80 protein-coding genes, 1 tRNA gene, 1 rRNA gene and 1 pseudogene are annotated in these 102,758 nt (G+C 72.6%); 29 read left to right on the forward strand and 54 right to left on the reverse strand.

All coding sequences use genetic code 11. The features are described from left to right. The first annotated feature begins 141 nt into the window (after positions 1–141). On the forward strand, positions 142–1,767 hold the full coding sequence (locus ABZ128_RS21130; protein ID WP_356850246.1) for a sensor histidine kinase: 1,626 nt from the start codon (positions 142–144) through the stop codon (positions 1,765–1,767). Next, positions 1,764–2,462, forward strand: a complete 699-nt coding sequence (locus ABZ128_RS21135; RefSeq protein WP_356850247.1) for a response regulator — start codon at positions 1,764–1,766, stop codon at positions 2,460–2,462. Before ABZ128_RS21130 ends, ABZ128_RS21135 begins: the two co-directional genes overlap by 4 nt. Positions 2,463–2,522: 60 nt before the next feature. Here the strand turns inward: ABZ128_RS21135 and ABZ128_RS21140 are convergent, their stop codons facing one another. From ABZ128_RS21140 to ABZ128_RS21150, 3 genes are all read right to left on the reverse strand, one after another. After that, entirely contained in the window at positions 2,523–4,115 is a 1,593-nt protein-coding gene (locus tag ABZ128_RS21140; protein ID WP_356850249.1) for a cation acetate symporter, read from the reverse strand. Continuing rightward, positions 4,112–4,597, reverse strand: coding sequence for a DUF485 domain-containing protein (locus ABZ128_RS21145; protein ID WP_356850250.1), 486 nt, complete (start codon positions 4,595–4,597; stop codon positions 4,112–4,114). Before ABZ128_RS21145 ends, ABZ128_RS21140 begins: the two co-directional genes overlap by 4 nt. Before the next feature lie 151 nt (positions 4,598–4,748). After that, positions 4,749–6,869 carry a DNA topoisomerase IV subunit B gene (locus ABZ128_RS21150; protein ID WP_356850251.1) on the reverse strand — a complete coding sequence of 707 codons (2,121 nt, stop codon included), beginning with the start codon at positions 6,867–6,869 and terminating at the stop codon, positions 4,749–4,751. A 445-nt stretch (positions 6,870–7,314) separates the two neighbouring features. Here ABZ128_RS21150 and ABZ128_RS21155 point away from each other — a divergent pair, with 445 nt between their 5' ends. After that, entirely contained in the window at positions 7,315–7,548 is a 234-nt protein-coding gene (locus ABZ128_RS21155) for a hypothetical protein (protein ID WP_243631750.1), read from the forward strand. 124 nt (positions 7,549–7,672) lie between these two features. On the opposite strand, the gene ABZ128_RS21160 is transcribed toward ABZ128_RS21155, so the two are convergent. The 7 genes from ABZ128_RS21160 to ABZ128_RS21190 form a co-directional block, all read right to left on the reverse strand. Further along, positions 7,673–8,638, reverse strand: coding sequence for a serine protease (locus tag ABZ128_RS21160; protein WP_356850252.1), 966 nt, complete (start codon positions 8,636–8,638; stop codon positions 7,673–7,675). Between the two features lie 99 nt (positions 8,639–8,737). Beyond that, positions 8,738–10,318: an RNA polymerase sigma factor gene (locus ABZ128_RS21165; protein WP_356850253.1), complete on the reverse strand. Its 1,581-nt coding sequence runs from the start codon at positions 10,316–10,318 to the stop codon at positions 8,738–8,740. Between the two features lie 426 nt (positions 10,319–10,744). Next, positions 10,745–11,632, reverse strand: coding sequence for a FadR/GntR family transcriptional regulator (locus tag ABZ128_RS21170; RefSeq protein ID WP_356850254.1), 888 nt, complete (start codon positions 11,630–11,632; stop codon positions 10,745–10,747). Positions 11,633–11,823: 191 nt separating this feature from the next. Then, positions 11,824–13,656: an ABC transporter ATP-binding protein gene (locus ABZ128_RS21175; RefSeq protein WP_356850256.1), complete on the reverse strand. Its 1,833-nt coding sequence runs from the start codon at positions 13,654–13,656 to the stop codon at positions 11,824–11,826. Between the two features lie 140 nt (positions 13,657–13,796). Next, the gene (locus ABZ128_RS21180) at positions 13,797–14,543 is read right to left on the reverse strand and encodes an NUDIX domain-containing protein (protein ID WP_356850258.1); all 747 of its coding nucleotides are present in this window, start codon (positions 14,541–14,543) and stop codon (positions 13,797–13,799) included. Between the two features lie 69 nt (positions 14,544–14,612). Beyond that, complete coding sequence (locus ABZ128_RS21185; RefSeq protein WP_356850260.1) at positions 14,613–16,580, reverse strand: glycogen debranching N-terminal domain-containing protein; 1,968 nt, start codon at positions 16,578–16,580, stop codon at positions 14,613–14,615. Between the two features lie 275 nt (positions 16,581–16,855). Then, entirely contained in the window at positions 16,856–18,133 is a 1,278-nt protein-coding gene (locus ABZ128_RS21190) for a DUF4192 domain-containing protein (RefSeq protein ID WP_356850262.1), read from the reverse strand. A 122-nt stretch (positions 18,134–18,255) separates the two neighbouring features. Between ABZ128_RS21190 and ABZ128_RS21195 the strand changes: the two genes are divergently transcribed. Further along, positions 18,256–20,415, forward strand: a complete 2,160-nt coding sequence (locus ABZ128_RS21195; RefSeq protein ID WP_356850263.1) for a RecQ family ATP-dependent DNA helicase — start codon at positions 18,256–18,258, stop codon at positions 20,413–20,415. 214 nt (positions 20,416–20,629) lie between these two features. Further along, complete coding sequence (locus ABZ128_RS21200; RefSeq protein WP_356850265.1) at positions 20,630–21,259, forward strand: hypothetical protein; 630 nt, start codon at positions 20,630–20,632, stop codon at positions 21,257–21,259. Between the two features lie 170 nt (positions 21,260–21,429). Here ABZ128_RS21200 and ABZ128_RS21205 read toward each other — a convergent pair whose 3' ends face one another. From ABZ128_RS21205 to ABZ128_RS21215, 3 genes are all read right to left on the reverse strand, one after another. Next, positions 21,430–22,059 (reverse strand): hypothetical protein, encoded by a 630-nt coding sequence (locus ABZ128_RS21205; RefSeq protein WP_356850267.1) that lies wholly within the window; start codon positions 22,057–22,059, stop codon positions 21,430–21,432. Between the two features lie 59 nt (positions 22,060–22,118). Beyond that, entirely contained in the window at positions 22,119–22,829 is a 711-nt protein-coding gene (locus ABZ128_RS21210) for a ribonuclease HII (protein ID WP_356850269.1), read from the reverse strand. 69 nt (positions 22,830–22,898) lie between these two features. Then, on the reverse strand, positions 22,899–23,510 hold the full coding sequence (locus tag ABZ128_RS21215) for a TetR/AcrR family transcriptional regulator (RefSeq protein ID WP_356850271.1): 612 nt from the start codon (positions 23,508–23,510) through the stop codon (positions 22,899–22,901). 127 nt (positions 23,511–23,637) lie between these two features. Between ABZ128_RS21215 and ABZ128_RS21220 the strand changes: the two genes are divergently transcribed. Continuing rightward, on the forward strand, positions 23,638–25,206 hold the full coding sequence (locus tag ABZ128_RS21220) for an MFS transporter (protein ID WP_356850273.1): 1,569 nt from the start codon (positions 23,638–23,640) through the stop codon (positions 25,204–25,206). 87 nt (positions 25,207–25,293) lie between these two features. On the opposite strand, the gene ABZ128_RS21225 is transcribed toward ABZ128_RS21220, so the two are convergent. The 7 genes from ABZ128_RS21225 to nrdR all read right to left on the reverse strand — a co-directional run bounded on the left by ABZ128_RS21225 (position 25,294) and on the right by nrdR (position 34,342). Continuing rightward, positions 25,294–27,057: a DUF4173 domain-containing protein gene (locus tag ABZ128_RS21225; protein WP_356850275.1), complete on the reverse strand. Its 1,764-nt coding sequence runs from the start codon at positions 27,055–27,057 to the stop codon at positions 25,294–25,296. Positions 27,058–27,218: 161 nt separating this feature from the next. Then, on the reverse strand, positions 27,219–28,136 hold the full coding sequence (locus ABZ128_RS21230) for an ADP-ribosylglycohydrolase family protein (RefSeq protein ID WP_356850277.1): 918 nt from the start codon (positions 28,134–28,136) through the stop codon (positions 27,219–27,221). Positions 28,137–28,147: 11 nt separating this feature from the next. Then, entirely contained in the window at positions 28,148–28,807 is a 660-nt protein-coding gene (locus ABZ128_RS21235) for a histidine phosphatase family protein (RefSeq protein ID WP_356850279.1), read from the reverse strand. Between the two features lie 72 nt (positions 28,808–28,879). Beyond that, positions 28,880–29,485 (reverse strand): YdbC family protein, encoded by a 606-nt coding sequence (locus tag ABZ128_RS21240; RefSeq protein WP_356850280.1) that lies wholly within the window; start codon positions 29,483–29,485, stop codon positions 28,880–28,882. Between the two features lie 32 nt (positions 29,486–29,517). Then, on the reverse strand, positions 29,518–30,357 hold the full coding sequence (locus tag ABZ128_RS21245; RefSeq protein WP_356850281.1) for an arylamine N-acetyltransferase: 840 nt from the start codon (positions 30,355–30,357) through the stop codon (positions 29,518–29,520). 457 nt (positions 30,358–30,814) lie between these two features. Next, entirely contained in the window at positions 30,815–33,700 is a 2,886-nt protein-coding gene (locus ABZ128_RS21250; RefSeq protein WP_356850282.1) for a vitamin B12-dependent ribonucleotide reductase, read from the reverse strand. A gap of 129 nt (positions 33,701–33,829) precedes the next feature. Then, the gene (gene nrdR, locus ABZ128_RS21255) at positions 33,830–34,342 is read right to left on the reverse strand and encodes a transcriptional regulator NrdR (protein ID WP_356850283.1); all 513 of its coding nucleotides are present in this window, start codon (positions 34,340–34,342) and stop codon (positions 33,830–33,832) included. Positions 34,343–34,807: 465 nt separating this feature from the next. Here nrdR and lexA point away from each other — a divergent pair, with 465 nt between their 5' ends. Further along, a complete protein-coding gene (lexA, locus tag ABZ128_RS21260; protein WP_356850284.1) occupies positions 34,808–35,599 on the forward strand; it encodes a transcriptional repressor LexA in 792 nt (263 codons plus the stop codon). 83 nt (positions 35,600–35,682) lie between these two features. Here the strand turns inward: lexA and ABZ128_RS21265 are convergent, their stop codons facing one another. The 5 genes and pseudogenes from ABZ128_RS21265 to ABZ128_RS21285 form a co-directional block, all read right to left on the reverse strand. Next, the gene (locus tag ABZ128_RS21265) at positions 35,683–37,653 is read right to left on the reverse strand and encodes an ATP-dependent DNA helicase (RefSeq protein WP_356850285.1); all 1,971 of its coding nucleotides are present in this window, start codon (positions 37,651–37,653) and stop codon (positions 35,683–35,685) included. Between the two features lie 13 nt (positions 37,654–37,666). Beyond that, positions 37,667–38,023: pseudogene (locus ABZ128_RS21270) on the reverse strand (IucA/IucC family C-terminal-domain containing protein); the annotation flags it as partial. Positions 38,024–38,665: 642 nt separating this feature from the next. Further along, positions 38,666–39,346, reverse strand: coding sequence for a GNAT family N-acetyltransferase (locus ABZ128_RS21275; RefSeq protein WP_356850286.1), 681 nt, complete (start codon positions 39,344–39,346; stop codon positions 38,666–38,668). A gap of 6 nt (positions 39,347–39,352) precedes the next feature. Next, the gene (locus ABZ128_RS21280) at positions 39,353–41,365 is read right to left on the reverse strand and encodes an IucA/IucC family protein (protein ID WP_356850287.1); all 2,013 of its coding nucleotides are present in this window, start codon (positions 41,363–41,365) and stop codon (positions 39,353–39,355) included. Positions 41,366–41,800: 435 nt separating this feature from the next. Next, the gene (locus ABZ128_RS21285) at positions 41,801–43,081 is read right to left on the reverse strand and encodes a diaminobutyrate--2-oxoglutarate transaminase family protein (RefSeq protein WP_356850361.1); all 1,281 of its coding nucleotides are present in this window, start codon (positions 43,079–43,081) and stop codon (positions 41,801–41,803) included. 465 nt (positions 43,082–43,546) lie between these two features. Between ABZ128_RS21285 and ABZ128_RS21290 the strand changes: the two genes are divergently transcribed. Beyond that, a complete protein-coding gene (locus ABZ128_RS21290) occupies positions 43,547–44,719 on the forward strand; it encodes a hypothetical protein (RefSeq protein WP_356850289.1) in 1,173 nt (390 codons plus the stop codon). Positions 44,720–44,800: 81 nt separating this feature from the next. Here ABZ128_RS21290 and hflX read toward each other — a convergent pair whose 3' ends face one another. The 6 genes from hflX to miaA form a co-directional block, all read right to left on the reverse strand. Then, the gene (gene hflX / locus ABZ128_RS21295) at positions 44,801–46,306 is read right to left on the reverse strand and encodes a GTPase HflX (RefSeq protein ID WP_356850290.1); all 1,506 of its coding nucleotides are present in this window, start codon (positions 46,304–46,306) and stop codon (positions 44,801–44,803) included. A gap of 154 nt (positions 46,307–46,460) precedes the next feature. Next, positions 46,461–47,906 carry a M1 family metallopeptidase gene (locus ABZ128_RS21300; protein WP_356850292.1) on the reverse strand — a complete coding sequence of 482 codons (1,446 nt, stop codon included), beginning with the start codon at positions 47,904–47,906 and terminating at the stop codon, positions 46,461–46,463. 132 nt (positions 47,907–48,038) lie between these two features. Next, entirely contained in the window at positions 48,039–50,123 is a 2,085-nt protein-coding gene (locus ABZ128_RS21305) for an HD domain-containing protein (protein WP_356850294.1), read from the reverse strand. A 140-nt stretch (positions 50,124–50,263) separates the two neighbouring features. Further along, positions 50,264–51,139, reverse strand: a complete 876-nt coding sequence (gene dapF / locus ABZ128_RS21310; protein ID WP_356850296.1) for a diaminopimelate epimerase — start codon at positions 51,137–51,139, stop codon at positions 50,264–50,266. A 98-nt stretch (positions 51,140–51,237) separates the two neighbouring features. After that, positions 51,238–51,750 (reverse strand): hypothetical protein, encoded by a 513-nt coding sequence (locus ABZ128_RS21315; RefSeq protein WP_356850362.1) that lies wholly within the window; start codon positions 51,748–51,750, stop codon positions 51,238–51,240. Positions 51,751–51,881: 131 nt separating this feature from the next. Further along, positions 51,882–52,820 carry a tRNA (adenosine(37)-N6)-dimethylallyltransferase MiaA gene (gene miaA / locus ABZ128_RS21320; protein ID WP_356850298.1) on the reverse strand — a complete coding sequence of 313 codons (939 nt, stop codon included), beginning with the start codon at positions 52,818–52,820 and terminating at the stop codon, positions 51,882–51,884. A 232-nt stretch (positions 52,821–53,052) separates the two neighbouring features. On the opposite strand from miaA, the gene ABZ128_RS21325 reads away from it, so the two are divergent. Next, on the forward strand, positions 53,053–53,190 hold the full coding sequence (locus tag ABZ128_RS21325; protein WP_356850300.1) for a gliding motility protein: 138 nt from the start codon (positions 53,053–53,055) through the stop codon (positions 53,188–53,190). A gap of 23 nt (positions 53,191–53,213) precedes the next feature. Further along, entirely contained in the window at positions 53,214–53,486 is a 273-nt protein-coding gene (locus ABZ128_RS21330) for an antitoxin (protein ID WP_356850302.1), read from the forward strand. Between the two features lie 118 nt (positions 53,487–53,604). On the opposite strand, the gene ABZ128_RS21335 is transcribed toward ABZ128_RS21330, so the two are convergent. Beyond that, on the reverse strand, positions 53,605–54,312 hold the full coding sequence (locus ABZ128_RS21335; RefSeq protein ID WP_356850304.1) for a class III extradiol dioxygenase subunit B-like domain-containing protein: 708 nt from the start codon (positions 54,310–54,312) through the stop codon (positions 53,605–53,607). A 31-nt stretch (positions 54,313–54,343) separates the two neighbouring features. Continuing rightward, positions 54,344–55,864, reverse strand: coding sequence for a tRNA (N6-isopentenyl adenosine(37)-C2)-methylthiotransferase MiaB (gene miaB, locus ABZ128_RS21340; protein ID WP_356850306.1), 1,521 nt, complete (start codon positions 55,862–55,864; stop codon positions 54,344–54,346). 121 nt (positions 55,865–55,985) lie between these two features. Between miaB and ABZ128_RS21345 the strand changes: the two genes are divergently transcribed. Next, positions 55,986–56,981 carry a TAXI family TRAP transporter solute-binding subunit gene (locus ABZ128_RS21345; protein ID WP_356850307.1) on the forward strand — a complete coding sequence of 332 codons (996 nt, stop codon included), beginning with the start codon at positions 55,986–55,988 and terminating at the stop codon, positions 56,979–56,981. A gap of 59 nt (positions 56,982–57,040) precedes the next feature. Here ABZ128_RS21345 and ABZ128_RS21350 read toward each other — a convergent pair whose 3' ends face one another. Continuing rightward, positions 57,041–57,973, reverse strand: a complete 933-nt coding sequence (locus ABZ128_RS21350) for an ROK family protein (RefSeq protein WP_356850364.1) — start codon at positions 57,971–57,973, stop codon at positions 57,041–57,043. A 314-nt stretch (positions 57,974–58,287) separates the two neighbouring features. Between ABZ128_RS21350 and ABZ128_RS21355 the strand changes: the two genes are divergently transcribed. Together ABZ128_RS21355 and ABZ128_RS21360 are read left to right on the forward strand one after the other, a co-directional pair. Then, a complete protein-coding gene (locus ABZ128_RS21355; RefSeq protein WP_356850309.1) occupies positions 58,288–59,562 on the forward strand; it encodes a glycosyl hydrolase in 1,275 nt (424 codons plus the stop codon). A gap of 61 nt (positions 59,563–59,623) precedes the next feature. Continuing rightward, the gene (locus tag ABZ128_RS21360; protein ID WP_356850311.1) at positions 59,624–61,798 is read left to right on the forward strand and encodes an endo-beta-N-acetylglucosaminidase; all 2,175 of its coding nucleotides are present in this window, start codon (positions 59,624–59,626) and stop codon (positions 61,796–61,798) included. Between the two features lie 3 nt (positions 61,799–61,801). Here ABZ128_RS21360 and ABZ128_RS21365 read toward each other — a convergent pair whose 3' ends face one another. Together ABZ128_RS21365 and ABZ128_RS21370 are read right to left on the reverse strand one after the other, a co-directional pair. After that, on the reverse strand, positions 61,802–63,214 hold the full coding sequence (locus ABZ128_RS21365) for a HAMP domain-containing sensor histidine kinase (protein ID WP_356850313.1): 1,413 nt from the start codon (positions 63,212–63,214) through the stop codon (positions 61,802–61,804). A 12-nt stretch (positions 63,215–63,226) separates the two neighbouring features. Then, complete coding sequence (locus ABZ128_RS21370; RefSeq protein WP_356850314.1) at positions 63,227–63,928, reverse strand: response regulator transcription factor; 702 nt, start codon at positions 63,926–63,928, stop codon at positions 63,227–63,229. A gap of 277 nt (positions 63,929–64,205) precedes the next feature. On the opposite strand from ABZ128_RS21370, the gene ABZ128_RS21375 reads away from it, so the two are divergent. The 8 genes from ABZ128_RS21375 to ABZ128_RS21410 all read left to right on the forward strand — a co-directional run bounded on the left by ABZ128_RS21375 (position 64,206) and on the right by ABZ128_RS21410 (position 70,450). Next, complete coding sequence (locus tag ABZ128_RS21375; RefSeq protein WP_356850316.1) at positions 64,206–64,991, forward strand: amino acid ABC transporter ATP-binding protein; 786 nt, start codon at positions 64,206–64,208, stop codon at positions 64,989–64,991. A gap of 86 nt (positions 64,992–65,077) precedes the next feature. Continuing rightward, positions 65,078–65,926 carry a glutamate ABC transporter substrate-binding protein gene (locus ABZ128_RS21380; RefSeq protein WP_356850366.1) on the forward strand — a complete coding sequence of 283 codons (849 nt, stop codon included), beginning with the start codon at positions 65,078–65,080 and terminating at the stop codon, positions 65,924–65,926. Between the two features lie 83 nt (positions 65,927–66,009). Next, positions 66,010–66,684 (forward strand): ABC transporter permease subunit, encoded by a 675-nt coding sequence (locus ABZ128_RS21385; RefSeq protein ID WP_356850318.1) that lies wholly within the window; start codon positions 66,010–66,012, stop codon positions 66,682–66,684. Continuing rightward, the gene (locus ABZ128_RS21390; protein WP_356850320.1) at positions 66,681–67,574 is read left to right on the forward strand and encodes an amino acid ABC transporter permease; all 894 of its coding nucleotides are present in this window, start codon (positions 66,681–66,683) and stop codon (positions 67,572–67,574) included. Before ABZ128_RS21385 ends, ABZ128_RS21390 begins: the two co-directional genes overlap by 4 nt. Before the next feature lie 181 nt (positions 67,575–67,755). Then, positions 67,756–69,315 carry an FAD-dependent monooxygenase gene (locus ABZ128_RS21395; RefSeq protein ID WP_356850322.1) on the forward strand — a complete coding sequence of 520 codons (1,560 nt, stop codon included), beginning with the start codon at positions 67,756–67,758 and terminating at the stop codon, positions 69,313–69,315. Between the two features lie 40 nt (positions 69,316–69,355). After that, entirely contained in the window at positions 69,356–69,442 is an 87-nt protein-coding gene (locus ABZ128_RS21400; RefSeq protein ID WP_311318651.1) for a putative leader peptide, read from the forward strand. Between the two features lie 58 nt (positions 69,443–69,500). Continuing rightward, positions 69,501–70,064 (forward strand): cysteine dioxygenase, encoded by a 564-nt coding sequence (locus tag ABZ128_RS21405; protein ID WP_356850324.1) that lies wholly within the window; start codon positions 69,501–69,503, stop codon positions 70,062–70,064. Further along, on the forward strand, positions 70,061–70,450 hold the full coding sequence (locus ABZ128_RS21410; protein ID WP_356850326.1) for a rhodanese-like domain-containing protein: 390 nt from the start codon (positions 70,061–70,063) through the stop codon (positions 70,448–70,450). Before ABZ128_RS21405 ends, ABZ128_RS21410 begins: the two co-directional genes overlap by 4 nt. Before the next feature lie 81 nt (positions 70,451–70,531). Here ABZ128_RS21410 and recX read toward each other — a convergent pair whose 3' ends face one another. Beyond that, the gene (gene recX / locus ABZ128_RS21415) at positions 70,532–71,092 is read right to left on the reverse strand and encodes a recombination regulator RecX (protein ID WP_356850327.1); all 561 of its coding nucleotides are present in this window, start codon (positions 71,090–71,092) and stop codon (positions 70,532–70,534) included. Between the two features lie 3 nt (positions 71,093–71,095). Beyond that, positions 71,096–72,208, reverse strand: a complete 1,113-nt coding sequence (recA, locus tag ABZ128_RS21420; RefSeq protein ID WP_356850329.1) for a recombinase RecA — start codon at positions 72,206–72,208, stop codon at positions 71,096–71,098. A 192-nt stretch (positions 72,209–72,400) separates the two neighbouring features. On the opposite strand from recA, the gene ABZ128_RS21425 reads away from it, so the two are divergent. Next, complete coding sequence (locus tag ABZ128_RS21425) at positions 72,401–73,159, forward strand: Clp protease N-terminal domain-containing protein (protein ID WP_356850331.1); 759 nt, start codon at positions 72,401–72,403, stop codon at positions 73,157–73,159. Here ABZ128_RS21425 and ABZ128_RS21430 read toward each other — a convergent pair. Beyond that, the gene (locus tag ABZ128_RS21430; protein WP_356850367.1) at positions 73,113–74,288 is read right to left on the reverse strand and encodes an AI-2E family transporter; all 1,176 of its coding nucleotides are present in this window, start codon (positions 74,286–74,288) and stop codon (positions 73,113–73,115) included. The two genes, ABZ128_RS21425 and ABZ128_RS21430, sit on opposite strands and share 47 nt — an antisense overlap. Before the next feature lie 232 nt (positions 74,289–74,520). Beyond that, positions 74,521–74,715, reverse strand: coding sequence for a DUF3046 domain-containing protein (locus ABZ128_RS21435; protein WP_356850333.1), 195 nt, complete (start codon positions 74,713–74,715; stop codon positions 74,521–74,523). Positions 74,716–74,797: 82 nt separating this feature from the next. On the opposite strand from ABZ128_RS21435, the gene ABZ128_RS21440 reads away from it, so the two are divergent. After that, entirely contained in the window at positions 74,798–75,751 is a 954-nt protein-coding gene (locus ABZ128_RS21440; RefSeq protein WP_356850335.1) for a hypothetical protein, read from the forward strand. Here the strand turns inward: ABZ128_RS21440 and ABZ128_RS21445 are convergent. The 3 genes from ABZ128_RS21445 to ABZ128_RS21455 form a co-directional block, all read right to left on the reverse strand. After that, entirely contained in the window at positions 75,748–76,056 is a 309-nt protein-coding gene (locus ABZ128_RS21445; RefSeq protein ID WP_356850336.1) for an AzlD domain-containing protein, read from the reverse strand. The genes ABZ128_RS21440 and ABZ128_RS21445 overlap by 4 nt on opposite strands. Then, positions 76,053–76,751, reverse strand: a complete 699-nt coding sequence (locus tag ABZ128_RS21450) for an AzlC family ABC transporter permease (RefSeq protein ID WP_356850369.1) — start codon at positions 76,749–76,751, stop codon at positions 76,053–76,055. The genes ABZ128_RS21445 and ABZ128_RS21450 overlap by 4 nt, the downstream gene beginning before the upstream one ends. An 88-nt stretch (positions 76,752–76,839) precedes the next feature. Next, positions 76,840–77,676 (reverse strand): AraC family transcriptional regulator, encoded by an 837-nt coding sequence (locus tag ABZ128_RS21455; protein WP_356850338.1) that lies wholly within the window; start codon positions 77,674–77,676, stop codon positions 76,840–76,842. Between the two features lie 80 nt (positions 77,677–77,756). On the opposite strand from ABZ128_RS21455, the gene ABZ128_RS21460 reads away from it, so the two are divergent. From ABZ128_RS21460 to ABZ128_RS21475, 4 genes are all read left to right on the forward strand, one after another. Next, positions 77,757–82,346, forward strand: a complete 4,590-nt coding sequence (locus ABZ128_RS21460; RefSeq protein ID WP_356850339.1) for an ATP-dependent helicase — start codon at positions 77,757–77,759, stop codon at positions 82,344–82,346. A 183-nt stretch (positions 82,347–82,529) separates the two neighbouring features. After that, a complete protein-coding gene (locus ABZ128_RS21465; protein WP_356850341.1) occupies positions 82,530–83,204 on the forward strand; it encodes a hypothetical protein in 675 nt (224 codons plus the stop codon). Between the two features lie 120 nt (positions 83,205–83,324). Next, on the forward strand, positions 83,325–84,128 hold the full coding sequence (locus ABZ128_RS21470; RefSeq protein ID WP_356850343.1) for a DNA-formamidopyrimidine glycosylase family protein: 804 nt from the start codon (positions 83,325–83,327) through the stop codon (positions 84,126–84,128). A gap of 36 nt (positions 84,129–84,164) precedes the next feature. Then, entirely contained in the window at positions 84,165–84,935 is a 771-nt protein-coding gene (locus ABZ128_RS21475) for an SDR family NAD(P)-dependent oxidoreductase (RefSeq protein WP_356850345.1), read from the forward strand. Here ABZ128_RS21475 and ABZ128_RS21480 read toward each other — a convergent pair. From ABZ128_RS21480 to ABZ128_RS21520, 9 genes are all read right to left on the reverse strand, one after another. Further along, a complete protein-coding gene (locus tag ABZ128_RS21480; protein WP_356850371.1) occupies positions 84,883–85,107 on the reverse strand; it encodes a hypothetical protein in 225 nt (74 codons plus the stop codon). The genes ABZ128_RS21475 and ABZ128_RS21480 overlap by 53 nt on opposite strands. Positions 85,108–85,332: 225 nt before the next feature. After that, the gene (locus tag ABZ128_RS21485) at positions 85,333–85,713 is read right to left on the reverse strand and encodes a helix-turn-helix transcriptional regulator (RefSeq protein WP_356850346.1); all 381 of its coding nucleotides are present in this window, start codon (positions 85,711–85,713) and stop codon (positions 85,333–85,335) included. A 109-nt stretch (positions 85,714–85,822) separates the two neighbouring features. Beyond that, on the reverse strand, positions 85,823–86,323 hold the full coding sequence (locus tag ABZ128_RS21490) for a CinA family protein (RefSeq protein WP_356850373.1): 501 nt from the start codon (positions 86,321–86,323) through the stop codon (positions 85,823–85,825). An 86-nt stretch (positions 86,324–86,409) separates the two neighbouring features. Beyond that, positions 86,410–87,066 (reverse strand): CDP-diacylglycerol--glycerol-3-phosphate 3-phosphatidyltransferase, encoded by a 657-nt coding sequence (gene pgsA, locus ABZ128_RS21495; RefSeq protein WP_356850348.1) that lies wholly within the window; start codon positions 87,064–87,066, stop codon positions 86,410–86,412. After that, positions 87,063–88,568, reverse strand: a complete 1,506-nt coding sequence (rimO, locus tag ABZ128_RS21500) for a 30S ribosomal protein S12 methylthiotransferase RimO (protein ID WP_356850350.1) — start codon at positions 88,566–88,568, stop codon at positions 87,063–87,065. The genes pgsA and rimO overlap by 4 nt, the downstream gene beginning before the upstream one ends. Positions 88,569–88,715: 147 nt before the next feature. Then, positions 88,716–89,609, reverse strand: coding sequence for a RodZ domain-containing protein (locus ABZ128_RS21505; protein WP_356850352.1), 894 nt, complete (start codon positions 89,607–89,609; stop codon positions 88,716–88,718). A 206-nt stretch (positions 89,610–89,815) separates the two neighbouring features. Next, complete coding sequence (locus ABZ128_RS21510) at positions 89,816–92,599, reverse strand: DNA translocase FtsK (protein WP_356850353.1); 2,784 nt, start codon at positions 92,597–92,599, stop codon at positions 89,816–89,818. A gap of 130 nt (positions 92,600–92,729) precedes the next feature. Beyond that, complete coding sequence (locus ABZ128_RS21515) at positions 92,730–93,407, reverse strand: response regulator (RefSeq protein WP_356850354.1); 678 nt, start codon at positions 93,405–93,407, stop codon at positions 92,730–92,732. A 274-nt stretch (positions 93,408–93,681) separates the two neighbouring features. Continuing rightward, positions 93,682–99,228 carry a HAMP domain-containing protein gene (locus tag ABZ128_RS21520; RefSeq protein ID WP_356850356.1) on the reverse strand — a complete coding sequence of 1,849 codons (5,547 nt, stop codon included), beginning with the start codon at positions 99,226–99,228 and terminating at the stop codon, positions 93,682–93,684. Between the two features lie 228 nt (positions 99,229–99,456). Between ABZ128_RS21520 and ABZ128_RS21525 the strand changes: the two genes are divergently transcribed. Both ABZ128_RS21525 and ABZ128_RS21530 read left to right on the forward strand, forming a co-directional pair. Next, entirely contained in the window at positions 99,457–101,982 is a 2,526-nt protein-coding gene (locus tag ABZ128_RS21525) for a SpoIIE family protein phosphatase (RefSeq protein ID WP_356850357.1), read from the forward strand. Between the two features lie 44 nt (positions 101,983–102,026). Next, positions 102,027–102,536 (forward strand): DinB family protein, encoded by a 510-nt coding sequence (locus tag ABZ128_RS21530; protein WP_356850359.1) that lies wholly within the window; start codon positions 102,027–102,029, stop codon positions 102,534–102,536. 48 nt (positions 102,537–102,584) lie between these two features. Here the strand turns inward: ABZ128_RS21530 and ABZ128_RS21535 are convergent. Continuing rightward, positions 102,585–102,660, reverse strand: a tRNA-Thr gene (locus tag ABZ128_RS21535). A gap of 5 nt (positions 102,661–102,665) precedes the next feature. Then, a 5S ribosomal RNA gene (gene rrf, locus ABZ128_RS21540) occupies positions 102,666–102,758 on the reverse strand; the annotation flags it as partial.

Below are 102,758 nucleotides of genomic sequence, written 5' to 3' on the forward strand. Positions count from 1 at the left end.
GCCCGGCCGGCCGGCCGGGCGGGCGGGCGGGCGGGCGGGCGGGCGGGTCAGGGGTTTGCGGCGCCGGGCGGGCCCCCCTCGGCTGCGCGCCGAGCGGCCCGGCATTCCGCTTGGGGCCCCGCGCGCCTACCGTTGCTGCCCATGCGGTTCCTCCCCCCACGCTCACGCCGCCTCGGGCTGCCCAGACGGGCCGTCTCACAGATCCTGCTGACCCAGCTGGCCATCGCCGCCGGGGTCGTCGTGCTGGCCACCGGCCTCTTCCTGGCACCGCTGGGCGCGCAGCTCGACGACCAGGCCATGCGCCGCGCCCTGGCCATCGCCCAGAGCGCGGCGGCCGACCCCTCCCTGGCCGCCGGTCTCCTGGCCTCGGGACCGTCGCCGGACAGCCCCGTACAGGCTTCCGCCGAGCGGATCCGCCGTGCCACCGGCGCCGAGTACGTGGTCGTCGTCGACCTGAACGGCATCCGCCGCTCCCACCCCAGCCCCGGCCGCATCGGACGGCCCGTCTCCACCGACCCCGGCGAGGCCCTCGCCGGCCACGAGGTCATGGAGATCGACGAGGGCACCCTGGGCCGCTCGGCCCGCGGCAAGGTCCCCCTCCTCGCAGCCGACGGCGAGATCGTCGGGGCCGTCTCCGTCGGCATCGCCTACGACAGCGTCCACGACCGGCTGCTCGGCGCCATCCCGGGCCTGCTCGCCTACGCGGGCGGCGCCCTGGCAGCCGGCGCGCTCGCCGCCTACCTGCTCTCCCGCAGGATCCAGCGGCAGACCCGCGACCTCGCCTTCTCGGACATCGCCGGACTGCTCGCCGAGCGGGAGGCGATGCTGCACTCGATCCGCGAGGGCGTGATCGCCCTCGACCGCGACGGCCGGATCCGCCTCCTCAACGACGAGGCCGCCCGGCTGCTCGGCCTCACCCCGGAGGGAACCGACACCGCCGGCGCCCTCGCCGGCCGCCCGCTGGACGACGTCCTGGGCGCGGGCCGCACCACCGACGTCCTCACCGGCCGGGTCACCGGCCGCGACCTGCTGACCGTCCAGGGCACGCGGGTCTTGATCGCCAACCGGATGCCCACCGACGACGGCGGGGCGGTGGCCACCCTGCGCGACCGCACGGAGCTGGAGCACCTCGGCCGCGAACTCGACTCCACCCGGGGCCTGATCGACGCCCTGCGCGCCCAGGACCACGAGCACGCCAACCGCCTCCACACCCTCCTCGGGCTGCTGGAGCTCGGCCTGCACGAGGAAGCCGTGGCCTTCGTGACCGAGGTCGTCGGCGTCCACCGCACCACGGCCGAGCAGGTCACCGAGCGGGTGCACGATCCCCTGCTGGCCGCGCTTCTGGTGGGCAAGGCGACCGTGGCGGCCGAGCGGGGCGTGCCGCTCCGCCTCGCCGACGCCACGCTCCTGCCCGACCGCCTCGTCGACCCCGGCGGCCTCGTCACCATCACCGGCAACCTGGTGGACAACGCCCTGGACGCGGCCGTGGGCTCGGCCACGCCCCTCGTGGAGGTCGAGCTGCGCTCCGAGGGCCGCACGGCGATCCTCCGGGTCCGGGACAGCGGCCCCGGTGTGCCGCCCGCCCGGCGCGAGGAGATCTTCACCGAAGGCTGGTCGACCAAGCAGCCCCGCGGCCACCGGGAGCGCGGGCTGGGGCTCACGCTCGTACGCCGCCTCGCGGAGCGGCAGGGCGGCACGGTCCGGGCCGGCGAGGCAGCGGACGGAGGGGCGGAATTCTCCGTCGTACTCCCGGAGGCCCTGCGATGAACGAGACCCCGATGCACGTATTGGTCGTCGACGACGACATGCGTGTTGCCCGGATCAACGCGGCGTACGTGGCGAAGGTTCCCGGATTCCGCGTCGCGGCCCGGGCGCATTCCGCGGCGGAGGCACTGGACTTCCTCGGCGCCCACCCCGTGGACCTCGTCCTGCTCGACCACTACCTCCCCGACGAGAGCGGCCTCGACCTGGTCCGCCGGTTGCGCCAGCTCGGCCACCACACCGATGTGATCATGGTCACTGCCGCCCGTGACCTGGCCACCGTCCAGGCCGCCATGCGCCTCGGCGCACTCCAGTACCTCGTCAAGCCCTTCACGTTCGCCGGTCTGCGCGCCCGGCTGGAGGCCTACGCCGGCCTGCGCCGCACCCTGGGGACCGGCGGCGAGGCCGAACAGGCCGAGGTGGACAGGATCTTCGGCGCCCTCGCCGCCGCAGGCACCCCGAACGAGCTCCCCAAGGGCCACTCCCCCACCACCGCGGACCTGGTCCGCCGCGTCCTGCGCTCCGCGGAAGGGCCGCTGTCCACCCAGCAGATCGCCGACCGCGCCGGCATCAGCCGCCAGACCGCCCAGCGCTACCTGAAGCTCCTGGAACGCGCCGACCGCATCACCCTGGCTCTGCGCTACGGCGAGACGGGCCGCCCCGAGCACCGCTACTCCTGGCGCCCGGCGGAAGGCGGCTGACGGCCGGCGGCCGAGGTCCGACGGCAGACGGCAGACGGCAGACGGCAGACGGCAGACCGCTCACACGGCTCCCGCGCCGGTCAGCGAACGGACCTCCGTTTCGGCGTGCTTCGCAGCGTCCGGCTCGTCCACCGAGGTGACCGTCCCCATCCAGCCCGCCAGGAAGCCCAGCGGGATCGAGATCAGCCCCGGGTTCTGCAGCGGGAAGAACTGGAAGTCCACACCGGGGAAGAGGGACTCGGCGCTGCCGGACACGACCGGCGACAGGAGCACCAGCACCACGGCCGGCACCAACCCCCCGTACACCGACCAGACGGCGCCGCGCGTGGTGAAGCCGCTCCAGAACAGCGAGTAGAGCAGCACGGGCAGATTGGCCGAGGCCGCCACGGCGAAGGCGAGCCCCACCAGGAACGCCACGTTCAGGTCCTGGGCGAGCAGCCCGAGGGCGATCGCCACGGCGCCGATCCCGACCGCCGCGGCCCTGGCCACCGCGACCTCGCTGCGCTGCCTGGCGCGGCGGCGCTTCAGCGAGGCGTACAGGTCGTGCGCGACGGAGGCGGACGACGCGAGGGTGATCCCGGCGACCACCGCGAGGATCGTGGCGAAGGCGATCGCGGCCACGAGGGCGAACAGCACCGCGCCCCCGGTCGATTCGGCGCCACCCCCGAGGAACGCGGCGAGCAGGGGCACTGCCGTGTTCCCCGAGGCGTTGGACTCCCGCACGGCATCGGGGCCCACGAGCGCGGCCGCCCCGAAGCCGAGCACGATGGTCATCAGGTAGAAGCCGCCGATCAGGCCGATCGCCCACACCACCGACCGGCGGGCCGCCCGCGCCGTCGGCACCGTGTAGAAGCGCGACAGGATGTGCGGCAGCCCGGCGGTCCCCAGGACCAGGGCGAGGCCGAGGCTGATGAAGTCGAAGCGGGCGGTCCAGTCGGCGCCGTACTTGAGCCCCGGGCTCAGGAACCGCAGGCCGTGGCCGCTGCGCTCGGCGGCGCTCCTGAGCAGCTGGTCGAAGTCGCCGTGGAAGCGCAGCAGCACCAGCACGGTGAGGGCGACGGCCCCGCCCATCAGCAGCACCGCCTTCACGATCTGGATCCAGGTGGTGGCCCGCATCCCGCCGAAGGACACGTAGACCACCATCAGCGCCCCGACGCCGACCACGGTCAGGGTCCGGGCCGCGGTGCCCGAATCACCGAGCAGCAGCCCCACCAGGCTCCCCGCACCGACCATCTGCGCCACGAGGTACAGCACCGAGACCGTGACCGAGGAGATCCCGGCGGCGATCCGGACGGGCCGCTCGCTCATCCGGGCCGCGATCACGTCGGCGAGGGTGAAGCGTCCGCAGTTGCGGACCAGTTCGGCGACGAGGAACAGCACGACCAGCCAGGCGACGAGGAAGCCCACCGAGTACAGCAGGCCGTCGTAGCCGAACAGGGCGATCAGCCCGGAGATGCCGAGGAAGGACGCGGCCGACATGTAGTCGCCGGCGATGGCGAAGCCGTTCTCCAGCGGGGAGAAGAGCCTGCCACCCGCGTAGAACTCCTCGGCGGAGCCGTGCCGGTTGCGGCTCACCCAGGTGGTGATGCCCAGGGTGACCGCGATGAAGACGCTGAACAGCAACAGCGCGAGCATCTGGTGTTCGGTGGTCACCGGCCCGCCTCCCGGCCCTTGTTGCGCTCCTGGCCGCGCTCCTGCTCGAAGACCGTCCAGCGCAGGTCCAGGGCCGCCCGGTCCCGGCGCAGCCGCGCGTGCCGGGCGTACGCCCAGGTCAGCAGGAAGGTGCTGAGGAACTGGCCGAGGCCGGCCAGCAGTGCGACGTTGACCGCCCCGGCGACGGGCCGGGCCATGAACCCGGGCGCCGCGGTGGCGGCGATCACGTAGGCGACGTACCAGAGGAAGAAACAGGCGGTCGCAGGGAGGACGAACCTCCGGTAGCGGCTGCGGACCTCCTGGAAGGCCGCGCTGCGCTGCACTTCCAGATAGATGTCGGACGCCCCTGGGGCGGGCCGCCCGCCGGTGGCCGGGCGCGGCACCTGGGGGTCCTCGCCTTCGCCCCAGCCGACGGCGAGCGCGTCGTACCAGGGATCGTCCAGCCGGATCGTTCCGGCATCGGGACCTTCGTGCTTGTCCACCGAACTCTCCTTGTCCGCTGCCGCATTGGCCGCGTGCCCACAAGGATGTGCGGTATGGACGGTTTCCGGACTGGTGTACCGGTGGTCTTCACTCCTTCAGGTGATGGAGCGAAGACCACCGGTGTGCCGTGGGCCCGGTGGCGCGTCCGGCTCAGGCGTCGATGCGCGAGCGGTCCAGCGTCGCCGCGGAGCCGGTGATGAACTCCTTGCGCGGCGCCACCTCGTTGCCCATCAGCAGGTCGAAGACCTGCTCGGCCGAGTCCAGGTCGCCGATGTTGATCCGGCGCAGCGTGCGGTGGCGCGGGTCCATGGTGGTCTCCGCCAGCTGGTCGGCGTCCATCTCGCCGAGGCCCTTGTACCGCTGGATCGAGTCCTTGTACCGGATGTTCTTGCGCTGGAACTCCAGCAGGGTCTGGCGCAGCTCGTTGTCCGAGTACGTGTAGACGTACTTGTCCTGGCCCTTCTTGGGCTGCACGAGCTCGATGCGGTGCAGCGGCGGAACGGCGGCGAAGACACGGCCCGCCTCGACCATCGGCCGCATGTACCGCTGGAAGAGCGTCAGGAGCAGACAGCGGATGTGGGCGCCGTCGACATCGGCGTCGACGAGCAGGACGATCTTCCCGTACCGCGCGGCGTCGATGTCGAAGGTGCGGCCCGAGCCGGCTCCTATGACCTGGATGATCGCCCCGCACTCGGCGTTCTTGAGCATGTCCGAGACCGACGACTTCTGGACGTTCAGAATCTTGCCGCGGATCGGCAGGAGCGCCTGGAATTCGGAATTCCGAGCCAGCTTGGCCGTACCGAGGGCGGAGTCGCCCTCGACGATGAAGAGCTCGCTGCGCTCCACGTCGTCGCTGCGGCAGTCCGCCAGCTTCGCGGGCAGCGAGGAGGACTCCAGGGCGGTCTTGCGGCGCTGGGCCTCCTTGTGCTGACGGGCCGCGATCCGGGTCCGGGCGGCCGCGACGATCTTCTCCAGGACGGCGCGCGCCTGCTGCTTGTCGTCGCGCTTGGTGGAGGTCAGGAAGGCCTTGAGCTCCTTGGCGACCACCGCGGCGACGATGCGCGCCGCGGCCGAGGTGCCGAGCACTTCCTTGGTCTGGCCCTCGAACTGCGGCTCGGCCAGCCGGACGGTGACGACCGCGGTCAGTCCCTCCATCGCGTCGTCCTTGACCACGTCGTCCTCGGCGACGCGCAGGAGCTTCGCGGAGCGCAGCACCTCGTTCACGGTCTTGGTGACCGAGCGCTCGAAGCCGGTGATGTGGGTGCCGCCCTTGGGCGTGGCGATGATGTTGACGAAGGACTTGACCTGGGTCTCGTACCCGGTCCCCCAGCGCAGGGCGATGTCCACGCCGAGCTCGCGGGTGACCTCGGTGGGGGTCATGTGTCCGCGCTCGTCGAGGACCGGCACGGTCTCCTTGAACGTTCCCTGGCCGGTCAGGCGCAGCACGTCGCAGACGGCCTTGTCCTGGGCCAGGTAGTCGCAGAACTCGCTGATGCCCCCGTCGAAGCGGAAGGTCTCCTCGGTCTTGCCGGCGCCGTCGATGCCGCGCTCGTCGCGCACGACGATCGTCAGCCCCGGGACGAGGAAGGCGGTCTGGCGGGCGCGCTGGTAGAGCGTCTCCAGGGAGAGGCGGGCGTCCTTGAGGAAGATCTGCCGGTCCGCCCAGTAGCGGATGCGGGTGCCGGTCCGGCCCTTCGGGATCCGCTTGATCTTGTGCAGGCCGTTGGCGGGGTCGAACGGGCTGTCGGGGCCCTGCTCGGTGAACATCCCGGGGACGCCGCGGCGGAAGCTGATCGCGTGCGTGGAGCTGCCCCGGTCGACCTCGACGTCGAGACGGGCGGAGAGCGCGTTGACGACGGAGGCGCCGACGCCGTGCAGACCGCCGGAGGCCGCGTAGGAGCCGCCGCCGAACTTGCCGCCGGCGTGCAGCTTGGTCATGACGACCTCGACGCCGGAGAGCCCGGTCTTGGGCTCGACGTCCACGGGGATGCCGCGGCCGTTGTCCCGGACCTCGACGGAGGCGTCCTCGTGGAGGATCACCTCGATGTGGTCGCAGTACCCGCCCAGGGCCTCGTCGACGGCGTTGTCGATGATCTCCCACAGGCAGTGCATGAGGCCCCGGCTGTCGGTGGAGCCGATGTACATGCCGGGTCGCTTGCGGACGGCCTCAAGGCCTTCGAGGACGAGGAGGTGCCGCGCGGTGTAGTTGGAGCCGTCCCGGTCTGCTCCGGACAGCAGCGCGCTGGAAGGCACGGACGTGTCGGCGGTCACGCAGTTCGCTCCTCGCTGAATTTCTTTTTCTGGCCCGGTCGGGCGCAGGGTGGCTCGGTTGCCCGTCGAAGGGTACCGAGGCCTGGTAGAGCGGATGCAACGCCACCCTCGCCCTTCCTCAGCCTAGTGCAGATCCGCACGGATGTTCGATCCCTCGCGGGGGTGAAGCAAACATCACGTTCCCTTCCAGGCATGAACCATTTAGGGTTCGGGCACGTCCTCATGAACAAACCGGCACTCACGCCGGGGAGGACGGACTGCGACAAGCGAACGACTGACAACGCGAAACCGTAAAGCAACGCAATACGGCTCCTTCGCCGCCAACCGGCAACAGCCGGCCAGCTTCGGAAGGAAGTTTCGAGGAAAAGCCGAGAGCGGGAACGTTTTCGGCCTGGTTGGATGTTGACCCTGGTACGACAGCTCGTCGAGCTAGAGAAGAGGCGACGTGACTACTGTTCTGACACCCGCGACCCCGCTGACGGCCGCTGACCGATGCGACCGTTGCGGCGCCCAGGCATATCTGCGCGTCGTCCTGCTGAGCGGCGGTGAACTGCTCTTCTGCGCCCACCACGGGCGCAAGTTCGAGCCGGAACTCAAGAAGATCGCCGCGGAAATACAGGATGAGACCGAGCGGCTCACGTCCGCTCCGGCGGCTAACGCCGACACCGAGGACCGCTGACACAGGCCTGACCTCGCATCCGACGAGCCACAGCCCGGCCAGGCCGGGCGACGGGCGGCGTCTCTGAGACCCAGAGATGCCGCCCGTCCTCACATCCGCTCCCGGGCTGCCGGCAGCCGGGCGGTCAGTGGGCCCCGCCCTCGGCCCGCACCGGACCGTACGAGGCGCCCGACGCTTGCCCCTCCCCGGCCCGTGCGGCCGGTCCGAGGCGCTCCGGCATGCTCCACCAGGCCTCCGGGCCCTGCGCGGGCTGCGAGCTCGTCTCCGGGGCCGTCACGAAGCCGGCCAGCGGAGCGATCTTGGTGTAGACCCCCGGGCTGTCGGCCCGGCCGCAGCCGCGCCCCCACGACACCACCCCGATGAGCCGGCCCTGGGCGACCAGCGGCCCGCCGCTGTCCCCCTGGCAGGCGTCCCTCCCGCCGCCCTGCTGTCCGGCACACACCATGGACCCCGGCCGGTACTGGCCCTCCGCGCTTCCCGGATAGGCCCGGCGGCACACCTCGTCGTCCAGCACGGTCACCCGGGCCGCACGCAGGCCGTACGCGTAGTCACCGAATCCGCTGGTGTCGCCCCAGCCGTACACGGCCGCCTCGGCGCCCGGTGCGTAGCGGGGGTCCCCCTCGGCCGCCATGGGCAGGACGTACCCCGCGGGCACCGCCTCGTCGAGTTCCAGGACGGCCAGGTCACCGGCATTGGTCCTCGGGTCGTAGCCCGGGTTCACCCGGGCGGTCCGTACCGCGATCTCCCGCCCGTCCGGCGCCGTCAGCTGGGTACGGCCGGCGACCACGCGCAGGTCGGGCACGGCTTCGACCGGGCTGCCGAGCACCTGGCGGCTCAGGCAGTGGGCCGCGGTCAGCACCCTGGTCGGGGCCACGACGACGCCTCCGCAGAACTGCCCGGCCCGCGTACCTCCGAACCGGTCACGGCTGGCGAGGGCCACGACCCAGGGGCTGTCGGCCGCCTTGACCGGCTTCCCCCCGATCACCACACTGTCCGCGGCCGCCTCGGGCAGCTGCGCCAAGGGCACTGCGGCCGCTCCCGCCACCAGGGCCAGCGCGCCTGCCAGGACACGGGCAAAGGGACGACGCATGGGGGCCTCCTGACTCTGGGTGTGCATGACTCCACCCAGAGTGGGACGCCAAGTGGCCGTGCGCACCCGCGCACGGCCACCGCCGCTTCTCCGGCCCGGTCAGTCCAGGTAGTCGCGCAGCACCTGGGAGCGGGACGGGTGGCGCAGCTTCGACATCGTCTTGGACTCGATCTGGCGGATCCGCTCGCGCGTGACGCCGTAGACCTTGCCGATCTCGTCGAGGGTCTTCGGCTGGCCGTCCGTGAGGCCGAAGCGCATGGACACCACGCCGGCCTCGCGCTCGCTCAGCGTGTCGAGCACCGAGTGCAGCTGCTCCTGCAGGAGCGTGAAGCTCACGGCGTCGGCCGGGACGACCGCCTCGGAGTCCTCGATGAGGTCACCGAACTCGCTGTCGCCGTCCTCGCCGAGCGGAGTGTGCAGGGAGATCGGCTCGCGGCCGTACTTCTGGACCTCGATGACCTTCTCGGGGGTCATGTCGAGTTCCTTGGCCAGCTCCTCCGGAGTGGGCTCGCGGCCCAGGTCCTGGAGCATCTGGCGCTGCACGCGGGCGAGCTTGTTGATGACCTCGACCATGTGGACGGGGATGCGGATGGTACGGGCCTGGTCGGCCATCGCCCGGGTGATCGCCTGGCGGATCCACCAGGTCGCGTACGTGGAGAACTTGTAGCCCTTGGTGTAGTCGAACTTCTCGACCGCGCGGATCAGACCCAGGTTGCCCTCCTGGATCAGGTCCAGGAAGAGCATGCCGCGGCCGGTGTAGCGCTTGGCCAGGGAGACCACGAGGCGGAGGTTGGCCTCCAGCAGGTGGTTCTTGGCGCGGCGGCCGTCCTCGGCGATGATCTCCAGCTCACGCTTCAGCTTGGGCGCCAGCTTGTCGGAGTTGGCCAGCTTGTCCTCGGCGAACAGGCCCGCCTCGATCCGCTTGGCGAGCTCGACCTCCTGCTCGGCGTTGAGGAGGGGGACCTTGCCGATCTGCTTGAGGTAGTCCTTGACCGGGTCTGCCGTGGCGCCGGCCACGGCGACCTGCTGGGCCGGGGCGTCGTCCTCGTCGTCGGAGATGACGAAGCCCTTGCTCTCGCCGCCGTCCTCCTCGTCCTCGGCTTCGGCCTTGACCGGGCCGGGACCCTCCTCAAGGACTTCTTCCTCGCCGGCCTCGTCGGCGTCCTTCTTGGCGGCGGTCTTCTTCGCCGCCGTCTTCTTGGCGGCGGTCTTCTTGGCGGGTGCGGCCTTCTTCGCCGTCGTCTTCTTGGCTGCCGCCTTCTTCGCGGCGGGCTCGGTGCCCGGCTCCTCGGCCAGGGCGTCCAGGGGCTCGGGCTCCGCCGTCTCGGCAGCCGGGGCCTCGGCGGCGGCGGTCCGCGCAGCCGTGGTCTTGGCCGCGACGGTCTTGGTGGCCGTCCGCTTCGCCGGGGTCTTCGCTGCGACGCTCTTGCGGGGGGCGCGCTTGGGCGACTCCGCGGCACTGACCATCAGCGTCACACCCTCTTCCTCAAGGATCTGGTTGAGGCTGCGCAGGACATTCTTCCACTGGGTCGCAGGAATCTGGTCAGCCTCGAAGGCCCGACGCACGTCATCGCCGGCGATCTGCCCCTCGGCCTTGCCCCGCTCGATGAGCGCCATCACAGACTCGGATTCGGCGATCTCCGGCGGGAGCGTACGGGATGTGCTGGCCGACACGAACAACCTCTCGGAACGATGGGAACGGCTTCCGACCCCGGCCTGGTGGTGCTGGACCGGAGCCGACGACCACCGACTGGGAATGGGCCGGGGGCGCGGGCAGGGGCCGGGGAGCTGCACAGCACCCGCAAGGGCTGCTGTCTTCCCTCCGTCGGCCATCACCTCTCTAGGTCATCGCGTGACCTCGCGGAGTGTTACGCCCCAATCTTCGTGGCCCGAGTCACACCCCCGTTGGGCGGATACCGGTCAGCTCGTAGGCACGGCCCGTTGCGGCCCGCACGCACGGCCCCGCGCGGCCCGCCCGACGCCCGGCCGGGGCCCGGCGCGCAGTCGGCACAGAAGGGCGCCACAGGACCCCGGACGCTGCTGTCGCCGGGCCCGAACCGGACCCGGCGACACGTACGCGTACCCCCGCGTCCCGCCCGACCGCCCTCAGTGCTCGCGCGGGGCGGGCACCACGCGCTCGACCTCCGGGTGCACCGTCAGGAGCTGGCGCATGGCGCTCTCGGCCCCGGTGGCGTCGCCGGCGGCGAGGGCCTCGACGATCCGCGCGTGGTGGGCGACGCAGGCCTCGCTGGGCCGGTCACAGGAGGTGGCGGGGCTGCCGGAGACCTGGAGGGCGGCGGAGACGATCCCGGAGAGGTGCTCCAGCATGCGGTTGCCGGCGACCTGGATGAGGAGCGCGTGGAACTCGTTGTCGGCGCGCGCGAAGGTGATCGCGTCGCCCTGGCCGAGCGCGTGGCCCATGATCTCGACCATGTCGGCGAGGCGCTGCTGGATGTCGGGGCGGCCGTGGCCGGCGGCGAGGCGGGCGGCGAGGGGCTCGATCGTCCAGCGGAGCTCGTTGAGCTCGCGGCGCTGGTCGTCGCGCTGGGGCCCGAAGGCGCGCCACTCGATGATGTCAGGGTCGAGCAGGTTCCAGTCGGCGACGGGGCGGACGCGGGTGCCGACGTTGGGGCGGGCGCTGACGAGGCCCTTCGCCTCCAGGACCCGCAGCGATTCGCGGACCACGGTGCGGGAGACCTCGAAGCGCTGGCCGATCTCCTCGGGAACGAGCGGGCGGTCCGCGCCGAGGTCGCCGGAGACGATCATCTGGCCGAGCTGTTGGACGAGTTGGCCGTGCAGTCCGCGGCCGCGGCTGCCTGCCGCGCGGCGGCCCACGCGGCTCAACTCGACGTCGGCGCCGTCCCAGTGGGGCGCTCCGGCGCGGTCGGACCCGGGGGTCTCCGCGTAGGGGTAGCGGTCGAGTTCGCCCGGGCCGGCGAGGCCGGAATCGGCGTGGCGGGCGGCGGTCATCATGGTGTGCGCAAGGGTACTCACGAATCCTTTGTCGGCCGTGCCTCGATGTCCCTTGAGGTCTTTGGTGAAAAGCACACGAAAGGGTGATCGGCGCCACCTGCGCAATTGACGACTTATCGTAAAGAACCGGGCCTATTGCGGGGAGTTGCGGTCCGCTTCGCGTGATGCGGGCACGATCGGTCCCGCGAGGGGTCTTACCGGTACCCGAACGATCACCATCGGACTCGACCGCGCAGTCCTGTGAACCCATAGGCGCACAACAGGACCATCAGCGACAACACCAGGGCGGTGCCGACGGGTTGGGCCATCACCCGCAAGGCTCCGAGGACCAGGTGGTCCGCCTCCGGGGGCCACTGGGCCCAGGCCAGCCCGCGCAGCCGGGCCGCGAGCCCCGTGACCGGGTACGCGGAAGGGCCGTCCAGCGCCTTGCGCACCAGGGGGACGACCATCACGGGTACGGCGAGCACCGCGGCCAGCCCTGCGGTCGCCGACCGGAAGACGCCCGAGGCGAGGACGCCGGCCCAGGAGCAGCCGATGAGCAGTCCGGCCCAACTCACGGCCGGGGAAACCCATTCGGCGGGGGTGCGCAGCGGCCCGCTGCCGAAGACCAGCCGCAGGGCAGCGGCGTCGGCGGCCACCGCGAGGACTCCGAGCAGGAGGGCGAGGCCCGCCCCGACGGCCAGTTTGGCGGCGAGCAGGCCCAGGCGCCGTGGCACGGTACCGCGGTCGGCGGCGAGCGCGGGGTAGCGGTACTCCTCACCGAAGGCCAGGGCCCCGAGCAGCCCGGCGCCGAGCGCGGCGGGCGGCAGGGGCAGCAGCTCGGGCCAGGCGGCGAGCAGCCGGTTCTGCGGGGTGTGGCCGGCCCGGGCCAGTACGAGGGAGCTGATGGCGGAGACAGCGACGACCACGGCCGCGGTCAGGGCGGGGGCGGCCGTGCTGGAGACGCGGCGCATCTCGTAGCGCAGCGGTCGCAGCGGCCCGCCGACCCGGCGCACCGGCGAGGGCATGCGGCCGGAGTCCGCTTCAGCCGGCCGCCGGCCTCCCGGGACGGGCGGCTCCCCGGCTTCGGCGGCGGGGGCGGGGGCGCCGTCGGCGGGGGCGGCAGGACGGTCCGAGCCGGCAGCCGACTCGGTGCGGGCGCAGGGCACGGCGCGGCCTGTCGCGCCGTGCCCTGCGCCCGGCCCGGTCTCGTCGGCCAGCTGGTGGACCAGGACGCCGTTGCGGAAGGCCGCCTCGCCGACCTCCGCGCAGGTGCTGCCGTACACCGACAGGCGGCTCCCGCTCTCCTCGACGATCTCGACCGCGCGCTGGGCGTCCCGCGCCTCCCGGCCCAGTACGTCGGCCAGCCGGGCGGCGTGCGGAGTACGCACGGCGACCCGCGGCCGCAGCCGGGTCCGGGCGAACTCGGCCGCGTCCTGGTCCGCGACGAGCCGGCCGGCCTCGATGCTGACGACCCGGTCGGCCACGCGGACGGCCTCCTTGGCGTCGTCGGTGGTGAAGAGGACGGCGCCGCCGAGGGAGGCGTGCCCGCGCAGCAGCCCGTGCAGCCAGCCGCGTTCGCGGGGCGGGAGTCCGGCGGCGGGCTCGTCGAGCAGCAGGGTGCACGGGTCGGCGAGCAGCGCCGCGGCCAGCCCCACCCGGCGTTCCATGCCGAGGGAGAGGGAACCGAGCCGCTGGTCCCGCAGGCCCGCGATGCCGACGACTTCGAGCATGGTGTCGGCCCGGGAGGCCGGGACCCCGGCGGCGGCGCACAGCATCCGCAGCTGGCTGCGCACCGTTCGCGAGGGATGGCCGGGGACGTCGCCGAGGAGTACGCCGACCTCACGGCCGGGGTGCGGGATCCGGTGCAGCGGGCGGCCGCGGAAGTAGGTGACCCCGCGCCCCGGTTCGAGTTCGAGCATGAGCCGCAAGGCGGTGGTCTTGCCCGAACCCGGCTCGCCGAGCAGGGCGGTCACGGCTCCCGGGCGGGCCTCGAAGCTGAGGTCGTCCACGAGGGGCGGGAGGTCTCGTCGGGGGGTGCTGGTGAGTCCGATGGCCTGGATCATCGCTTCTCTCGCGGGGTGTCAGACCGCTCTGCGGCAGCGTGAATACCAGCAGCAAGATAACGCGATATGTCCGATTTTCGAGACACCAGGCCCGTATGTGCTCCCGTGTCGACGCGGAAGCGGTTGCCGGTGTCGCCGCGTCAGACTTCCGGACGCAGCATCGGCGGGTTGAGCAGGGTCGCCCCGCCGGCACGGAACAGCTGTGCGGGCCGTCCGCCCTGACGGGTCGTCGTCCCCCCGGCCGGTACCAGGAATCCGGGAGTGCCGGTGACCTTGCGGTGGAAGTTGCGGGGGTCGAGCGCCACACCCCACACCGCTTCGTAGACCCGCCGCAGCTCGCCGACGGTGAACTCGGGCGGGCAGAAAGCGGTGGCCAGCGAGGAGTACTCGATCTTGGAGCGGGCGCGCTCCACGCCGTCGGCGAGGATGGTGGCGTGGTCGAAGGCGAGCCCGGCGGCCTCCTGGTCCTCCACGGCCAGCAGTTCGTCGATCGGGGCCCACCGCGCGCTGTTGGCGTCGCCGCCCGCACGCGGCGCGGGCAGGTCCGGAGCGAGCACCAGGTGCGCCACGCTGACGACGCGCATCCGCGGATCGCGCTTCGGATCCCCGTACGTGGCCAGCTGTTCCAGATGCGCCCCGTTGCCCGCACCGGGCTGGGCCGGGTCGTGCGCGCACAGGCCGGTTTCCTCGGAGAGCTCCCTGGCGGCGGCCGCCGCCAAGTCCTCGTCCCCGCGGACGAAACCCCCGGGCAGGGCCCAGCGTCCCTGGAACGGCTGCTCCCCCCGCCGGACGACCAGCGCACAGAGCGCATGGCGCCGCACGGTGAGCACGACCAGGTCGACGGTGACAGCGAAGGGCGGGTAGGCCGACGGGTCGTAGGGCGACATGCCGCGATCATAGTCGTCTGCCTGACGATAAACAGAGCTTTGGTGATCCTGAAGGCGGCAATCCACGGACTACCCGCCCAGCTGGAGCGCATCGGCCGCCTCCTCCACCATGCCCAGGCCGAGCCGGCTGATCCGGACGGCGAACGGCTCTCCGGCCACCCTCAGGCCCGAGAGCCTCAGGGCGCCGAGCGGAGCCCCGGCCAGGGGGACGAGGGCGACCGTGCCCGCGGGGGCGTCCGGCCGGATCCCGGCGAGGGCCGCCAGGGCGTGCACCCCGGCGGCAGCGGCCACGGCGGCGGGGCGGCAGGCCGCCGGGTGCGGGAGCGGCACACTGCCGAGAGTGCGCTGCTCGGCGGCGTACATCTCCGGCAGCCGGTACCCGAAGCTCTCCGCCGCATCGAGCAGCCCCCGCAGCAGTCCGGCGGCCTCCTTCTCGAAGCCCGCCTGGGCGAGTCCGGCGACCGCCACCGCGCTCTCGTGCGCTCGCACCGCTCCCGAGCGGTGACCGAACGGGTTGTGCCCCGGCTCCCGGAAGGCCATGCTCCGCAGGCCCCACCCGGAATCCATGACCGGGGCTCCGAGGAGGCGCGCGAGCTGTTCGGTACGCACCCGGTCGAGCAGCCCCGGGGCGAGTCGGCCGCCACCCAGCAGACCGGTGTCGAGCAGGTGGGCGGCGGCCCCGGTCAGGCGGGGCAGTGGCCTCCCGTCGGGGTGCAGGGCGGCGGCGGGCCGACCGCCGTCCGGGCCGTCGAGCCAGAACCTCTCGCGGAACCGCTCGCGCAGGTCCGCCGCCCACTCCCGCCACGCTTCGGCGCCGGGCCGCCCGCACCCCTCCAGCAGGTCGGCGCCGAGCAGGGCGGCGCGGTGGGCGTGGGCCTGGGTTTCGCAGCGCCGCGGCCCCGGGTCGGGATCGGCGAGCAGCCCGTCCTCCCCCAGCGCCGCACGCAGCCAGCCCAGGCACCGTTCGGCGGCCGGGAGCAGCCGGGCCACCTCCTCCTCGGGCAGGCCCCACCGCCGGGCCTCTGCGAGCACCGCCGGGAAGGCGAGGGTCGCCTCCGTGCCGGTGCACCCCGGTGGGAGCTGCGGGCCCCCTCCGCGCAGCGGCCCCGGGATCATGCCCGCATCGGGCCCGCGGCCTCCGGTCTGGGTCCGGGCCAGGGTGCGCAGGGTGGCCGCGGCCAGCCCGGTCCCGAGGGGCAGCGCCATCCTGGCGGCCCACAGGGATTCCGCCGGGGCCAGTCCGAGCCGCCACGGCACCCCCGCCGCGACGAAGGCGTCGGCCGGTTCGTCCCGGTCGCGCAGCAGCAGCGCTCCGAGGTCCGCGACGCTGGAGCGGAACCATGCCTCGGCCCGCGGGTCGTCCCCCTCGGCCCGGGCGTCGGCCAGCGGATTGGCCACCTGGCCGGCCGGAGCCCGCACGGCGCGGGCCCGGCTGGTCCGCAGCTCGATGGTGCGGGACTCGCCGGGTGCGAGCTCCAGCTGCCAGCGCAGCAGCCCGGCCGAGGCGAGCGCGTCGTCCGGGGCCGGGTCGGCGGCGACGACGGCCTGGGCCTCCGCGCTGCTCCAGCGCAGCCCTGCCGCGTGGACCCCGGCGGGCAGCTCCGGCCCGGAGCGGCCTGCGGCCACCGCGGCCAGTTCGGCCAGGTCGGTGCCGAGCGACAGCTCCACCGGAAGCCGTACCGGACGGGTGGTGAAGCTGCGCAGGGTGATCCGCTCGGTGCCGTCGGCGTGCCGGACCCGCTCCACCCCGATGTCGGGATCGGGGCCCGCTTCGGCTCCGGTGCGGACGGTCGCGGTGAACGCGGCCCGGTCCGCGCCGAGGCTGCGCCCCTGGACGGCGACGGGATCCCGGCCGCCGACGCGCAGCACGCAGCGTGAGAGCAGTCGGCGCCCCGAGTGGTAGATCCCGTCGATCCCCTGGCCGGTGAGCTGGCCGTGCTCGGGCGAGATGACAAGGCAGGGCGCGGCGACGCAGATGACGGCGCCGTGCACCGGCGGCAACTCGGGCCTGCGGGCGGGCGGTACGGGGTGGGCCATGGGTCGCCTTGTCTGGGCTGTCTTCGTCCGGGCTGCGTTCCTCCGGGCTGTCTTCGCTCCGGTGGGTTTGGCCGGGCGGCGGAGCGGACGGGGCCCCACCGCCTTCCAGGGGAACGCCCCGGCCCCCGCCCGGGTCACGGTGCGGTGGCACGACCGGACCCCCGGTGGAGCAAGCCCGGGGCGGAGCCGGAGAGCAGAGCGCAGGTGGAGCGGACCTCGCAAGGCGGTGCCCGCGACGCTCCGGATCCGGCGCACCGCCCCGGCCCGGTCCCGGCTCACTGCTCGCTCCCCGCGCTGCGACGGGACGCGCGGCGCCCCTGTGGTCCCCGGCGCCCCGGCGGCCGGGTGGCGGCCGCACGCTTGCGGCGCGGTTCCCTGCGCCGCCGTTCCTCGCGCAGGCAGGCCCGCAGCCCTTCCGGGTCGATGCCTTCGTTGCAGGCGTGGTGGAGGAGCTGGGCGAAGCGGTATTCGGCGTCGGCCTCCAGGGCCATTCCGAGGGCGATCCGGGCGGTCGGCTCGTCCCCGGTGGACCAGGAGACCCACCCGGCGAGGGTGAGCGGGGCGGCGGCGTGCTCCCCGTAGGCGCCGACGCAGCGCCGGGCCAGGGCCCGCCACAGGCGGAGGGCGGGGGCGGCCTCCTCGTCCTCCATCCATTCGGCGGCGATGTCGCGGATCTCCCGGTCCTGGAGGCCGAGGATCAGTGAGGCCGCCTCGTCGTGCCCGAGCAGGGCGTCGTCCCAGTCGTCGGCCCGTGGGCCCGTCTCGACGGGCGGCGCGAGCGTCATCCGCTGCATCAGAGTGCGGGCCAGGGTGACCGTCTCGGCGCCGACCTCCTGGCGGGTCGCCCCGTCGAGGATCTTCGGCACGAGGGCGGCGGCCGCCCGGTCCAGAGCCCGTTCCATTTCGGCGGCCACCGGCCCCCGCAGGGGTGTCAGGCGGCCTTCGATCTCGCGGAGGGAGCCGCGTACCTGCAGTCCGGCGAAGGTCGCGGTGGCCGCCATGACGGAGGTCCCGGTCGCGGCCAGCGGCCTGCCCTCGGCCGGGCAGCAGCGCTCGTCGGGGCAGCAGTACGACCAGTACCGCCCGCCGGAGAGGCAGAGCGCCTCCAGTACGGGGACGTCGAGCGCCCCGCAGGCCAGCCGGATGCGCTGGGCGAGCGGCCTCAGCCGGGTCATCACCCGCTGGCCGCTCTCGCCGCCGGCCGGGTCCTGGCACAGGAAGACGACGATGCCGTCGGGCTTGCCCCCGCGCCGCTCGCTGCCCCGCACCAGGCACTCGGCGGCCTGACGGGCGGTGTCCTCCCACTCCGCGGGGGCGGTGGGGATGCCGACGCGGAGCCGGCCGCCGAAGCGCCCGCCCTCGCCGTGCACGGCGACCATGACGAGGGAGTCGGTGGGATGGAAGCCGAGCATGTAGGGCAGCGCGTCGGCCAGTTCGGCCGGGCTGCGCAGGGTGATCTGCGGACCGGTGGCGGAGCCGGGCCGTCCGGACGGCCCGGACGGGCTGAGGGAGGGCCGGTCGGACGGGGTGCGCGGTTCGTGGTTGTTCGTCATGGCTCGACGGTCCCGTGCACGGTCCGATCCGGAAACCCCTGTGGATAAGTGTTGATCGTTCAACATCCACAGGCTCGGCCGGGCATTGGCGCGATGTCACAGGCATCGGGTTGCATGGGGGCATGAACGCAGACCTGAGGTCCTCGGCCGACTCCGTACTGGCCCGTCTCGTGGGCGACCCCACGGGCACGGCCCGACTGCGCGAGGACCAGTGGCGCGCGATCGAGGCCCTCGTCGCGCACAAGCGGCGCGCCCTGGTCGTCCAGCGCACCGGCTGGGGCAAGTCCGCCGTGTACTTCGTCGCCACCTCGCTGCTGCGCGCGGCCGGCGCCGGCCCCACGGTCATCGTCTCGCCGCTGCTCGCGCTGATGCGCAACCAGGTGGAGGCGGCCGCCCGCGCCGGGATCCACGCCCGCACCATCAACTCGGCCAACCCCGAGGAGTGGGAGACCATCCAGGGCGAGGTGGCGGCGGGCGAGGTCGACGTCCTGCTGGTCAGCCCGGAGCGGCTCAACAACCCTGATTTCCGCGACCAGGTACTGCCCAAGCTCTCCGCCGCGACCGGCCTGCTCGTCGTGGACGAGGCCCACTGCATCTCCGACTGGGGCCACGACTTCCGCCCCGACTACCGGCGACTGCGCACGATGCTGGCCGATCTGCCGCCCGGCGTTCCGGTTCTGGCCACGACCGCCACGGCCAACGCCCGGGTGACCGCGGACGTCGCTGAGCAGCTGGGCACCGGAGCGGGCACGGACGCGCTGGTACTGCGCGGCCCGCTGGACCGCGAGAGCCTCAGCCTCGCGGTGCTGACCCTGCCCGACGCCGCCCACCGGCTCGCGTGGCTCGCGGACCACCTCGGGGAGCTTCCGGGTTCCGGGATCATCTACACCCTGACGGTGGCCGCCGCCGAGGAGGTCACCGCGTACCTGCGCCACCGCGGGCACACGGTGTCCTCGTACACCGGCAAGACGGAGAACGCCGAGCGCCAGCAGGCGGAGGAGGACCTCCAGGCCAACCGGGTCAAGGCCCTGGTGGCCACCTCGGCCCTCGGGATGGGCTTCGACAAGCCGGACCTCGGCTTCGTGGTGCACCTGGGCTCCCCCTCCTCCCCCATCGCCTACTACCAGCAGGTCGGCCGGGCCGGCCGCGGCGTGGAGCACGCGGAGGTCCTGCTGCTGCCGGGCCGTGAGGACGAGGCGATCTGGCAGTACTTCGCCTCGGTGGCCTTCCCGCCCGAGGAGCAGGTGCGCCGCACCCTGGACGTCCTGGCGCAGGCGGGCCGCCCGCTGTCGCTGCCCGCCATGGAGCCGCTGGTCGACCTGCGGCGCACCAGGCTGGAGACCATGCTCAAGGTCCTCGACGTGGACGGCGCCGTGCACCGGGTCAAGGGCGGCTGGACCTCGACGGGCGAGCCCTGGGTGTACGACACCGAGCGCTACGCCTGGGTGGCCCGTCAGCGGGCCGCCGAGCAGCAGGCGATGCGCGACTACGCGGCGACCGCCGGCTGCCGGATGGAGTTCCTGCGCCGCCAGTTGGACGACGAGGAGGCGGCGCCCTGCGGCCGCTGCGACAACTGCGCCGGCGCCCGCTTCACGGCGGGAGTCTCGGACGCGGCTCTGGACACCGCCCGTGGTGAGCTGAGCCGGCCGGGCGTGGAGCTGGAGCCGCGCAAGATGTGGCCGACGGGCCTCGCCGCGGTCGGTGTGGACCTCAAGGGCCGTATCCCCGCAGGTGAACAGGCCGCCGCGGGACGGGCTCTCGGCCGGCTCTCCGACATCGGCTGGGGCAACCGGCTGCGGCCGATGCTCGACCCCCATGCTCCGGATCAGCCGGTTCCGCAGGACGTGGCGCAAGCCGTGGTGGCCGTACTCGCCGACTGGGCGCGCGGGCCGGGCGGTTGGGCCTCGGGGGCGCCGGACGCACCGGCCCGGCCTGTGGGAGTGGTGTACCTGCCTTCGCGCAGCCGTCCCCAGCTGGTCGGCTCGCTCGCGGCGCGGATCGCCGAGGTCGGGCGGATCCCGCTGCTCGGTTCGCTCGCGTACACGGATCAGGTCCCGGAGTTCGGGCTGCCTTCCTCCAACAGCGCCCAGCGGGTGCGTGGACTCCACCAGGCCCTGACCGTCCCTCCGGCGCTGGCGGAGACAGTGGCGCAGGCGCAGGGCCCGGTGTTCCTCGTGGACGACCGCGCGGAGAGCGGATGGACCCTCGCGGTGGCCGCACGGCTGCTGCGGAAGGCCGGGGCAGAGGGTGTGTTTCCGCTGGTGCTGGCACTCCAGGGGTAGCCGAGGAGTCGTCAGCGGCGTGGCGGGGCAAGGATATGAACGGCATACCGGCGAATTCCGGTCGGCGGCGCCAATTGCTCGTTGCCGCATGCTCTTGGGCCACGCGAGAATTGGGGTGCTCCCGCTCGGCTCGACGGCGCTCTCTTGAGCCCTGCCGCGGCGTGCCCGCACTCCAGCTGTGCCCGTCCGCGGGCGTGTACCCGAAGGGAGGACCGTGACCTTCGGATTCGCCCCGCCCTCGACGACGTCACTGACAACGGCCGCCGGTGGCAGAAGCAGGCACGGCAGACTGCTGGAACCCGCCGAGTGGACGGCGGCGGGCATACCTCTGCTGAGCAATCCACGCGAGATCGTCAGTGGACTGCACTCCCGCCACAGCCCCGAGCTCTCCACCGCGGTGATCGCCGTCCTCGGTCCGGACGAACGGCTGGTCGCCAGCGCCTCCTTCGTGCAGCGGGCGACCTCGGCGGACGGCTGGGACTACCGCAACGCCCTCCTGGCGCGGCTGCGCCGCGTCCTCCCCCACGACCTGCGGCGCCGCACCCCGGTACGGACGGCCGTGCTGATGTACTGCCGCGAGGGCGACGAGCGCTGGACCGAGGAGGACGGTGCCTGGATGTGGGGGCTGCGGGACGCCTGCACCCTGCACGGGCTGCGCTGTGGCGCGTACATCACGCTGACCCGGGGCGGCTGGCAGGTGCTCGGCGAAGGCCGGGGCGGCCGGCACCCGAGCTCGGCCTCACGGCCCGGACGGCTCGGTGACACCGCGGCCGAGTTCGCTCCGATGACCCTTCGGACCGGCGGCGGCGCGAATGAGGCCCTGCGCCACACCGCCGCGCGCTGATCCCGGACGCGCACTCACCCCGGAGCCACGCCGGCCCCGGACGCACGCCGGGCCAGGGCACACCGACCCCGGGCGCACACTGACGGTCCGGCACGGGACATCAGCGGGGCCGGCGCCCGGCCGGCCCCACCCCATGCCCCCGCCCCGCGCTCGCGCCGGGTCACGGGGTGTCAGACGCCCGCGCCCAGCACGCTGTTGATCTGCTGCGGGTCCCCGCACACGATGAGCAGCGCGCCCGCTCGGGCGAGTGCGACCGGCAGCGCGGCGGCGGCCGCCTCGACCGGTCCGCCGTTCGCCGCGAAGACCACGACGGGACGGCCGGCGGCACGCTTGACCTGCGCCGCGTCCGCGTAGAAGACGTCGTCCCGGGCATCATGCTGGGCCCAGTACGCGGTCTCGCCGAAGGACAGTTCGTGAGCGGCCCACGGGTGCGGGTCGCCGGTGGTGAGCACCAGGATGTCACCGGGGGCGCGCCCGGTGTCGAGCAGCAGGTCGACGGCCTCTTCGGCCGCGTCCAGCGCACCCTCGGCGGAGGCCGGGATCAGCTGGATCTGCGGCACCGCCGCAGAGACGGACGGTGCGGTCGTGGCTGCGGAAGCAGGTCCCGGGGCGGTGGCCTGCGGCGCGCGCTGCGCGGGCGGTGCGGGCCGGGCGGGACCGGGGCGCCCGGGCCGCGGAACTGCGGCGGGACGCGGACCAGGTACGGGGCGGGGGGTCTGCGCGGTGCGGCTCGCGGCCGGGGTGACGCGGGGACCCTGGGCACTCTCGTGAATCTGAGGCTCCTCGGGGGTGAGAGGCATGAGTTGATGTCTATCAAACACCGGTACGAAACGTACCGGCGGGTGGCACGTGGACGCGATCAGAAATCGAAGCCGAGTTGGCCTCCGTTTTCCAGTTCCAGCGCTTCCTCGCTGCGGCGCACCTTCTTCAAGTGGCGCCAGCGGGGCAGTGCATCGAGGTAGGCCCAGGAGAGCCGGTGGTAGGGCGTGGGCCCCCGCTCCTCCAGCGCTGCCCGGTGCACCGGCGAGGGATAGCCTGCGTTGTCGGCGAAGGCGAAGTCCTCGAAGCCGCCGCCCAGTTCACCGAGCTGGGCCATCATCCGGTCGCGCCTGACCTTGGCGATCACCGAGGCCGCCGCGACGGCGACGCAGGACTGGTCTCCCTTGATCACCGTACGGACCCGCCAGGGCCCGCCGAGGTAGTCGTGCTTGCCGTCGAGGATCACCGCGTCGGGCCGTACCGGCAACGCCCCCAGGGCGCGCTCCGCGGCAAGCCTCAGGGCGGCGGTCATCCCGAGCTCGTCGATCTCCTCGGGGGAGGCGTGCCCGAGGGCGGAGGCGGTGACCCACTTCTCCAGGACGTCGAGGAGCGCATCACGTCGCTTGTGGGTGAGCAGCTTGGAGTCGGTCAGCCCTTCGGGCGGCCGGCGCAGACCGGTGATCGCCGCACATACGGTGACCGGACCGGCCCAGGCCCCGCGTCCGACTTCGTCGACCCCGGCGATGATCTTGGCGCCGGTGGTTGCGCGGATCGAGCGCTCGACGGTGTGGGTGGGTGCTTCGTACGGCATGGCGCCAGCAAGGTTACGCCGCCCCGCGCCGCCTGCACACCCCGGCCCGGGCGCAGTCCGTCCTGCGCCTCACGCCCTGAGCAGCGGGACCATCACCTGGTCGATCAATTCCGCGATGTCCGGATCGGCCCATTCGCTCCCGCACACCTTCGCGCGATACATCAGCATCGCCGGAATCACGTCGATCACAAGCGGCCCCGTCGCATCCGGGCGGACGTCACCCCGTGCGATGCCGCGCCGCAGGAGCTCCCCGATCAACCGGTGGGCGGGTTCGTGAAGCCCTGCCCGGATCACGTCATGGAAGCGGCCCGCATGGGCGTGATCGCATTCGTGAAGGACTGCCCGCAGGGCCTGACCTGCCCGGGACTCCATCACGTCACGCATCCGCACACACAAACGGAAGAGGTCGTCCCGGATCGATCCGAGATCGGGCACCGCCCCGACCGGAGGCAGCCCGGTCCGCAGCACCTCGGCCACCAGGTCGGCCTTCGAGGGCCAGCGCCGGTAGAGGGCTGCCTTGCCCGTGTGGGCGGCCGCCGCGACCCCTTCCATGGTGAGCGCGTTCCAGCCCACCGTGCTCAACTGCTCCAAGGCGGCGTCGAGGATCGCCCGTTCGAGTTCAGGACCCCGCCTGCGTCCCGGTGGCGTGGACGGCATGACCGACCAGCGCGAACCCACCATCACCCCTACCTCCGACCGGCCCCGACGGCCGCTCGCACGCATTTTCAGCCTTAGTGAACGGTTGCGTTCACTAACCGCGGTCTCCTACCGTGGTCCCCCGGTGAACGGATGCGTTCACTATTTCACTATGGGGGGTACCACGGTGAAAAGCTCTCAACTCGCCCCGTCCCGAATACCGGGCGCCGCCCGCCGGGAAGGGCGCCCCGGTGTGGCGCTCGCCGTCATCGCCGCATGTCAGCTCATGGTCGTCCTCGACGCGACGATCGTGAACATCGCACTCCCGCACATCCAGACCGCGCTCTCCTTCTCGACCACCGACCTCTCCTGGGTGATCAGCGCCTACACGCTCGCCTTCGGAGGCCTGCTCCTGCTCGGCGGCCGGGCCGGCGACATCCTCGGACGCCGCCGGGTCTTCCTGACCGGCATCCTGCTCTTCACCCTGGCCTCCCTGCTCGGCGGCTTCGCCCAGGAACCCTGGCAGCTGCTGGCCGCCCGCGCCCTCCAAGGCGTCGGCGGCGCGATCGCCTCGCCGACCTCGCTCGCCCTGATCACCACGACCTTCGCCGAAGGGCCCGCGCGCAACCGCGCCTTCGGGGTGTTCGCCGCGGTCTCCGCGGGCGGCGGTGCGATCGGCCTGCTGGCCGGCGGCATGCTGACCGAATGGCTCGACTGGCGCTGGGTGCTCTTCGTCAACGTGCCGATCGGCCTGCTGATCGCCGTGCTCACCCCGCTGTACATCACCGAGTCCGAGCGCCACCCGGGCCGCTTCGACATCGCCGGCGCCCTGACCTCCACCGGCGGCATGGCCTCCCTCGTCTACGGGTTCATCCGTGCCTCCGAGGACGGCTGGCGCGACGGGCTCACCCTCGTCTCGTTCGCCGCGGCCGTCATCCTGCTCGCGCTGTTCGTGGCCATCGAGTCACGGGCCCACGAGCCGATCATCCCGCTGCGGATGTTCGCCGACCGCAACCGCGCCGGAACGTACCTGATCATGCTCGGCCTGGCCGCCGCGATGTTCGGCATGTTCTTCTTCATCGTCCAGTTCGTGCAGAACGTGCTCGGTTTCTCGCCGATCCAGTCGGGACTCGGCTTCCTGCCCGTGACCGCCGCGATCATCACCGCCGCCGGCCTCTCCCAGCGCTTCCTGCCGCGGCTCGGCCCCAAGCCGTTCATGGTGGCCGGATCGGCGCTCACCGGCGTGGGACTCGCCTGGCTGACCCTCATCCGGACCGACAGCTCGTACGTCTCCGGAGTGCTCGGGCCGATGCTGCTGTTCGGCTTCGGCATGGGCCTGAACTTCGTGACCCTGACCCTCACCGCCGTCTCCGGGGTGGCGCAGCGGGAGGCCGGCGCGGCCTCCGGGCTGCTCAACGCCAGCCAGCAGGTGGGCGGCTCGCTCGGCCTGTCGATCCTGGTCACCGTCTTCGGCACGTCGAGCCGCAACGAGGCGCACGAGCAGGTTCCGGACTTCCTGCAGCACGCGGATCCGGATCAGCTGGCGGCCTTCAAGCAGACCGGACGACTGCCGGACCCCTGGGGCGACCTCGTCCTGACCCAGGGCATCTCCACCGCCTTCATGGCGGCCGTGGCCATGGCCGGGCTCGCCCTGGCCACCGCGCTGATCGTGATCCGGGTACGCAAGAGCGACCTGGCCGCACTCAACGGGGCCGCCGCCGAGGCCGGTCCGCCGGCCTGAACCGGCCCCGTACCGGCAGGCCCGGCCGCGCGATCCTTTCCCGCGGCCGGGCCTGCCGTATGCGTACGCCTCTCTGCAGCGGCGCGCCTACTCCACCGGGCGGGCAAAGGTCCCGAGCCGCGAGCAGACCTCGTACGAGGCGGTCACCGGGCGCTCCTGGAGGATCTTCCTGGCCCGGTACTCGCCGAGGCTCATGGCGTACCAGGGCAGGTGACGGTCCTTCGCCATCTCGTCGTTGATCCCGCGCAGGGCGCAGGACCGGCGGGGCTCCGGCAACCGGTCCAGCGCGGGAACCGCGTCCGCGGACAGGGACTGGAAGTAGGCCAGGTCGATCTTGTCGACCCGCTGGTAGCGGGCCACGTTCTGCTCGGCCACCAGCCCGTCCGGGGACATCAGTCCGAAGACCAGCACGCCGCCCGCCGCACTCGCGGCCACCGCCCGCGGCAGCCAGCGCGCACCGAAGACGCCTGCGGCCATGATCAGTACGATCACCAGCCCGAGCCACAGCTCCATGGCGGCCACGGACACCCGCAGCCGGGTCAGGCCGTAGGCGTCCACGTACAAGTCCATGCGGCGCAGCGCGGAAGCGACCACCACCAGGGTGAGCGCGCACAGCGTGCCGAGCACGACCCGTATGAACCGCCGGTCGCCGGCTCCTCCGCGCGGCGCCCAGCGCAGGGCGAGCGCGATCACGGCGAGGGTGAGCAGGGTCGCCCAGAGCAGCTGCCAGAAACCCTGGCGGGCGTACTCGGAATACGTGAGGCCGGTACTCTCCAGGACCTTGTCGTAGCCGCCGAACAGGACGGCCAGCTGGACCGCGTTGAAGCCGGCGAAGAGCAGGTTGAGCAGGACGAGCGGAAGCGCCCATTCGACGCGCGACCGGGCCTTCCCGGGGGCCACGCGGATACGGTCCCAGCGCGAGGGCGCGGCGGCGGTGCGCGCGGCGGCCAGCGCGAGCAGGGTCCCGAGCAGGAACAGCAGGAAGCGCACCGGGCCGTCGCCGACGGACACCTCCGGCATCAACCCGCCCAGCAGATCGGCGAAGGCGGCGTCGGCGGAGGCGAACAGGGCGCCGAACAGCACCAGCAGGACGGCGGCCACCGCGACCGCCTTGGCCACCGGTACCCACCGCTCCCGGTCCACCCCGCTGCCCCGCGCGCGCAGTCCGGCCCAGGCCCAGCGGGCGCCGAGCACGGCGGCGTCGAGGAGGCCGAGCGGGCTGAGCAGGACACCGGGCCAGGTGCGGCTGCCGTGCAGGGCGAGGGCGCCCAGCAGGACGGCCGCGAGCAGCGCCAGGGTGGAGGGCCAGCCGGCGTCGCGCAACGCGGGCACGGCGAGGAGCAGAAGACAGCCGGCCGCCCACGCGAGGGTCCACGGCCGGGCGCCGCGCCGGGCCGTGCGCGCGGCGGCGTACGCGGCAACGACGGCCGGCACCGCCGCGAGCAGCAGGCCCGGGCCCAGGCCCTCGCCGAGGAGGAGCGCCGCTGCGACTCCGGTGGCGATGGCCGAGACGAGGACGGCGGTGCCGATGGGCGCGGCGTCGGCGGGACGGGCGGCCACCGCCCAGCCCAGCGGGGCGGCGGACCAGGCCCCGCTCCGGGCGCGCTGTTGGCGGGTCTGATAGGTCTGCCACGCGCGGGGGTCCCACCCCGGGGGCGGCCCGGCCGGGGCCGGCGCCTCGTCCCGCGCGCCGCCGCGCTCCTGCTCGGCCGGTCCGGACACGGCAGCTGCCGTCGGCTCACCGGCCCTGCCGGGCACCGCCGCTGCCGTCGCCTGCTCGGCGGCCTTCTCGGCCCTTCCCTCGGCGGTTCCCTCGGCCGTTCCCTCGTCCGCTCTCTCGGACTCCGACATCGGCTCCCCTCCCCTGTCGGCCGCCCCCGCGATCCGGTGGGGGCGGCGAAGCGGACAGAGTAGGTCCGTGACGTGCGGCTTCGACCAGTCGGAGGGGCGCCCTGTGGCAGGACCGTGACAATCCGCGGCCTGGTCCCGCCGGGCCGCGGCACACGGGCGCGTCAGCGCGCGGCCGCCTCCGGGAGCCAGTCCGGAAGGGGCTCCGTGCGGGCCAGCCAGGCGGCCGGCAGCACCTCGTCCCCGCGCGCCCCCAGCACCCCGCCGACGATCGCGCAGGTCGTGTCCACGTCCCCGCCGACCTGCGCGGTGGTCCAGAACGCCCGCTCGTAGTCGTCCAGCGAGCGGGCCGCCGACCACAGCGCGAACGGCACGGTGTCATGGGCGCTCGTGCGCCGGCCGCAGCCCAGCACCGCCGCGACGGTGGTCGCGTCGCCGTAGTCCAGCATGTCCCGCGCGCGCCGCAGTCCTGCGCCCACTGCGCTGCGCGGCACCAGAGCGATCACCCCGTCCAGGAGGTCCTCGGCCTTCGGCGGCCCGTCCGGGGACGCCGCCAGTGCCGCGGCCGCGGCGACGGCCATGGCGCCGCAGACCGCCTCGCGGTGCTGGTGCGTGGTGTAGGCGGAGATCTCCGCCTGGTGGGTGGCCTGCTCGGGGTCGTCGGCGTACCAGGCGCCGAGCGGGGCGATGCGCATGGCCGCCCCATTGCCCCAGGAGCCCTGGCCGTTGAACAGTTCGGCGGCCAGCGTGCGCCAGTCCTGGCCCTCCCGGACGAGGCGCAGCATCCGGTTCACGGCGGGCCCGTAACCGCGGTCGAAGTCGTGGTGGTGGGCGAAGGAGCTCGCCAGTGCGTCCTGGTCGATGCGTCCGTGTTCGGCGAGGACGGCCACCACCGAGCAGGCCATCTCGGTGTCGTCGGTCCACTGCCACGGGTCGGAGCCGACGGGCAGCTCACGCCGCTTGAGCAGGGGGTAGTTCACGGGGACGAAGTACTGGGAGCCCAGGGCGTCACCCAGGGCCAGCCCGCGGAGGCTGGCCATGGCGCGTGCATGGCGCCGTTCGGAGGAGGAGTCAGCGGTCATCCCGCGTCACTTTAGCCGTCCAGGTCGTAAGGCTCCGGTGTGGTCCAGCGCTCAAACGGGCGGTCCAGCCGGTACCGGCCGTCCGGGCCGAGCTGGAGCACCCGGAATTCTCCGTTTCCAGGATTGGACAGGCACTCGAATTCCGCCACCGACCAGTGGAACCAGCGCATGCAGAACAGCCGCATCGTCAGCCCGTGGGTGACCAGCAGCACGTTCGGCGGATGGTCGGGGGCCTCGAAGCTGCGGTAGAGGCTTTCGAGGAACGATCCGACCCGGTCGTAGACGTCGGCGCCCGACTCGCCCTGCGCGAAGCGGTAGAAGAAGTGGCCGTACCGGTCCCGGTACGCCTTCTGCAGGCGCACGTCCTCGTGGTCCTGCCAGTTCCCCCAGTCCTGCTCGCGCAGCCTCGGCTCCTCGCGCATCCGCACACGGGTGGGGTCCAGGCGCAGGTCGCGGAAGGTCTGCAGGGTGCGGCGGTACGGGGAGACGTACGCGCTGATCCGCTCGTCGCCGAAGAGCTCGCGCAGGCGTACGCCCGCCTCTGCGGCCTGCTCGTGCCCGCGCCGGGTCAGCCGCAGGGCGTGGTCGGGCTCCCGCTCGTACACCGTGTCGTCGGCATTGCCCTCCGATTCCCCGTGCCGGACAAGGACGATGCGCTGTGGTCGTACCATTCCACGACCCTATTCGGCCATCGTCGGACCGGACGCCCGGGCACGCCGGAGGGCCCTGCGATGGTCGTACGGTCATACCGTCCAGGAGGGTTCGAGGTCGACGACATCCCCGGTGAGGGCCTCGACGTCGGCCTCCGTCTGGGCGCGCAGGGAGAGCCGCTCGACCCGCTCCTGGCGGTACTTGCCGTGCTCGCCGGCCGCGTGCCACATGGACAGGACGAGGAACTCCCGGCCCGGGGCCTCGCCGAAGAGGCCCCGGATCATCCCGGGGGAGCCGGCCATGGCCGGATTCCACACCTTCTCCTGCATCAGGGCGAAGTGGTCCACCCTGCCCTCCCGCACCCGGGTGTGCGCCACGCGGACGACGTCCGCATCGGTGAAGCGCGGCTCGAAGCCGGTCTTCACATCGAAGCGGTGATCGAAGAGCGTGACCCGCGCATCGGTGTAGGTGCCGTTCTGGGCGGCCGCCAGCCGGTCGTGGGAGCGAGCCATGAAGGAGTCGTAGAAGGACCGGCTCTCCCAGAACGCGAAAACATGCGCGACCCCCTGCCGTCCCCTGCTCCAGCCGCCGCCCTGACCCCGGAATCCCGGCTCGCCGGGCAGCCCCGCCCATTTGCGCTGCCCACGCTCGAACCCGCGTCGGTCCGTCACCGTGCAGCGAATCCACTTGACCAGCACTGCGCCATGGTACGGGCCCGGCGCGGCCCCGGTCAGTCCCCAGCGCGGTTGATCCGCTCCAGTTCCTCCGCATCCCGCCCGGACAGCCGAAGCCCGAACTCCCGGTCGAGCAGGGCGAGCAGCTCGGCGGGCTCGACGGACTGCCGCTCGCTCCGCCCGTCGGGATACAGGCGGGTGAGCTCCCGTCCGACGAGCGCCCGGCGGACGCCGTCTCCGGGGAGCTGGACGACCACCTTGCCGAGGAACGCGGATCGGGGGTGGGAGGAGCTGTAGTGGTTCAGCACGACGTAGTCGACGGGGTGGTAGCGCTGCGGGGAGAACGCGTACAAGTCCCGCCAGGCGCCGTCGCGGAGCAGGCACAGCGCGAGGATGCCGTCCTCCTCCGCGCGGACTGTGTACGTCCACTCCCCCTGCGCCACCTCGGTTCCGGGCCGCGCCAGCGGGACCGGCTCGACCGGGCCCTGGTGACCGAAACCGGCGTCGCAGAGCCAGGGTTCACCCTCGACGGTGACGACGAGTACGGCGTGCGTCACCGCGAGCAGGGAGTCGCCCCGGGTGCGGTTGCGGGCGCCGCGCCCGGAAACCTCGAAGCCGATCCGCTCCAGGGCAGCGGCGAGCAGCGAGTTCTGCTCGTAGCAGTAGCCGCCGCGGCGGCCGTGCACGAGCTTGTCCTCGATGGCCTTGACGCCCAGCTCGACGGGGCGGCCCAGCAGGACGTCCAGGTTCTCGAAGGTGATGGCAGCGGTGTGGGCCCGGTGCACTGCGTACAACGTCGGGAGGTCCGCCCGGAGTTCCCCGCCGCCGCCGACGGGCCCTGCGTACCCGATCCGCTCCAGATAGGCGTCGAGGTCCAGCTCGTCACCGCTCCACATGTCTCCCCCGCTCCCTTGCACACCCGTAGACCCGGACCCGACACCGAAGCGGGAACCGGCACACCCCGGTCACCGCTCCTCGGTGCGCCGGCATGGCCAACTTGCCCACACGGTGCGCTATTCCCGCCCGTCGGCGCCGTTGCCCGCGGACCTTGCCGAAGCCGATGAAACGATCGGGGTGCGCCGCGCACGCCAAGGCCGGCTCGTGCAGTGCGTCCACAACTCGCCCGCCTCGACCGCCGCGCAGATGAGGTGGCGCAGGCTCGCCGGACCTTGGAGCGGGCCATCGCGACGGCGGAACGAGCCGTTTGACAGGCGGACGGTAAGGCCCGGCCAGGGGCAGGGGCGACCGCATGCAAGAGGGGCGTCAGCGCACGGCTGACGCCCCTCTCACCGGGGACTACGCGTCAGGGCCGAGGCCGCCGGGTGCTGCACTCGGCGGCGGCCCGTCCGGCTCTCAGCTGCAGCCGCTGGTCGAGCCGCAGCCCTCGCAGATGTAGCAGGAGCCTGCGCGCTGCATCTTCGTACCGCACGAGAAGCAGAGCGGGGCGTCCGCGGAGACACCGAGCTGCATCTCGACCAGTTCGGCGTTGGAGTGCGCCGTCTTCGGGGCCGGGACCGGGGCGGCCTCGACCGGCTTCGGAGCCGGGACCGCGGCCAGCGGGGCCGACTGGGCCAGGGACTCGGTGTCGAGCTCCTCCTCAAGGGGCTCGTACGAGCCGGTCTCCAGGTGGCGCTGACGCTCCTCGGCGGTGTGGATGCCGAGCGCCGAGCGGGTCTCGAACGGCAGGAAGTCCAGCGCCAGGCGGCGGAAGATGTAGTCGACGATCGACTGCGCCATCCGCACGTCCGGGTCGTCCGTCATGCCGGCCGGCTCGAAGCGCATGTTGGTGAACTTCGAGACGTAGGTCTCCAGCGGGACCCCGTACTGCAGACCGACCGAGACCGCGATCGAGAAGGCGTCCATCATGCCGGCGAGGGTCGAACCCTGCTTGGACATCTTCAGGAAGACCTCGCCCAGACCGTCGTCCGGGTAGGAGTTCGCGGTCATGTAGCCCTCGGCGCCACCGACGGTGAAGGAGGTGGTGATGCCGGGGCGGCCCTTGGGGAGGCGCTTGCGGACGGGGCGGTACTCGATGACCTTCTCGACCGCCGCGCGGATGGTCTCCTCGGTCTTCTCGGTGACCTGGGCCTTCTCCTCTTCCTTCTTCTTCGCGGAGAGGGGCTGGCCGACCTTGCAGTTGTCGCGGTAGATCGCGAGCGCCTTGACGCCCAGCTTCCACGCCTCGAAGTAGATCTCCTCGATCTCCTCGACGGTCGCCGTCTCCGGCATGTTGACCGTCTTCGAGATCGCGCCGGAGATCCAGGGCTGGATCGCGGCCATCATCCGGACGTGGCCCATCGGGGAGATGGAGCGCTCGCCCATGGCGCAGTCGAAGACCTCGTAGTGCTCGGTCTTCAGGCCGGGGGCGTCGATCACGTTGCCGTGCTCGGCGATGTGGGCGACGATCGCCTCGATCTGCTCCTCCTGGTAGCCCAGGCGGCGCAGGGCCTGCGGGACGGTGCCGTTGACGATCTGCATCGAGCCGCCGCCGACGAGCTTCTTGAACTTGACCAGGGCCAGGTCCGGCTCGACACCGGTGGTGTCGCAGGACATCGCGAGGCCGATGGTGCCGGTCGGCGCGAGGACGGAGGCCTGGGAGTTGCGGAAGCCGTTCTTCTCGCCGAGACGCAGGACGTCCTGCCAGGCCTCGGTGGCCGCGGCCCAGATCGGGGTGTCCAGGTCGTCGGTGCGCGGGGCGACGGCGTTGGCGTCGGCGTGCTGCTTCATGACGCGCTTGTGGGCCACGGCGTTGCGGGCGTAGCCGTCGTACGGGCCGACGATGGCGGCGAGCTCGGCGGAGCGCTTGTACGCGGTGCCGGTCATCAGCGAGGTGATCGACGCGGCGAGGGTGCGGCCGCCGTCCGAGTCGTACGCGTGGCCCGTGGCCATCAGCAGGGCGCCGAGATTGGCGTAGCCGATGCCCAGCTGGCGGAAGGCGCGGGTGTTCTCGCCGATCTTCTGCGTGGGGAAGTCCGCGAAGCAGATCGAGATGTCCATCGCCGTGATGACGAGCTCGACGACCTTCGAGAAGCGCTCGGCGTCGAAGGACTGGTTGCCCTTGCCGTCGTCGTTCAGGAACTTCATCAGGTTCAGCGAGGCGAGGTTGCAGGACGTGTTGTCCAGGTGCATGTACTCGCTGCACGGGTTGGACGCGGTGATGCGGCCGGACTCGGGGCAGGTGTGCCAGTGGTTGATCACACCGTCGTACTGGATGCCCGGGTCGGCGCAGGCCCACGCGGCCTCGGCCATCTTGCGGAAGAGCGCCTTGGCGTCGACCTTCTCGATGACCTCGCCGGTCATGCGGGCGCGCAGGCCGAACTCGGTGCCGTTCTCGACGGCCGTCATGAACTCGTCGTTCACGCGGACGGAGTTGTTGGCGTTCTGGTACTGGACGGACGTGATGTCGTCGCCGCCCAGGTCCATGTCGAAGCCCGCGTCGCGCAGGGCGCGGATCTTCTCCTCTTCCTTCACCTTGGTCTGGATGAAGTCCTCGACGTCCGGGTGGTCCACGTCCAGGACGACCATCTTGGCCGCGCGGCGGGTGGCGCCGCCCGACTTGATCGTTCCTGCGGACGCGTCGGCGCCGCGCATGAAGGAGACCGGGCCGGAGGCGTTGCCGCCGGAGGAGAGGAGCTCCTTGGAGGAGCGGATGCGGGAGAGGTTCAGGCCGGCGCCGGAGCCGCCCTTGAAGATCATGCCCTCTTCCTTGTACCAGTCGAGGATCGACTCCATGGAGTCGTCGACGGCCAGGATGAAGCAGGCGGAGACCTGCTGCGGCTGGGGCGTGCCGACGTTGAACCACACCGGCGAGTTGAAGCTGAAAATCTGGTGCAGCAGCGCGTAGGTCAGCTCGTGCTCGAAGATCTCCGCGTCGGCGGGGGAGGCGAAGTAGTCGTAGTCCTCGCCGGCCTTCGTGTACGTCTTCACGATCCGGTCGATGAGCTGCTTCAGACCGGTCTCGCGCTGCGGGGTGCCGACCGCGCCGCGGAAGTACTTGCTGGTGACGATGTTGACCGCGTTCACCGACCAGAAGTCGGGGAACTCGACGCCACGCTGCTCGAAGTTGACCGAGCCGTCGCGCCAGTTGGTCATGACGACGTCACGGCGCTCCCAGTTCACCTCGTCGTACGGGTGCACGCCCGGGGTGGTGTGGATGCGCTCGATACGCAGGCCGCTCTTGGCGGCCTTGGTCCCCTTGGCGCGGGAACCACGTGCCGAGCTGCTCGCCGTCTCTGTCATGCCGCCTCCCATATGCGGGCAAAAACGCCCTGAAGTGCCAGCGTTATTCCGCGGCACGGTGCTGTCTCTTGTATCTGCGATTCCTCGCCTGACCGAGCTGACGGGCCGCGCTGCACTGCGGCCGCCAGGTCAGTCGGCGGCGGAGGCGGGCACGGGGACCGAACCGGTCCCGGCGGGCTCGCTCTCTTCGGGGTGAGGCCGCCGCTCGCGCAGTTCCGCGATGGCGGTCTCGAAGTCTTCAAGGGTGTCGAACGCTTTGTACACGGACGCGAACCGGAGGTACGCGACCAGGTCGAGCTCCTGCAACGGGCCGAGGATGGCCAGGCCCACGTCGTGGGTGGTCAGCTCGGCGCTCCCGGTGGCGCGCACCGCCTCCTCGACCCGCTGGCCGAGCTGGGCGAGGGCGTCCTCGGTGACCGGCCGCCCCTGGCACGCCTTGCGCACGCCGGAGATGACCTTGGTACGGCTGAAGGGTTCGGTCACCCCGCTGCGCTTGATCACCATCAGCGAGGCCGTCTCCACCGTCGTGAAGCGACGGGAGCAGTCGGGGCACTGGCGGCGTCTGCGGATCGACGTGCCGTCGTCGGTGGTGCGGCTGTCGACGACGCGGCTGTCGGGGTGCCTGCAGAAGGGGCAGTGCATGGTTCCCTCACCCTCCCTCTTGGCACGACTGAATCACCCCTCGGAGCCCCTGAACGGCGGAGAGGACCCTGCCGGGGGCTCGTGGAGCAGCCCCCAGCATATGCGATCCCAGGAGCCTCAGAGGACCCGAGGACCACAACTTCTGGGTGGCCGCGCTCATCCAACCACTAGATCTTGGGTTGTGGTGGATTTACGTCGATCCGCGTGTCGCGGGGCCCGATGCCGGGACCCGGCGGCCCGCGGTGCCACACTGGGCGGAGCGGAAGGCGGCGATCCGACCCGGAAGGGTACCGTAAGCAGCGGAGGCGGGGCCGAACCCGCGTTCGGCGAACCGATCGCCCATACACCTCAGCATGCGATCACGTTGGGTGATCTGCGATTTTTCACTCGAACGTGTGTTTGGCGCAACCTTTCGAAAGCAACTACCGTTGTCCAGCTAGGGAGAACATTTCGAGAGGGGCCGACGTGACCACCACCGCAGACAGTGCCGCCATCACTGCCCAGAACCGCTCCCAGAGCCGACTCGAGCCGGTGCATGCCATGAACGACGCAAGTCTGAACCCGGAGGCGGAGCCCGTACGCCCCGCACGCTCGCTGCCAGGGCGACCTCCAGGCATCCGCGCCGACAGTTCCGGGCTCACGGACCGGCAGCGGAGGGTCATCGAGGTCATTCGCGACTCCGTCCAGCGGCGGGGTTATCCGCCGTCCATGCGGGAGATCGGCCAGGCGGTGGGCCTGTCCAGCACCTCGTCCGTCGCCCACCAGCTGATGGCACTGGAGCGCAAGGGCTTCCTGCGCCGCGACCCGCACCGCCCGCGGGCGTACGAGGTCCGCGGCTCGGACCAGCCGAGCTCGCAGCCCACGGACACCACCGGCAAGCCCGCCGCCTCGTACGTCCCCCTGGTCGGCCGGATCGCGGCCGGCGGTCCGATCCTCGCCGAGGAGTCGGTGGAGGACGTGTTCCCGCTCCCCCGCCAGCTGGTGGGCGACGGCGAGCTCTTCGTCCTCAAGGTCGTCGGCGACTCGATGATCGAGGCCGCGATCTGCGACGGTGACTGGGTCACGGTCCGTCGCCAGCCGGTCGCGGAGAACGGCGACATCGTCGCCGCGATGCTCGACGGGGAAGCCACCGTCAAGCGCTTCAAGCGCGAGGACGGTCACGTCTGGCTGCTCCCCCACAACTCCGCGTACCAACCGATCCCCGGCGACGAGGCGACCATCCTCGGCAAGGTCGTCGCCGTACTGCGCCGGGTCTGACCCCGCGCCCCCAGCCAGCTCCGGGACCCACTGCGCCGGTCCCGGAGCTGCTTTGTGCCCGCCCTTGGGTCAGGCGCCTTCGCTCAGGCCCCGTCGGCTCGGGCGGCGGCATCGATGGCCGCCAGCGAGCGGCGCACCTGGTTGCGGTCCGTGGTGTACCAGAAGTCGGGCAGGGTGGCCCGCAGGAAGCTTCCGTACCGGGCCGTGGCCAGGCGGGGATCCAGGACGGCGACGACTCCACGGTCGCCGCTCGCCCGCACGAGCCGACCGGCGCCCTGTGCCATCAGGAGCGCCGCGTGGGTGGCCGCGACCGCCATGAACCCGTTCCCGCCGTGCTCCTCGACCGACTTCTGCCGGGCACTCATCAACGGATCGTCCGGGCGCGGGAACGGGATCCGGTCCATGATCACGAGCTGGCAGCTCGGGCCGGGTACATCGACGCCCTGCCAGAGGGACAGGGTCCCGAACAGGCAGGTCTTCGGATCCGCCGCGAAGGCCTTGATCAGCTCGCCGAGGGTCTCCTCGCCCTGGAGGAGAATCGGGTGGTCGAGCCGTCCGCGCAGCTCCTCGGCGGCCGCCTTGGCTCCCCGCATGGAGGAGAACAGGCCGAGGGTGCGCCCGCCGGCCGCCTCGATCAGCTCGGCCAGCTCGTCCATCATGTCGCCGCGGGTACCCTCCCGGCCGGGGGTGGCCAGGTGCTTGGCGACGTAGAGGATGCCCTGCTTGGGGTAGTCGAAGGGGGAGCCGACGTCCAGGCCCTGCCAGACCGGCGCATCGTCCGCCGCCACCCCCTCCGGGGACAGGCCCAGTGAGGCCGCGACCCCGTTGAAATCCCCGCCCAGCTTGAGGGTCGCCGAGGTCAGGACCACCGAGCGGTCCTCGAACAGCTTCTCGCGCAGCAGCCCCGACACGGACAGCGGGGCGACCCGGAGGGTCGCGCCGAAGCGGTCGTGCCGCTCGTACCAGACGACATCGAACTCCGAGCCGTTGGTGATCCGCTCCGCCACCGCATGGACGGTCTCCACCGCGGCGAGGGCCTGCTTGCGGACCGCGTCCTCGTCCTGGACGGACTTGTCGCGGGTGGCCCCGATGGCCGAGATGACGTTGCGGGCGGCGTCCCGCAGCGACATCAGCGCGTACCCGAGGTCCTCGGGGATCTCCTCCAGCCGGCCCGGCAGGGCCAGCTCCATGACCCGCTCGAAGGACTCGGCGGCGGTCTGCAGGGAGTCCGCCGTCTTCTCGTCGACCAGCTTGGCGGCCCGCTTCACCGCCCGGTTGACCTGGCCGGGGGTGAGCTCGCCGGTGGCGACGCCGGTCACCCGGGAGACGAGCTCGTGCGCCTCGTCCACGATCAGCACCTCGTGCTGGGGCAGCACGGGCGCGCCCTCGATGGCGTCGATGGCCAGCAGGGCGTGGTTGGTGACGACCACGTCGGCCAGCTTGGCCCGCTCGCGGGCGGCCTCGGCGAAGCACTCGGCACCGTACGCGCACTTCGTCGCGCCCAGGCACTCCCGGGAGGAGACGGAGATCTGGCTCCACGCCTTGTCGGAGACACCGGGAGTCAGGTCGTCGCGGTCGCCGGTCTCGGTCTCGTCGGCCCAGTCCCGCAGGCGCAGCAGGTCCTGGCCGAGCTTGCTGGTGGGAGCGGCCGCCTCGAACTGGTCGAAGAGGCCCTCCTCCTCGTCCTGGGGAGCCCCCTCGTGCAGCCGGTGCAGGCACAGGTAGTTGGAGCGGCCCTTGAGCATGGCGAACTGCGGTCTGCGGCGCAGCTGCGGATGCAGCGCCTCCACCGTCCGGGGCAGGTCGCGCTCGACCAGCTGCCGCTGGAGGGCGAGGGTGGCGGTGGCCACGACCACGCGCTCGCCGTGCGCGAGGGCCGGCACGAGGTACCCGAGGGACTTTCCCGTGCCGGTACCGGCCTGGATGAGCCGGTGGGTGTTGTCGTCGATCGCTTCGGCGACGGCTTCGGCCATGGCCACCTGGCCGGGCCGCTCCGTGCCGCCGACGGCGGTGACGGCGGCGTGCAGCAGGTCGGGGAGGGAGGGCTTCGTCATAGCACTGCCAACCCTACGGCGCGCCACCGACAGCGACGGCCACGGCGAGGATGCATGGCCGATACAAGGGGTTGGGTGCGGTGCCGTGCTGCACGGCGTGCGGGCGCTCGCCGAGGTCCCCGTAGCCGTCCGCGTACAGCCGGTTCCGGTCGAGGCCGAGCCGCCGGATGCGCTCGCCGAGCAGGCCGAAGAGCTCGTAGCGGTCCTTGAGCTCGGGGAAGCGGGCCTGTGGCGCAGGATCTCCGCCCGTACGAGGGACCACGAAGTCCTTCAGGGCGACCCGCACCGGGACGTGGTGCTCGTCGTGGATCACGGTGGTGTTCTCGCCGTGCGGGGAGAACACCGTGCCGTAGCGGTACGCCAGTGAATGTGCGCGGCGAGCCGCGGCAGGCGCTGGTGGACGCGGGCCTCGGGGGCCCAGGCCGCGGTGTCCGCCGCGGAGAGTCCTGTGCGGCCCGTGTTCAGGACGTGCCAGCGGGTGGCTGGTCTGGTGGCCTTCGAGCTCGGCGTGGTCGATGTCGGCCAGACGTCGGCGATGAGTGCGGTGGGGTGGATGCGGGCGTCGGCGGAGCGGGTGGCGATGAGCTCGCCGATCAGGTGGCCGAGGTCGCGCCGTCGAGGCGCAGCAGCGTGCGCGCCCGGAGGGGGAAGGCGAACGGGGCCCCGAAGGCGGTCGGGGGCATCGCCGACGGGGACGGCGGGGTGAGGGTGAACGAGTCCTTAGTCCGGGGACACCTGCCGACTGTCGTAGGCGCCGCGGCGGGCGCGGAAGACGAGCTGCTGCCGTCGTTTCGAGGGTCACCTCCCAGGCGTCTTTGGCGGGGGCCGGGGCGGTTGGTACAGCGCCTTGCGCGAAGCGGGCCCGTGGAGTCTGGAGCGGCGAAGAAATTCTGCACGGGACTCCTCAGGTCGGGAACTGCGCCGGGCGACGCGGAGTTTTCGATGTGTGGGGCCGAAACGGCAAGCGCGGAGGGGGGCTTGGAGCGGTGGACGGGGTGCGCGGGGGCGGCGGTCAGATGAGGTTGCGCAGCGCCCGCTCCCGGATCATCAGGGCGGCTCGTTTGCCGGGAAGGTCGAGCTCCGAGGAGCAGCGGAAGCCGGAGTTCAGGAAGGCTGATACGGAGGGGGTGTTGCGGATGTCCGGTTCGGCGATGACGCGGGTGCAGCGGGGGCGGTTGTCGAGCACCAGGTTGGCGACGGCGCGCAGCAGACCGGTGCCCAGCCCGCGGCCCCGGTTCGTCCCGTCTCCGATGAGCAGGTGGATACCCGTGTCGTGGGGGCGCGCCGGGTAGTGGCGGGAGATCGGGTCGAGGTCGGCCCGGTAGATCTCCCAGTAGCTCATGGGTGTGCCGTCGAGCAGGCCGAGGCAGGGGATGCTGCGGCCGTCACCGTCGAGCTGCGTCCGCAGGTGGGCTGCGGTGACGGAGGCGGGGCCGGAAAGTTCCCAGTAGGCCGCCACTTCGGGGTCGTTCATCCAGCCGGTGAGCAGCTCCAGGTCGTGGTCGAGGTGGACGGGTTCGAGGCGGAAGAACCCGGCCGGGGTGTCGGCGCCGGACCATGCGGCCGGCGAGTCGAGCAGATCGGCTTCGGCGAGGAGCGGCAGGAGCCCGGCGGTCAGCCGGCGGGCGGCGTCGGCGATCGCGGTGGCAGTGGCGGCTGTGGTGGGGCCGGTGGGTGTCTGGGTGGAGGGCATCGGGGCTCAGTCGTGGAGGGGGTTGGTGAGGGTGACGTAGACGGACTGGGAGTCGACGGGGCCGACGAGCTCGTCGAGGCCGCCCAGGCGGGTGAGCAGGTTCGCCTTGCAGCGCAGGGTGGGTGAGTCGAGCAGCTGCGCGGGGACCGGTCCGAGGCCGGAGGCTTTGCCGAGGAACCGGCGGAAGGCGGCGAGCAGGACGCGTTCGTCGGCGAGGCGTTGGGATCCGAAGGCTCCGATGAGCCCGAACACGTTGTTGATGCCGAGGTAGTAGGCGAAGCGTTCGTCGGTGACGGCGTCGGAGACGAAGGTGTCGCTGGCGCTGCCGATGCCGGGGAGCCGGCGCTCCAGCTCCGCGCGGCGGGAGGCACGGAAGTAATAGCCCTGGTTGTCGCGGAACCGGCCGCCGACCGGCCAGCCGGCCGGGTCGAGGAGGACCAGGGTGTTCTGCTGGTGCGCTTCGAGGGCGATGCCGGCGAGTGCGTCGAAGGCGAGGACCGGCAGTACGACGTGGTCGAGGTAGCGCAGGAACCACTCGGCTACGACGGCGGAGACGGGGCGGCCGGTGGTGGCGGCGAGCCGGGAGACGGTCTCGGCGAGCCGGGAGCGCATGGCGGGCCGGCCCGGCCAGGGGCGGGGCGCGGTGAGTGCGGCGATGCACACGGCGTCGTCGTGGGGGCGGAAGGGGTTGTGTCGCAGCACGGCGTCGAGGCCGGGGACGGGGGTGCCGTCGAGGGCGTCGACGGCGATCCAGGCGGGGTCGCGCACGATGTCGAAGCCGGGGTGGGCCGCCTGCCACTGTTCCGCGAGGCCGGTGCGGAGCAGGCGGTGCACCTCGACGCCGCGGTGGAGTTCCTTGCGGAGGTTCTGGCGGCGGGAGTTGGTGATGCGCAGGCCCAGGGAGAGCTTGAGCATCGCGGGGGCCCCGGGGCGGTGGACGGTGCGGACGGAGGAGGTGGGGTACCAGGGTTCGCCGTACGGGCCCAGATCGTGGAGGAGTCCCGCGTCGCGCAGGGCGGTGACGGCGGGGCGCTGGAGCAGGTCGTGCGCCTGCCACGGGTGCAGGGGAAGGGGGGTGGTGCCGTCGGGGAGGGGGAGTCCGGGGGCAAGACGGTCGAGGAGCCGGGCGGCGGAGACCAGGCGGCCGCGTTCGGTCCAGGCGGAGTCGGTGGCGAGGACGGAAGGCGCGACGGCGAACCAGTGCAGGGGGAAGGAGCCGTGGAGCTCGGGTGAGTAGCGGCGTACGTCGGCTTGGGAGAGTCCCTCGCGGCTCTTCGGGTCCGGCTGGAGGGGGTGGCCGAGAAGGAGGGACTGTTCGGCGGTGAGGAAGAGTTCACCGGCGACCGGAGCGGGCGGGGTGGGGCGTTCGCGCCGGTCGGCGATGAACTCGGCGGTGCGGCGCACCGAGTCGGCGACCCGGCCGACGAGATCGGTTCCGCCGCGGCCGCCGCTGTTGCCCTCGCGGGCGATCAGGGCGGCGAGGGTGACGGCGTCCAGGGCGGGGGAGCCGGCGGGTGCGCCTTCGAAGCGGGCGGGCGCGAAGCGGTGCCAGCCGGTCGGCGACCAGTACCGGACGGCGACGAGCAGGGCGGTGCCGGATGCGGGGAGGGGGATGCGCAGGAGGGTTCCGACGGGGCCGTCGGGCCGGCCGATACCCCGTTCGCGGACCCAGCACCGCAGCAGGTTCTCGACGGTAGCGGCCTCGGCGGCGACGGCCGGGTCCGGGTGGTCCAACAGGTCGGGCAGCAGCGCGGGCTCGGGTCCGGCGGGGCCTGCGGTGCCGGTCCCGGGGCGGAGCGTGCCGTCTTTCTGCCGCGGCACGGTGGGGCCGACTTCGGTCGGCCACGCGGTGGCCGGGAGCTGCGGGGGCAGCCAGTCGGTGGCGGCCTGACCGTCCTCCCTGCCCTCGCTGCCCGCCCCGGCCGCGTCCTGCGGAGCCGGAGCCGGGCTTGGCGGCGTCGGCTCGGGGGCCCTCCCGTCCGTGGCGGTGCCGGGCGGAATCTGCTCATGGGGGCCCACAACCGGGGTGGGGACTGCCGCGCCGGTTGCGTCCGGCCGTGCGTGGCCCGCGGGGCGCAGCTCGCGCGCCGGGTCACCTCTGCCTGCCTCCCCTCCTACCCCGGCGCCGCTCCGCTCCGGCGTGCCCGGCGGGGCGGGGGTGCCGACGCAATCCGGCGCACCGGGGAACCGGGCCGCAGCAGCGGCGCTCCGGGGCTCCGGACCGGCCGGGGGCCGCTGGGCGGACGTGCCTGGGTGGTCCGGGCTGGCGGGGAGCGAGGGGGTGGGGGCGCTGCTCGGCTGGGGGCCGGCCTCGGGCGGGTGGGTGGGGGTGCGTGGCTGGTCGGGTGGGGCGGCGGGGTGGGTCGGGTGGGCAGGGGGGAGGGGCGGAGCATCGGCCGGGGAGGCGGGACGGGGGTGGTGGGGATCGGGCATCGGGGTCCTTGGGGAAGCGGGTCAGTGGGGCCGGCGGGCTGCGGCCGCGGGGATGGCATCGGCCAGGCGGTCGAGGACGGCCGTGGCCTGTTCGTCGGTGAGGGTCAGCGGCGGCAGGAGCCGGACGACGCTGCTGTGGCGGCCGCCGAGTTCGACGATCAGGCCGCGGTCCAGGCACTCCTGGCGAACGGATGCGGCAAGGCCGGGGGCGGCAGCGCCCGTGTCGGGGGAGACGAGTTCGACGCCGATCATCAGGCCGCGGCCCCGGACGTCCCCGATGCAGGGGTGGGCCCCGGCGAGGCCGCGCAGCGCCGTGAGCATCCGCTCCCCGAGGGTGCCGGCGCGCTCGGCGAGACGGTTCTTCCGTACGTAGGCCAGGGTGGCGGCCCCCGCTGCCATGGCGAGCTGGTTGCCGCGGAAGGTGCCCGCGTGGGCTCCGGGCGTCCATACGTCCAGTCCGGACCGGTACACGATCACCGCGAGCGGGAGGCTGCCGCCGATCGCCTTGGACAGGACCATCACGTCGGGCACCACCCCGGCGTGGTCGACGCCCCAGAAGGCTCCGGTGCGGCCCACCCCGGTCTGCACCTCGTCGGCGATCAGCGGGATCCCGCGGGCCCGGGTGAGCTCCCGCATACGGCGCAGCCAGTCGTCCGGGGCCGGGTGGACGCCGCCCTCCCCCTGCACCGGTTCGACGATCATCGCGGCGGGCTTGGCCACCCCGCTCTTGGGATCGTCCAGCAGGCTCTCGGTCCAGCGGGCCCCGAGCCGGGCGCCCTCGGGTCCGCCGACGCCGAACGGGCAGTCGCGGTCCTGCGGGTAGGGCAGCCGGGTCACCCGGACGTCCGGGGCTCCGCCCGAGGCGCCCAGGGCCCCTGCGGTCATGCCGTGGTAGGCCCCGGTGAAGGCGAGCAGCCCCGTGCGCCCGGTCGCGGTGCGGGTCAGCTTGAGGGCGGCTTCGACGGCGTCCGTCCCGGCCGGCCCGCAGAACTGGATGCGGGCGTCGGCCGCCAGCTCCTGCGGCAGGCAGGCGAACAGCTCCGTGGTGAAGGCGTCCTTGACGGGCGTCGCCAGGTCGAGGGTCTGGAGCGGGGCCCCGGAGTCGAGCACGCCCCGGATGGCTTCGAGCACCACGGGGTGGTTGTGCCCGAGGGCGAGGGTGCCGGCCCCGGAGAGGCAGTCGAGGTAGCGGCGTCCGTCCGCGCCCTCGACGGTCAGGCCGCGGGCGCGCACCGGGACGACGGGCAGGGACCGCGCGTACGTCCGGGCGGCGGACTCGCGCATCGCCTGCCGGCGCAGGATGCCCTCCGCCGTGGCCGTCGCCCCACCGGATCCCGGTCCGTCCGGACACGGCCTGTCCGGGCACGGTTCGTCCGGGCACCGTCCGTCCGGGCACGGTCCGTCCGGGCCGGGGCGCCGGTTCTGCTGCGGCGGGACCTGTGCCGCGGACGCCGCGTCCTGCTCGGTCAAAGCCACGAGTGTCGGACCTCCCGCACGGAATGCTCCACCGGATTGCGCCTCGAACTGGAACACTGCTCCCCCATCCCCCGTACGTACCAACGACGGTGGCGGCGGGGGATCACGGGTGGGCCCAAGATCCTTGGCCGGCAGCAGGCATGAGCCGGCGTCGGCGGGTCCGCCCGGCCCGGAACCGAGGGCCCGGGCTGTGCCGTCCCCAACGGCAGCGGCATAGTGGGGGGCTGAACGAGCGGCACGTACCTCACTGCACCGCATCCCACGCCCAGAATCACCAGGGGGATTCACGACATGCGACCGAACCGACCGGTCACCGCGATCCTGTGCGCGGCGGCACTCGCGATGACCGCCGCGGCCTGCGGACCCGGAGACGGGGAGGCCGGCGGCGACGCCAAGCCGACCGTGGCGGCGAGCCTTCCGTCCGGGGCCGAGGGGATCAAGATCCCGGACCAGCTCAGGGACAAGCTCAAGCAGCACGGCATAGACATGGAGCAGTGGAAGGGGGGTGCGTGGAAGAACTGGAAGAGGGAGGACTGGCTCCGCGAGGCGGGCGACTACATCAACCCGATCATCGAGGGCCTGTGGGACTCGGACCGGATGCGTGATGCGGAGCAGCCGCAGACGCCGGCGGTCGACCCGGATGCGGGCAAGGACCAGGGCGTCACGGACCCGGCCCCGGCTCCGGTGGTGGCGAAGGCGGCGAACGCGCCGTACCACACGAGCGTTCCGGTGTCGGGCAAGGTCTTCTTCGACGGCCCCGAGGGCTCGATGGTCTGCTCGGCGACCGTGGTCAAGGACCCGGCGCACCCGGGCAGGTCCAACATGGTCTGGACGGCGGGCCACTGCGTGCACGCCGGCCAGTCGGGCGGCTGGTACCGCAACATCGCCTTCGTGCCCTCCTACAACAACGCCGGGAAGCCCGCGGCGCAGCTGAAGGGTGCTCCGCGCAACGAGGTGGCCCCCTACGGCGTGTGGTGGAGCGACTGGGCGCAGACCTCGGACCAGTGGATCGCGACCGGCGGCCCCAAGGGCGGCGCGGGCGCCCCGTACGACTTCGCGGTGCTGCACGTGACCCCGGAGAAGAGCACGGGCAAGTCGCTGGAGGAGACCGTCGGTTCGGCCCTCCCGGTGGAGTTCAACGCCCCGGCGGTGCCGAAGGTCGCGGGCATCACCGCGACGGGCTACCCGGCGGCGGCTCCCTTCGACGGGCAGAAGGCGTACCAGTGCACGGACAAGCCGGGCCGGCTGTCGCTGAACGCGACCGACCCGGTGATGTACCGCATCGGCTGCACGATGACCGGCGGTTCCTCCGGCGGCGGCTGGGTGGCGACCGGCAGTGACGGCAAGCCGGCGCTGGTGTCGAACACCTCGATCGGCCCGGCCAAGGCGGGCTGGCTGGCCGGACCGCGGCTGGGCCCGGAGGCCAAGGGGATCTTCGACGCGGTGAGCCGCAAGTTCAAGTAGCCCCCTCCCGGTCTGTTCGGACCGCACACACGGCCGAGGGCCCCTGCAGTGCAGGGGCCCTCGGTCTTCGTTCTCCGCGTGTTACCGCTTCGCGGGCACGTACGGGGACAGGTCCGCCGCCAGTTCCTGGTGGACGCGCACCTTGAGCAGGGTGCCCTCCGGGGTGTGCTCCTCGGAGATCACCTCGCCCTCGGCGTGGGCGCGGGCGACCAGCGAGCCGTGCGTGTACGGCACGAGGGCCTCCACCTCGACCTCGGGCCGCGGCAGTTCGGCGTCGATGAGCCCGAGGAGTTCCGCGATGCCCTGGCCGGTCCGCGCCGAGACGGCGATGGAGTGCCGCTCGATCCGCAGCAGCCGCTGCAGGACGAGGGGGTCCGCGGCGTCCGCCTTGTTGATCACCACGATCTCGGGCACGTTGACCGCGCCGACCTCGCGGATGACCTCGCGCACGGCCGCCAGCTGCTCCTCCGGCGCCGGGTGCGAGCCGTCGACGATGTGCAGGATGAGGTCGGAGTCGCCGACCTCCTCCATCGTGGAGCGGAACGCCTCGACGAGGTGGTGGGGCAGGTGCCGGACGAAGCCGACCGTGTCGGCCAGGGTGTAGATGCGACCGCTGGGCGTCTCGGCCCGGCGCACGGTCGGGTCGAGGGTGGCGAACAGGGCGTTCTCCACCAGGACGCCCGCGCCCGTGAGCCGGTTGAGCAGGGAGGACTTTCCGGCGTTGGTGTAACCGGCGATGGCGACCGAGGGCACCTTGTTGCGGCGCCGTTCCTGCCGCTTGATGTCGCGGCCGGTCTTCATCTCCGCGATCTCCCGGCGCATCTTCGCCATCTTCTCGCGGATCCGGCGCCGGTCGGTCTCGATCTTGGTCTCACCGGGGCCTCGGGTGGCCATGCCGCCACCGCCGCCGCCACCCATCTGCCGGGACAGCGACTGACCCCAGCCGCGCAGTCGCGGCAGCATGTACTGCATCTGCGCGAGGGCGACCTGTGCCTTGCCCTCTCGGGACTTGGCGTGCTGGGCGAAGATGTCGAGGATCAGGGCGGTGCGGTCGACCACCTTGACCTTGACGACGTCTTCGAGGGCGATGAGCTGGCCGGGGCTGAGCTCACCGTCGCAGACGACGGTGTCGGCGCCGCTCTCCAGCACGATGTCGCGCAGTTCGCGGGCCTTGCCCGAGCCGATGAAGGTGGCCGGGTCGGGCTTGTCGCGGCGCTGGATCACGCCGTCCAGGACGAGTGCGCCCGCCGTTTCGGCGAGGGCGGCGAGCTCCGCGAGGGAGTTCTCGGCGTCCTGCACCGTGCCGGAGGTCCACACGCCGACCAGTACGACGCGCTCCAGGCGCAGCTGTCGGTACTCGACCTCGGTGACGTCTTCGAGCTCGGTGGAGAGGCCCGCGACACGACGCAGCGCCGCGCGCTCGGAGCGCTCGAACTGGTCGCCGTCCCGGTCTCCGTCGATCTCGTGGCTCCAGGCGACGTCCTCTTCCATCAGGGCGTCGGCCCGAAGGCTCTCGGTGAAGCTCTGCGGGTCCGGCACGTCCCGTGCGTCCCGCGCGTCCTGGGAAGGGGAAGAAGAGGAGGTCATTGGATCCTTACGTCGTTGTCGGATGGGTCCGCGTCGGCAGTCCACAGCCGGTGCCACGCGTGACATAACACTGCCACGTCCAACGTGTCACACCGCCGGGAGATTCCCCACGGCGGGCGGCCCCGTCGATGGTGACATGCCCGTTCCCCGGGGGTCACACGCTTTTCGGGCCGCCCCACTCCGGGTGGCCCGGCATGGCGGGGGTCGTCGCCCCGTACAGCCAGGGACGCAGGAAGGGCTCCAGATCGCGTCCGGCCTCCTGCGAGGCGAGGCGTACGAAGTCGTCGGTGCCCGCCGTCGCGTCCTTGTGGTCCCGCAGCCACCGCCGCTCGACGCGGTCGAAGGCCGCGGCGCCGATCTCCTGGCGCAGCGCGTAGAGCACCAGCGCGGCCCCGTCGTACACCACGGGCCGGAACAGCCCGATCTTCTGGCCGGGCGCGGCGGGCTTCGGGGCGGCCGGGGGCCCGCCGGCCGCCCGCCACTGGTCGGAGCGCTGGTACGCCTCGCGCATGCGCCGCTCCATGGAGTACTTCCCGAGGCCGTCCGCGTAGAGGGCCTCGTACCAGGTGGCGTGCCCCTCGTTCAGCCACAGGTCGGACCAGGCCTTCGGGGTGACGCTGTCCCCGAACCACTGGTGGGCGAGCTCGTGCACCATCACGGCCTCGACGTACCACTCGGGGTAGACCTCTCCGGAGAACAGGCCGCTTTCGAAGAGCGAGAGGGTCTGCGTCTCCAGCTCGAAGCCCGTCTTGGCGCGGGCGATCAGTACGCCGTAGTTCTCGAAGGGGTAGCGGCCGACCTGCTTCTCCATCCACTCGACGTGCGCCGCGGTCTTCTTCAGCCACGGGTCCAGGCGCTGCCGGTCCGCGGACGGCACCACGTGGCGCAGCGGAAGTCCGTGCGGTCCGGTCCCGCGGACGACGGCGGAGTCGCCGACGGAGACCTGCGCCAGTTCCGTGGCCATGGGGTGCAGCGTGCGGTACGTCCAGGTCGTGGCGCCGGCTGCCGCCCGGGCCGGCATCGCCCCCGGCACCCCGTTGGCGACGGCGGTGACACCGGCCGGGGCGGTGATCCGGAAGGTGAAGTACGCCTTGTCGGCGGGGTGGTCGTTGCAGGGGAAGACGCGGTGGGCGGCGTCGGCCTGGTTGGCCATGGCCAGGCCGTCGTCGGTGGTCACCCAGCCGCCGTCGCTGCGGCCCCGCGGATCGCTGGTGTGCCGGACGGTGATGTGCAGCGGCACGTTCGGCGCCACGGGACTCGCGGGCGTCAGCACCAGGTCCTCCCCGGCGGTCTCGAAGCGCGCCGGCTGCCCGTTGACCTCGGCGGACGCGACCGTTCCGCGGGTGAAGTCCAGGTTGATCCGCTCCAGCGGCTTCAGGGCGCGGGCGTCGATGACGGTGACCGCTTCGAGCGGGCTCTTGTTGTCCTTGTACGTGAAGGACAGGTCGTACGAGAGGACGTCGTACCCGGGGTTTCCGAGCTCGGGGAAGAGCGGGTCACCGATGCCCAGCGGCTTCGGCGGGGGCAGCACGGCGGCGACGAGAGTGAGGGAGGCCGCGGCGAGCAGGGCGGCGCGCTTGCGGGGGGAGGTCAGCTGCATCCCCCACCGCATACCAGCGCCCGCCGCGCGCCCGTGCACGGCGCGCGACGAGTCCACCCGAACGGGATCCTCCGGCAGGGCCGGGGGACGCCGCGGCAGGGCCTGGTGCGGCCTGATCCGGGAGGCGGGCCTTCAGGCGCGGCTGACGTCGTAGACGCCGGGCACGTCCCGCATGGCGCGCATCAGGGCGGGCAGGCCGGCGGCGTCGGGGAGCTGGAGGGTGTAGGTGTGGCGGACGCGCTGTTCGACGGGGGGTTCCACGGTCGCGGAGACGACCTCGACGCCTTCGCGGGCGATGGCCTCCGTCAGGTCGGCCAGCAGGTGGGGGCGGCCGAACGATTCGGCGACCAGGGTGACCCGGCAGTCCGCGGTGGCCCGCCAGTGGACGGCGACGGAGGTCCGTCCCAGGGAGCGCATCTGCGCGACCGCCGCACAGTGGATGCGGTGGACGGTGACGGCGCCGCCGCGTACGACGAACCCGGCCACCGCGTCCGGCGGCACCGGGGTGCAGCAGCCGGCGAGCCGTACGGTGGCGTGGGGCAGGTCGACGACCGCGTTGCCGCCGCCGCCACGGGCGCCGACCACCGAGAGCGGTGCCCGTGCGGGTGTGGTGGTGGGCGTCGCCCCGTCGGGATGGGCTTCGAGCCAGCTGCTGATGGCGATCCGGGCGGCCGGGGTCCGCGCGTGCTCCAGCCAGTCGGGGGAAGGGCCGGAGGAGGTGTCCTGGGCGAGCAGCAGCTGGACGGTGTCCCCGTCGGACAGCCGGGAGGCGAGGGAGGTGAGGCGCCCGTTGACCCGGGCGCCGATACAGCCGTGGGCCGCTTCGCCGTACTGGGCGTAGGCGGCGTCGATGCAGCTGGCCCCGGCGGGCAGGCTGATCGTGCCGGAGGCGCTGCCGTCCTCCCGGAACACCGTGATCTCCCGGTCCTGGGCCAGCTCGGCCCGCAGCACGCTCCAGAAGGTATCGGGGTCGGGGGCGGACTGCTGCCAGTCGAGCAGCCGGGACAGCCAGCCGGGCCGCGTCGGGTCGACCCGCTCCTCCTCGCACTCGGCGTCGGCGGCCGCGGTGGCGTAGGGGTTGCCGAGGGCGACCACGCCGGCTTCGGCGACGCGGTGCATCTGGTGGGTGCGGACGATGACCTCGGCGACGTACCCCTCGGGCACGGCGACGGCGGTGTGCAGCGACTGGTAGAGGTTGAACTTGGGGGCGGCGATGAAGTCCTTGAACTCCGAGACGACCGGGGTGAAGCAGGTGTGCAGCTCGCCCAGCACCGCGTAGCAGTCGGCGTTCTCGCCGACCAGGACGAGGATGCGGCCGAAGTCCGAGCCGCGCAGCTCGCCGCGTTTGAGGGCGATCCGGTGCACGGAGACGAAGTGCCGGGGCCGTACCTGCACCTGGGCGGTGATGCCGGCGTCGCGCAGGACGGTGCGCACGGAGTCGGCGATGGCCGGGAGCGGGTCGCGCTCCCCCGCGTGGGCGGCGATGAGGGCGCGGGTGGCCTCGTACTCCTCGGGGTGCAGGATCGCGAAGACGAGGTCTTCCAGCTCGGTCTTGAGGGCCTGTACGCCGAGCCGCTCGGCCAGCGGGATGAGCACGTCGCGGGTGACCTTGGCGATGCGGGCCTGCTTCTCGGGGCGCATCACGCCGAGGGTGCGCATGTTGTGGAGCCGGTCGGCGAGCTTGATGGACATCACGCGGACGTCGTTGCCGGTGGCGACGAGCATCTTGCGGAAGGTCTCGGGTTCGGCGGCCGCCCCGTAGTCGATCTTCTCGACCTTGGTGACGCCGTCGACGATGAAGCAGACCTCGTCACCGAATTCCGCCCGGACCTGATCGAGGGTCACGTCGGTGTCCTCGACGGTGTCGTGCAGCAGAGAGGCCGTCAAGGTGGTGGTTTCGGCGCCGAGTTCGGCGAGGATCAGGGTGACCGCGAGTGGATGTGTGATGTACGGCTCACCGCTCTTGCGCATCTGGCCGCGGTGCGAGGACTCCGCGAGCACGTACGCGCGGCGCAGGATGGACAGGTCCGCGTCGGGATGGTGGGCGCGGTGTGCTTCGGCGACGTGTCCGATGGCGTCGGGCAGCCGGTCCCGGGACGTCGGCCCGAGCAGGGCCGCGCGCCCGAGTCGGCGCAGGTCAATGCGGGTCCGGCCCCGTCTGCGGAGTTCGGGGCGCGCTTCGGGACGTGCTTCGGGGTTCGTGGCCTCTGCACTCATGGGCACCTCCGGCGGCTTCGACCGGCAGCGGTGGGCATGGGGTGAGCCCTCAGGGCCGGTGCCTGATGCTACCGACCCCACCACGTGGCGCAGTCCACCTCTCGCTCAGCGTGAAACGGATCACCCATGAGAGGGAATCTTCAGCCGAAAGCCGTTTCGGTGAGCCAGGTCTGGTCGAACTCGCCCGCGGCCACGATGACGGCCGGTCCGGTCATGTCGATCCGGCCGTCGGGGTGTTCGGTGATGACGAGGGTTCCGCCGGGGAGGTCGACGGTGTACGTGGCGGACTCGCCGGTGACCGAGGGGTCGGCCCCGTCGCGCCGGATGGCGGCCACCGCGACGGCGCAGGCGCCGGTGCCGCAGGAGCGGGTCTCGCCGGATCCGCGCTCGTGGACGCGCATGGCGACGTGGCGGGGGCCGCGGTCGACGACGAACTCCACGTTGACCCCGGCCGGGTAGACCTCGGCGGGGCTGTAGGGCGGCGGGTCGAGCAGCTTCCCGGCGTGGTCCAGGCTTTCGACGAAGGTGACGGCGTGCGGGTTGCCCATGTTCACGTTGCGGGCGGGCCAGGCGCGGTCGCCGACCATCACGGTGACCTGCTCCTCGGGGAACACGGCGCGGCCCATGGAGACGGTCACGTCGCCGCTCTTGTCGAGGTGGACCTGCTTGACGCCGCCGCGGGTGGCGACGGCGAGGTCACCGGGCTCGGCGTGGCCGGCGTACTGGAGGTAGCGGGCGAAGACGCGGACGCCGTTGCCGCACATCTCGGCGATGGAGCCGTCGCTGTTGCGGTAGTCCATGAACCACTCGGCCTCGTCGGCCAGGTGCGCGGCCTCGGGGTGGGCGGCGGAGCGGACGACGTGCAGCACGCCGTCGGCGCCGATCCCGGCGCGCCGGTCGCACAGCTTGGCGACGGCCGCCGCGGGCAGCTCGACGGAGTTGTCCGGGTCCGGAACGATCACGAAGTCGTTCTCGGTGCCGTGGCCCTTGAGGAAGGAGAGGGTGCTGTGCGTCACCCGGCCATGGTACCGAGCGGCCGGTGCGCAGGTGGGACGGCCCTGGGCCGTTCAGGGCCCGTCGTGCGGGCCCGGCATGATCGGCCGAAGGACCCGGCCTAGCGGAGGCGGGCCACGCGGTAGACCGCGAGGGCGACGACCGCCAGGGCGATCAGGGCGTAGAGGGCGGCCAGGCGCCAGTCGGGGCGGCGGCCGCTGCCGCGGGGCGGCAGGCCCGGCCAGCTGTAGCCCACGCGGCGCGCGGCCATCATGGCCCAGCCGCCCGCACAGGAGCTGATGAGGAAGCCGAGCATGGCGACGACGGCTCCGCCGTCGCCGAACTCGAAGGCGAGCGGGAAGGCGAACATCAGGGAGCCGGACGCGGCGAGGATCACGATCGGGGCGATCTGCCACAGCCGCAGGCGGCGCTGCGGGCGCAGCTCGACCTCGAACTCGGGGCCGGAGGCGGCCTCCGCCTCGGCGGGGTCCGGGGTGTCCGGGCCGTCGGGGGTCAGCCGCTCGGGGTCGGCGGGCAGGCCGAGTCCGTCGGGCTCGGGCGACCTGTCGAGAAGCGTCGGATCCGCTTCCCGCCGGGTGTCGTCCCGACCGGTGTCGCGAGGGCCGGCCTCCATCGCCACGCGCCCTCCCCACTCGGACTTCGTACGCCGCCGTTCACCGCCGGTGACCGCACCTGCGGAGTTTGATGATGGCACGGCCAGGAGCTCCGAACGGGCGCACGGGGCGTCCCGATGCCATCACGTGATCAGGCTGTAACCGCTCGTTCGACCAACGACAGCGCAAGTCCGGGGAGTTCCCCGCGGTCGGCGGCGGCCCCGCTGAGCCAGTGCACCCGCGGGTCGCGGCGGAACCAGGAGTCCTGGCGGCGGGCGAACCGCTTGGTGGCGCGGACCGTCTCGGCCCGGGCCTCCTCCTCGGTGCACTCCCCTGCGAGCGCGGACAGTACCTGCTGGTAGCCCAGGGCCCTGGAGGCGGTGATTCCGTCGCGCAGGCCCCGGGCCTCCAGGGTGCGGACCTCGTCCACCAGTCCGGCCTCCCACATCCGGTCCACGCGCAGGGCGATCCGCTCGTCGAGCTCGGGCCGGGCCACGTCGACGCCGATCTGCACGGTGTCGTAGACCGACTCGTGGCCGGGCAGGTTGGCGGTGAACGGCTTCCCGGTGATCTCGATGACCTCCAGGGCGCGGACGATGCGCCGGCCGTTGCTGGGCAGGATCGCCCGGGCGGCGTCCGGGTCGGCCGCGGCGAGCCGGGCGTGCAGGGCGCCGGGGCCGCGCAGGGCGGCCTCCTCCTCCAGCCGGGCCCGGACCTCGGGATCGGTGCCGGGGAACTCCATGGCGTCGAGGGCGCCGCGTACGTAGAGCCCGGATCCGCCGACGAGGACGGGCGTACGGCCCTGGGCGAGCAGCTTGTCGATCTCGGCGCGGGCCAGGCGCTGGTACTCGGCGACGCTGGCGGTCTCGGTGACGTCCCAGATGTCGAGGAGGTGGTGCGGTACGCCGCCGCGTTCCTCGGTCGTCAGTTTGGCGGTGCCGATGTCCATCCCCCGGTACAGCTGCATGGAGTCGGCGTTGACGACCTCGCCGTCGAAATGGCGGGCCAGGGCGACGCCCAGGTCGGACTTTCCGGCCGCGGTGGGACCGACGACGGCGATGACCCGCGGGGCGGGGGCTGCTTTCCTCACGGCCCCAGTCTCGCAAACCCCGCGGCATGTACCCGATCGAGCTACGTGACGGGGTGGTGGCGGGGTCGTTGCCCTGACGAGGTTCCGCCCGGCGTACGCCCGGCGGAGGCCGGGCCGGACACAGCGGAACTTCACCCGCACGAGTAACGTTATGGGAGTAGACATGGGCGTTTTTGGTCGGTTTTTTCGTCGTAAGGACGAGGTTGCGACCGCGGAGGCGGCAACCGAGGACGTGACGACGGAGTCCGAGGTGGCCGAGGCCGAGCCCACTGCGGCGCAGGCTCCCGCGGCGGAAGCCGTGGAGATCCCCAAGCAGCAGTCGGCGGAGGCAGCCGCGGACAGCGAGACCGGTGAGGGCGCCCGTACGTAGCTACCGCCACTGGAAGGTGACCCATGGGCCTGCTCGACAATCTGAAGGCCAAGCTCGCTCCGGCGAAGGAGAAGGTCGGCGACCTCGCGCACCAGCACGAGGGCAGGATCGGCGAGGGTCTGGACAAGGTTGCCAAGGTCGTGGACTCCAAGACCCATGGCAAGTACAGCGACCGGATCACGACCGGTACGGGCAAGGCGAAGGACGCCCTGGGCAGGATCGCGCACAAGGACGAGCCCGGCGGACCGACCCCGCCGGCAGCCGGCGGGCCGACTCCGCCGACAGCGGCTCCCTGACCCGGTCGGTTCCGTAAGGGGCGCGGGGTTCACACCGGACCCGCGCCCCTTCGCCGTGCCCGCTCCCGCGGTGTGCCCCTGCCTGCGTGCGTCCCGCTGCGGCCTGGCGGTCCGGCCCTCAGGACCAGGCGGCCACGAAGTAGCCGACCCCGTACGGGGCGTCCTCGTACAGCAGCCGCCCTTCGAGGCCCGCACCCTCCGCGGCGCCCGCCAGCACCTGCCAGGGAGCCCGGCCGGCCGCCTGCAGCTCCTGCGCGAGGCCGGCGTCCAGGGCGGCGAGCGCCTGCACGTCCGCCGCGGCCAGGGCCCGGGCGGTGGCGGCGTCGAACGCCTCGGCGCGCTCGTCCAGGTAGCCGGGGGCCTTCAGGGTGCGGCAGGCGCTGCCGTCGCCCATGACGAGCAGGGCGACGCGGCCGTCGCGGGCGGCGAGGTCCCGGCCGGTCTCCAGGCACCGCTCGGCGCCCAGCCGCTCGTCCACCGCGAGGCCCTCGACGGGGGCGGCGCCCCAGCGGGCGTGCTCCAGCAGCCACGCCCCGACGGCCAGGGCGGCCGGCAGCGGGCGCGGGCCCTCGTCCCCGGTCCCCAGCCGTACGTCGGCGGCGACACCGAAGCCGCGGAAGCCGCCGCGGGAGCCCTGGGGGTAGCGACCCTGCCGGTCCGCGTCCGAGGCTCCGACGACGACGAGCCGGTCGGGGCGGGAGGCGGCCAGCACGGCGAGTGCGTCGGAGCAGGCGGTACGGGCGTCGCCGAGTTCGGCGGCGGCCCCCGCGGCGACCTCGGGCACGAGGAGCGGCGGGGCGGGGCAGACGGCTGCGGCTACGAGCATGATCCGCAGCCTAGCCGCCCGGCGGGGCGCGTCACGAGGGCAGGGCGCAGCCCGTGGTGGCCTCCGGGAGCGGGGCCGGGACGCCCAGCGTGGGGATGCCCAGCATGACGCCCTTCGGCTGCGCGGGGGCGGCGTTGCGCCGCTCCCAGGCGTCGCCCGCCCGGGTGCGGCGCACCGAGCGGGTCGGGCCTTCGGCGAGGAGGTGGTGCGGGGCGGCGTAGGTGATCTCCACGGTCACCACGTCACCGGGGCGGACCTCCGTCTCCGGCTTCGTGAAGTGCACGAGGCGGTTGTCGGGGGCACGCCCCGACAGGCGGTGCGTCGTCCCGTCCTTGCGGCCCTCGCCCTCGGCGACCATGACCTCCAGGGTCCGGCCGACCTGCTTCTTGTTCTCCTCCCAGGAGATCTCCTCCTGGAGGGCGACCAGGCGCTCGTAGCGCGCCTGCACGACCTCCTTCGGGATCTGGCCGTCCATGTCGGCGGCGGGGGTGCCGGGCCGCTTGGAGTACTGGAAGGTGAACGCGTTCGCGAAGCGCGCCTGCCGGACCGTGTGCATCGTCTGCTCGAAGTCCTCCTCGGTCTCGCCGGGGAAGCCCACGATGATGTCGGTGGAGATCGCGGCGTGCGGGATCGCGGCCCTCACCTTCTCGATGATGCCGAGGAAGCGCTCCTGGCGGTACGAGCGGCGCATCGCCTTGAGGATCGTGTCCGAGCCGGACTGCAGCGGCATGTGCAGCTGCGGCATCACGTTCGGGGTCTCGGCCATGGCCGCGATCACGTCGTCGGTGAAGTCGCGCGGGTGCGGGGAGGTGAAGCGGACGCGCTCCAGGCCCTCGATCCGGCCGCAGGCGCGCAGCAGCTTGGAGAAGGCCTCGCGGTCGCCGAGGTCGGAGCCGTAGGCGTTCACGTTCTGGCCGAGCAGGGTGATCTCCGAGACGCCCTCGGCGACCAGCGCCTCCACCTCGGCGAGGATGTCACCCGGCCGGCGGTCCTCCTCCTTGCCCCGCAGCGCCGGGACGATGCAGAAGGTGCAGGTGTTGTTGCAGCCGACGGAGATCGAGACCCAGGCGGCGTACGCGGACTCGCGGCGGGTCGGCAGGGTCGACGGGAAGGCCTCCAGCGACTCGGCGATCTCGACCTGCGCCTCCTCCTGAATGCGGGCGCGCTCCAGCAGGACCGGCAGCTTGCCGATGTTGTGTGTGCCGAAGACGACGTCGACCCAGGGGGCCCGCTTGACGATGGTGTCGCGGTCCTTCTGCGCGAGGCAGCCGCCGACGGCGATCTGCATGCCGGGGCGCTTGGTCTTCATCGGGGCGAGCCGGCCGAGGTTGCCGTACAGCTTGTTGTCGGCGTTCTCGCGCACCGCGCAGGTGTTGAAGACGACGACGTCCGCGTCGCCGTCGGAGCCCTCGGGGGCCCGCGTGTAGCCCGCGTCCTCCAGCAGACCGGAGAGTCGCTCGGAGTCGTGCACGTTCATCTGGCACCCGTAGGTGCGCACCTCGTAAGTTCCCTTGACGTCCACTGCCGTGCTCCGGTCGCTGCTGCTGGTCATGCAACAAGGGTAGGCGGTACCCGGGAGCCCTCCGGCCCCCGGCCGCCGGGGCCCCGCGGGCAGGGCCCCGCGGGCAGGGCTCCCCGTGACAGGGCGGCGGGCGGGTGGCAGGATCGCGGCCATGGCTGTCGTACCGCCCCGCTTGCGCAGGCGCACCGCCCTGTGGGGGCTGGTGGCCGCGCTGGCCGTGCTCGGGTTGCTGGCGTGGTGGCTGCGGCCCTTCGGGGAACCGGAGCTCAAAGGGGACCTGACCTTCAGCACCGGTGTCCGTACGGGCGTCTACCACCGCTACGGGCAACTGCTGGAGCAGGCGCTCGCCCAGGACATGCCGGGGGTGCGGGTCCGGCTGGAGACCAGCCAGGGCTCCCAGGAGAACCTCCAGCGGGTGGCCTCCGGCAAGGCGGACTTCACGATCGCGACGGCGGACGCGGTCGCCAAGTACCGGGCCGACGGCAAGCCGGGGGCGGAACGCCTGCGCGGATGCGCCCGGCTCTACGACGACTACGTGCAGCTGGTGGTGCCGGCCGGATCACCGGTGCAGTCGGCGCGCGACCTGCGGGGCAAGCGGGTCGCGGTCGGCCAGGAGGGATCGGGCGTCCGGCTGATCTCGGAGCGGCTGCTGTCGGCGGCGAAACTGGACCCGGCGCGCGACATCACCCCGGTGTCCATCGGCATCGACACCATGCCGGCGGAGCTGGAGGCCGGGCGGATCGACGCCTTCTTCTGGTCCGGCGGCCTGCCGACGAACGCGGTGCGGGAGCTGTCGGAGCGGTTCGAGATCCGGCTCGTGCAACTCGGTGACCTGCTGGAGCCTCTCCAGGGCACCGGAAGCCCGGCGCGCTACTACCGGTCGGCGGTGATGCCGCAGGACGCGTACACGCGGGCCCGGAACACCTCGGCGGTGGCCACGCTGGCCGTCCCGAACCTGCTGGTGACCACCGAGGAGACGGATCCGGAGCTGACCGAGCAGTTCACGCGGACGGTGATCGCCAGCCGCGACGGGATCGGGCACGAGGTGCACGCGGCGCAGCTGGTGGACCTGCGGACGGCCATCTACACGGATCCCCTGGACCTGCACGAGGGCGCCCAGCGGTACTACCGCTCGGTGAAGCCGTGAAGCCGTGAAGCCGTGAGGCCGTGACGGGGCACTGACGCGGTGGGCCCGCAGGCCCCGCCTCAGTCCGCCGGCAGCAGCATCAGCGCGGCCGCGGCCGCCCCGATCAGGCCCGCGTGGGTGCCCAGGGCCGCCGGGAGCACGCGCAGGCCGGTCACGAACGAGAGGGTGGCGTAGTCCGCCAGGTGCGCGCGGACCGGCGCGAACAGCGTGTCACCGGCGGCGGCGACTCCCCCGCCGATGACGGCGACGTCCGTTTCGACGAGCGTCGCGGTGGCCGCGACGGCTGCGGCCAAGGCCCGGCCGGCCCGGTCGAAGGCGGCCAGCGCGACCGGGTCCCCGGCCTCGGCGGCACGCGCCACCCCCGCCGCGGAGGCGTCCCCGCCCGCGGGCGGGGTCCAGCCCTGCGCGCCCGCCCAGCGGGCAATGGCCGTGCCCGAGGCGACGGACTCCACGCAGCCGCGGGCTCCGCAGACACAGCGCTCACCGTCGAAGGCCACGCTGATGTGGCCGATGTGGCCCGCGTTGCCGGTGGGACCCGGATGAAGCCGGTTGTTCAGGACGAGCCCTCCGCCGACACCGGTGGAGACCACCATGCACAGGGCGTTGGCATGGCCCCGCGCCGCGCCCAGCCAGTGTTCGGCGGCGGTCATCGCGACGCCGTCGCCGACCAGCACGGTGGGCAGCTGCGCACCGTGGCGGGCCAGTTCTGCCATCACCCGGGCCCGGACCGGGAAGTCCCGCCACGCCTCGATGTTCACCGGGGACACCGTGCCGCGCGAGGCGTCCACCGGTCCGGCGCTGCCGATGCCGCACCGCGCCGCCGTCGCCCAGAGCGGGGAACGCGCGAGCTCGGCGACGACCTCCGCCACGGCGGCGAACACCCCGTCGCCGTCCACACCGCGGGGGGTCGGGCGGCGGGTGGTGGAGGTCATCGTGCCGTCGGGATGCACCAGCGCGCCGGCGATCTTCGTACCGCCGATGTCGATGGCCACGGTCGGGCCTGCGGCCGGGTCGGCGGCCCGGGCGGCCGGGGAGGCGGAGGGACGAGAGGTCACGGGGGCGCTCCTGAGAGGGGTCGGGACCCAGTATGCGTGCGGGGGCAGGGCCGTACGCTCCCGGGGCCGCGGCCCGGCGGACGTGCCCGGTTCTGCCCTGTTGACGTACGGGCGCGGCACGCGACAGTTTGTGGGGCCGTCCGGCGCACGCAGCACGGCCGTCCGGCGCACGCAGCACGACCCGGTTCCCCCGGCCCCAGGACCTCAGAACCGAGCACTCGGACTCCGGACCCACCGACTCCAGGACCCTCATGGACCGCGAAGCCGCTCCTCGTCCGCCGCGCACGCTCCGCTTCGGCGTCAACCACACACCGGCGCGCGGCTGGTTCCACCACTGGCTCGACTTCGACCTCGACGAGCTCAGGGCCGATCTCGACTCGATCGCCTCGCTGGGACTGGACCACGTACGGGTCTTCCCGCTGTGGCCGGTGTTCCAGCCGAACCGGTCGCTGATCCGGCCGCGCGCCGTCGAACAGCTCGTGGCGCTCGCGGACGCGGCCGCCGAGCGCGGGCTCGACGTCGCCGTCGACGGACTGCAGGGACACCTGTCGAGTTTCGACTTCCTGCCCGCCTGGACCGGGACCTGGCACCGGCGGAACCTCTTCACCGACCCGGACGTGGTCGCCGGCCAGGAGGAATACCTGCGGACGCTGGCCTGCGCACTCGCCGGCCGGCCGAACTTCCTCGGCATGACCGTCGGCAACGAGGTCAACCAGTTCTCCAGTGCGCCCCACCCCGACCCCGACCTGATCACCCCCGAACAGGCCGGCCGCTGGCTGGAGCGCATGCTGGGCGCCTGCGAGCAGGGCGCCCCCGGCCGGCTGCACGTGCACGCCGAGTACGACGCCGCCTGGTACCAGGACGGTCACCCGTTCACGGCGGCCCACGCCGCCCGGCTGGGTACGGCGACCGCCGTCCACTCCTGGGTGTTCAACGGCACCGCGCAGCGCCACGGCCGGACCGGGACCGCCACCGAGCAGCACGCCGCGTACCGGGTCGAGCTGTCGAAGGCGTGGGCGCGCGATCCGCACCGGCCGGTGTGGCTCCAGGAGGTCGGTGCGCCCGCTCCGCTGATCCCGGCCGAGCACGCGGCCGGGTTCACCCGGGCCACGCTCGCGGGGGCGCTGGACTGCCCGGACCTGTGGGGGGTGACCTGGTGGTGCTCCCACGACGTGTCCCGGGACCTCGCGGACTTCCCGGAGCTGGAGTACGGGCTCGGCCTGCTCACCAACGACCGCCGTACCAAGCCGGCCGGTGCTGCCCTCGCCCGGGTCGCGCAGGAGTGGCGGGGCCGGGAACACCGCCCGGCCGTCCGGTCCACCGCGCTCGTCGTGGACGTGGGCGGGGCCGAGGACGCGCCGAAGCGCTCGGTGTGCGCCCCCGGCGGAGCCTTCTTCGAGGCCTGGGCCGCCCTGACGGCCCAGGGGGTACGCCCCGCCGTGGTGCTGGCGGAGCTCGCCGAGGACGCCGCGCACCTGCAGGCCCGCGGGATCACGGAGGTGGTGCGCGTCTGCGATGTGCGCTGAGAACAGGGGCGGCTGACCCGCCGTTCGACCGATGCTCCCCCACCTGACCGAGGAGCCCTGCATGTCCGCGACCGACAACGGCGTCGATCCTCCTACGCCCCCCGCACACCGGCCGTCCCGGCGCCGGGTGCTCGCCGCCGTGGCCGCCGGGGCGGGGGCAGCGGCCCTGCCGGGCGCCCCTGCCCGCGCGGCGGCCCCCATGGCGGCGGCCCCGGTGTCCCCCGCGGCTCCCGGCACGGGCGCCGCCCCGCCGCTGCCGCCGGCCGGCATCGCGGGGGCCGACCTGGCCCCGTACGCCTCCTACTGGTTCCCCGACTCGCTTCCGCAGGGCGAGCCCGGCCCGGGCATCGTGTGGCGCTCCCTCAAGGAGTGGACCCCGCAGTCCGATCCGGACCTGGCCTTCAACACCGCGACCGTGCCGCTCGCCCCGCGTTTCACCCCGGTGCCGGCGAACCGGGAGGCCCGGGCGGGCCGGGCCCGGATCGCCTCGCTCGTCTCCTTCGGGCCCACCGCCCGCAATCCCGCCCAGGGCTGCGCGAGCGCCGACTACTACGCACTGACGCACTGGGCCTACCTGGACGAGCTCGTCTTCTGGGGCGGCTCCGCGGGCGAGGGGATCGTGCTCGCCCCGAACGCGCCCGTCGTCGACGCCGCCCACCGCAACGGCGTCCGGGTGCTGGGCAACATCTTCCTCCCGCCCGTCCCGTACGGCGGCGACCTGCGCTGGACGCGGGACCTGGTGCAGCGCGACGCCCTCGGCCGGTTCCCGCTCGCCGGGAAGCTCGCCGAGGTGGCGCGGACGCACGGCTTCGACGGCTGGTTCGTCAACGCCGAGACCGACGGCGGGGACAGCGAGCTCGCCTCCCGGATGCGGGAGTTCCTGCGCGCCCTGCGGGCGGCGGGCGCCCCGTACGGCCTGCGGATCACCTGGTACGACGCCATGAACAGCACCGGCCGGGTCGGCTGGCAGGGCGCGCTCAACGCGCTCAACCAGGAGTTCTTCGAGGACCGGTCGGGCCGGGTCACGGACACCGTGTTCCTGGACTTCCGCTGGACGGCCGGCACGCTGGCGCAATCAGGGGCGCTCGCCGACCGGCTGGGCCGCTCCCGCCACGAGCTGTGGGCCGCCGTCGACACCGAGGCACGCGGCTGGGATTCCGCGGTTGCCTGGGACGCGATCGTCCCGCGGGGCGGCGACCACGTGGTCAGCTACGGGTTCTACCGGCCCGAGTGGACCCTGAACCACCTCACCGACCGCTCCCCCGGTGCCTTCCACCGCGCCGACGACCGGTTCTGGACGGGCGCCTCCCTCGATCCGGCCCGCCCCGGCCCCGAGGACGGCTGGCGGGCGCCGGCCACCGTCGTCGCCGACCGCTCCACCGTCACCGCCCTCCCCTTCGCCTGCACCTTCAACACCGGGCACGGGGAGCGCTGGTACGAGGCGGGCCGGGTCGTCTCCGAGGCACCGTGGAACCACCTCGGGCTCCAGGACCGCCTGCCGGGCCGCCGCTGGGTGGTGGACACGGCAGGGGAACGCCCCTCGGTGACGCTGGACTTCGCGGACGCCTGGCGCGGCGGCTCCAGTCTCCTCGTCGCGGGGCGGCCCGGCGCCCCGGCGGCCGTGGGCCTGCACGCGACCCGCCTGCCGCTGACCCGTGCCACGGTCGTGGAGCTGGTGCACGCCTGTGCGGCAGGGCCGCTCGCCGTCGAGGTCGGTGTGGCGCTGCGCGAGCCGGCCGCCGCGGGCGAGCCGGTCCCGTACACCTGGCTGCCGGTGCCGGCCCCGGGCTCCGGACGGGGCTGGCGCAGGGCGCGGGTCGGGCTCGCGGCACTGGCGGGCCGGACCGCCTACGGGCTGGCCGTACGCCTCACGCCCCGCGGGAACGAGACGGTGGCCTGGCGGCTCGGCGCCCTGTCGGTACACGACGACACGCCCCGCCGCCGCCCGCCCGCTCCGCATGCGCTGGGCGTGGACGCCTCGGCCCAGCACGCCGGCCGGGCCTCGCTCCGGCTGTCCTGGCGGCGCGCCCCCGGCGCGGTCCGGCACTACGAGCTGTACCGGCTACTGCCCGACGGCTCCCGCCGCTTCCTCGGCGGCACCTGCGGCACGGCCCTGTACCTGCCGGACCTCGTACGCGCCGGCCGGGAGCGGGCCGCGGTCATCGAACTGCGGGCCGTCGACGAGCTCTACGGGGTCTCCGGACCGGCCCGCACCACCCTCACCTGGGCGCCTTGAGCCTCATCCGCCGTGGGGGTGGCTGCGGGGCACGGCCACCGTCACCCGGAGCCCGTGCGGCGGGTTCTTCTCGTAGGAGAGGGACCCGCCGCCCGCGGCGAGCAGGGCCCGGGAGATCGACAGGCCGAGACCGGAGCCCTTGATGTTCTGGTGGCGGCCGCTGCGCCAGAACCGGTCGCCGACGCGGAGCAGCTCCTCCTCGGTGAGACCGGGGCCGCGGTCGGCGACGACGACGTGCACGAAGGACCCGGCGGGGGCGACCGACACCTCGACCTCCTCCCCCTCGGGGGTGAACTTCAGGGCGTTGTCGATGACGGCGTCGAGCGCGCTGGACAGGGCGATGGGGTCGGCCCAGCCCGTCACGGCGGCGCGGCCGGCCTCGGTGAGCCGGACCCCCTTCTCCTCGGCCAGGGGGCGCCAGGCGGCGACCCGTTCGGCGGTCAGCTCCGCGATGTCGGTGAGGCTGAGCTCGGCGGAGGTGTGCTCGGCCAGCGCCAGGTCCAGCAGGTCGTCGAGGACCTGGGCGAGCCGCTTGCCCTCGGTGCGCACCGAGGCGATCTCCTCGTTCCCCTCGGGCAGTTCGAGGGCGAGCAGCTCGATCCGCAGGAGCAGCGCCGCGAGCGGATTGCGCAGCTGGTGGGAGGCGTCGGCGACGAACGCCCGCTGCTGCTCCAGCACCTCTTCCACGTTGTCGGCCATCTCGTTGAACGAGCGGGCGAGGCGTCTGAGTTCCGGCGGACCGCCGGAGGCGGCGACACGGGAGTTCATCCGCCCGGTGGCGATGCCGTGGGCGGCGGCGTCCAGGGTGCGGACGGGCTTGAGCACCCAGCTGGTGAGCCGCAGGGCGGCCCCGAACGCGAGGAGCATGGCGGCGGCGAGCCCGCCGAGGATGAGCAGCCAGCCCCGCAGGATCCGGGCCCGCATCTGGTCGGTGGGCGACTCGGTGACGACGACGGCGACCACGTCGCCGTCGAGGACCACCGGTGAGGCGACGAGGAGTTTGCCGTGGGTCTGCCAGGGCCACACCTGGGCCGGGTCGTGGCTGCGCCGCCCGGCGAGCGCCTCCTCGAAGGCCCGCCGTCCCTCGCCGCTCTCCGGGACCTGCCACCAGCCCGGCGCCCGCGCCATGTCGTTGTCGTCGCGGTAGAAGATGCCGACGCGGATCCCGTACAGCTCCTGATAGCGGGCGAGCTCCTGCTTGAGGGTCTCGCGGCGGTCGGCGGCGCCGGTGGACCCGGATCCCTCGGCGTCGATGACGAACTGCGCGAGGGCGGCGAAGCGGGCACTGTCGTCGATCCGGTCGACCACCACCCGCTGCTGCTGCCCCGCGGCCAGGCTGACGGCGAGCGGGAAGCCGAGGGCGAGCAGGACGCCCGCCATCAGGACGACGAGCAGCGGGAGCAGTCGGGCGCGCACGGCAGCGGTCCGCTAGGGGGCGGTGGGGGTGACGAGCCGGTAGCCCACCCCGCGGACGGTCTCGATCAGGGCGGGCATGCGCAGCTTGGAGCGCAAGGAGGCGACGTGGACCTCCAGGGTCCGCCCGGTCCCCTCCCAGCTGGTGCGCCACACCTCGCTGATGATCTGCTCGCGCCGGAAGACCACCCCGGGCCGCTGCGCGAGCAGGGCCAGCAGGTCGAATTCCTTGCGGGTCAGCGGCACGTCGGCGCCGTCCACGCTGACCCGGCGGGTGGGCAGTTCGATGCGGACCGGGCCGAGCCGGACCACGGCGGGCGCACCGGTGCCGGCGGCGGCCTCCTCGGCGGTGCCGGTGCGCCGGGCGACGGCGTGGATGCGGGCCAGGAGCTCGCCGGTGTCGTAGGGCTTGACGACGTAGTCGTCGGCCCCCATGTTGAGGCCGTGGATGCGGGAGCGCACGTCGGAGCGGGCGGTCACCATGATCACGGGCGTCGAGGTCCGCTTGCGGATCTTGCCGCACACCTCGTACCCGTCCTGGTCGGGAAGGCCCAGGTCGAGCAGGACGACACCGAAGGGCGGCGCGCCGGCGGGCAGCAGCGCCTGCAGGGCCTCCTCGCCGCTGCGGGCGTGGGTCACCTGGAAGCCGTGCCGGGCCAGGATCGCGGACAGGGCGGCGGCAACGTGGTCGTCGTCCTCGACGAGCAGCAGTCTCATGGCGTCCCCCGTTCCTGCTTTCCTTCTGATCAATGGCCGTGGTCAGGGCCACCATGCATCCACGCCGAAGAAGAGGCCCACGTCAAGGGGGGGCCCGGCCCGGCGGGCCTTCCGTTACGCACCCGGTACGAGTACGGCGCCGCCGCCGCGGCCGCGCGTACGGAGCGTATCGGTGCGAGTCCCTATCGTTATGCTCAATTCTCCCTCAGATGTGATGACGCTGTGCACGTCTCGTCACTACTGTCCTCCCAACCGAGGAGGACGGAGCAAGAGGCCGATGAGCGGAGTATCAGTGACCAAGGACGTGCAGGACGCGGCCGGCACCGCGGACGACCTGGTCGTACTGAGCAACGTCAACAAGCACTTCGGCGCGCTGCACGTGCTTCAGGACATCAATCTGAGCATTGCCCGCGGTGAGGTCGTCGTGGTGATCGGTCCCTCGGGATCGGGCAAGTCCACGCTGTGCCGGACCATCAACCGCCTGGAGACGATCGACTCCGGCTCCATCACGGTCGACGGCAAGGAACTGCCGTCGGAGGGGCGGGAACTGGCGAGGCTTCGGGCCGACGTCGGCATGGTCTTCCAGTCCTTCAACCTGTTCGCGCACAAGACCGTGCTGCAGAACGTGATGCTGGGTCAGCTCAAGGTCCGCAAGACGGACCAGGCGGCCGCCCTGGAGAAGGCCCGGTCGCTGCTGGACCGGGTGGGTGTCGGCTCGCAGGCCGACAAGTACCCCGCCCAGTTGTCCGGCGGCCAGCAGCAGCGCGTGGCGATCGCCCGTGCGCTGGCCATGGACCCCAAGGTGATGCTGTTCGACGAGCCGACGTCGGCGCTCGACCCGGAAATGATCAACGAGGTGCTGGAGGTCATGCAGCAGCTCGCCCGGGACGGGATGACGATGGTCGTCGTCACGCACGAGATGGGCTTCGCCCGCTCTGCGGCCAATCGGGTCGTCTTCATGGCCGACGGAAAGATCGTCGAAGAGGCCGCGCCCGAGCAGTTCTTCAGCAACCCGCGCAGTGACCGCGCCAAGGACTTCCTTTCGAAGATCCTGCACCACTGACGTTCTTGTCTGGTAGTGATCCGGTGGCGGCTCAGAGCTACGTGTCGCTCGTCGTCCAACAACGTCTCATCCGAGGGAAGTTCATGATGAAGGTTTTCAAGGCCGGCGCGGCCGCAGCCGTGGCCGCAGTCCTCGCCCTGACCGCGACCGCCTGCGGCGGCAGCAGCGACAAGGCGAGCAGTGACGGTGGCGCGTCCGGCGGCAAGGACAAGATCGTCATCGGCATCAAGTTCGACCAGCCGGGTCTGGGCCTCAAGACCCCCGACGGCAAGTTCTCGGGCTTCGACGTCGACGTGGCGACCTACGTCGCCAAGGAGCTCGGCTACCAGCCGGACCAGATCGAGTTCAAGCAGGCCATCAGCTCCGAGCGCGAGAACCTGATCGCCAACGGGGACGTGAAGCTGGTCGTCGCCACCTACACGATCAACGACAAGCGCAAGGCGAAGGTCGACTTCGCCGGCCCGTACTTCCTGGCCCACCAGGACCTGCTGGTCCGCGCCGACGACACCTCGATCACCAAGGCCGAGGACCTCAACAAGAAGAAGCTCTGCTCCGTCACCGGCTCCACCTCGGCGCAGAACGTCAAGACCAAGCTGGCCCCCGACGCCGACCTCCAGCAGAACCCGGGTTACTCCGAGTGCCTGACCGGCCTGGAGAACAAGGCTCTCGACGCGCTGACCACGGACGACTCGATCCTGGCCGGCTACGCCGCGCAGGAGAAGAACAAGGGCAAGTTCAAGCTCGTCGGCCTGAAGCTGAGCGACGAGCCGTACGGCATCGGCCTGAAGAAGGGCGACACCGAGCTGCAGACCAAGGTGAACGCCGCGCTCAAGAAGATGGTCGCGGACGGCTCCTGGCAGAAGGCCGTGGACAAGAACTTCGGCCCCGCCGGCTACAAGGCCGAGCCGGCCCCGCAGATCACCGAAGGCAGCTGATTCATCGGTGAGGGGTGTCGCCGCCCGCCCGCCTGGGGCGGCGGCACACCTCACCGGCCATCCTGGGGAGAGCGCAGGGCAACGTGTTCGACTTTCTTAATTCCGGGCAGTACGACGTGCTCGGAGCCTTCTGGGTGACGGTTCAGCTCACCCTCTACTCGGCGGCCGGCTCCCTGGTCTGGGGGACCGTCCTGGCCGGGATGCGGGTCAGCCCCGTCCCGCTGATGCGGGGCTTCGGCACCGCGTACGTCAACATCGTGCGCAACACCCCGCTGACCGTCATCATCATCGGCTGCTCGCTGGGTCTGAACCAGACCCTCGGCATCGCGCTCGGCGGCGGCACGTTCAAGGAGATCGGCTTCCGGCTCGCGGTCCTGGGCTTCGTCGCCTACACCGGCACCTTCGTCTGCGAGGCGCTGCGCTCGGGCATCAACACGGTGCCCGTGGGCCAGGCCGAAGCCGCCCGCGCGCTGGGCCTGAGCTTCTTCCAGGTGCTCACGCTGATCGTGCTCCCCCAGGCCTTCCGGGCGGTCATCGCACCGCTCACCAACGTACTGATCGCCCTCACCAAGAACACCACGGTGGCGGCGGCCATCGGCGTGGCCGAAGCGGCCCTGCTGATGAAGGAAATGATCGAGAACGAGCCGCAGGCGCTCTTCGCGGTCTTCGGGATCTTCGCCTTCGGCTTCGTCCTGCTGACCCTGCCCACCGGCCTGCTGCTGGGCTGGGTGTCCAAGCGAGTGGCGGTGAAGCGATGAGTTCCGTGCTGTACGACACCCCCGGCCCCAAGGCCAGGGCGCGCAACTGGATCTACACGGCAGCCTTCCTGGTCGTGTTCGGCCTGGCGATGTGGTGGGTCCTGGCCACCATGGCCGACAAGAACCAGCTCGACGCCGACAAGTGGAGCCCGTTCGTCACCGACGGGGAGGTCTGGACGACCTTCCTGCTGCCGGGGCTCGGCGAGACGCTGAAGGCCGGCCTCATCGCCATGGTCATCGCGCTGCCGCTGGGTGCGGTCCTCGGGATCGGCCGGCTCTCCGACCACCGGTGGGTCCGGATCCCCGTGGGCGCCTGGGTCGAGTTCTTCCGCGCCATTCCGGTGCTGATGCTGATGCTGTTCGGCTCCGCGCTGTACGTGCGCTTCAGCACCGTCAGCTCCGAGCTGCGGCCGCTGTACGCGGTGGTCACCGGTCTGGTCCTGTACAACTCCGCGGTCATCGCCGAGATCGTCGTGGCCGGCATCCGGTCGCTGCCGCGGGGCCAGACCGACGCGGCCAAGGCGATCGGCATGCGCAAGGGCCAGATCATGACGTACGTCCTGGTCCCGCAGGCCGTGACGGCGATGCTGCCGGCCCTGGTCAGCCAGCTCGTGGTCATCCTGAAGGACACCGCCATCGGCGGCGCGGTGCTCGGTCTCGGCGAGCTGCTCTCGATGAACCGGCAGATCTCGGCGAACTACAGCAACACCATCGCGACCCTCGTCGTGATCGCGCTGCTGTTCATCCTCGTGAACTTCGCGCTCACCACCTTCGCCTCCTGGCTCGAAGGCCGGCTGCGCAGGTCCCAGAAGGGCACCGGGGCGTTCGTCGCCGGGGACGTGGCCGAGGTCGACGCGGGCGGAGCGGCCGGCGTGGGCGAGGCCCCCTGAGGCGTCCCTCCCCGTACGCGGGGCCCTGACGCCCGGTCAGTACACTGGCGTGGCACATGTGGTGCGGCGGAACTCATCCGCCGCACCACACGCATGCTCGGGACCGGCGTCACTTGACGCAGGCACCTCCAGTGGGTTGCATACGTTCTGTGATCACATACCGGACATCGGGAGCCGCATCATGGACCCGGTGATCGTCGTCGGCGCGGGCCCGGTCGGACTGTCCCTGTCCCTCGCCCTGGCCGGCCAGGGCGTGCCCTCCGTGCTGCTCGACGAGGGGCCCGGGAAGGACGAACCACGACCGGCCCGTACGGTCGTCCTGCACGCCGACACCGCGGCCATGGTGCACCGGCTGGGCTGTACGACCCTGCGCGACGAGGGCGCGTACTACGCGGCCTGGCGCATGCGGCGCGGCCGGGACACCCGGCGCACCACCTTCGAGGACGGCCCCGCCCCGCTGCACGTCCCGCAGCACGCCCTCACGCGCGGGCTGCGCCACGCGGCCACCGCGCACCCGCTGGTCCAGCTGGTCACCGACAGCCGACTGGACCTGCTGGAGCAGGACGACCACGGGATCACCGCGCACACCCTCGGCGCCGAGACCACCTGGTGGCGCGGCAGCCACCTGGTCGGCTGCGACGGGGCCCGCTCCACCGTCCGCAAACTGCTCGGCATCCGCTTCCCCGGCCGCACCGCCGTGGAACGGCACGCCGTGGCGGCGCTGCGCACCGAACTCCCCTGGCCCGGCGAGGCCCTGCTGCACCGCGACCCGCCCCGGGAGACCATCGCCCGCCCCCTGCCCGACGGGGTGTGGCGGCTGGACTGGCTGCTCCCGGCCCGCGGCGACCTGGTCACCCCCGACACGCTGGTCACCCTCGTCCGGGACACCCTGGCCTCCTGGTGCGGGGGCACCACTCCCCCGTACGACCTCATCGACACCGGTGTCCACACGCTGCACCACCGGCTCGCCCGGCGCTGGCGGGACGGCCGTGCCTTCCTCGCCGGGGACGCCGCCCACCTGCTGGGCGCGCTCGGCACCCAGGGCGTCGAGGAGGGGCTCCGCGACGCCGAGAACCTGGCCTGGAAGCTCGCCCTGGCCTGGCACCAGGGGGCTTCCGAGGCGCTGCTCGACAGCTACGAGGACGAACGGCGCCGGGCGGTCGCGGCCCGGCTGCGCGCCGCCGACCAGGCGATGCCGGTGCTGCGCGGCGGAGGCGGCCTGCGGACCCTGCTGCCCGGCACCGCCCGCGCCGGCGAACTCCTGCTCACCGACGGCCACCTGGGCCGGGGATCACTGGGCGCGGAGCCCGCGTACGCCCCGCCGGTCGCCGTGCGCGAGGTCCCCACCGCCACCGAACCGGGCGGGCCCGTGGCGAACGTCGCGGTGACCGCTCCCGACGGGTCGACCGTGCCGCTGCGGGACCTGCTGGGGCGGGGCCGCCTGCTGGTGGTGCTGGTCGCTCCCGGCACCGGTGTCTGGGACCGGCGGCACTGGCTGGGCGCGGGGCTGATGCCCCGGCTCGCGGCGGCGGTGAGCGCCCTTCCGGTGCGCACGGAACTGCTGGTCGCGGACGGCTACCCGGGGGCGGCGGCGCACACCGTCCTGCTGGTCCGGCCCGACGGGCACCTCGCCGCCACCTTCGCGGGGGTCCGGCCGGCAGAGCTGTACGAGGCGGCCGACGCGGTGCGCATGGGCGCGCCCGCCTCGCTCCAGGAGTCCTCCACGACACTTCGGCCGTGATCGATTGACGGCCTTGCGTCTCCGTGCTTCACTCGCCGACATGACCGGCAACGACGTGCGCCTGTGGCGGAGGGTCCATATGGACCTGCTCCGCTATGCGGGCTGCGTGTGTCGCCCTTCCTGCTGATTCGCCCTTCCTCCGCGCTCCGCGCGCACGTTCGCGAACCCCCAGGACGGTCATCTCCATGCCCACGCCCGTGCCCCCGCACGCCCCTGCGCCTGCCCCTGCCCCTGCCCCTGCCCCTGCTCGCGCCGTCCCCGTGACGGCCGCCGAACTCCTCGACTTCGCCCTCCGCACGGCTGCCGACCCGGCCGTCGTCGACTCGCTTCCCCTGGATCCGCAGGGCCGTACGTGGATCCGGCTGGAGGGGCCGGGTGGCAGCGAGGCCTGGGTGATCGGCTGGCCGCCGGGCACCGGCACCGGCTGGCACGACCACGCCGAGTCGCAGGGCGCGTTCGTCACCGCCCGGGGCCGCCTCACCGAGCACTCGCTCGCGGTCCGGCTGCCCTCGGAGGGGTGGCGGAGCCTGGAGCTGGCGCCGGAGGTGGACCGCAGCCGGAGCCTGGATGCCGGCCGGGGCCGGTCGTTCGGGGAGCACCACGTCCACGAGGTGCTGAACGAGTCCCCGGACGAGCATGCGGTCTCGGTCCACGCGTACTACCCGCCGCTGCCGCTGATCCGCCGCTACAGCCGGACCGGGCAGGTCCTCACCCTGGAGCAGGTCGAGCGTCCGCAGGACTGGCAGTGAGCGCCGCGCCGACCGGCATCGACGCCCTGCTGGAGCAGGTCCGTACGACGTACTCCCGCATCACCGCGGCCGAGGCCCGTGCCGCGTTCCTGGCGGACGACGCCCTTCTGGTGGACATCCGCTACCAGGCGCTGCGCGAGCGCGACGGGCTGATCCCGGGCGCGCTGGTGATCGAGCGCAACGAGCTGGAGTGGCGCCTGGACCCCCAGGGCTCCCATCGCGCGCCGCAGGCCACTTCGCACGACCTGCGGGTGGTGGTGATCTGCAACGAGGGGTACGCGTCCTCGCTGGCGGCGGCCTCGCTCCATGCGCTGGGGCTCCACCGGGCCACGGACCTGATCGGCGGCTTCCAGGCCTGGAAGGCCGCAGGGCTTCCCCTCATCTGAGGGCTCTTCATCAGCTGACGCTGTTCCCCACCGGTCAACGGCACCCGGGGGCTCCCCCGCCCCCGGGCCACCCGGCGGCGGTCAGCCTCCCGGGTACCCGAGGTCCTCCGTGTCCTCGCCCTCCGCTTCCAGCGCCCGCCGGACCACCCGCAGGGCCATGCCCTCCGGGTACCCCTTGCGGGCGAGCATCCCGGCGAGGCGTCTGATGCGCTTGTCCCGCTCCAGGCCCCGGGTGGTGCGGAGCTTCCGCTCGACGAGCTCCCGGGCGGTCTGCTCCTCCTGTTCGGAGTCCAGCTGTCCGAGCGCCTCCTCGACGAGGGTGGCGTGCACGCCCTTGGTGCGCAGCTCCTGGGCGAGTGCCCGGCGGGCGAGACCCCGGCCGCGGTGCCGGGACTCCACCCAGGCCCCGGCGAAGGCGGCGTCGTCGATCAGGCCCACCTCCTCGAACCGGGAGAGGACCTCCTGCGACACCTCCTCGGGAATGCCCCGCTTGGCCAGGGCGTCCGCGAGCTGGCGCCGGGTGCGCGGCATCCCGGTGAGCAGGCGCAGGCAGATCGCCCGCGCCTGCTCCTCGGGACTCTGGGGCGGCAGGTCCTGGCGGCCTTCGCGGCCGCCTGCGCCGCCCCTTTCCTGCTCCCGCACGGGTCAGCTCTTGGCCACGGCGGCCTTGGCCGTCGTCTTGGCCTTCGACGCGGGGACCGGCACGGCGGCGGCATCCGCAGCGGCGGGGGCGGCGCCCGCCTCCTCGGCGTCGGCGTCCTTGCGCACGCCCACGCCCAGCTTCTCCTTGATCTTCCGCTCGATCTCGTTGGCGAGGTCGGGGTTGTCCTTCAGGAAGTTGCGGGCGTTCTCCTTGCCCTGGCCCAGCTGGTCGCCCTCGTACGTGTACCAGGCGCCGGCCTTGCGGATGAAGCCGTGCTCCACGCCCATGTCGATCAGGCCGCCCTCGCGGCTGATGCCCTGGCCGTAGAGGATGTCGAACTCGGCCTGCTTGAACGGCGGCGCGACCTTGTTCTTCACGACCTTGCAGCGGGTGCGGTTGCCGACCGCCTCCGTGCCGTCCTTCAGGGTCTCGATGCGGCGGATGTCGATGCGCACCGAGGCGTAGAACTTCAGTGCGCGGCCACCGGTGGTGGTCTCCGGCGAGCCGAACATCACACCGATCTTCTCGCGGAGCTGGTTGATGAAGATCGCGGTGGTCTTCGACTGGTTGAGCGCACCGGTGATCTTGCGCAGCGCCTGGCTCATCAGACGGGCCTGGAGACCCACGTGGCTGTCGCCCATCTCACCCTCGATCTCCGCACGCGGCACGAGCGCGGCCACGGAGTCGATGACGATCAGGTCGAGCGCACCGGAGCGGACCAGCATGTCCACGATCTCCAGCGCCTGCTCGCCGGTGTCCGGCTGGGAGAGGATGAGGTTGTCGGTGTCGACGCCCAGGGCCTTGGCGTACTCGGGGTCGAGCGCGTGCTCGGCGTCGACGAAGGCCACCGTCCCGCCGGCCTTCTGCGCATTGGCCACGGCGTGCAGGGTGAGGGTCGTCTTACCGGAGGACTCCGGCCCGTACACCTCCACGACACGGCCGCGGGGCAGTCCGCCGACGCCCAGGGCGATGTCCAGCGCGGTCGACCCGGTGGGGATGACGTCGATGGGGTCGTTCGGCTTGTCGCCGAGCCGCATCACGGCACCCTTGCCGAATTGCCGTTCAATCTGTGCGAGCGCGGCGTCGAGGGCCTTCTCGCGGTCGGTGCCTGCCATGGGTTCCACCCGGTTTGCTTGAGTCGATCGCTTCACGCCATTGACGCTAACGCCTGCCACTGACAATGCGCTTCCACGTCCGTTTCGGCTGTGGATAACTCATCAGAATGGATGTTCGATTTCCCTGTCAAGCGCGACTCACTGACAACCCGCGGTTGACACTCCGCGCACTGTCAACCTAGGGTTGCACCCATGACGAACCCTTCCGTGGAACCCGTTCGTATGACCCATCCGGTCCGCCTCGACGAGCTCATCGAGGCGGTCAAGAAGGCCCACACCGACGCCCTGGAGCAGCTCAGCAGCGCCGTCGTCGCCGCCGAGCACCTCGGCGACGTGGCCGACCACCTCATCGGGCACTTCGTCGACCAGGCCCGCCGGTCCGGCGCCTCCTGGACGGACATCGGCCGCAGCATGGGCGTCACCCGCCAGGCCGCCCAGAAGCGCTTCGTCCCCAAGGCCGACAAGGGCGACGGCGCCCAGGAGATGGACGCCGCCCAGGGCTTCGCGCGCTTCACCGACCGCGCCCGCAACGTCGTGGTCACCGCCCAGAACGAGGCCCGCGCGGCCGGCAACACCGAGATCCGCACCGAACACCTCGTCCTCGGCCTGCTCGCCGAGCCCGAGTCCTTCGCCGGCCTCGCGCTGCGCGCCCAGGGCATCGACCCCGACGCCGTGCGGAGCGCGGCGACCGCCGCGCTGCCCCCGGCGGCCGCGGAGCTCCCCGCCCTCGTGCCCTTCGACGCGGCCGCGAAGAAGGCCCTGGAGCTGACCTTCCGCGAGGCGCTGCGCCTCGGCCACGCCTACGTGGGCACCGAGCACATCCTGCTCGGCCTCCTCGAAATGGAGGACGGCGACGGCATCCTGAGCGGCCTCGGCATGGACAAGGCCGCCGCCGAGGCCACGGTCACCGAAGCCGTGGCAGCCGTACTCGGCGCGGACGCTCCGCAGTAGCGCCGTCCCGGGCCGCCCCTTCCGTCAGGGCGTACCGCTTCACGTACGCCCCGAGGAAGGCCTGGAGGGTGGCGACGGCCGGGATCGCGATGAGCGCCCCGACCGCGCCCAGCAGGGCGGTGCCGGCGATGACCGAGCCGAAGGCCACCGCCGGGTGGATGTCGACCGTCCGCGCGGTCAGCTTGGGCTGCAGGAGGTAGTTCTCGAACTGCTGGTAGACGACCACGAACCCGAGGACGTACAGCGCGTACCAGGGATCGACCGCGAAGGCGATCAGCATCGGCAGCGCGCCCGCCAGGTAGGTGCCGATGGTGGGGATGAACTGGGAGACCAGCCCCACCCACACCGCGAGCGCGGGCGCGTACGGCACGTCGAGCACCGCGAAGACGACGTAGTGCGCGATCCCCGAGACCAGCGCCATCAGTCCCCGGGAGTAGAGGTACCCGCCGGTCTTGGCGACGGCGATCTCCCAGGCGCGCAGCACCTCCGACTGCTTCGCGGGCGGCAGGACGGAGCACAGCGCGCGCCGCAGCCGCGGCCCGTCGGCGGCGAAGTAGAAGGAGAAGAGCCCGATCGTCAGCAGCCGGAACAGTCCGCCGAGGACGGTGGCGGACACGTCGAGCACGCCGCTCGCGCTGTTCTGGACGTACTTCTGCAGCCAGTCCGAGTGGAGCAGGCTGTCCTGGATCGCCAGCCGGGACAGCTGGGTGTGGAAGGTCCCGTTGATCGAGTCGATCACCGAGTCGAGATAGCGGGGGAAGCCCTCGACCATGGCGACGATCTGCCCGGCGAGTATCGAGCCGAGCAGCACGACGAAACCCGCGGAGGCGGCGAACACCCCGAGGAAGACCAGGAAAGTGGCCAGCCCGCGGCGCATGCCGCGGGCCGCCATCCGGGACACCGCGGGCTCGATCGCGAGGGCGAGGAAGAACGCGATCAGGATGTTGATCAGCAGCCCGGTCAGCTGGTGGAAGGCCCAGCTGCCGAGCTGGAAGCAGGCGATCAGGGCCAGGACGAGGACGACGGCGCGCGGCAGCCAGCGCGGCATGCGCGCGCCGGCGGGCGCCGGCCCGGGCGGGCTCCCGCCGGGCGGGACCTCGCCGGGCGAGCCCTCGCCGGGCCGGGGCACCGACGGGCGGCCCGGGGCCGACCCGTGCGGCCGCGCCTGCGCACCGCGCGCGGCCGGCCCGGCCGGCTGCCCCTCCGGCCGGTCAGGGGCGTCGGGGGCTTCGGGGGCTTCGGGGCCGGGTGCTCCGGCGGGGCCGGGCGTCGGTGTCGTCGTCTCGTCAGTGGGTGCCACCGAGCCAGTCTGGCCCACCCGCCGCCCCCGGCGAAGCCGCCCGCGGACGCCGGCGGCGCCGTCAGCGCAGCGAGGCCGGTACGTCCATCGCCGAACACACCGCGCGCCACACGTCCTTGGTCTCCCAGCCCGCGTCGAGCGCCTGGAGGACGGTGAGTCCGCCGAGCTCGGCCATGACGTGGTCGCGCGCGAAGGAGTCGGCGTAGGCGGCGCCGAAGTGTTCGGCCATCCGCTCCCAGAAAATCGTCAACCGCATGCGTTCAGTATCCCGCCCCGGGAGAGTGCACCGCTCCGGTTCGTCCTCCCTCCGCCCGTGGGGGCGCCCTACGGTTTCACGCATGCCTGGAGACGAAGCTTCCCCGCTGACCGCACTGGCCCGGGCCGAGCAGTTCATCTGGCTCACGGCCCGGGTCCTGGAGCAGCGGCGGTTCGCGTTCCACTTCCTCGGCGGCGACGCGGACCCGGTGGACACCGCCCTCGGCTCGTACCTCAACGCCGACGGCGGCTACGGCCACGCCCTTGATCCGGATCTGCGCGGTCCGCTCAGCCAGCCGCTGCACACCGCCCACGCCCTGCGGGTCCTGGACAGCCTCGGCCGCTGCGCCGGGCAGCGCATCGAGCGGCTCTGCCGCCACCTGACCCGGGTCTCCACCGGGGACGGCGCCCTGCCGGTGCTGCTCCCGGCCCCGGCCGGCCACCCCGCGGCCCCGTACCACCCGGTGTACGACGACCCGCCGGGCGAACTGCTGGTCACGGGCCCGGTCGTCGGCCTGCTGCACCGCAACCGGATCTGGCACGCCTGGCTGTTCCGGGCCACCGACTTCTGCTGGGACCGGGTCGAGGGCATGCGGCGCTCGCATCCGTACGAGGTCCAGAGCGCGGTGGCCTTCCTGGACGGCGCCCCCGACCGGGCCCGGGCGGTGGCGGCGGCGGACCGGCTGGGGCGGCTGGTGCGCGAGCAGCGGCTGGTCGTGCTCGACCCGCGGCGCCGGCACGAGTACCCGCTTCCCGCCGGCTACGCCCCCGGCGAGCGGTTGTACCCCCACGACGTCGCCCGGCGGCCGGAGTCGCTGGCGCGCGGCTGGTTCACGGACGAGGAGATGAGGCGCTCGCTGGACTTCCTGGCCGCCGAGCAGCAGGCGGACGGCGGATGGCCGGTGCGGCGCCAGGCGTGGGCGCCGGGCAGCTCGCTGGAGCGGCGTCCGATCGCCACGCTGGAGGCCCTGCTGACCCTGCGCGCGTACGGCCGGCCCCTGGGCGGCCCGCTCCCGGCGGCGGGCGGGACCGGCTAGCCGCCCAGGGCGCGGACCCCGGCGGTGACCACGACGGCGGCGCCGACCACGACGAGGAAGGGCGCCCGCAGCAGCAGCGCGAGGCCGGCGGCGGCCAGGCCCGCGGCCCGGGCGTCGAGCACCAGGGCGTGGCCGGCGCCGAAGGTCTGCTGGGCGGTGAGGGCGGCGAGCAGCGCGACCGGGAGCAGGGCGGCGAGCCTGCGCACGAGCGGCCGCTCCAGTGCGCCGGCGGGGACGAGCAGTCCGGCGAGCTTGAGGGCGTAGCAGCCGGCGACGGTCAGTGCGATGCCGATCCAGACGTTCACGGCCGGCGTCCCTTCAGCCAGAGGATCAGGGGGGCGGCGAGGGCGGCGACGAGCACGGGCAGCCCGGCGGGCAGCACGGGCAGCAGGCCCAGACCGAGGACGAGCGCGAGCGCGGCGACCGCCCGCTCGGTGGCGGTCTTCACCATCGGCGCGAGGAGGGCGAGGAAGACGGCTGGCCCGGCCGCGTCCAGCCCCCACGCGCCGGTGTCCCCGAGGGCCTCGGCACCGAGCACGCCGAGCAGGGTGGTGAGGTTCCACAGCAGGTAGAGGCTCAGGCCGGTCACGGTGAACCCGAGCCGCGCCGACCTGCGGTCCGGCTGCGCCAGGGCCACGGCGGTGGTCTCGTCGATCACCCAGTGCGCGGCGAGGGGGCGCAGCGGCCGGGGCAGCGCGAGCAGCTGCGAAAGCCGCAGCCCGTAGAAGGCGTTGCGCGTCCCGAGGAAGAAGGCCCCGGCGGCGGCGGTGTACGGACTGCCCCCCGCGGCCAGTGCCCCGACCAGCGCGAACTGCGAGGCGCCGGTGAACACGAGCAGGCTCAGCACGCAGGCCTGGAGCACGCTGATCCCGGCTCCGGCCGCGGTCGCCCCGAACGCGAACCCGGAGAGCCCGACGGCCACCCCGACGCCGAGCGCATCGCGCACGACGGCGCCGCGCGGCTTTTCCCCGGCCCCCGCGGGGGCCTCCCGTACCACCATCCGATGTTCTCCCACGCCCCGAACGTACGCAGGGCGGGGCGGTGCGGTCTTGTACGTTCTTGCGCGCGCTCCCCGGCACCGCGGCCGGTCAGCCCCCGGCCCGACCGCTGCGTTCGCGGCGGTAGGCGCCCGGCGGGACGCCCACGATGCGGGTGAAGTGGCGGTTCAGGTGCGGCTGGTCCGTGAAACCGACCGCGAGGGCCGCCTCCGCGGGCGCCGTACCCGCGTCGAGCAGGCGGCGTGCCCTGCGGACCCGGGCATCCGTGAGCCAGGTGTGCGGCGGCATCCCGTACCGCTCCCGGAAGGCCCGCAGCAGCGCGAAGGGGCTGGTGCCGAGCTCCGCGGCCAGTTGTTCCAGCGAGGGCGGCCCGGCCATCCGCTCCTCCAGCACCGCCCGGGCCCGTACGGCGTCGGCGGCTGCGGCGCCGCGCACCGGGCGGGCGGGCAGCGGTGCGGCGTGCCGGGTCAGCATCCGCGCCACCGCCCCGCGCAGCAGGGTGTCGGCGGCCAGGGCATTGCCCTTCTCGGCGGCCCGGTGCACCCGGGTGATCAGCCGGGAGGTCTCCGGGTCGGTGACCGAGTCGGCGGTGAAGCCGGGGGTCCCGCGCAGGCTCCCGATCTCCGCCGCGACCTCGGCGATCAGCTCGCGGGAGGGGTAGAGGGTGGCGTACGCCCAGCCTTCGGGGGCGCCGGCGCGGGCGGTGTGCGGGACCTCGGGGTTGATCAGGACGACGCTGCCCGGCCCGGCCCGCACGGTGCCGCCCGGCAGGCCGACCTCCTCGATGCCGCCGGTGACCGCCGCGATCACGTACCCCTCGTGGGCGTGGCGCGGGAAGGAGTGGCGGATGTAGTGGGCGCGCAGCAGGTCGAGGCCGGGCAGTTCCGGGTACCGCCAGTGCCGCGCCCATTCGCCGTTCTGCGCCATTCCCCCATTCTGCGCCCGCCCGGAAACCGGTGTTCGCGCAGGTCCGGCCGGTTGTCAGTGCCCGGGTGCAGGATGGGGGCATGGCCGGCTCCGCGCTCGATGCGTTCTCCCCCGCGACCCGCTCCTGGTTCACGGGGGCCTTCCGTACGCCCACCGCGGCCCAGGAGGGGGCCTGGCGGGCCATCGGGGCCGGGTCGGACGTGCTCGTCGTCGCGCCCACCGGCTCCGGCAAGACCCTGGCCGCCTTCCTCGCGGCCCTCGACCAGCTGGCGTCCGTCCCGCCGCCCGCCGAGCCGAAGAAGCGCTGCCGGGTGCTGTACGTGTCCCCGCTGAAGGCCCTCGCGGTCGACGTGGAGCGGAATCTGCGCAGTCCGCTGACGGGGATCCGCCAGGAGTCCGTCCGGCTCGGCCTGCCCGAGCCGGAGATCCGGGTGGGGATCCGCTCCGGCGACACCCCGGCCGCGGAGCGGCGGGCGCTGGCCACCCGGCCGCCGGACATCCTGATCACCACCCCCGAGTCGTTGTTCCTGATGCTGACCTCGGCGGCGCGTGACGCGCTCTCCGGGATCGAGACGGTGATCCTGGACGAGGTCCATGCGGTCGCCGGGACCAAGCGCGGCGCGCACCTGGCGCTGTCCCTGGAGCGGCTGGACGAGCTGCTGGCGCGGCCGGCCCGCCGGATCGGCCTGTCGGCGACGGTGCGGCCGGTGGACGAGGTGGCCCGCTTCCTCGCGCCGCGCGGCAAGGTGGAGATCGTCCAGCCGCCCTCGGCCAAGGAGTTCGACCTGTCGGTCGTGGTGCCGGTCGAGGACATGGGTGAGTTGGGCGGCTCGCCGGCCACGGAGGGCAGGGAAGGCGGCGACAAGCCCTCGATCTGGCCGCATGTGGAGGAGCGGATCGCCGACCTGGTCCAGGCCCACCGCTCCACGATCGTGTTCGCCAACTCCCGCCGCCTCGCCGAGCGCCTGTGCAACCGGCTCAACGAGATCGCGTACGAGCGCGCCGTGGGCGAGCGGCTGCCCGAGGGCCCGCCGCCGGCGCAGGTGATGGCCCAGTCGGGCGCCGCGCAGGGGGCTCCTGCGCTGCTGGCCCGCGCGCACCACGGCTCGGTCTCCAAGGAGCAGCGGGCGCTGGTGGAGGAGGACCTGAAGGCGGGCCGGCTGCCGGCCGTGGTCGCCACGTCCAGTCTGGAGCTGGGCATCGACATGGGCGCCGTCGACCTGGTGGTGCAGGTGGAGTCCCCGCCGTCGGTGGCGTCGGGGCTCCAGCGGGTGGGCCGGGCCGGGCACCAGGTGGGCGCGGTCTCGACCGGCGTGGTCTTCCCCAAGTACCGCGGGGACCTGGTGCAGGCGGCGGTGGTGACGGAGCGGATGCGCACGGGGTCGATCGAGTCCCTGCGCATCCCCGCCAACCCGCTGGACGTCCTGGCGCAGCAGCTGGTGGCGATGACGGCGATGGACACCTGGCAGCTGGACGAGCTGCTGGCGCTGGTGCGGCGGGCGGCGCCGTTCGCGGCGCTGCCGGAGTCGGCGTTCACGGCGGTCCTCGACATGCTGGCGGGCCGCTATCCGTCCGACGCGTTCGCGGAGCTGAGACCGCGGGTGGTGTGGGACCGGGTGGCGGGGACCATCACGGGCCGGCCGGGGGCGCAGCGCCTGGCGGTCACCTCCGGCGGCACGATCCCCGACCGCGGGCTCTTCGGTGTCTTCCTCGCGGGGGCCGACCCGAAGAAGGGCGGGGGCCGGGTCGGTGAGCTCGATGAGGAGATGGTCTACGAGTCCCGGGTGGGGGACGTCTTCACGCTCGGCACCACCTCCTGGCGGATCGAGGACATCACCCGGGACCGGGTTCTGGTCTCCCCCGCCCCCGGCGTCCCGGGCCGGCTGCCGTTCTGGAAGGGCGACCAGCTGGGCCGCCCCCTCGAACTGGGCCGGGCGGTCGGCGCGTTCCTGCGCGAGCTCGGCGCCCTCCCCGCCGAGGACGCCCGGCTGCGCCTGCTGGCGGCGGGCCTGGACGCCTGGGCCGCGGAGAACGTGCTGGCGTACCTGGCGGAGCAGCGCGAGGCCTGCGGCCACGTACCGGACGACCGGACCATCGTCGTGGAGCGGTTCCGCGACGAGCTCGGCGACTGGCGGGTCGTGGTGCACTCCCCGTTCGGCGCGCAGGTGCACGCCCCGTGGGCGCTGGCCCTCGGGGCCCGGCTGGCCGAGCGGTACGGGATGGACGCGCAGGTGATGCATGCAGACGACGGGATCGTGCTGCGCCTGCCGGATGCGGACCTGCTGTCGATGGACCTCCTGGACCACGACCCGTCGGCACCGCACTCCTTCGAGTTCGACGACGAACAGGCCCCGCTGGGCGCGGCGGACGTCGCCTTCGACCACGGCGACGTCCAGCAGATCGTCACCGACCAGGTGGGCGGCTCGGCGCTGTTCGCCTCCCGGTTCCGCGAGTGCGCGGCCCGCGCCCTGCTGCTGCCGCGGCGCAATCCGGGCAAGCGCACCCCGCTGTGGCAGCAGCGCCAGCGGGCCTCCCAACTGCTCCAGGTCGCCTCGGAGTTCGGTTCGTTCCCGATCGTGCTGGAGGCGGTACGGGAGTGCCTGCAGGACGTCTTCGACGTGCCGGGCCTGACCGAGCTGATGGGCGACATCGAGGCCCGCCGGGTGCGCCTGGTCGAGGTCACCACCCCCGAACCGTCCCCCTTCGCCCGCTCGTTGCTCTTCGGGTACGTGGCCCAGTTCCTGTACGAGGGGGATTCGCCCCTCGCCGAGCGGCGCGCGGCCGCCCTGTCGCTGGACTCCCGGCTGCTGGCCGAGCTGCTGGGCCAGGCGGAGCTGCGGGAGCTGCTCGACGCGGAGGTGCTGGAGGAGCTGGAGCGGGAGCTGCAGTGGCTGACCAAGGACCGGCGGGCCAAGGACCGCGAGTCGGTCGCGGACCTGCTGCGGCTGCTCGGCCCGCTGAGCCCGGCCGAGCTGGCCGAGCGGGGCGCCGACCCGTCCTGGGCGCAGGAGCTCGCCGATGCCCGCCGGGCCATCCGGGTGCGGATCGCCGGCGCGGAGCACTGGGCTGCGATCGAGGACGCGGGCCGGCTGCGGGACGCGCTCGGCACGGCCCTCCCGGTCGGGGTCCCGGAGGCCTTCACCGAGCCGGTCAAGGACCCGCTGGGCGACCTCCTGGCCCGGTACGCCCGTACGCACGGCCCGTTCACCACCGCTTCCGTCGCCGCTCGCTTCGGCCTGGGCGCGGCGGTGACCGAGGGGGCGCTGCACCGGCTCGCGGCGGCGGGGCGGGTGGTCCAGGGCGAGTTCCACCCCTCCGGCATCGGCCAGGAGTGGTGCGACGCGGCGGTGCTGCGCCGACTGCGCCGCCGTTCCCTGGCCGCCCTGCGCCAGGAGCTGGAGCCGGTCCCGCCGGCCTCTCTCGCGACGTTCCTGCCGCACTGGCAGCACCTGGGCGGCGCCCTGCGCGGGATCGACGGCCTGGCCCGGGCCGTGGAACAGCTCCAGGGCGCCCCGGTCCCCGCCTCGGCGCTGGAGCGCCTGATCCTGCCCTCCCGGGTCGCGGGCTACTCCCCGACCCTGCTCGACGAGCTCACCACCACCGGCGAGGTGGTGTGGGCGGGTGCGGGAGCCCTGCCGGGCAAGGACGGCTGGGTCTCGCTCTACCTCGCGGACGCGGCCCCGCTGCTTCTCCCGCCGCCGCACCCGCTGGAGTTCACCCCGCTGCACCAGTCGATCCTCGACACCCTCTCCGGCGGGTACGGCCTGTTCTTCCGTCAGCTGGCGGAGTCGGTGCGGGCCAAGTGGTCCGAGGCCACCGATCTCGAACTGTCCGATGCGCTGTGGGACCTGGCCTGGTCGGGCCGCCTCACGAACGACACCCTGGCCCCGCTGCGCTCCCTGCTCGGCTCGGGCCGCACGGCGGGCGCCACCGCACACCGGGCCCGGCGTACCGTCCCGCGCGGGCGGTACGGCACGCTCAGCGCCCAGGTCTCCCGGCCCGGTCCGCCCACGGTCTCGGGGCGCTGGTCGCTGCTGCCCGCCCAGGCCGCGGATCCCACCCACCGCGCGCACGCCCTGGCCCGTACGCTGCTGGACCGGCACGGGGTGGTGACGCGGGGGGCGGTGGCCGCCGAGGGCGTCGAGGGCGGGTTCAGTGCCGTCTACCGGGTGCTGTCGGCCTTCGAGGACAGCGGCCAGGCCCGCCGCGGGTACGTGGTGGAGGGCCTGGGCGCGGCCCAGTTCGCCATGGACGGCGCGGTCGACCGGCTGCGGGCGGCCGAGCGGACGCCGCCCCCGCTGGCGGCGGTGGTGCTGGCCGCCGCCGACCCGGCGAACGCGTACGGCGCCGCCCTGCCCTGGCCGGAGCCGCCGGCCGGGGCCACCCACAAGCCGGGCCGCAAGGCGGGCTCCCTGGTGGTGCTGGTCGACGGTGAGCTCGTCCTCTACGTGGAGCGCGGCGGCAAGACCCTGCTGGCGTGGCCCGGGCCGGAGGATCCGCGTCTGACGGCCGCCGCCGAAGCCCTGGCCGCCGGCTCCCGCACGGGCACGCTCCCGCCGCTGACGGTGGAGCGGATCAATGCCGCGGCCGCCCTCACCTCACCCCTGGGCCCCGCCCTGGAGGCGGCGGGATTCCATGCGACGCCGCGAGGTCTGCGGCTGCGCCCCTGATGCGGCAGAGCCGTCCCGACCATTGCGCTTATGTTCCGCTTATGTACGGAGCTCGTCACGGAGCCCGTCCTGGCTGGCCATGTCGATCATTTGTGCACTATCAAGATCCACGCAGGCATCGCACACGGCGGTGCCACGTCACATTCACAGTCATGGGGGACGAGAAAAGTGAGCACCTTCGGCATGCGACGAGCCGCAACGGGCGCCATCGGTCTGGCGGTTGCCGGCACCCTGACGCTGACCGGCTGCAAGAACGGCAACGAGGAGGTCGCACCGGCGCAGTCCGGCGCCCCGGCCGCCCAGCCCTCCCAGCCCGGCCACGAACAGCCCGGCGCCTCGGCCAGTCCGAGCACCGGCGGCGGCAGCGACGCCCCCGCGGCAGGAGCGGGCGGCACGGCGAAGTCGGGCCAGGCCTTCAAGCTCGGCGAGACCGCGACGGTCCCGTTCAGCTACGGCAGCAACAAGGGCGGCACCATCGCCCTCACCGTCACCTCGGTCGACCAGGGCCAGCCCGCCGACCTGGACCCGCTCAAGCTCGGTGACAAGGTCAAGGGGATGATCCCCTACTACATCCACTACACGGTCAAGAACGTCGGAACCACCGACCTCTCGTACTCCTCCGTGGGCCACATCAAGGGCCTGCTCCCGGACGGCAGCGAGGCGCAGGGCGTGGCCGTCATCGGCAAGTTCGAGAAGTGCAAGGACGACTCGCTGCCGAAGGGCTTCACCAACGGCCAGTCGCAGACCAACTGCGTGATCGCCCTGGCCCCCTCGGCCCAGACGAAGGTGTCCGGCGCCCAGTACTGGGGCGACCCGTACAACTCGCTGAGCAACGGCAAGGCCCTCACCTGGAAGTAGCGGGCGGCCCCACCGGCCCCGCACCCTCCTGATCACCGAGCCCCTGTGGCGGCACCCCGCCGCAGGGGCTCGTGCGCTGCCCGCCCCCGCCGCCGGCCGGTCCGGGGCCACAATGGGGGCATGCCCGAAGGAGACAGCGTCTGGCGCGCGGCGGCCCGGCTGCACGCGGCCCTGGCCGGCCGGGAGATCACCCGCAGCGACCTGCGCACCCCCCGCCTGGCGACCGTCGACCTCACCGGCCGCACCACCCTCGACGTCACCCCCCGGGGCAAACACCTGCTCGCCCGGATCAGCGGAGACGGCGGCCTCACCCTCCACAGCCACCTGCGCATGGACGGTGCCTGGCACGTCTTCACCGCGGACGAGACCTGGCACGGCGGCCCTGCCTACGAGATCCGCGCCATCCTCGGCACCGCCGGCCACACCGCCGTCGGGTACCGCCTGCCCGTCCTCGAACTGCTGCGCACCGCGGACGAGGACCGCGTCGTGGGCCACCTCGGCCCCGACCTGCTCGGCCCGGACTGGGACGCCGCCAAGGCGGCGGCCAACCTGCTCGCCGCCCCCGAGCGCCCCCTGGGCGAAGCCCTCCTGGACCAGCGCAACCTGGCCGGCATCGGCAACGTGTACAAGGCCGAGCTCTGCTTCCTCGCCGGGGTCACCCCCTGGACACCGGTCGGCGGCCTCCCCGATCCGGACACCACGGCCGTCCGCCTGGCCACCGCCGCCCACCGCCTGCTGCGCGCGAACACCGGCGCCCGCGAGGCACGCAACACCACCGGGATCCGCCGCCGCGGCCAGGCACTGTTCGTCTACGGCCGCGCCCACCGGCCCTGCCTGCGCTGCGGCACCCCCGTCCGCCAGGCGCCCCAGGACGACCGCCCCACCTACTGGTGCCCCCGCTGCCAATCGGGCCCGACCCCCTAGTTGACGCCCCGTCAGATCCGGTCGTACGGTCCCGGCATGCCCACACCCAGAGCCCCGTACGACCTGACCGGCCGGACCGCCCTGATCACCGGCGCCGCGAGCGGCATAGGCCGGGCCACCGCCGTCCTCCTCGCCGAGGCCGGAGCCGCCGTGCACTGCGCGGACCTCGACGGCCCCGGCCTCGCGGAGACGGTCGGGCTCATCGCCGGGGCCGGCGGGCAGGCCGCCGCCCACCCCCTCGACGTGACCGACCGCGCCCAGGTCAGGGCCGCGGTGCAGGCCGCAGGCCCGCTCGACATCACCGCCGCCGTCGCCGGCGTCATGCACACCAGCAGCGTGCTGGAGACGGCCGACGAGGACCTCGACCGGATCCTGGACGTCAACTTCAAGGGAGTCCTGCGCACCTGCCAGGAGGCCGCCCGCTCCATGATCGCGGCCGGGCGCCCCGGCTCGATCATCACCATGGCCTCCGGCGCCGTGGACGCCGCCCAGCCCGGCCTGCTCTGCTACAGCGCCGCCAAGGCCGCCGTCGTCCAGCTCACCAAGACCCTGGCCACCGAAGCCGGCCCCCACGGCATCCGCGTCAACGCCGTCGCGCCCGGCTGGATCCGCACGCCCATGACCGCCCGCCACAGCCCCGAGGTCCAGGAGCAGACCGAGGCGATGATGGTCCGGATGTCCCCGCTGCGCCGGGTCGGCGAGCCCGAGGACATCGCGCAGGCCGTGCTCTACCTGGCCTCCGACGCCTCGTCCTTCATGACGGGCCAGATCCTGCGCCCGAACGGCGGAGTGGCGATGCCCTGGTAGCGGCCGTGCCGGCCGCCCGGCGGCGGTTCCTGCGCACCGGCTGGGGCGTGCAGTGCACCGGGAGCAGGCCCAGCCCCCAGCCGCCCACCGCCACCGCGCCCTCCACGGGCCCCGCCTCGGCCGGCGCCAGGGCGAGCCGCAGCACGGCCCACCACCACAGGACGCCGATCATCAGCACGAGGGCCAGAACCGGATGTATGCGCAATAACCGCCGCACGGCTGCCTCCCGGGGCCTGGGCGTGTCCTCCGGATCAGGCCCCGCCGCGATCCGGTCTCGACCCATCCTCCCGTACCCCCCGCGCCCCCGCACCCAGAACGGCCGGAGCCCCGGCCGGTGCTTCAGGCACCGGCCGGGGCTCCGACCACGCTCATCTCATGCACAGCTCGCGCACAAACCTCACGCGGCTACGACATTCACCGCTTCCGCAGGCGCCTTGATGGTCACCCGCTCCGGGCCGCCCGTGACGGAAGCCACGGAGACCGAATTGAGCATGGGCCGCACCGGCACCGTGACCGGTTCGCTTGCCGCGGACGACTGTGCCAGCTCGGCCAGCGACAGCTCGTCGCTGACTTCGCGCATCAGCTCGGACATCCGTACATCCAACGCGTCGCAGATCGCGGAGAGCAGCTCGGAGGACGCCTCCTTCTGCCCCCGCTCCACCTCGGAAAGATAGCCGAGCGAAACTCGGGCGGACGAGGAGACTTCGCGCAGAGTACGGCCCTGGCGCTGGCGCTGCCGACGCAGCACGTCACCCAGCAGGCGACGGAGCAGAATCATCGGTGGCTCCCTCCTCTGACCGTGTAGCCGCATCCTTCACGCCCCACCGTACCGCCTCGCGCCGCGGCCGTGCGGGGAGCGATGTCGTGTTCACTCAGGGCTGCAAACATCAAATCCCCCCGTTCTGTTCCGTATCCTGCCTCCGCACATTCTCGCGGAGTTCGCTCGAGAGCAGTTCGAGCACTGTCCGTGCACTCTCCCTACGGATTTCCTCCCGGGAGCCGTTCAACCTCAGCGGAACGCTTTTCCTGCCCCTCGGACCCGCCACGGCGACGAAAACGGTGCCCACCGGCTGCCCGTCCTGGGGCTCCGGCCCGGCCACACCGGTCGTCGCGATCCCCCACGACGCGCCCAGCACCCGCCGCACCCCGGCCGCCATCTCCTCCGCGACCTGGGCGTTCACCGCCCCTTCGGCCGCCAGGAGCCCGGCGTCCACCCCGAGGACGCGGTGCTTGAGCTCGGTCGCGTACGCGGTGACCGAACCGCGAAATGACCGAGAAGCACCGGCGACGGCGGTGATCTCCGCGGCCACCATCCCCCCGGTCAGCGATTCGGCCACGGCGAGGGTCTGGTCACTCTCCGCAAGCAATCGGAGCGTTTCCGCAGCGATCGCGGCGGCGCTGCCGGCTCCCGCGGTGGTTCCCCGGGCGCCATGATCCGCCCCACCGGCCACCGGAGATTCCCCCGCCGCGTATGTCACCTCGCGGCCCGCTCCGCGGCGAGGCCCCTGCGCCGCAGCACGACGGCCTGGCGGATGTAATCCAAACCGGTGACCACGGTCAGCACGACCGCGACCGCCATCACCCAGAAGCGCAGGGTCGCGAGCGGGCCGGTCAGCGCGAGCACGTACATGCCGACCGCCGTGCCCTGCGCCAGGGTCTTGAGCTTGCCTCCCCGGCTGGCCGGGATCACGCCGTACCGGATGACCCAGAAACGCAGCAGGGTGATCCCGAGTTCCCGCCCGAGGATCACGCCGGTCACCCACCAGGGCAGGTCGCCGAGCCAGGAGAGACAGATCAACGCCGACCCCATGATCGCCTTGTCGGCGATGGGGTCGGCGATCTTCCCGAAGTCCGTGACCAGGTTGTACGTCCGGGCCAGGTGCCCGTCGAAGATGTCCGTGATCATGGCGACGGCGAACGCGGCCCAGGCCAGCGCCCGCCAGACGGGGTCGTACCCGCCGTCGGCGAGGAGTAGGAGGACGAATCCCGGCACCAGGACCAGCCGGATCATCGTCAGGATGTTGGCGATGTTCCACAGGCTGGCCTGGTTGACCGCCGCAGCCCCGAGCTTCGCGCCGGGCACGGGCCGGCGGCCGGTCCCGCCCGCCGCAGATGCCGGGACTCCGGTCATCCGTGCGCCTCCTCAAGGTCCAGGGGTTCGGCCACCAGGTCCACGCCCAGCGTGCCGACCACCTTGGCCGTCACCATACGGCCCGGCACCAGCCCGGTGCTGTCCGTGAAGACGACCTGGCCGTCGGTCTCGGGCGCCTGGTGCGCGGCACGCCCGTAGGCACCGGTCTCGTCCTCGTCGTCCCCGCCCACCGGCTCGACGGTCTCGACGAGTACCTCCAGGGTCTCGCCGATCCGCTCTTCCGCACGCTGGGAGGTGAGCTCCTCGGCGAGGCGCTGCATGTGGGCGAGCCGCTCGGCGATGGTGTCCTCGTCGAGCTTGTTCTCGTACGTGACCGCCTCCGTGCCCTCCTCGTCGGAGTAGCCGAAGACGCCGATCGCGTCGAGCCGCGCGTGCGTGAGGAAACGCTCCAGCTCGGCGAAGTCGCCTTCCGTCTCGCCGGGGAAGCCGACGATGAAGTTGGAGCGGACACCGGCCTGCGGGGCCTTGCCGCGGATGGTGTCGAGGAGCTCCAGGAACCGGTCGGTGTCACCGAAGCGGCGCATGGCGCGCAGCACGTCGGGGGCCGAGTGCTGGAAGGACAGGTCGAAGTAGGGCACGACCTTGGGGGTCGAGGTCAGCACGTCGATCAGGCCGGGGCGCATCTCGGCCGGCTGGAGGTAGCTGACGCGGACGCGCTCGATTCCGTCGACCGCGGCCAGCTCCGGCAGCAGGGTCTCCAGCAGGCGGATGTCGCCGAGGTCCTTGCCGTACGAGGTGTTGTTCTCGGAGACCAGCATGACCTCCTTGACGCCCTGCTCGGCGAGCCAGCGGGTCTCGCCCAGCACATCGCTCGGGCGGCGGGAGATGAAGGAGCCGCGGAAGGACGGGATGGCGCAGAAGGAGCAGCGCCGGTCGCAGCCGGACGCGAGCTTGACCGAGGCGACGGGGCTGGTGTCCAGCCGGCGGCGCAGGGGCGCGCGCGGACCGGAGGCGGGCGCAACGCCCGTCGGCAGATCGGTCAGGTCGGCAGCGGCCGGCTCCTCGGCGGGCGCCTGGGCGTGGCCGGGCAGGGCCACCTCGGCGGACTGGCGCTCGGCCGGGCTGATCGGCAGGAGCTTGCGCCGGTCGCGCGGAGTGTGGGCCTCCACGCTGCCGCCGCTGAGGATGGTCTGGAGGCGGTTGGAGATGTCGGCGTAGTCGTCGAAGCCGAGCACGCCGTCGGCCTCGGGGAGCGCTTCGGCGAGTTCCTTGCCGTAGCGCTCGGCCATGCAGCCGACGGCGACGACCGCCTGGGTCTTGCCGTGATCCTTGAGATCGTTGGCTTCCAGGAGGGCGTCTACGGAGTCCTTCTTGGCGGCTTCGACGAAGCCGCAGGTGTTGACGACGGCTACGTCCGCATCGGCGGCGTCCTCGACGAGCTCCCAGCCATCCGCCGCCAAGCGGCCTGCGAGCTCCTCCGAGTCCACCTCGTTACGGGCGCAGCCAAGAGTGACAAGGGCGACGGTACGGCGTTCGGGCATGGACTCAAGACTACTTTGTCCGAACGCCGACCCCCGCCCCAAGTCCCGGTAAACCAAGATCCCCGGGCTGCGGCGCAGCACCCCGGGGATCCGGAATTGCGTATTCAGTGCAGTTCAGCGCGGTTCGGCCCGTTCGGGACGGGTGGTTCAGCCTGCTTGGGCCGACCCCTGGCGGGGGTCGTCCTTGGTGTAGGTGAGGCGTTCCACCTGGCCCGGCTGGAAGTCGTCCTTGATCTCCTTGCCGTTCACGAAGAGCTTCACGACCCCGGCGTCTCCGAGGACGAGGTCGATGGACTCCTTGTCCGTGAAGGTCTTGGACTCGCCCACGGCCAGCGTCCCGTCGAACAGCAGCCGGCCGCTGTGGTCCTTCGCCGAGACCCAGCTGTCGCCGTCGTCGGCCGTCAGGACCACCGTGACGAGGTCCTTGGGCGCGGCGGCGATGGCGCTGTCCGAGGGCTCCGGCTTGGCCGGCTTGGGTGCCTGCGGGGGCTGGACCGGCTTTCCGGCGGACTGCTTCGGCGCGGCCTGCGGCGGGGCGGAACCTTCCGCCACGGGCCGCTTGCCGTGGTCGTCACCACCGCCGAAGGCCGTGAAGCCGACGAAGCCGATCACGGCGACGATGGCGGCGACCATGGCCGCGGTCCAGTTGGGCCGCTGCCGTTCGGGACGGATCCGCTCGGCGTCGAACATCGGAGCGGCGGGCGTGGGCGCCGGCCGGCCGCCGTGGGCCGCGTCGTACGCCTCGACCAGCGGGACCGGATCGAGGTGGACGGCGCGGGCGAGCGTACGGATGTGACCGCGGGCGTAGACGTCGCCGCCGCACCGCGTGAAATCGTCAGCTTCGATCGCGTGCACGATCGGGATGCGCACGCGCGTGGTGGAACTGACCTCGTCGACAGTGAGCCCGGCGGCGATCCGGGCCGTCTTCAGGACCGTCCCGATGGACGGCCCTTCGGCAGGACGTTCGACGGGCTGCTCCTCGGACCGGATGTCGGTCGAAGGCTGCTCATCTTCGGGGGAGTTGGATTTGCCGATGGACACGAGGGCGCCTTTCGAGCGTGTAGCCACCTGCTGGATGTCCAGTCTAGGGGGGTGACGAAAGGGTGGAGCAACCGGAGGGTGGACTTCCCTACGCCATCCGAATGGCGTCGGGCGTCCGGGGCCTTGCGGCGGCCCGTCGCCGCGCGCCGAGCCGCCATCCCCTCAACTGGACGCAGACCCAAGGGAAACGGTTGCCCGCCGATCCCTTACGGGTGAGCCTCCCCCCGGATGACGGCGAGAACCCCGTCCAGCTCGTCGGCCTTCACCAGGACGTCGCGCGCCTTGGACCCCTCGCTCGGGCCGACGACCCCGCGCGACTCCATGAGGTCCATGAGCCGGCCGGCCTTGGCGAAGCCCACGCGGAGCTTGCGCTGGAGCATGGAAGTCGACCCGAACTGCGTGGAGACCACGAGCTCCGCCGCCTGGCACAGCAGGTCCAGGTCGTCGCCGATCTCCTCGTCGATCTCCTTCTTCTGCTTCTGCCCGACCGTGACGTCGTCCCGGAAGACGGGCGCCATCTGGTCCTTGCAGTGCTGGACGATCCCGCTGATCTCGTCCTCGGTGACGAAGGCGCCCTGGAGGCGGACCGGCTTGTTCGCACCCATCGGCAGGAACAGCCCGTCGCCCTTGCCGATGAGCTTCTCCGCTCCCGGCTGGTCGAGGATGACCCGGCTGTCGGCGAGCGAGGAGGTGGCGAACGCGAGCCGCGAGGGCACGTTCGCCTTGATCAGGCCGGTGACCACGTCCACCGAGGGCCGCTGGGTGGCCAGCACCAGGTGGATGCCGGCCGCGCGGGCCAGCTGCGTGATCCGGACGATCGAGTCCTCCACGTCCCGCGGGGCCACCATCATCAGGTCGGCGAGCTCGTCGACGATCACCAGCAGGTACGGGTAGGGGCTGAGCTCGCGCTCGCTGCCCGGCGGCAGTTTGACCTTGCCGTCCCGGATGGCCTGGTTGAAGTCGTCGATGTGCCGGAAGCCGAAGGCGGCCAGGTCGTCGTAGCGCAGGTCCATCTCGCGCACGACCCACTGGAGCGCCTCCGCGGCCCGCTTCGGGTTGGTGATGATCGGCGTGATCAGGTGCGGGATGCCCTCGTACGCGGTCAGCTCGACGCGCTTGGGGTCCACCAGCACCATCCGGACGTCCTCCGGGGTGGCCCGGACCATGATCGAGGTGATCAGGCAGTTGATGCAGGAGGACTTTCCGGAACCGGTGGCGCCGGCGACCAGCACGTGCGGCATCTTGGCGAGGTTGGCCATGACGTAGCCGCCCTCGACGTCCTTGCCGAGCGCGACGAGCATCGGGTGGTCGTCCTCGGCGGCGTCCGCGAGGCGCAGCACGTCGCCCAGGTTGACCATCTCGCGGTCGGTGTTCTGGATCTCGATGCCCACGGCCGACTTGCCCGGGATCGGGCTGATGATCCGCACGTCCGGCGAGGCGACGGCATAGGCGATGTTCTTCGCCAGCGCCGTGATCCGCTCGACCTTCACCGCGGGGCCGAGCTCCACCTCGTAGCGGGTGACCGTCGGGCCCCGGGTGAAGCCGGTGACCCTCGCGTCGACCTTGAACTCGGTGAAGACGTTCGTCAGCGAGGCGACGACCGCGTCATTGGCGGCGCTGCGGGTCTTGCCCGGCCCGCCGCGCTCCAGCAGGTCGAGGGAGGGCAGGGCGTACGTGATGTCCCCGCGCAGCTGGAGCTGCTCGGCGCGCGGCGGCAGGGCCTGGGTCTCGGGCGGGGCCTTGGTGAGGTCCGGCACCGACAGCGTCCCGGAGGCCGCGGCCGTGGTGTCGTGCGGCGCCTCGGCCGGTGCCGGTACGGCCGTACGGGGCTGCGCCGCGGCCTCCTCGGGCTGCTCCTCCCGGGCGGCGGGCACGGGAGCGGTGGGCCGGCCGCCCTTCCGCTCGGAGCCGATGCCCTGGGTGAGGTCGGCGACCAGCGGGGAGGGCGGCATCCCGCCGAGCACCACGCCGTCCAGCGCCGCGGCGGCGGCCGCGGCCACGTCGACGGCGTCCATCTCGCGGCCCGGGGCCGGCCGGCCCGGGGCCCGGCGCGGGCGGCGGCGCCGGGCGAGGGCCTCCTCCTCGGCGGTGTCGACGGGGTCCCCGTCGGCGGCGGCCCCGGTGCGCGCCCGCCACTGCTCGGGGTCGTGCCGGCCCGGCCGGCCGGCGGCGCCCGCCTCCCCGAGGTCGTCGTACTCGTTCGGCGCGATGATCCCGAGCCGGATGCCGAGCCGCCGCAGCCGCTGCGGGATCGCGTTGACGGGGGTCGCCGTGACCACCAGCAGGCCGAAGACCGTCAGCAGCACCAGCATGGGCACGGCGAGCGGGGCCCCCATGGTGAAGATCAGCGGCTTCGAGGCGCCCCAGCCGATCAGCCCGCCCGCGTTCTGCATGGCGGTGGTGCCCTCGTCGCGGCCGGGCGCCCCGCAGGCGATGTGGACCAGGCCGAGGACGCCGATGACGAGGGCGGACAGGCCGATGCCGATCCGGCCGTTGGCGTCGGCCTGTTCCGGATGGCGGATGAACCGCACCGCCATGACCCCGAGCAGGATCGGCACGAGCAGGTCCAGCCTCCCGAAGGCCCCGGTGACCAGCATGGTCACCAGTTCCCCGACGGGACCGCTCAGATTCGACCAGGTCCCGGCGGCGACGATCAGCGCCAGCGCGAGCAGTAGCAGCGCGACACCGTCCTTGCGGTGCGCGGGGTCGAGGTTCCTGGCGCCCTGGCCGATCCCCCGGAAGACGGCGCCCACCGCGTGCGCGCAGCCCAGCCACAGGGCGCGCACCAGCCGCACCACGCCCCCCGTCGGGGACGGCGCGGGCTTGGCCGCGGCCTTCTTGGCGGGTGCGCGCCGGCCCGCCGCGGCCTTCTTCGGGGCAGGACCCCGCGCCGGGGCCGCCTTCTTCGCCGGGGCCGTCGTCCGGCCGGTGCGGCCCTTCGCGGTGCCCGCGCTGCTCTGGGAACCCTTGCCGGACGTACGTGAGGCCATGGGCCCGAGGTTACCGGTGCGCACGCCGGTGGACACGCGTGCCCACCCCTTCACCCGTTCGTGTCGCCCGTCACGCGCGTCCTTTGACGCACCGACAGACCTGACGGGGCGCCAGGCGGCCGGGGAGCGCTCAGCTCTGCGCGGGCAGCGCCGGCGCTCCGCCGCCGGTACCGGGCTCCAGCGCGTCGAGCGCCCGCCGCAGTCCGGTGAGCTTGCGCTCCAGATGGGCCGCGGTCGCCACGACCCCCGGGTCGGCCGATTCCTCGCCGAGCTGCTTGGTCAGCGCCTCGGCCTGCTCCTCGACCGCCGCGAGCCGTGCGGAGAGCTCCGCCAGCAGGCCGGCCGTCTCCTTGCTGCCGTCGCCCTCGGCGCCGCCCTCCAGTTGGAGGCGCAGCAGCGCCGCCTGCTCGCGCAGCTGGCAGTTCTTCGTGTACAGCTCCACGAACACCGAGACCTTCGCCCGCAGCACCCACGGGTCGAAGGGCTTGGAGATGTAGTCCACCGCGCCCGCCGCGTACCCGCGGAAGGTGTGGTGCGGACCGTGGTTGATCGCGGTGAGGAAGATGATCGGGATGTCCCGGGTCCGCTCGCGCCGCTTGATGTGCGCGGCCGTTTCGAATCCATCCATTCCCGGCATCTGCACATCCAGCAGGATGACCGCGAAATCGTCCGTCAGCAGCGCCTTGAGCGCTTCCTCCCCCGACGACGCCCGGACCAGTGTCTGATCGAGCGCGGAGAGGATGGCCTCCAGCGCCAGCAGATTCTCCGGCCGGTCGTCGACCAGGAGGATCTTGGCCTTCTGCACCATGCCCTGTCCTCCTCGCCCCGGCATGGGGCCTCCCCGGCTCCTGGCACCGGCCTGTGTGCCGGGCCCCGCCCCAGAGGACGGCTTCCTTGCGCCGTCCGTCCTTGTGCCGGTCATCGTAGCCCCAGTCCCGAGATCGCCACACCCTGTCACCAGGATGTCACTGTGCACGAAGCAGAAACGGTGTGGGGGAGCAGAAGGTTCCCCGTTTACCGGCCTCCCACACCGCTCCCGCCACAGTCAGTCAGCAATTGGTACCGTTCCGTTCTGCATCCGATCACTTCCCGCGCATCCACTGTTCCATCACCGACAGCAGGTAGTCCGGGTCGACCGGCTTGGTGACGTAGTCGGACGCCCCGGAATCGATGGCCTTCTCCCGGTCGCCCTTCATCGCCTTCGCCGTCAGCGCGATGATCGGCAGCCCCGCGAACTGCGGCATCCGCCGGATCGCCGAGGTCGTCGCGTACCCGTCCATCTCCGGCATCATGATGTCCATCAGCACCACCGTCACGTCGTCGTGCTGCTCCAGGACCTCGATGCCCTCGCGCCCGTTCTCCGCGTACAGCACCGCCAGCCCGTGCTGCTCCAGCACGCTGGTCAGCGCGAACACGTTGCGGACGTCGTCGTCGACGATGAGCACCTTCTCACCGTGGAAGTCGTACGTCCGGGGCGCCACCGGCAGTTCCTCCTCCACGGCGCCCCAGCCGTCCTCGGCTCCCTGGACGTTCGGCTGCCCCGGCACCGCCGTACGGGGCTCCAGGTCGCTCAGCGCCTTGCGCCGCCGCCGGAACAGCGCCGCACCGCCCTGTCCCGCGCTCGTCCGTCCCTGTCCGGCCGGCTCGGCCGCCGGCAGCGCCGGCCGGGCAGGCTGCGCGTGGACGGGCGCCGAGGGGGCGGGCGCCGCCTGGCTCACCGGCAGCGCGGAACGCGCCCCGTCGAGCGGCCTGCGGTGGACCTCGGCCCTGCCACCGCCGGGCGTCGGCGGCGCGTACCCCTGCGGCGGCAGCTCCGTCGGGTGCAACGGCAGGTACAGCGTGAAGGTGGAGCCGCGGCCGGGCTCGCTCGCCGCGTGGATCTCCCCGCCGAGCAGCCGCGCGATCTCCCGGCTGATGGACAGCCCGAGGCCCGTACCGCCGTACTTGCGGCTCGTGGTGCCGTCCGCCTGCTTGAACGCCTCGAAGATCACCAGCATCTTGCTCGCCGCGATCCCGATCCCGGTGTCCGTCACCGAGAAGGCGATCAGGTCCGCATCGGCCTCCGTCACCGAGCCCGCCTCCAGCAGCTGCTCCCGGATCGCCGTCGGCACGTCCGTACCGGCCGGCCGGATGACCAGCTCCACCGCCCCGGTGTCGGTGAACTTCACCGCGTTGGACAACAGGTTGCGCAGCACCTGCAACAGCCGCTGCTCGTCGGTGTGCAGCGTGGCGGGCAGCTCCGGGGAGACCCGCACCGAGAAGTCCAGGCCCTTCTCCGCGGTCAGCGGCCGGAAGGTGGCCTCCACGTAGTCCACGAGCTGGACCAGCGCGATCCGCGTGGGCGAGACGTCCATCTTCCCCGCCTCGACCTTCGACAGGTCGAGGATGTCGTTGATCAGCTGGAGCAGGTCCGAACCCGCGCCGTGGATGGTCTCCGCGAACTCCACCTGCTTCGGCGACAGGTTCCCGTCCGCGTTGTCGGCGAGCAGCTTCGCCAGGATGAGCAGGGAGTTGAGCGGGGTCCGCAGCTCGTGCGACATGTTCGCCAGGAACTCGGACTTGTAGCGCATGGAGACCGCGAGCTGCTCGGCCCGCTCCTCCAGGACCTGCCGCGCCTCCTCGATCTCGGTGTTCTTGACCTCGATGTCCCGGTTCTGCTGCGCCAGCAGCTCCGCCTTCTCCTCCAGCTCCGCATTGGCGGCCTGGAGGGCCTTCTGACGGTTCTCCAGCTCGTCGGAGCGCTCGCGCAGCTGCTCGGTCATCTCCTGCGACTGCTTGAGCAGCATCTCCGTCTTGGAGTTGACGCTGATGGTGTTGACGCTCGTACCGATCATCTCGGCGATCTGGCTGAGGAAGTCCTTCTGGATCTGCGTGAACGGAGTGAAGGACGCCAGCTCGATGACGCCCAGCAGCTTCCCCTCGAACAGCACCGGCAGCACGATCACGTGCGCGGGCGGCGCCTCGCCGAGGCCCGAGGAGATCTTCAGATAGCCGGGCGGGGTGTTCTCGACGAGGATCGTCCGCTTCTCCTCGGCGACGGTCCCGATCAGCCCCTCCCCCGGCCGGAAGGAGGTCGGCATCTGACCGCCCGCGTACGCGTAGCTCCCGCGCATCCGCAGCTCGTACGAGCCGTCGGCGCCGCCGTCCGTCCCGATCTCGGTGGTCCCGCCCGTGGGCAGCGCCAGGAAGAACGCCCCGTGCTGCGCCGACACCACCGGGGTGAGCTCGCTCATGATCAACGAGGCCACGTCGTCGAGCTCGCGCCGTCCCTGCATCAGGGCCGAGATCCGGGCGAGGTTGCCCTTGAGCCAGTCCTGCTCCTTGTTGGCCAAGGTGGTGTCGCGGAGGTTCGCGATCATCGTGTTGATGTTGTCCTGGAGGACCTGGATCTCGCCCGACGCGTCCACGTCGATCTTCAGGTTGAGGTCGCCGCGGGTCACCGCGGTGGCCACGGCCGCGATCGCGCGCACCTGCCGCGTCAGGTTCCCGGCCATCTCGTTCACGGACTCGGTCAGGTCCCGCCAGGTCCCGTCCACGTCCCGCACCCGGGCCTGGCCGCCGAGGATGCCCTCGGTGCCCACCTCGCGCGCCACCCGCGTCACCTGGTCGGCGAACGAGGACAGCTGGTCGACCATCGTGTTGATCGTGGTCTTGAGCTCCAGGATCTCGCCGCGCGCGTCGATGTCGATCTTCTTGGTCATGTCGCCCTTGGCGATGGCGGTCGTGACCATGGCGATCTGCCGCACCTGGCCGGTGAGGTTCGAGGCCATGAAGTTCACCGAATCGGTGAGGTCCTTCCACGTACCCGACACACCCGGCACGTGCGCCTGACCGCCGAGGCGGCCCTCCGTACCCACCTCGCGGGCCACGCGCGTGACCTCGTCCGCGAACGACGACAGGGTGTTCACCATCGTGTTGACCGTGTCGGCGAGCTGCGCGACCTCGCCGCGCGCCTCGACCGTCACCTTCTTGGTCAGGTCGCCGTTGGCGACCGCCGCCGAGACCTGGGCGATCCCGCGCACCTGGGCCGTCAGGTTGCCGGCCATCGTGTTGACGTTGTCGCTGAGGTCCTTCCAGATGCCGGTCACCCCGCGCACCCGGGCCTGACCGCCGAGGATGCCCTCGGTGCCCACCTCGCGCGCCACCCGGGTCACCTGCTCCGCGAACGACGACAGCTGGTCGACCATCGTGTTCACCGTCGTGACCAGTTCGAGGATCTCGCCCTTGGCGTCGACGGTGATCTTCTTCGACAGGTCGCCCATGGCGACGGCCGTCGTGACCTCCGCGATGTTGCGCACCTGGGAGGTCAGGTTGTTCGCCATGAAGTTGACCGACTGGGTGAGGTCCTTCCAGGTGCCGGAGACACCCTTGACCTCCGCCTGACCGCCGAGGATGCCCTCGGTGCCCACCTCCCGGGCCACCCGGGTCACCTGCTCCGCGAAGTTCGAGAGCTGGTCGACCATGGTGTTCAGGGTGTTCTTCAGCTCCAGGATCTCGCCGCGCGCGTCCACGTCGATCTTCTGGGACAGGTCGCCGCGGGCCACCGCCGTCGCCACCTGCGCGATGTTGCGCACCTGCGAGGTCAGGTTCCCGGCCATGCCGTTCACCGAGTCGGTCAGGTCGCGCCAGACGCCGGCCACGCCGGGCACCTGCGCCTGACCGCCGAGGCGGCCCTCCGTACCCACGTCCCGGGCCACCCGGGTCACCTGCTCGGCGAACGCCGACAGCTGGTCCACCATCGTGTTGATGGTGTTCTTCAGCTCCAGGATCTCGCCGCGCGCGTCCACGTCGATCTTCTGCGAGAGGTCACCGCGCGCCACCGCCGTGGTGACCTGGGCGATCTGCCGCACCTGCGAGGTCAGGTTCCCGGCCATGAAGTTGACCGAGTCGGTCAGCTCCTTCCACGTGCCGGACACCCCCTCGACCCGCGCCTGACCGCCGAGACGGCCCTCCGTACCCACGTCCCGCGCCATCCGCGTCACCTGGTCGGCGAACGAGGACAGCTGGTCCACCATCGTGTTCACGGTGTTCTTCAGCTGGAGCATCTCGCCGGAGACGTCCACGGTGACCTTCTGCGACAGGTCGCCGTTCGCCACCGCCGTCGTGACCTGCGCGATATTGCGGACCTGCCCGGTGAGGTTGCGGAAGGCGGTGTTCACCGAATCGGTGAGGTCCTTCCACGTACCCGCCGCACCCGGCACCTGCGCCTGACCGCCCAGCTCGCCCTCGACGCCGACCTCACGGGCCACCCGCGTCACTTCCGCACCGAACGACTGGAGCTGGTCCACCATCGTGTTGACGGTGTTCTTCAGCTCCAGCATCTCGCCGGCCACGTCGACCGTAACCTTCTGCGACAGGTCGCCGTTCGCGACGGCCGTCGTCACCTGGGCGATGTCCCGCACCTGAGTGGTCAGATTGCGGAAGACCGTGTTCACCGAATCGGTGAGGTCCTTCCACGTACCCGCCGCACCCGGCACCTGCGCCTGACCGCCGAGCAGGCCCTTCGCGCCGACCTCGCTGGCCACCCGCGTGACCTCGTCCGCGAAGGTCCGCAGGGTCTCCGTCATCTGGTTGATGGTCTCGGCCAGCTGCGCCACCTCGCCGCGCGCGCTGACCCGTACCTTCTGCGACAGGTCGCCGTTCGCGACGGCCGTGGTGACCTGCGCGATCCCGCGCACCTGGGCGGTCAGGTTGCCCGCCATCGTGTTGACGGAGTCGGTCAGGTCCTTCCACACCCCCGCGACCCCGGGCACCTTCGCCTGGCCGCCGAGCTCACCCTCCGTACCCACCTCGCGGGCGACCCGCGTCACCTCCGAGGAGAACGACGACAGCTGGTCCACCATCGTGTTCACGGTGTTCTTCAGCTGGAGCATCTCGCCGGCCACGTGCACCGTGACCTTGCGGGACAGATCGCCCTTCGCCACCGCCGTCGTGACGAGAGCGATGTCACGCACCTGCGCGGTGAGCCGGTACGCCATCGTGTTGACGGAGTCGGTCAGGTCCTTCCAGGAACCCGACATGCCGCGCACCTGGGCCTGCCCGCCGAGCTTGCCCTCGGTACCCACCTCCAGCGCGACCCGCGTCACCTCGTCGGTGAACGCGGACAGCTGGTCGACCAGGTTGTTGACCGTACGCCCGACCTTCAGGAACTCCCCGCGCAGCGGATGCCCGGCCCCGTCCGCCGTCTGCGTCCGCAGGTCCATCCGCTGGTCCAGATCGCCCTCGGCCACCGCCGACAGCACCCGGCCCACCTCGGACACCGGCCGGGCCAGATCGTCCACCAACTGGTTCGAGGCATCGATCGCGGCCGCCCAGGAGCCCTCGCAGGCGCCTGTTTCCAGCCGTTCGCTGAGCTTGCCCTCCCGTCCCACCATGCGGCGGACCCGGGACAGCTCTCCGGTCAGGTGCAGGTTGCGGTCGGCGACCTCGTTGTAGACGGCGGCGATCTCCGCCATCACGCCCTCGCCGGACACCGTCAGCCGCTTGCGGAAATTACCGTCCCGCATCGACACCAGGGCCGTGAGCAGCCGGTTCAGGGCGGCGGTATCGACTTCCGTCGTGCCGTTCCGACGGGACCGCCCGCCCTTCGGGCGCGTTCCCGTACGTCGCACCGCTGCGCCAGACTCCACCGTGTCCCTCCCGAAAGGGTCGACCACTGTTCCACCGAGACCCGGCGAGTCAAACGCCCGGCTGTTCCATCCTGCCCAGTGTTTCACCCTGGCCGAACCCGGCCATAACACTTCGGCACCATCGCACACCGGCCGCACCCTGCGGGTGGAATCCCCGACGACGGCACCAAGCCGACCGCGAAGGTAAGTAACCTGGCATCCGATGTCCAACCGCGTCGAAGGAGACTCGTGATCACGGCTCGGGCGGCTGCCAGCTTCGATCCTCTCGGGCGCTCGGTCGCCGCCGCCCGTACGTTCGTCCGCGACACCTTGCAGGGCTGGGGCTTCGCGGACATCGTCGACGACGCCGTCGTCCTGACCAGCGAGCTCGTCACCAACGCCGTGGTGCACGCCGGAACCAAGGCCGAGGTCCTGTGCCTGCGCACCGAGGACGGCGTACGCGTCGAGATCGCCGACCGGTACCCGGAGCGCGAGCTGCCGCTGCAGCACCCCGGGGAGCGCCCGTACGCCGACCCCGACCGCGAGAACGGCCGCGGGCTGATGCTCTGCGCCGCCCTCGCCACCCGCTGGGGCGTCGAGTACACCGCGACCCACAAACACGTGTGGTTCCGCCTGGACCTCCCGGACCGGCCGGTCGGTACCCGCTCCGCCGGACCCGTCGTCCCGGACCGGCTGCTCCCCCTCACCGACAGCCGGGTCCGCGTCGCCGTCATCCAGATCGACGCCTCCGACCGCATCTCCGCCTGGAACGAGGACGCCGAGCACATCTTCGGCTACCCCGCCGGGAAGGCCCTCGGCCGGCCCCTCGCGGAACTCGCCGCCTGGCCCCAGACCCCCGGCACCGGAACCGGCATCGCCGAGGCCCTGCGCCTGTCCCGCTGGGAGGGCAGCTACGGCATCCGCGGCGCGGACGGCCGCGTGATCCCCGTCTACGCCTCCCACCTGCGGGTCCGCGATGCCCACGGGGAACCCTCCATCGTCTGCCTGCTGGTCCACGACGACGAGCGCGCGCTGCTCCAGAGCCCCGTACGGGTCCCCGCCGCGGACGGCAGCCAGCTCACCGAGCCCCGCCCCACGGACCCCTTCGAGGTCTTCATCGGCTCCCCCGCCCCCGACGACCTCGACGGCCTGCTCCAGCGCACCGTCGAACGCGCCCGCGACATGCTGGACGCCGATTCCGCGTTCCTGCTGCTCGCCACCGACGACGAGACGGAGCTGGAGGTCCGGGCCACCACCGGCCTGCCCTCCACGCGCCAGCGCTTCGCCCGCGTCCCCGTCGAGGCCGGCACCAACCGGTACGGCTCCGCCCGGATGCCCGCCGTCCACGACGACCTGGTGGCGGTCCCCGGAGCCGTCCCGCTCCTGGAGTCCACCGGCATGCGCTCGGTGGTCACCGTCCCGCTCAAGGTCGAAGGCCGGCTCACCGGCTCCCTCGGCGTCGCCGCCGAGGTCCCCGGCCGCTACTCCAACGAAGAGGCCCTCCGCCTCCAGTTCGCCGCCGACCGCATCGCCCTCGCCGTCGAGTCCGCCCGGCTCGGCGAGCTGGAACGCCTGCGCCGCGGCTCGCTCTCCTTCCTCGTCGAGGCCTCCGACCTGCTGGCCGGCACCCTGGACCGGGACCAGACGCTGGCCCTGATGGCCCAGATGACCGTGCCGACCCTCGCCACCTGGTGCGCCGTCTACACGATCGCCGACCAGTCCTCCGAGCCCTACCTCTCCTACGTCCTGCACGAGGACGAGGAACGCATCGACGGTCTGAAGGCCCTGCTCTCCCGGATCAGCCCGCCGGAATCGGTCCGCGAGGCCGGCGCCCGCAACTGGCCCGCAACCGCCCAGGCCGTCGGCGGCGAGACCGTGGTCCTCCCGCTGCTGGCCCGCAACCGCGTGATCGGCATGCTCACGCTCGGGAAACCGTCCGAGGAGCACTTCCGCCAGGAGATCCTGGAGCTCGCCGAGGACCTTTCCCGCCGGGCCGCCCTCGCCCTGGACAACGCCCGCCTCTATTCCGAGCGCACCGCCATCAGCCGTTCCCTCCAGCGCAGCCTGCTCCCGCCGGGCTCGCCGGCGATCCCCGGCATGGAGGTCGAGGTCATCTACCGCGCGGCCGGCGAGGGCAACGAGGTCGGCGGCGACTTCTACGACGTCTTCCCGATCCGCGACGGCGCGTACGGCTTCGCCATCGGCGACGTCTGCGGTACGGGCCCCGAGGCGGCCGCCGTCACCGGCCTCGCCCGACATGCCCTGCGCCTGCTGGCCCGCGAGGGCCTCGGCGGCCCGGCGGTCCTGGAACGCCTCAACGCGGCCATCCTCGACGAGGGAGCCCGCAGCCGCTTCCTCACCCTCCTCTACGGTGAGCTCCACCCGCAGCCGGACGGCGGCGCCCTGATGAAGGTGGTCTGCGCTGGCCACCCCCTCCCGCTCCGCCTGCGCCCGGACGGCGAGGTCACCGCTGCCGCGGAGCCGCAGCCGCTGCTCGGCGTGATCGACGAGCTCGACCTCTACGAGCAGACCGTCACCCTGGAACCGGGCGACGTGCTGCTCTGCGTCACCGACGGCGTGACGGAACGCCGCGAGGGCACCCGCATGCTCGGCGACGACGGCCTCGCCGAGGTCCTCACCACCTGCACGGGCCTCACCGCGGGCGCCGTCGCCTCCCGCGTCCTGCGGGCGGTGGAGCGGTTCGCCGCCGAACCCGCCTCCGACGACATGGCCATCCTGGCCTTCCGCGTACCGGAGCAGCGCCACGGCGACTGAATTCGGGTGCGGTCCCGGAGGGGCGGGCACTAGGGTCTGCGACCATGCCTCTTCCTCGAACACGCCCTGATTTCACCGCGGACGAACGCACCCAGCTCGTGGGCTGGCTCGACTTGCAGCGCTCGATCATCCAGTGGAAATGCGAGGGGATCTCCGAAGCGGACGCCCACCGCCCGGTGCTGCCCGGCTCCCCGCTGATGACGGTCGCGGGCATCGTCTCCCATATGCGCTGGACCGAGCAGTGCTGGTTCGAGGTGCTCTTCCTCGACCATCCGGCGACGGGACCCCAGTTCGTGGGCGAAGAAGACGCCGACTTCATGGTGGAGGGCATACCGCTGACCCGGCTGCTCCAGGAGTACGACCGCCAGTGCGCCGCCTCCAACGCGATCATCGCCGCCCATGACCTGGATGAAGTCGGCCGCAACCGCGACTTCAAGTCCGGTGCCGCCTCGCTGCGCTGGATGCTGATCCACATGATCGAGGAGACGGCCCGCCACGCCGGCCACCTCGACACCATCCGCGAACTCCTGGACGGCGAGACCGGCTACTACTAGCCCGGAAACGCAAGAAGGCCCCCGCCTGACGGCGGGGGCCTTCTTTGATGGAGCCCTTTAACGGAATCGAACCGTTGACCTTCTCCTTACCATGGAGACGCTCTACCGACTGAGCTAAAAGGGCGGGTTGTTCGGCGGCGTCCTACTCTCCCACAGGGTCCCCCCTGCAGTACCATCGGCGCTGAAAGGCTTAGCTTCCGGGTTCGGAATGTAACCGGGCGT

This window comes from Streptomyces sp. NPDC006326, assembly GCF_040612915.1.
Classification (GTDB): domain Bacteria; phylum Actinomycetota; class Actinomycetes; order Streptomycetales; family Streptomycetaceae; genus Streptomyces.

Bases quoted from the DNA above. Each gene is read 5' to 3' on its own strand.
- ABZ128_RS21315 (WP_356850362.1), bottom strand. From the start codon at position 51,750: ATGGAGGCCGGCCCTCGCGACACCGGTCGGGACGACACCCGGCGGGAA.
- ABZ128_RS21245 (WP_356850281.1), bottom strand. From the start codon at position 30,357: ATGTGGAGCGGTGACGAGCTGGACCTCGACGCCTATCTGGAGCGGATC.
- ABZ128_RS21220 (WP_356850273.1), top strand. From the start codon at position 23,638: ATGGGGGGTACCACGGTGAAAAGCTCTCAACTCGCCCCGTCCCGAATA.
- ABZ128_RS21250 (WP_356850282.1), bottom strand. From the start codon at position 33,700: ATGACAGAGACGGCGAGCAGCTCGGCACGTGGTTCCCGCGCCAAGGGG.
- ABZ128_RS21160 (WP_356850252.1), bottom strand. From the start codon at position 8,638: ATGCGTCGTCCCTTTGCCCGTGTCCTGGCAGGCGCGCTGGCCCTGGTG.
- ABZ128_RS21435 (WP_356850333.1), bottom strand. From the start codon at position 74,715: ATGCGGTTGACGATTTTCTGGGAGCGGATGGCCGAACACTTCGGCGCC.
- ABZ128_RS21185 (WP_356850260.1), bottom strand. From the start codon at position 16,580: ATGGCCCACCCCGTACCGCCCGCCCGCAGGCCCGAGTTGCCGCCGGTG.
- ABZ128_RS21460 (WP_356850339.1), top strand. From the start codon at position 77,757: ATGGCCGGCTCCGCGCTCGATGCGTTCTCCCCCGCGACCCGCTCCTGG.
- ABZ128_RS21515 (WP_356850354.1), bottom strand. From the start codon at position 93,407: ATGGTGCAGAAGGCCAAGATCCTCCTGGTCGACGACCGGCCGGAGAAT.
- ABZ128_RS21190 (WP_356850262.1), bottom strand. From the start codon at position 18,133: ATGACGAACAACCACGAACCGCGCACCCCGTCCGACCGGCCCTCCCTC.
- ABZ128_RS21450 (WP_356850369.1), bottom strand. From the start codon at position 76,751: ATGGTGGTACGGGAGGCCCCCGCGGGGGCCGGGGAAAAGCCGCGCGGC.
- ABZ128_RS21355 (WP_356850309.1), top strand. From the start codon at position 58,288: ATGGACCGCGAAGCCGCTCCTCGTCCGCCGCGCACGCTCCGCTTCGGC.
- ABZ128_RS21175 (WP_356850256.1), bottom strand. From the start codon at position 13,656: ATGATCCAGGCCATCGGACTCACCAGCACCCCCCGACGAGACCTCCCG.
- ABZ128_RS21210 (WP_356850269.1), bottom strand. From the start codon at position 22,829: ATGCCGTACGAAGCACCCACCCACACCGTCGAGCGCTCGATCCGCGCA.
- ABZ128_RS21370 (WP_356850314.1), bottom strand. From the start codon at position 63,928: ATGAGACTGCTGCTCGTCGAGGACGACGACCACGTTGCCGCCGCCCTG.
- ABZ128_RS21360 (WP_356850311.1), top strand. From the start codon at position 59,624: ATGTCCGCGACCGACAACGGCGTCGATCCTCCTACGCCCCCCGCACAC.
- ABZ128_RS21390 (WP_356850320.1), top strand. From the start codon at position 66,681: ATGAGTTCCGTGCTGTACGACACCCCCGGCCCCAAGGCCAGGGCGCGC.
- ABZ128_RS21510 (WP_356850353.1), bottom strand. From the start codon at position 92,599: ATGGCCTCACGTACGTCCGGCAAGGGTTCCCAGAGCAGCGCGGGCACC.
- ABZ128_RS21475 (WP_356850345.1), top strand. From the start codon at position 84,165: ATGCCCACACCCAGAGCCCCGTACGACCTGACCGGCCGGACCGCCCTG.
- pgsA (WP_356850348.1), bottom strand. From the start codon at position 87,066: ATGACCGGAGTCCCGGCATCTGCGGCGGGCGGGACCGGCCGCCGGCCC.
- ABZ128_RS21180 (WP_356850258.1), bottom strand. From the start codon at position 14,543: ATGTCGCCCTACGACCCGTCGGCCTACCCGCCCTTCGCTGTCACCGTC.
- ABZ128_RS21215 (WP_356850271.1), bottom strand. From the start codon at position 23,510: ATGGTGGGTTCGCGCTGGTCGGTCATGCCGTCCACGCCACCGGGACGC.
- recA (WP_356850329.1), bottom strand. From the start codon at position 72,208: ATGGCAGGCACCGACCGCGAGAAGGCCCTCGACGCCGCGCTCGCACAG.
- ABZ128_RS21195 (WP_356850263.1), top strand. From the start codon at position 18,256: ATGAACGCAGACCTGAGGTCCTCGGCCGACTCCGTACTGGCCCGTCTC.
- ABZ128_RS21225 (WP_356850275.1), bottom strand. From the start codon at position 27,057: ATGTCGGAGTCCGAGAGAGCGGACGAGGGAACGGCCGAGGGAACCGCC.
- ABZ128_RS21305 (WP_356850294.1), bottom strand. From the start codon at position 50,123: ATGAGTGCAGAGGCCACGAACCCCGAAGCACGTCCCGAAGCGCGCCCC.
- ABZ128_RS21230 (WP_356850277.1), bottom strand. From the start codon at position 28,136: ATGACCGCTGACTCCTCCTCCGAACGGCGCCATGCACGCGCCATGGCC.
- ABZ128_RS21395 (WP_356850322.1), top strand. From the start codon at position 67,756: ATGGACCCGGTGATCGTCGTCGGCGCGGGCCCGGTCGGACTGTCCCTG.
- ABZ128_RS21300 (WP_356850292.1), bottom strand. From the start codon at position 47,906: ATGCAGCTGACCTCCCCCCGCAAGCGCGCCGCCCTGCTCGCCGCGGCC.
- ABZ128_RS21345 (WP_356850307.1), top strand. From the start codon at position 55,986: ATGGCTGTCGTACCGCCCCGCTTGCGCAGGCGCACCGCCCTGTGGGGG.
- ABZ128_RS21290 (WP_356850289.1), top strand. From the start codon at position 43,547: ATGCGACCGAACCGACCGGTCACCGCGATCCTGTGCGCGGCGGCACTC.
- ABZ128_RS21465 (WP_356850341.1), top strand. From the start codon at position 82,530: ATGCGACGAGCCGCAACGGGCGCCATCGGTCTGGCGGTTGCCGGCACC.
- ABZ128_RS21205 (WP_356850267.1), bottom strand. From the start codon at position 22,059: ATGCCTCTCACCCCCGAGGAGCCTCAGATTCACGAGAGTGCCCAGGGT.
- ABZ128_RS21530 (WP_356850359.1), top strand. From the start codon at position 102,027: ATGCCTCTTCCTCGAACACGCCCTGATTTCACCGCGGACGAACGCACC.
- rimO (WP_356850350.1), bottom strand. From the start codon at position 88,568: ATGCCCGAACGCCGTACCGTCGCCCTTGTCACTCTTGGCTGCGCCCGT.
- ABZ128_RS21485 (WP_356850346.1), bottom strand. From the start codon at position 85,713: ATGATTCTGCTCCGTCGCCTGCTGGGTGACGTGCTGCGTCGGCAGCGC.
- ABZ128_RS21235 (WP_356850279.1), bottom strand. From the start codon at position 28,807: ATGGTACGACCACAGCGCATCGTCCTTGTCCGGCACGGGGAATCGGAG.
- miaB (WP_356850306.1), bottom strand. From the start codon at position 55,864: ATGACCAGCAGCAGCGACCGGAGCACGGCAGTGGACGTCAAGGGAACT.
- ABZ128_RS21130 (WP_356850246.1), top strand. From the start codon at position 142: ATGCGGTTCCTCCCCCCACGCTCACGCCGCCTCGGGCTGCCCAGACGG.
- ABZ128_RS21470 (WP_356850343.1), top strand. From the start codon at position 83,325: ATGCCCGAAGGAGACAGCGTCTGGCGCGCGGCGGCCCGGCTGCACGCG.
- ABZ128_RS21275 (WP_356850286.1), bottom strand. From the start codon at position 39,346: ATGCCCTCCACCCAGACACCCACCGGCCCCACCACAGCCGCCACTGCC.
- ABZ128_RS21400 (WP_311318651.1), top strand. From the start codon at position 69,356: ATGACCGGCAACGACGTGCGCCTGTGGCGGAGGGTCCATATGGACCTG.
- ABZ128_RS21455 (WP_356850338.1), bottom strand. From the start codon at position 77,676: ATGGCGCAGAACGGCGAATGGGCGCGGCACTGGCGGTACCCGGAACTG.
- ABZ128_RS21135 (WP_356850247.1), top strand. From the start codon at position 1,764: ATGAACGAGACCCCGATGCACGTATTGGTCGTCGACGACGACATGCGT.
- ABZ128_RS21440 (WP_356850335.1), top strand. From the start codon at position 74,798: ATGCCTGGAGACGAAGCTTCCCCGCTGACCGCACTGGCCCGGGCCGAG.
- ABZ128_RS21330 (WP_356850302.1), top strand. From the start codon at position 53,214: ATGGGCCTGCTCGACAATCTGAAGGCCAAGCTCGCTCCGGCGAAGGAG.
- nrdR (WP_356850283.1), bottom strand. From the start codon at position 34,342: ATGCACTGCCCCTTCTGCAGGCACCCCGACAGCCGCGTCGTCGACAGC.
- ABZ128_RS21375 (WP_356850316.1), top strand. From the start codon at position 64,206: ATGAGCGGAGTATCAGTGACCAAGGACGTGCAGGACGCGGCCGGCACC.
- ABZ128_RS21265 (WP_356850285.1), bottom strand. From the start codon at position 37,653: ATGACGAAGCCCTCCCTCCCCGACCTGCTGCACGCCGCCGTCACCGCC.
- hflX (WP_356850290.1), bottom strand. From the start codon at position 46,306: ATGACCTCCTCTTCTTCCCCTTCCCAGGACGCGCGGGACGCACGGGAC.
- ABZ128_RS21405 (WP_356850324.1), top strand. From the start codon at position 69,501: ATGCCCACGCCCGTGCCCCCGCACGCCCCTGCGCCTGCCCCTGCCCCT.
- ABZ128_RS21480 (WP_356850371.1), bottom strand. From the start codon at position 85,107: ATGATCGGCGTCCTGTGGTGGTGGGCCGTGCTGCGGCTCGCCCTGGCG.
- ABZ128_RS21425 (WP_356850331.1), top strand. From the start codon at position 72,401: ATGACGAACCCTTCCGTGGAACCCGTTCGTATGACCCATCCGGTCCGC.
- ABZ128_RS21380 (WP_356850366.1), top strand. From the start codon at position 65,078: ATGAAGGTTTTCAAGGCCGGCGCGGCCGCAGCCGTGGCCGCAGTCCTC.
- ABZ128_RS21335 (WP_356850304.1), bottom strand. From the start codon at position 54,312: ATGCTCGTAGCCGCAGCCGTCTGCCCCGCCCCGCCGCTCCTCGTGCCC.